The sequence below is a fragment of the Oerskovia turbata genome (assembly GCF_000718325.1).
Taxonomy (GTDB): domain Bacteria; phylum Actinomycetota; class Actinomycetes; order Actinomycetales; family Cellulomonadaceae; genus Oerskovia; species Oerskovia turbata.
The window spans coordinates 114,490-229,832 of the sequence record NZ_JOFV01000004.1 but is presented as its reverse complement, the minus strand read 5'-3'; the positions used below and the strand labels follow the sequence as shown (position 1 = coordinate 229,832).

Annotated in this window: 97 protein-coding genes (2 of these 97 only partly in view); 80 read left to right on the top strand and 17 right to left on the bottom strand. The window is 72.6% G+C overall.

From position 1 onward, the window contains the following. Positions 1 to 942 carry the 5' portion of an AraC family transcriptional regulator gene (locus tag IE95_RS0105550; RefSeq protein WP_030150643.1) on the bottom strand. The gene continues 12 nt to the left of window position 1, outside the view, so 942 of the gene's 954 nt are visible here — the first part of the coding sequence; its start codon is at positions 940 to 942; its stop codon lies beyond the left edge, outside the window. 150 nt (positions 943 to 1,092) lie between these two features. Here IE95_RS0105550 and IE95_RS0105545 point away from each other — a divergent pair, with 150 nt between their 5' ends. The 4 genes from IE95_RS0105545 (at position 1,093) to IE95_RS0105530 (ending at position 3,523) form a co-directional block, all read left to right on the top strand. After that, the gene (locus IE95_RS0105545; protein WP_051702769.1) at positions 1,093 to 1,992 is read left to right on the top strand and encodes a Rossmann-fold NAD(P)-binding domain-containing protein; all 900 of its coding nucleotides are present in this window, start codon (positions 1,093 to 1,095) and stop codon (positions 1,990 to 1,992) included. Then, complete coding sequence (locus IE95_RS0105540) at positions 1,992 to 2,573, top strand: anthrone oxygenase family protein (RefSeq protein WP_051702768.1); 582 nt, start codon at positions 1,992 to 1,994, stop codon at positions 2,571 to 2,573. The genes IE95_RS0105545 and IE95_RS0105540 overlap by 1 nt, the downstream gene beginning before the upstream one ends. An 81-nt stretch (positions 2,574 to 2,654) precedes the next feature. Continuing rightward, entirely contained in the window at positions 2,655 to 3,092 is a 438-nt protein-coding gene (locus IE95_RS0105535; RefSeq protein ID WP_030150640.1) for a CoA-binding protein, read from the top strand. 8 nt (positions 3,093 to 3,100) lie between these two features. Continuing rightward, positions 3,101 to 3,523: a TIGR03667 family PPOX class F420-dependent oxidoreductase gene (locus IE95_RS0105530; protein ID WP_030150639.1), complete on the top strand. Its 423-nt coding sequence runs from the start codon at positions 3,101 to 3,103 to the stop codon at positions 3,521 to 3,523. A 197-nt stretch (positions 3,524 to 3,720) separates the two neighbouring features. Here the strand turns inward: IE95_RS0105530 and IE95_RS0105525 are convergent, their stop codons facing one another. From IE95_RS0105525 to IE95_RS0105515, 3 genes are all read right to left on the bottom strand, one after another. After that, entirely contained in the window at positions 3,721 to 4,485 is a 765-nt protein-coding gene (locus IE95_RS0105525; RefSeq protein ID WP_030150638.1) for a putative F420-0 ABC transporter ATP-binding protein, read from the bottom strand. 107 nt (positions 4,486 to 4,592) lie between these two features. Then, positions 4,593 to 5,684 carry a putative F420-0 ABC transporter permease subunit gene (locus tag IE95_RS0105520; RefSeq protein ID WP_030150637.1) on the bottom strand — a complete coding sequence of 364 codons (1,092 nt, stop codon included), beginning with the start codon at positions 5,682 to 5,684 and terminating at the stop codon, positions 4,593 to 4,595. A gap of 10 nt (positions 5,685 to 5,694) precedes the next feature. After that, positions 5,695 to 6,759, bottom strand: a complete 1,065-nt coding sequence (locus IE95_RS0105515) for a putative F420-0 ABC transporter substrate-binding protein (RefSeq protein ID WP_030150636.1) — start codon at positions 6,757 to 6,759, stop codon at positions 5,695 to 5,697. A gap of 215 nt (positions 6,760 to 6,974) precedes the next feature. Here IE95_RS0105515 and IE95_RS0105510 point away from each other — a divergent pair, with 215 nt between their 5' ends. The 3 genes from IE95_RS0105510 (at position 6,975) to IE95_RS0105500 (ending at position 10,059) form a co-directional block, all read left to right on the top strand. Beyond that, positions 6,975 to 8,639, top strand: a complete 1,665-nt coding sequence (locus tag IE95_RS0105510) for a molybdopterin-dependent oxidoreductase (protein ID WP_084689852.1) — start codon at positions 6,975 to 6,977, stop codon at positions 8,637 to 8,639. A 73-nt stretch (positions 8,640 to 8,712) separates the two neighbouring features. Beyond that, entirely contained in the window at positions 8,713 to 9,531 is an 819-nt protein-coding gene (locus IE95_RS0105505) for an SDR family oxidoreductase (protein WP_240666226.1), read from the top strand. 291 nt (positions 9,532 to 9,822) lie between these two features. Next, entirely contained in the window at positions 9,823 to 10,059 is a 237-nt protein-coding gene (locus IE95_RS0105500; RefSeq protein WP_030150633.1) for a hypothetical protein, read from the top strand. 5 nt (positions 10,060 to 10,064) lie between these two features. Here the strand turns inward: IE95_RS0105500 and IE95_RS0105495 are convergent, their stop codons facing one another. Beyond that, entirely contained in the window at positions 10,065 to 10,889 is an 825-nt protein-coding gene (locus tag IE95_RS0105495; protein WP_084689850.1) for a DUF2306 domain-containing protein, read from the bottom strand. 525 nt (positions 10,890 to 11,414) lie between these two features. Here IE95_RS0105495 and ileS point away from each other — a divergent pair. From ileS to IE95_RS0105350, 29 genes are all read left to right on the top strand, one after another. Then, positions 11,415 to 14,798 carry an isoleucine--tRNA ligase gene (gene ileS / locus IE95_RS0105490; protein WP_030150631.1) on the top strand — a complete coding sequence of 1,128 codons (3,384 nt, stop codon included), beginning with the start codon at positions 11,415 to 11,417 and terminating at the stop codon, positions 14,796 to 14,798. Continuing rightward, on the top strand, positions 14,795 to 16,243 hold the full coding sequence (locus tag IE95_RS0105485; RefSeq protein WP_420819367.1) for a bifunctional folylpolyglutamate synthase/dihydrofolate synthase: 1,449 nt from the start codon (positions 14,795 to 14,797) through the stop codon (positions 16,241 to 16,243). The genes ileS and IE95_RS0105485 overlap by 4 nt, the downstream gene beginning before the upstream one ends. 237 nt (positions 16,244 to 16,480) lie before the next feature. Continuing rightward, complete coding sequence (gene dhaK / locus IE95_RS0105480; RefSeq protein ID WP_030150629.1) at positions 16,481 to 17,476, top strand: dihydroxyacetone kinase subunit DhaK; 996 nt, start codon at positions 16,481 to 16,483, stop codon at positions 17,474 to 17,476. An 85-nt stretch (positions 17,477 to 17,561) separates the two neighbouring features. Then, positions 17,562 to 18,206, top strand: a complete 645-nt coding sequence (gene dhaL, locus IE95_RS0105475) for a dihydroxyacetone kinase subunit DhaL (RefSeq protein WP_030150628.1) — start codon at positions 17,562 to 17,564, stop codon at positions 18,204 to 18,206. Between the two features lie 7 nt (positions 18,207 to 18,213). Next, on the top strand, positions 18,214 to 18,981 hold the full coding sequence (dhaM, locus tag IE95_RS0105470) for a dihydroxyacetone kinase phosphoryl donor subunit DhaM (RefSeq protein WP_030150627.1): 768 nt from the start codon (positions 18,214 to 18,216) through the stop codon (positions 18,979 to 18,981). A 73-nt stretch (positions 18,982 to 19,054) separates the two neighbouring features. Continuing rightward, entirely contained in the window at positions 19,055 to 19,687 is a 633-nt protein-coding gene (locus IE95_RS0105465) for a TetR/AcrR family transcriptional regulator (RefSeq protein ID WP_240666227.1), read from the top strand. 95 nt (positions 19,688 to 19,782) lie between these two features. After that, positions 19,783 to 21,522 (top strand): MDR family MFS transporter, encoded by a 1,740-nt coding sequence (locus IE95_RS0105460; RefSeq protein WP_084689849.1) that lies wholly within the window; start codon positions 19,783 to 19,785, stop codon positions 21,520 to 21,522. 58 nt (positions 21,523 to 21,580) lie between these two features. Then, on the top strand, positions 21,581 to 21,988 hold the full coding sequence (locus IE95_RS0105455) for a DUF4233 domain-containing protein (protein ID WP_030150624.1): 408 nt from the start codon (positions 21,581 to 21,583) through the stop codon (positions 21,986 to 21,988). Positions 21,989 to 22,011: 23 nt separating this feature from the next. Continuing rightward, positions 22,012 to 22,476 (top strand): nucleoside-diphosphate kinase, encoded by a 465-nt coding sequence (gene ndk / locus IE95_RS0105450; protein ID WP_051702785.1) that lies wholly within the window; start codon positions 22,012 to 22,014, stop codon positions 22,474 to 22,476. Positions 22,477 to 22,598: 122 nt separating this feature from the next. Beyond that, entirely contained in the window at positions 22,599 to 26,174 is a 3,576-nt protein-coding gene (smc, locus tag IE95_RS0105445) for a chromosome segregation protein SMC (protein ID WP_030150622.1), read from the top strand. 168 nt (positions 26,175 to 26,342) lie between these two features. Next, a complete protein-coding gene (locus IE95_RS0105440) occupies positions 26,343 to 26,762 on the top strand; it encodes a hypothetical protein (protein ID WP_030150621.1) in 420 nt (139 codons plus the stop codon). Positions 26,763 to 26,811: 49 nt separating this feature from the next. After that, positions 26,812 to 27,981, top strand: a complete 1,170-nt coding sequence (gene ftsY / locus IE95_RS0105435) for a signal recognition particle-docking protein FtsY (protein ID WP_030150620.1) — start codon at positions 26,812 to 26,814, stop codon at positions 27,979 to 27,981. 222 nt (positions 27,982 to 28,203) lie between these two features. Next, positions 28,204 to 29,511: an ammonium transporter gene (locus tag IE95_RS0105430; RefSeq protein ID WP_030150619.1), complete on the top strand. Its 1,308-nt coding sequence runs from the start codon at positions 28,204 to 28,206 to the stop codon at positions 29,509 to 29,511. Continuing rightward, positions 29,508 to 29,846, top strand: coding sequence for a P-II family nitrogen regulator (locus IE95_RS0105425; protein WP_030150618.1), 339 nt, complete (start codon positions 29,508 to 29,510; stop codon positions 29,844 to 29,846). The genes IE95_RS0105430 and IE95_RS0105425 overlap by 4 nt, the downstream gene beginning before the upstream one ends. A 79-nt stretch (positions 29,847 to 29,925) precedes the next feature. Beyond that, positions 29,926 to 31,758, top strand: a complete 1,833-nt coding sequence (locus tag IE95_RS0105420) for a [protein-PII] uridylyltransferase (RefSeq protein ID WP_051702766.1) — start codon at positions 29,926 to 29,928, stop codon at positions 31,756 to 31,758. Positions 31,759 to 31,768: 10 nt separating this feature from the next. After that, entirely contained in the window at positions 31,769 to 33,391 is a 1,623-nt protein-coding gene (ffh, locus tag IE95_RS0105415; RefSeq protein WP_030150616.1) for a signal recognition particle protein, read from the top strand. A 116-nt stretch (positions 33,392 to 33,507) separates the two neighbouring features. Continuing rightward, positions 33,508 to 34,626: an amidohydrolase family protein gene (locus tag IE95_RS0105410; protein ID WP_030150615.1), complete on the top strand. Its 1,119-nt coding sequence runs from the start codon at positions 33,508 to 33,510 to the stop codon at positions 34,624 to 34,626. Between the two features lie 348 nt (positions 34,627 to 34,974). Then, positions 34,975 to 35,409: a 30S ribosomal protein S16 gene (rpsP, locus tag IE95_RS0105405; RefSeq protein ID WP_030150614.1), complete on the top strand. Its 435-nt coding sequence runs from the start codon at positions 34,975 to 34,977 to the stop codon at positions 35,407 to 35,409. Next, entirely contained in the window at positions 35,409 to 35,648 is a 240-nt protein-coding gene (locus tag IE95_RS0105400) for an RNA-binding protein (RefSeq protein WP_030150613.1), read from the top strand. Before rpsP ends, IE95_RS0105400 begins: the two co-directional genes overlap by 1 nt. A gap of 258 nt (positions 35,649 to 35,906) precedes the next feature. After that, positions 35,907 to 36,491 carry a ribosome maturation factor RimM gene (gene rimM, locus IE95_RS0105395; protein WP_051702765.1) on the top strand — a complete coding sequence of 195 codons (585 nt, stop codon included), beginning with the start codon at positions 35,907 to 35,909 and terminating at the stop codon, positions 36,489 to 36,491. A 1-nt stretch (position 36,492) separates the two neighbouring features. Beyond that, entirely contained in the window at positions 36,493 to 37,320 is an 828-nt protein-coding gene (gene trmD / locus IE95_RS0105390; RefSeq protein WP_030150611.1) for a tRNA (guanosine(37)-N1)-methyltransferase TrmD, read from the top strand. A gap of 162 nt (positions 37,321 to 37,482) precedes the next feature. Further along, positions 37,483 to 37,842 carry a 50S ribosomal protein L19 gene (rplS, locus tag IE95_RS0105385; protein ID WP_030150610.1) on the top strand — a complete coding sequence of 120 codons (360 nt, stop codon included), beginning with the start codon at positions 37,483 to 37,485 and terminating at the stop codon, positions 37,840 to 37,842. Between the two features lie 149 nt (positions 37,843 to 37,991). Continuing rightward, positions 37,992 to 38,780 carry a signal peptidase I gene (gene lepB, locus IE95_RS0105380; protein WP_420819366.1) on the top strand — a complete coding sequence of 263 codons (789 nt, stop codon included), beginning with the start codon at positions 37,992 to 37,994 and terminating at the stop codon, positions 38,778 to 38,780. Further along, positions 38,777 to 39,565: a ribonuclease HII gene (locus IE95_RS0105375; RefSeq protein ID WP_084689847.1), complete on the top strand. Its 789-nt coding sequence runs from the start codon at positions 38,777 to 38,779 to the stop codon at positions 39,563 to 39,565. The genes lepB and IE95_RS0105375 overlap by 4 nt, the downstream gene beginning before the upstream one ends. Before the next feature lie 145 nt (positions 39,566 to 39,710). After that, the gene (locus IE95_RS0105370; protein WP_024840525.1) at positions 39,711 to 40,010 is read left to right on the top strand and encodes a DUF2469 domain-containing protein; all 300 of its coding nucleotides are present in this window, start codon (positions 39,711 to 39,713) and stop codon (positions 40,008 to 40,010) included. 176 nt (positions 40,011 to 40,186) lie between these two features. Further along, positions 40,187 to 40,543, top strand: a complete 357-nt coding sequence (locus IE95_RS0105365) for a YraN family protein (RefSeq protein WP_030150607.1) — start codon at positions 40,187 to 40,189, stop codon at positions 40,541 to 40,543. Next, positions 40,543 to 42,081, top strand: a complete 1,539-nt coding sequence (locus IE95_RS0105360; RefSeq protein WP_030150606.1) for a YifB family Mg chelatase-like AAA ATPase — start codon at positions 40,543 to 40,545, stop codon at positions 42,079 to 42,081. The genes IE95_RS0105365 and IE95_RS0105360 overlap by 1 nt, the downstream gene beginning before the upstream one ends. Continuing rightward, complete coding sequence (gene dprA / locus IE95_RS0105355; RefSeq protein WP_051702764.1) at positions 42,074 to 43,297, top strand: DNA-processing protein DprA; 1,224 nt, start codon at positions 42,074 to 42,076, stop codon at positions 43,295 to 43,297. The genes IE95_RS0105360 and dprA overlap by 8 nt, the downstream gene beginning before the upstream one ends. 17 nt (positions 43,298 to 43,314) lie before the next feature. After that, on the top strand, positions 43,315 to 44,292 hold the full coding sequence (locus tag IE95_RS0105350) for a tyrosine recombinase XerC (RefSeq protein ID WP_084689862.1): 978 nt from the start codon (positions 43,315 to 43,317) through the stop codon (positions 44,290 to 44,292). Between the two features lie 168 nt (positions 44,293 to 44,460). Here the strand turns inward: IE95_RS0105350 and IE95_RS0105345 are convergent, their stop codons facing one another. Continuing rightward, on the bottom strand, positions 44,461 to 45,006 hold the full coding sequence (locus IE95_RS0105345) for a murein hydrolase activator EnvC family protein (protein WP_240666228.1): 546 nt from the start codon (positions 45,004 to 45,006) through the stop codon (positions 44,461 to 44,463). Between the two features lie 546 nt (positions 45,007 to 45,552). Between IE95_RS0105345 and rpsB the strand changes: the two genes are divergently transcribed. From rpsB to IE95_RS0105280, 11 genes are all read left to right on the top strand, one after another. Then, on the top strand, positions 45,553 to 46,506 hold the full coding sequence (gene rpsB / locus IE95_RS0105330) for a 30S ribosomal protein S2 (RefSeq protein ID WP_030150603.1): 954 nt from the start codon (positions 45,553 to 45,555) through the stop codon (positions 46,504 to 46,506). Positions 46,507 to 46,611: 105 nt separating this feature from the next. Then, positions 46,612 to 47,451, top strand: a complete 840-nt coding sequence (gene tsf, locus IE95_RS0105325) for a translation elongation factor Ts (RefSeq protein ID WP_030150602.1) — start codon at positions 46,612 to 46,614, stop codon at positions 47,449 to 47,451. A gap of 176 nt (positions 47,452 to 47,627) precedes the next feature. Continuing rightward, positions 47,628 to 48,362: a UMP kinase gene (gene pyrH, locus IE95_RS0105320; protein ID WP_030150601.1), complete on the top strand. Its 735-nt coding sequence runs from the start codon at positions 47,628 to 47,630 to the stop codon at positions 48,360 to 48,362. A gap of 102 nt (positions 48,363 to 48,464) precedes the next feature. Beyond that, positions 48,465 to 49,022 (top strand): ribosome recycling factor, encoded by a 558-nt coding sequence (gene frr / locus IE95_RS0105315; protein ID WP_030150600.1) that lies wholly within the window; start codon positions 48,465 to 48,467, stop codon positions 49,020 to 49,022. A gap of 21 nt (positions 49,023 to 49,043) precedes the next feature. After that, the gene (locus tag IE95_RS0105310; RefSeq protein WP_030150599.1) at positions 49,044 to 49,889 is read left to right on the top strand and encodes a phosphatidate cytidylyltransferase; all 846 of its coding nucleotides are present in this window, start codon (positions 49,044 to 49,046) and stop codon (positions 49,887 to 49,889) included. Positions 49,890 to 50,038: 149 nt separating this feature from the next. Further along, entirely contained in the window at positions 50,039 to 51,175 is a 1,137-nt protein-coding gene (gene rlmN, locus IE95_RS0105305; RefSeq protein ID WP_051702763.1) for a dual-specificity RNA methyltransferase RlmN, read from the top strand. Continuing rightward, the gene (locus IE95_RS0105300; RefSeq protein ID WP_030150597.1) at positions 51,172 to 51,723 is read left to right on the top strand and encodes a DivIVA domain-containing protein; all 552 of its coding nucleotides are present in this window, start codon (positions 51,172 to 51,174) and stop codon (positions 51,721 to 51,723) included. Before rlmN ends, IE95_RS0105300 begins: the two co-directional genes overlap by 4 nt. 70 nt (positions 51,724 to 51,793) lie before the next feature. Beyond that, positions 51,794 to 52,978, top strand: a complete 1,185-nt coding sequence (dxr, locus tag IE95_RS0105295; protein WP_030150596.1) for a 1-deoxy-D-xylulose-5-phosphate reductoisomerase — start codon at positions 51,794 to 51,796, stop codon at positions 52,976 to 52,978. A 58-nt stretch (positions 52,979 to 53,036) separates the two neighbouring features. Then, positions 53,037 to 54,347: a M50 family metallopeptidase gene (locus IE95_RS0105290; RefSeq protein WP_030150595.1), complete on the top strand. Its 1,311-nt coding sequence runs from the start codon at positions 53,037 to 53,039 to the stop codon at positions 54,345 to 54,347. A gap of 129 nt (positions 54,348 to 54,476) precedes the next feature. Next, positions 54,477 to 55,616 (top strand): flavodoxin-dependent (E)-4-hydroxy-3-methylbut-2-enyl-diphosphate synthase, encoded by a 1,140-nt coding sequence (ispG, locus tag IE95_RS0105285; RefSeq protein WP_030150594.1) that lies wholly within the window; start codon positions 54,477 to 54,479, stop codon positions 55,614 to 55,616. Between the two features lie 10 nt (positions 55,617 to 55,626). Beyond that, the gene (locus tag IE95_RS0105280; protein ID WP_030150593.1) at positions 55,627 to 56,583 is read left to right on the top strand and encodes a GNAT family N-acetyltransferase; all 957 of its coding nucleotides are present in this window, start codon (positions 55,627 to 55,629) and stop codon (positions 56,581 to 56,583) included. A 3-nt stretch (positions 56,584 to 56,586) separates the two neighbouring features. Here IE95_RS0105280 and IE95_RS0105275 read toward each other — a convergent pair whose 3' ends face one another. Continuing rightward, entirely contained in the window at positions 56,587 to 57,504 is a 918-nt protein-coding gene (locus IE95_RS0105275) for an Fpg/Nei family DNA glycosylase (protein WP_030150592.1), read from the bottom strand. 110 nt (positions 57,505 to 57,614) lie between these two features. Here IE95_RS0105275 and IE95_RS0105270 point away from each other — a divergent pair, with 110 nt between their 5' ends. Next, entirely contained in the window at positions 57,615 to 59,468 is a 1,854-nt protein-coding gene (locus IE95_RS0105270) for a proline--tRNA ligase (protein WP_030150591.1), read from the top strand. 100 nt (positions 59,469 to 59,568) lie between these two features. Here the strand turns inward: IE95_RS0105270 and IE95_RS0105265 are convergent, their stop codons facing one another. Beyond that, entirely contained in the window at positions 59,569 to 60,567 is a 999-nt protein-coding gene (locus IE95_RS0105265; RefSeq protein WP_164984117.1) for a DUF4439 domain-containing protein, read from the bottom strand. Between the two features lie 222 nt (positions 60,568 to 60,789). Between IE95_RS0105265 and IE95_RS0105260 the strand changes: the two genes are divergently transcribed. From IE95_RS0105260 to IE95_RS20340, 13 genes are all read left to right on the top strand, one after another. Next, a complete protein-coding gene (locus IE95_RS0105260; RefSeq protein ID WP_030150589.1) occupies positions 60,790 to 61,338 on the top strand; it encodes a ribosome maturation factor RimP in 549 nt (182 codons plus the stop codon). Positions 61,339 to 61,341: 3 nt separating this feature from the next. Continuing rightward, a complete protein-coding gene (gene nusA, locus IE95_RS0105255; RefSeq protein WP_030150588.1) occupies positions 61,342 to 62,448 on the top strand; it encodes a transcription termination factor NusA in 1,107 nt (368 codons plus the stop codon). Positions 62,449 to 62,454: 6 nt separating this feature from the next. After that, entirely contained in the window at positions 62,455 to 62,793 is a 339-nt protein-coding gene (locus tag IE95_RS21300) for a YlxR family protein (RefSeq protein WP_084689845.1), read from the top strand. Positions 62,794 to 63,014: 221 nt separating this feature from the next. After that, on the top strand, positions 63,015 to 65,945 hold the full coding sequence (gene infB, locus IE95_RS0105245) for a translation initiation factor IF-2 (RefSeq protein WP_030150586.1): 2,931 nt from the start codon (positions 63,015 to 63,017) through the stop codon (positions 65,943 to 65,945). A 194-nt stretch (positions 65,946 to 66,139) separates the two neighbouring features. Beyond that, a complete protein-coding gene (gene rbfA / locus IE95_RS0105240) occupies positions 66,140 to 66,613 on the top strand; it encodes a 30S ribosome-binding factor RbfA (protein WP_036571077.1) in 474 nt (157 codons plus the stop codon). A gap of 168 nt (positions 66,614 to 66,781) precedes the next feature. Beyond that, positions 66,782 to 67,744: a tRNA pseudouridine(55) synthase TruB gene (gene truB, locus IE95_RS0105235; protein ID WP_030150584.1), complete on the top strand. Its 963-nt coding sequence runs from the start codon at positions 66,782 to 66,784 to the stop codon at positions 67,742 to 67,744. 149 nt (positions 67,745 to 67,893) lie between these two features. Beyond that, complete coding sequence (locus tag IE95_RS0105230; protein WP_051702762.1) at positions 67,894 to 68,934, top strand: bifunctional riboflavin kinase/FAD synthetase; 1,041 nt, start codon at positions 67,894 to 67,896, stop codon at positions 68,932 to 68,934. Between the two features lie 2 nt (positions 68,935 to 68,936). Continuing rightward, entirely contained in the window at positions 68,937 to 69,632 is a 696-nt protein-coding gene (locus IE95_RS0105225; protein ID WP_051702761.1) for an ABC transporter ATP-binding protein, read from the top strand. Then, the gene (locus tag IE95_RS0105220) at positions 69,629 to 71,200 is read left to right on the top strand and encodes a DUF6297 family protein (RefSeq protein WP_051702760.1); all 1,572 of its coding nucleotides are present in this window, start codon (positions 69,629 to 69,631) and stop codon (positions 71,198 to 71,200) included. The genes IE95_RS0105225 and IE95_RS0105220 overlap by 4 nt, the downstream gene beginning before the upstream one ends. Positions 71,201 to 71,580: 380 nt before the next feature. Beyond that, complete coding sequence (locus IE95_RS0105215; protein ID WP_129429378.1) at positions 71,581 to 74,505, top strand: DNRLRE domain-containing protein; 2,925 nt, start codon at positions 71,581 to 71,583, stop codon at positions 74,503 to 74,505. 47 nt (positions 74,506 to 74,552) lie between these two features. After that, a complete protein-coding gene (locus IE95_RS19475; protein WP_051702759.1) occupies positions 74,553 to 75,980 on the top strand; it encodes a SpvB/TcaC N-terminal domain-containing protein in 1,428 nt (475 codons plus the stop codon). Further along, the gene (locus IE95_RS18685; RefSeq protein WP_084689843.1) at positions 75,902 to 81,304 is read left to right on the top strand and encodes a polymorphic toxin-type HINT domain-containing protein; all 5,403 of its coding nucleotides are present in this window, start codon (positions 75,902 to 75,904) and stop codon (positions 81,302 to 81,304) included. The genes IE95_RS19475 and IE95_RS18685 overlap by 79 nt, the downstream gene beginning before the upstream one ends. A gap of 11 nt (positions 81,305 to 81,315) precedes the next feature. Further along, positions 81,316 to 81,543, top strand: a complete 228-nt coding sequence (locus IE95_RS20340; protein ID WP_129429376.1) for a hypothetical protein — start codon at positions 81,316 to 81,318, stop codon at positions 81,541 to 81,543. Positions 81,544 to 81,612: 69 nt separating this feature from the next. Here the strand turns inward: IE95_RS20340 and IE95_RS0105205 are convergent, their stop codons facing one another. Both IE95_RS0105205 and IE95_RS0105200 read right to left on the bottom strand, forming a co-directional pair. Then, positions 81,613 to 82,365 carry an ABC transporter ATP-binding protein gene (locus IE95_RS0105205; RefSeq protein ID WP_051702757.1) on the bottom strand — a complete coding sequence of 251 codons (753 nt, stop codon included), beginning with the start codon at positions 82,363 to 82,365 and terminating at the stop codon, positions 81,613 to 81,615. 89 nt (positions 82,366 to 82,454) lie between these two features. Then, positions 82,455 to 83,564, bottom strand: coding sequence for an ABC transporter permease (locus IE95_RS0105200; RefSeq protein WP_030150578.1), 1,110 nt, complete (start codon positions 83,562 to 83,564; stop codon positions 82,455 to 82,457). A gap of 174 nt (positions 83,565 to 83,738) precedes the next feature. Here IE95_RS0105200 and IE95_RS0105195 point away from each other — a divergent pair, with 174 nt between their 5' ends. The 7 genes from IE95_RS0105195 to IE95_RS0105165 all read left to right on the top strand — a co-directional run bounded on the left by IE95_RS0105195 (position 83,739) and on the right by IE95_RS0105165 (position 91,353). Then, positions 83,739 to 85,097: a sensor histidine kinase gene (locus IE95_RS0105195; RefSeq protein ID WP_030150577.1), complete on the top strand. Its 1,359-nt coding sequence runs from the start codon at positions 83,739 to 83,741 to the stop codon at positions 85,095 to 85,097. Then, complete coding sequence (locus tag IE95_RS0105190; protein ID WP_030150576.1) at positions 85,094 to 85,738, top strand: response regulator transcription factor; 645 nt, start codon at positions 85,094 to 85,096, stop codon at positions 85,736 to 85,738. Before IE95_RS0105195 ends, IE95_RS0105190 begins: the two co-directional genes overlap by 4 nt. Before the next feature lie 197 nt (positions 85,739 to 85,935). Continuing rightward, entirely contained in the window at positions 85,936 to 86,205 is a 270-nt protein-coding gene (gene rpsO, locus IE95_RS0105185) for a 30S ribosomal protein S15 (RefSeq protein ID WP_030150575.1), read from the top strand. A 224-nt stretch (positions 86,206 to 86,429) separates the two neighbouring features. After that, the gene (locus IE95_RS0105180) at positions 86,430 to 88,661 is read left to right on the top strand and encodes a polyribonucleotide nucleotidyltransferase (protein ID WP_030150574.1); all 2,232 of its coding nucleotides are present in this window, start codon (positions 86,430 to 86,432) and stop codon (positions 88,659 to 88,661) included. Between the two features lies 1 nt (position 88,662). Then, the gene (locus IE95_RS0105175) at positions 88,663 to 89,988 is read left to right on the top strand and encodes a M16 family metallopeptidase (RefSeq protein ID WP_030150573.1); all 1,326 of its coding nucleotides are present in this window, start codon (positions 88,663 to 88,665) and stop codon (positions 89,986 to 89,988) included. Positions 89,989 to 90,139: 151 nt separating this feature from the next. After that, entirely contained in the window at positions 90,140 to 90,892 is a 753-nt protein-coding gene (gene dapB, locus IE95_RS0105170) for a 4-hydroxy-tetrahydrodipicolinate reductase (RefSeq protein WP_030150572.1), read from the top strand. Beyond that, positions 90,889 to 91,353, top strand: a complete 465-nt coding sequence (locus IE95_RS0105165; protein ID WP_030150571.1) for a hypothetical protein — start codon at positions 90,889 to 90,891, stop codon at positions 91,351 to 91,353. Before dapB ends, IE95_RS0105165 begins: the two co-directional genes overlap by 4 nt. A gap of 17 nt (positions 91,354 to 91,370) precedes the next feature. Here IE95_RS0105165 and IE95_RS0105160 read toward each other — a convergent pair whose 3' ends face one another. The 4 genes from IE95_RS0105160 to IE95_RS0105145 are packed head-to-tail and all read right to left on the bottom strand — an operon-like array spanning position 91,371 to position 94,562. Next, on the bottom strand, positions 91,371 to 91,880 hold the full coding sequence (locus tag IE95_RS0105160) for a GNAT family N-acetyltransferase (RefSeq protein WP_030150570.1): 510 nt from the start codon (positions 91,878 to 91,880) through the stop codon (positions 91,371 to 91,373). Between the two features lie 51 nt (positions 91,881 to 91,931). Continuing rightward, positions 91,932 to 92,252 (bottom strand): AzlD domain-containing protein, encoded by a 321-nt coding sequence (locus IE95_RS0105155; RefSeq protein WP_030150569.1) that lies wholly within the window; start codon positions 92,250 to 92,252, stop codon positions 91,932 to 91,934. After that, positions 92,252 to 93,046 (bottom strand): AzlC family ABC transporter permease, encoded by a 795-nt coding sequence (locus IE95_RS0105150; RefSeq protein ID WP_084689861.1) that lies wholly within the window; start codon positions 93,044 to 93,046, stop codon positions 92,252 to 92,254. The genes IE95_RS0105155 and IE95_RS0105150 overlap by 1 nt, the downstream gene beginning before the upstream one ends. A gap of 37 nt (positions 93,047 to 93,083) precedes the next feature. Further along, entirely contained in the window at positions 93,084 to 94,562 is a 1,479-nt protein-coding gene (locus IE95_RS0105145; protein ID WP_030150567.1) for an NAD-dependent succinate-semialdehyde dehydrogenase, read from the bottom strand. A gap of 166 nt (positions 94,563 to 94,728) precedes the next feature. Between IE95_RS0105145 and dapA the strand changes: the two genes are divergently transcribed. The 3 genes from dapA (at position 94,729) to IE95_RS18680 (ending at position 97,893) form a co-directional block, all read left to right on the top strand. Beyond that, on the top strand, positions 94,729 to 95,673 hold the full coding sequence (dapA, locus tag IE95_RS0105140) for a 4-hydroxy-tetrahydrodipicolinate synthase (protein ID WP_036571157.1): 945 nt from the start codon (positions 94,729 to 94,731) through the stop codon (positions 95,671 to 95,673). Between the two features lie 20 nt (positions 95,674 to 95,693). Further along, positions 95,694 to 97,379, top strand: coding sequence for a ribonuclease J (locus tag IE95_RS0105135; RefSeq protein ID WP_030150565.1), 1,686 nt, complete (start codon positions 95,694 to 95,696; stop codon positions 97,377 to 97,379). Positions 97,380 to 97,527: 148 nt separating this feature from the next. Continuing rightward, positions 97,528 to 97,893, top strand: a complete 366-nt coding sequence (locus tag IE95_RS18680) for an Imm51 family immunity protein (protein WP_164984118.1) — start codon at positions 97,528 to 97,530, stop codon at positions 97,891 to 97,893. On the opposite strand, the gene IE95_RS0105125 is transcribed toward IE95_RS18680, so the two are convergent. Continuing rightward, positions 97,890 to 98,828 (bottom strand): MBL fold metallo-hydrolase, encoded by a 939-nt coding sequence (locus tag IE95_RS0105125; protein ID WP_051702755.1) that lies wholly within the window; start codon positions 98,826 to 98,828, stop codon positions 97,890 to 97,892. The genes IE95_RS18680 and IE95_RS0105125 overlap by 4 nt on opposite strands. A gap of 165 nt (positions 98,829 to 98,993) precedes the next feature. On the opposite strand from IE95_RS0105125, the gene IE95_RS0105120 reads away from it, so the two are divergent. The 4 genes from IE95_RS0105120 (at position 98,994) to IE95_RS0105100 (ending at position 103,751) form a co-directional block, all read left to right on the top strand. Beyond that, complete coding sequence (locus IE95_RS0105120; protein WP_084689842.1) at positions 98,994 to 101,786, top strand: DNA translocase FtsK 4TM domain-containing protein; 2,793 nt, start codon at positions 98,994 to 98,996, stop codon at positions 101,784 to 101,786. Between the two features lie 190 nt (positions 101,787 to 101,976). Further along, positions 101,977 to 102,576 (top strand): CDP-diacylglycerol--glycerol-3-phosphate 3-phosphatidyltransferase, encoded by a 600-nt coding sequence (gene pgsA, locus IE95_RS0105110; RefSeq protein WP_030150561.1) that lies wholly within the window; start codon positions 101,977 to 101,979, stop codon positions 102,574 to 102,576. A gap of 10 nt (positions 102,577 to 102,586) precedes the next feature. After that, entirely contained in the window at positions 102,587 to 103,078 is a 492-nt protein-coding gene (locus IE95_RS0105105) for a CinA family protein (RefSeq protein ID WP_030150560.1), read from the top strand. Positions 103,079 to 103,403: 325 nt separating this feature from the next. Next, positions 103,404 to 103,751: a helix-turn-helix domain-containing protein gene (locus IE95_RS0105100; protein ID WP_030150559.1), complete on the top strand. Its 348-nt coding sequence runs from the start codon at positions 103,404 to 103,406 to the stop codon at positions 103,749 to 103,751. 3 nt (positions 103,752 to 103,754) lie between these two features. On the opposite strand, the gene IE95_RS0105095 is transcribed toward IE95_RS0105100, so the two are convergent. Then, on the bottom strand, positions 103,755 to 104,606 hold the full coding sequence (locus IE95_RS0105095) for a DNA-formamidopyrimidine glycosylase family protein (protein ID WP_030150558.1): 852 nt from the start codon (positions 104,604 to 104,606) through the stop codon (positions 103,755 to 103,757). A gap of 36 nt (positions 104,607 to 104,642) precedes the next feature. Further along, positions 104,643 to 109,661 (bottom strand): Lhr family helicase, encoded by a 5,019-nt coding sequence (locus IE95_RS0105090; RefSeq protein WP_030150557.1) that lies wholly within the window; start codon positions 109,659 to 109,661, stop codon positions 104,643 to 104,645. A 119-nt stretch (positions 109,662 to 109,780) separates the two neighbouring features. Here IE95_RS0105090 and IE95_RS0105085 point away from each other — a divergent pair, with 119 nt between their 5' ends. The 5 genes from IE95_RS0105085 to IE95_RS20335 form a co-directional block, all read left to right on the top strand. Continuing rightward, entirely contained in the window at positions 109,781 to 110,014 is a 234-nt protein-coding gene (locus IE95_RS0105085; RefSeq protein ID WP_030150556.1) for a DUF3046 domain-containing protein, read from the top strand. A 26-nt stretch (positions 110,015 to 110,040) separates the two neighbouring features. Continuing rightward, positions 110,041 to 112,209 (top strand): phage holin family protein, encoded by a 2,169-nt coding sequence (locus IE95_RS0105080; RefSeq protein WP_030150555.1) that lies wholly within the window; start codon positions 110,041 to 110,043, stop codon positions 112,207 to 112,209. Continuing rightward, positions 112,206 to 113,078 (top strand): MBL fold metallo-hydrolase, encoded by an 873-nt coding sequence (locus IE95_RS0105075; RefSeq protein WP_030150554.1) that lies wholly within the window; start codon positions 112,206 to 112,208, stop codon positions 113,076 to 113,078. The genes IE95_RS0105080 and IE95_RS0105075 overlap by 4 nt, the downstream gene beginning before the upstream one ends. Before the next feature lie 229 nt (positions 113,079 to 113,307). Next, positions 113,308 to 114,396: a recombinase RecA gene (recA, locus tag IE95_RS0105070; protein ID WP_030150553.1), complete on the top strand. Its 1,089-nt coding sequence runs from the start codon at positions 113,308 to 113,310 to the stop codon at positions 114,394 to 114,396. 23 nt (positions 114,397 to 114,419) lie between these two features. Continuing rightward, positions 114,420 to 115,343, top strand: partial view of a regulatory protein RecX gene (locus IE95_RS20335; protein ID WP_129429375.1) — the 5' portion only. Its footprint extends 42 nt past the window's final position; 924 of the gene's 966 nt are visible here — the first part of the coding sequence; it begins with the start codon at positions 114,420 to 114,422; the stop codon falls past the right edge of the window.

The window sequence follows — 115,343 nt, the reverse complement described above, 5'->3', positions numbered from 1 at the left end:
TGCACGCTCCCTGTGCGCCGTCGGGCTCATGCCGCGCACCCGCGTGAACGCGGCGCTCAGCGCGAACGGCGTCCCGTACCCGACCTGTCGGGCCACGGAGCCGACCGTCGCGCCAGGTTCCAGCAGCAGGTCGGCCGCGAGGGTCAGTCGCCACCCGGTCAGGTAGCTTATGGGCGGCTCACCGACGAGCTCGGTGAAGCGGCGGGAGAACGCGGCCCGTGACAGCCCGACCGTCCGCGCGAGCGACTCGACCGTCCAGGGCCGGGCCGGGTCGTGGTGCATGAGCCGCAGCGCGTGCCCGACCACGGCGTCGGCGTCGGCGCGGTACCACCCGGGGGCGTCGCCGCGGTCGAGCCAGGCGCGTAGCGCGCCGATGAGCAGGATGTCGAGGAGCCGGTCGAGCACAGCCTTCTGGCCGGGCCGGTCCTGCGAGACCTCGCGTGCGAGCAGCGACACGAGGTCGGCGTCGAGGTCGCCTCGGCGCAGCACGAGCAGTGGTGGCAGCACGCTCAGCAGCCGCCCGCCCACCTCGCCGTCGAGCGGGTAGGTACCGGTCAGCAGCACGGTCGGCCCGTCGGGGTCGTTGCCCCAGGTCCGCACGCCGAGGTCCACGAGCGGGGACGGGCCGTCGCCGACGGGCCGGCAGACCCCGACGGCGTCGCTCACCATCTGGGGCGGCGTCCCGGGGGAGTCGGCCACGGTGTAGGGGCGCGGCCCCCGCACGAGCGCGACGTCGCCCTCGTCGAGGTGCGCCTCGAGCTGGGGCTCGTCGGGGCCTCGCCCGGCGTCCATCCCGATCCACGCCGAGCCGCGCACGACCGGTACGAGCGTGAGCGGCGCCTCGTCCTCGATGCGCATCGACCACGGCGGGGCGAGGAGCGAGCGGAGCAGGAAGGCGCCCCGCGCGCGGGGCCCGTCGAGGAGTCCGGCGACAGCGTCCATGCCTCGACGGTACTCCGCCCGCTCGCGTGAGGGAAGACGAAAGGACATGTGGACGAGCGGTTCGGCCATGGAACGTCTCGCCCGGAGCCGGTTGACTCGAACCACCGCACCGCATCGTCCACCGCACCACATCGATCACTGGAGACCGACGTGACCACGCACCAGCGCCACCCCTCGCCCGCGGTCCCCACCGCTGCGCCTCTCGTCGCCGTCGTCGGCGCGACGGGCAAGTCGGGTCGCCGGGTCGCGGCCCGCCTGACCGCGGCGGGCATCCCCGTCCGGCCCGTCTCGCGCAGCTCCGAGGTGCGTCTCGACTGGGACGACCCGACGACCTGGGTTCCCGCGGTCGCCGGCACCGGCGCCGTGTACGTCGCCGTCGCCCCCGACCTGGCAGCCCCTGGGATCCCGGAGGTCGTCGCCGACTTCGCGCGCGTCGCCGCCCTCGAGGGGGTCCAGAGGTTCGTCCTCCTCTCGGGACGCGGCGAGCCCGAGGCGCAGCGCGCCGAGCGGCTCGTCGCCGACGTCTTTCCTGCGCGGACCGTCGTGCGCTGCGCGTGGTTCGCGCAGAACTTCAGCGAGAGCTTCCTCCTGGGCCCCGTGCTCGACGGCGTGGCCTCCCTCCCGGTGTCGGACGTCGTCGAGCCGTTCGTCGACGTCGAGGACGTGGCCGAGGTCGCCGTGGCCGCGCTGACCGAGCCGGGCCACGAGGGGCGCGTCTACGAGCTCACAGGTCCGCGGCTGCTGACCTTCGGCGAAGCGCTCGCGGAGATCGGTACGGCGAGCGGCCGGGACGTCCGGCTCAAGACAGTCACGGGCGACGAGTTCGCGGCCGGCCTGACCACGGCGGGACTCCCGGACGACGCCGTCGACCTCGTGCGCTACCTCTTCGAGGAGGTCCTCGACGGACGCAACGCGCACCTGGCCCCCGGGGTCCGTGAGGCGCTCGGGCGCGAGCCGGGGGACTTCGCCGAGTTCGTCCGCCGCGAGGCCGCCGCCTGGTCGGCGCCGTCCGGCGCCGCGGCCACGCCGACGTTCTCCGAGGTGCACTGATGGACACGCTCGGTGCCCTCGGGTGGGCCGTGGTCGTCGCGGCCGTCGGCTGCGCGCTGGTCGGGGGAGTGCTCTTCGCGTTCTCGACCTTCGTCATGGCGGGGCTGCGGTCGGTCGCCCCGGAGATCGGTGCGGCCGCGATGGCCTCGATCAACCGGCACGCGACCAGGACGCCCTTCGGTGCGCTCCTGCTCGTCACGACCGGCCTCGTGACGGTCCTGGGCGTCGTCGCCGCGGCGCGGCTCGGCGGCGCGGGGATGCCGCTCGTCCTCGCCGCGTCGGTGGTCTACCTCGTGGGCGGGATCGGTGTGACCGCGGCCGTCAACGTCCCGCTCAACGACCGCCTCGAGGCCGCAGACGTGGCGGTCTCGACCTCGGGTTCACGGGCGGGCGAAGCCTCCCCCTCAGGTCGAGGGTCGGGTGGGGTGAGGGTTCGCCACACGAGCCCGACGGCGGAGCGCGACCAGGTCTGGCAGGTCTTCCTCGGGCGCTGGGTCGCCTGGAACCACGTGCGGACGTGCGCGTGCGCGGTGGCCGCGCTGCTCCTGACCCTGGGACTGGTGACGCGTCTCGTGGGGTGAGCGGCGCCGTCGGGCCCGGTCGTGGAACGGGGCCGGGGGACGGGCAGGAATACCCTCTCCCGCGCCGGGGTTTGGCCCGGTATGAGCGAACAGAGCTGGGGCGACGACGCCACGATCCGCCGCGTCCTCGCGGACACCGAGACCTGGGCCGTGGTGGGCCTGTCGAACAACTCGGCCCGCGCGGCGTACGGGGTCGCGCGGCTGCTCCAGCGACAGGGCAAGCGGATCGTGCCCGTCCACCCGGCGGCCGAGACGGTGCACGGTGAGCAGGGGTACGCCTCGCTCGCCGACATCCCCTTCCCTGTCGACGTCGTGGACGTGTTCGTGCGCTCCGACCTCGCGGGCGAGGTGGCGGACCAGGCAGTGCAGGTCGGCGCCCGGGCCGTCTGGTTCCAGCTCGGCGTGGTCGACGAGGACGCGTTCGCCCGCGTGCGGGGGGCCGGCCTGGACATGGTCATGGACCGCTGCCCCGCGATCGAGTGGCCGCGCCTGGGCCCGAGCGTCCCGGCCCAGGGCTGAAGGCCGACGTGACCGCGATCGACGCCGCCACCCCGCTGGGGGCACGAGCGACCGAGCGACTCGACGAGGACCTCGTCGTGTGGCTCACGACGGTCGACCCGACCGGCACGCCGCAGCCGACACCGGTATGGCAGCTGCGCAGCGGCGACGACGTGGTGATCGTCAGCGAGCCGCGCAAGGCCAAGCTGCGCAACGCCTCCGCGAACCCGCGTGCTGCCCTGCACTTCAACGCGACCGCCACCGGGTGGGACGTGCAGGTGCTCACTGGGCGGCTTGTCCTGGACCCGGGGGGCCTGAGCGACGACGAACGATCGCGCTACGACGCGAAGTACTCCCGGTCCATGGCCGACCTCGGGATGAGCCCTTCGCAGTTCCACGCGGCGTACTCTGCGGTCCTCCGTTTCACGCCCGAACGCTTGCGCGGGTTCTGAGGCTCGTCGACATCCTGCACGCCCCCAGGGCCGTCCGGGCTCTCGCGCGGGTCCGGGCTCGAACATGCGGTTGGCGTCACGCGAACATGCGGTTGGCGTCGACAACGGGCCGGAGACGGACGCCAACCGCATGTTCGCCACCGGGGTGGAGCCGCCGGGGTGGAGCCACCGGGGCGGACACGGGTGGCACAGCGGGGTCAGTCGCCGAACATCAGCACCGGGCGACCCGTGCGCGGGTGGGGCAGCACGTCGCAGCGGACTCCGTAGACCGGCTCGACGACCTCGGGCACCAGCACGTCCCGCACCGAGCCCGCGGCGACGACGCGCCCCTCCGCCAGCACCACGACGTGGTCGCACGCGGCCGCCGCGAGGTTGAGGTCGTGCAGCGCCGCGAGGACCGTGACGCCGTCGGCCGCGAGCTTGCGCAGCACCGTCATGGCCGCGAGCTGGGCCGCGATGTCGAGGTGGTTGGTGGGTTCGTCGAGCAGCAGCAGCGCCGGGGCCTGGGCGAGCGCGCGGGCCATGTGCACGCGCTGGCGCTCGCCGCCCGACAGCGTCGCGAGCGACCGGTCGGCGAGGTCCTCGACCCCGGCGCGGACGAGCGCCTCGCGGGCGGCCGCGCGGTCCGCGTCGGTGTCGCCCGCGAGGAGCGAGCGGTGCGGGATGCGACCGAGCAGCACGGCGTCGAGCACCGAGATCGGCAGGTCGGTCGACGCGTCCTGCTCGACGAGCGCGAGGCGGCGTGCGCGGCGTCGGCGCCCCATGCCCAGCAGGTCCTCACCGTCGAAGCGGATCTCGCCCGCGTCGGGGACCTGCGTGGCCGCGATCGCACGCAGCAGCGTCGACTTCCCGGACCCGTTCGGTCCCAGCAGGCCGCTCACGGCCCCCGGAGGGGCGGTCACGTCGACGCCGTCGAGGACGAGCCGCGACCCGGCCGACCACGAGACGCGCGCCGCGTCCAGCCCACGAGAGCCGTCCGCGCCGGGGGCCGTGGCATCGGCGGCGACCGCAGCATCCGCAGCATCCGCAGCATCCGCAGCATCCGCAGCGTTCGTCGTGCTCGCTGTGTTCACAGCGCCCGCCTCCCTCGCCACAGGATGATCGCGAAGACGGGCGCGCCGATCGCCGCCGTCAGGATGCCCACAGGCAGCTCGCGCGGGGCGAAGATCGTGCGGGCCAGCGTGTCGGCCCACACCAGGAACGAGCCGCCGAGCAGGGCCGCGAGCGGCAGCAGGACGCGGTGGCGCGCCCCGGTCAGGAGCCGGACGGCGTGCGGCAGGATCAGCCCGACGAACCCGATCGCCCCGGACACCGACACGAGGGCTCCCGTGAGCAGCGCGACCCCCACGAGCAGCAGCCAGCGCGTCCGGTTCACCGCGATGCCGAGGCCTGCGGCCGCGGTGTCGCCGAACGTGAACGCGTCGAGCACGGACCCGGTCGACGCGAGCAGCGTCCCGAGGACCAGCACGGCCCCGCCCGCGATCGCCACGGACGTCCACGTGGCGCCCGCGACCGAGCCCATGAGCCAGGACAGGATCTCGCGGTAGGAGTCGCCGGTCGCGGACCAGAAGATGATGAACGACGTCGCTGCGGCTGCGAGCTGGCTCACCGCGAGGCCGGCGAGGACGGTGCGGGTCGGGGTGATGGCCCCGAGCGACCCCGCGAGCGCGAGCGCCGCGACGAGGGCCAGGACCGCGCCGCCGAACGCCGCGACGGGCAGCAGGACGCTCACGCCGAGGACCAGGACCAGGACCGCGCCGAGCGACGCGCCCGACGAGAGTCCCAGCAGGTACGGGTCGGCGAGCGGGTTGCGCGTGAGGGACTGCATGACGCCCCCGCAGATCGCGAGACCGGCTCCCACTGCCGCTGCGGTCAGGACGCGCGGCAGGCGCAGCTGCCACACCATGCCGTCCTGCAGGAGCGGCAGCGGTTCGAGGCCGAGCAGCCCGCCGAGCCCGACGTGCGTCGCGACCGAGCGCCACACGTCGCTCCACGTGAGGTCGGCGGGGCCGATCGTCACGGCGACCACGACGCTCACGACGAGCGCGACCGACGCCCCGGCGAGCCACCACGGGGTGGCTCGCCGACGGTCCGCCCGCGGCCCGACGGGTGCGTGGGTCGCCGACGGTTCGGCGCTCCTCACGGGCACGGCGGTTCGCACAGGGGGCTCCTCAGGGGACGGTGATCGCCGCGAGCTGCGCGCCGAGGTCCTTGACGGCGTCGACGTTGCGGACGCCCGCCTCGGTCGCGGGGAACGGCACGGTCAGGAAGCGGTCGCCCTGCACGGCCGTGAGGTGGGCGGTCGCGGGGTTGGCCTGGAGCGCGTCGATCTTCGACTGCGCCGTGTTCCACGCGGAGTCGACGAGCACGATCACGTCAGGGTCGGCGGCGATGATCTCCTCGAACGAGAACGGCGTCCACGTATCCTGGACCGAGGCGGCGATGTTCTCGAGACCGACGGCGTCCATGATCATCTGCGGGGCGCCGATCCCGGCCCCGACGTACGGGACGTCCGAGCCCGAGGAGTACCACAGGGCCGTGAGCCCGCGGTCGTCGGCCTCCACCGCGTCGAGCTCGGCGCGCTGGGCCGCGACGAGGTCCTGCGCCGTCCCGGCGACGTCGAAGATCTCTCCCGCCGCGGTGATCTCGGCGAACACGTCGTCGAACGTCAGGGGGTTCGGCTTGTACGCCTCGGCCTTGCAGGCCGAGGGCGAGACGTAGGTCTGGACGCCGAGCTGTTGGAGGGTCGTACGGTCGCCCGCGCCCTCGGCCGTGAGGTTCGACTCCCAGCCCGCGTACACGAGGTCCGGTGCGAGCGTCAGCACGGCCTCGGCACCCGGGACCTTGTCGGAGAGCGGCGTCGCGACGGCCGGGAGGTCGGTCGCGGCGCCGGCCCACTGCTCCGCGACGGGACCGTCGGGGAACGCGGTCCCCACGAGCCGGTCGCCCAGCCCGAGCGCGAGCATCATCTCGGTCGTGCTCGACTTGATCGTCACGACCTGGCGCGGGGCCGCGTCGAACGTGACGTCGAAGCCGCAGTTGTCGAGCGTCAGCGGGTAGGTGGTGGACGAGGCCTCCGCCGCACCGGACGGGCCCTCGCTCGGCTCGCCGGACGCGAGCTCCTGACCGCCCGCGCACCCCGCGAGGGCGAGCGAGGAGACGAGGACGAGCGCCGCCGTCGGGCCTGCGCGCAGCGCGCGGCGGGAGGGTCGGGCGGACGGTCGGACGGGGCGCAGCGTGGGCACGGTACTCCAGGTCGGGAGGTCGCCTGCCGGTGCAGGACACGGCGGCGCGGCGAGAAGCGAGAGGGGAGGGCGCCACAATCCGCGACGAGGATCCGCGGTCCAAGCACGGGCCGCTGCGGCGAGCCAAGCGCGGCTCGCGATCCGTGTCCCAGCCTAGTAGGTCGAGCCGCCCACCCGCTTTCTCCGGGCGGTCCTACAGTGTTCACATGAGCCCGACGGCGGAGCCCGCCTCTCCCGGCACGTCCGGTCGCGCGTCCCGGGGGCGGGGCGGGCGTACCGACCCGACGCGCCTGTGGGCGCCGCTGCTGGGGATCGCCTCGGCGCTCGGGGCGTTCGCCGTGGCCGAGGTCGTCGCGCTCGTCGTGGGGTCAGGGTCGAGCCCCGTGCTCGTCGTGGGCGCCGGGGTCGTCGACCGGGTCCCGCCGTGGCTCAAGGACTTCGCGGTCGAGACGTTCGGGACCGCGGACAAGACCGTGCTCCTCCTCGGGATCGTCGTCGTGCTGGCGGTCGCGGCCGTCGCGGCGGGGATCCTCGAGACGCGGCGACCGCCGTGGGGGACCGTCCTGCTCGTCGTGGTCGGTGCCGTGGGGGTCCTGGCGGCCGTCACCCGACCCGACGCGACGCCCCTGTGGGCCCTGCCGACCGTCGTCGGGGTCGGCGTCGGGATCATGCTCCTGCGGACGGGAGCGGCGCGCCTGCGAGCGTGGCGAGGCTCGGCGCTCGCGGTCTCGAGCGCACCCGGCGGCGAGCCCGAGACCCCGCTCACCGCGGCGCATCGGCGCGCGGCGCTCGACCGCCGGTCCTTCCTGGTCTTCGCGGGCCTGACCGCGGCGACCGCGCTCGTGGTCGGCGGCGTCTCGCGCGTGCTGTCGGCGGGGTCGCGGGCACTGACCGCGGTGCGGGACGCGATCCGCCTCCCGGCGCCGGTCGGCCCGGCCGTCGTCGTGCCTGCGGGTGCGAGCCTCGACGTGCCCGGCCTCACGCCGTACGTGACGCCCAACGACGAGTTCTACCGCATCGACACGGCCCTGCGCGTGCCCGAGGTGAACCCCGACGACTGGCGGCTGCGCGTCGTCGGGCTCGTCGAGGAGGAGGTCGAGATCTCGTACGACGAGCTGCTCGCGCTGCCCCTCGTCGAGCACGCGACGACCCTGACGTGCGTGTCCAACCAGGTAGGTGGGGACCTCGTCGGCAACGCGGTGTGGCTCGGGTACCCGCTGCGCGACCTGCTCGCGAGGGCCAGGCCGCACGCCGACGCCGACATGGTCCTCTCGCGCAGCGCCGACGGCTGGACTGCGAGCACGCCGCTCGACGTGCTGACGGACCCCGGCCGGGAGTCGCTGCTCGCGGTCGGCATGAACGGCGAGCCGCTGCCGCTCGCGCACGGCTTCCCCGTGCGCATGGTCGTGCCGGGGCTGTACGGGTACGTGTCGGCGACCAAGTGGGTCGTCGAGCTCAAGGTCACGCGCTTCGCCGACGACGTCGCGTACTGGTCGACGCGCGGCTGGTCGCAGCGCGGGCCGATCAAGATGTCCTCGCGCATCGACGTGCCGGGCTCCGGTGCCTCGGTCACCCCGGGGGCCGACGGGGACGTGGTGGTCGCGGGCGTTGCCTGGTCGCAGCACACGGGGATCGCGGGCGTCGAGGTGCGGGTCGACGAGGGGGAGTGGGAGCAGGCGGAGCTCGCGGAGACGGTCTCGGCCGACACCTGGCGGCAGTGGTCCTGGAGATGGTCCTCGCCCGAGAAGGGTAGCCACGACCTCGCGGTGCGAGCGACCGCCGCGGACGGGACCGTCCAGACGTCCGTCAAGGCGCCGCCCGCGCCGGACGGGTCGAGCGGCATCTACTCGATCGGCGTGACCGTGACCTGAGCGGAGCCGACCAGGAGGCGAGCGACCACCGGGGCGGGGTCGGATGCAACGCGAGGCGTGGCAAGGTAGTCACGTGACGACCTCGCAGACCACGCCCTTGTCCACCTCGTCGGCCACCGGGACCGAACGGTTGCGCGCGGTCGTGACCGGCGCCTCGTCGGGCATCGGTGCGGCGACGGTGCGCCACCTGCGTGCCGCAGGGTGGGACGTCGTCGCGTTCGCGCGCCGCGCGGCCCTGCTCGACGCTCTCGCTGTCGAGACGGGCGCCCACCCCGTGGTCGGGGACGTCACGAGCGACGACGACGTCGCACACCTCGTGCGCGAGGCCGAGGCCCGCGGCCCGGTCCACGCGGTGCTCAACATCGCGGGCTTCGCGAGCGGCACGGACCCGATCGACGCGAGCGACCTGGACCGTTGGCGCGCGATGTTCGAGACGAACGTGCTGGGCACCGTACGCGTGACCAAGGCGTTCCTGCCCGCGATCCGTCGCGCGGGCTTCGGGACGGTCCTCGTGCTGACGTCGACCGCGGGGCACGACGCGTACGCCGGCGGGTCCGGCTACGTCGCGACCAAGCACGCCCAGGCCGCGGTCGCCGAGACCCTGCGGCTCGAGCTCAACGGTGAACCGATCCGGGTCCTGGAGATCGCGCCGGGCATGGTGCGCACCGAGGGGTTCTCCCTGACCCGGTTCGACGGCGACCAGGCCCGGGCCGACGCGGTCTACGACGGCGTCGAGGCGCCGCTGACCGCCGACGACGTGGCCGACGTCGTGACGTTCGCCGTGACACGGCCCCAGCACGTCGCGATCGACACGCTCGTGCTGCGTCCCGTCGCGCAGTCGTCGACGACGCTGCTGGCGCGCGGTCCGCTCGTGACGCGCACGGACAGGTGATCTCGCCCGGGCCGAGACCCGCTTGTCGGGCCGCAGCCCGGCTGGCATGATGACGCCCGTGATCCCCGCCGCGCACCCCCTGAGCACCCGAGTGCTCCTGGTGCGCCCGTGGGCGGTCCGCGCGTCGAGCTGTTGTTGAGGGCTCGCTGACGCTCCAGCAGCGCGCGACCTGGTGTCAGCGAGCAGTGCCACGCCCCTCCCTCTGAAGAGAGGGCGTGATGGTCACCGATCAGTTCTCCGGGACTGGTCGGTCTGCCCTCGTGAGCACCCGCCTCGACTCCAGGACCTCCCATGAACCTCGCTCTGATCGCCCACCCGTTCGCCGTGACCGGGGACGTCGACCCCCTCGGCCGCCTCGTCGCCCAGGACCCGTGGTTCGCCGCGGCCTCGCGCGTCGTCGCGCCGTCGGCGTCCCCCGGCCCGACGGCGCAGCCCGGCCCGGGCAGCCCGCTCACCATCGAGTGGCTCGTCGCGCGCGACATCGACACCTACCGGGCACGGCGCCGGGACTCCTCGCGGAGCAGGTAGGCGCCTCAGGCCGCGGCGCGTGCACCGACCGTACCTGCGCTCATGCGCAGCCCGGGCAGGTTCCGCCGCGCGATCAGCCACTCGGCGAGCACGATGTTCGGCAGCCAGCACAGGAACGCGACGGGCGCGTACGCGGTCTCGAACAGCACTCCCGGGTCGGCGTCGGGGCCCGCGAACGGCACCTGGACGACCATGAGGACCCCGATCCACAGGCGCAGCGTCACGGCGGCGTAGGTGAGGGCGAAGCAGCGGATCATCCACGCCTGGTGCTCGGCGACGCGCCCCGCACGGATCGCGCGGTAGGCCTTCCAGCCCGTCCACGCCCACAGCGCCGCGAGCGTCCCGAACCCGAAGAAGCCGAGGAAGGCCACCGAGCTCGCGGTCGAGATGACGAGGCCGGTGAGCGCACCCACGCCGACCCCGACCAGGTAGACCCTGCCCAGCACGCGGTGCAGGCGCGGGGCGCGGCGGCGCCAGCGGGAGACGAACTGCAGCGGGCCCACCAGGAGCGCGATCCCGGCGAACGCGATGTGCAGGTAGAACGCGAGCTGGATCGCGGGCGGGCGGTTCGCGAACGTCGACGCGAGGCCCTTGTCGTCCTGTGCGAGCTCGTCGAGCGTCGCGCCCGTGTAGGAGGTGAGCAGGACCGCGGCCATCGCGATCGAGCTGAGCGCGACCCAGACGAGGCCCGGCCGGAAGCGACGGGTGCGTCCGGCTGGTCGCTCGGGATCGGCCGGGTGCGGGGGACGGTCGGGACGGGGGGTGCTCGGGCGGCCCGTCGCTGTGGTGGTGGCGGTGGTGGAGGACGTCGCCTCGGAGGGAGTGGGCATCGTCGCCTCGTTCTCGGGTCGGGGTGGGGCAGGAGGACGGGCGAGCGTGCCGTCGCCCTTCGCCTCCAGCGTCCCGTCCCGCGCGACCCCGGCGACAGGGGGAAGTCCCCCGAAAGCTCGGCGGCCCGCCCCCGCCCCGCGTACGACCGGTCCGGTGCCGAAGACGCGCCTGGCACCTGGGGTGTCGGACCACGCGCGTTGCCCGGGAGCCCCTTCGCGGGCCGACCGGCCTCGGCGCGCTCGTCGGGCGGCGCGTTATCATGGGGCCACAGGCATCGACCCGGCCATCACCGGTGAGCCTCCGGAAGAACAGGTCCCGCCGCGCGGGACCCCAGTAGAACCGGACGGGTAGGCCCGTCACAGCCGTGTCGAGCGGTCGCCGCTCGGGTGCTCACGGTGCCCGACGACGGCAAGCGGGGTGGTACCGCGGCTCGCCTTCTCCCTCGGGAACCAGGGAAGGGTGGTCGTCCTCGCACGAGCACGTCCCGGACCACCGCCTGCCACTCACGATGGAGCCACTGAGCCATGGCCTACCCTCTGCACCGCACCGACGACACCGCCCCTGACGGTCAGGGCCACCAGATCCCCGCCAGCCCGAACCTGCCCGCGCTCGAGCGTGGCGTGCTGTCGTACTGGTCCCAGGACGACACGTTCCGTGCGTCGATCGAGCACCGCGAGGCGGGCCAGGACGGCGACAACGAGTTCGTCTTCTACGACGGCCCTCCGTTCGCGAACGGCCTGCCGCACTACGGCCACCTCCTGACGGGCTACGCCAAGGACGTCGTGCCGCGCTACATGACCATGCGGGGCAAGCGCGTCGAGCGCCGCTTCGGCTGGGACACGCACGGCCTTCCGGCCGAGCTCGAGGCCGAGCGCGTGCTGGGCATCACCGACAAGTCCCAGATCGAGGCCATGGGCATCGCCGCGTTCAACGAGGCCTGCCGGGAGTCCGTGCTCAAGTACACGGACGAGTGGAAGGAGTACGTGACGCGCCAGGCGCGCTGGGTCGACTTCGCGAACGACTACAAGACGCTCGACATCACCTTCATGGAGTCGGTCATCTGGGCGTTCAAGCGCCTGTACGACAAGGGGCTCGCGTACGAGGGCTACCGCGTGCTGCCGTACTGCTGGCGTGACGAGACGCCGCTGTCGAACCACGAGCTGCGCATGGACGACGACGTGTACCAGTCGCGCCAGGACCCGGCGCTCACGGTCGGGTTCCGGCTCTCCGCCGACGTCACGGACGGCGTCGCCGCAGCCGCAGCCGGTGCCCTCGTCCTCGTGTGGACCACGACCCCCTGGACGCTGCCCTCGAACCTGGCGGTCGCCGTCGGGCCGGACGTGGACTACGTCGTGGTGCGCGCCGGTGCCGACTCGGCCGTGGCGGGCGACACGGTCGTGCTCGCGGCCGCCCGGCTGGGCGCCTACGTCAAGGAGCTCGGCGAGGACGCGGAGGTCCTGGCGACGGTCAAGGGCGCCGACCTCGCGGGCCTGCGCTACACCCCGGCCTTCGACTACTTCACGGACCGCTCGGCGGCGGGCTGGCCCAACGCCCACCAGGTGCTCGTGGCCGACTTCGTGACGACCGAGGACGGCACGGGCATCGTCCACCTGGCCCCCGCCTTCGGCGAGGACGACATGGCCGTGTGCGACGCCGCGGGGATCGTGCCCGTCGTGCCCGTCGACGCCCGGGGGCGATTCACCAACGCGGTCCCCGACTACGCGGGCGAGCAGGTCTTCGACGCCAACCCCAAGGTCATCAAGGACCTCAAGGAGGGCACCGGCCCGCTCGCACGCGTCGAGGCCGCCTCGCGCGCCGTCGTGCTGCGCCACGAGACCTACCAGCACTCCTACCCGCACTGCTGGCGCTGCCGGAACCCCCTGATCTACAAGGCGGTCTCGAGCTGGTTCGTGCGCGTGACCGAGTTCCGCGACCGCATGGTCGAGCTCAACCAGGACATCACCTGGACGCCCGAGCACATCCGCGACGGCCAGTTCGGCAAGTGGCTCGCGGGCGCGCGCGACTGGTCGATCTCGCGCAACCGCTACTGGGGAACGCCCATCCCCGTGTGGGTCTCGGACGACGCGAACCACCCGCGCATCGACGTCTACGGCTCGATCGCCGAGCTCGAGGCGGACTTCGGCGTGCCCGTCACGGACCTGCACCGCCCCTTCATCGACGACCTGACGCGCCCCAACCCGGACGACCCGACCGGGAAGTCCGTCATGCGCCGCATCCCCGACGTCCTGGACGTGTGGTTCGACTCGGGCTCCATGCCGTTCGCGCAGGTGCACTACCCGTTCGAGAACGCCGACTGGTTCGAGCACCACTACCCGGGCGACTTCATCGTCGAGTACATCGGCCAGACCCGCGGCTGGTTCTACACGCTGCACGTCCTGGCCACGGCCCTGTTCGACCGCCCGGCGTTCCGCTCGGCCGTCTCGCACGGGATCGTGCTCGGCTCCGACGGCCGCAAGATGAGCAAGTCGCTGCGCAACTACCCGGACGTCTCCGAGGTCCTGGACCGCGACGGCTCCGACGCGATGCGATGGTTCCTCATGAGCTCGCCCATCCTGCGCGGCGGGAACCTCATCGTCACCGAGGAGGGCATCCGCGACTCGGTGCGCCAGGTGCTGCTGCCGCTGTGGAGCACGTACTACTTCTTCACGCTCTACTCGAACAACGCCGCCGACGGCGCGGGGTACACCGCGCAGCGCGTCGCCCCCGAGCGCGTCGCGGACCTCCCGGCCCTCGACCGCTACCTGCTGGCCCGCACGCACGACCTGGTCGAGACCGTGACGACCCAGCTCGACACGTACGACATCGCGGGGGCGTGCGAGGCGGTCCGCGAGCACCTCGACGTGCTGACCAACTGGTACGTCCGCACGCAGCGCGACCGCTTCTGGGACGAGGACGCGGACGCGTTCGACACGCTGTGGACGGCTCTCGAGGTCCTCACGCGCGTCATGGCGCCGCTCGCCCCTCTGCTCGCGGAGGAGGTCTGGCGTGGGCTCACGGGCGGGCGCAGCGTGCACCTGACGGACTGGCCGAGCGTGGCGGCGCAGGGGCCCGCCGAGACCTCCGCCGACTCGCTCGCGGGCGTCCTGGTCGCCGACGACGCGCTCGTCTCCTCGATGGACCTCGTCCGGTCGGTGGCCTCCCTCTCGCTCGGTCTGCGCAAGGCGCACTCGCTGCGCGTGCGCCAGCCCCTGAGCACGCTGACGGTCGTGACCGAGGACCCGGCCGCGCTCGCGCCCTACGCCGACCTGCTGGCCCGTGAGCTCAACGTCAAGTCCGTGCGCTTCCTCGACCTCGAGTCCGGTGCGGCCGACGAGTTCGGCGTCTCGCAGAAGCTCACGGTCAACGCGCGGGCCGCCGGTCCGCGCCTGGGCCGCGGCGTCCAGGCGGTCATCAAGGCCGCCAAGGCGGGTGCGTGGCGCGTGGGCGACGACGGGTTCGTCGTCGTCGAGACGCCCGACGGCGAGGTCCCCCTCCTCGGGTCGGAGTACGAGCTGACGACCGTGGTGCTCGCCGAGCAGGGCCACGACGAGGTCGACCCGTCGGCGCCGTCGATCGCCGCGGCCGTGCTGCCCACGGGTGGGTTCGTGGTCCTCGACCTCGAGCTGAACGACGCGCTGCTGGCCGAGGGGTACGCGCGCGACATCGTGCGCGAGGTCCAGGACGCCCGCAAGGCCGCCGGTCTCGACGTCTCCGACCGGATCGACCTGTCGCTCTCCGTGCCCGGCCCCTGGCAGGGCGCGGTCGAGGACCACCGCGAGCTCATCGCGGGCGAGACCCTCGCCATGAGCGTCACGATCGACCTGTCGCCGACCGACGAGCGCCAGGTCCTCGTGACCAAGGCAGCCTCCGACGCCGCGGTGTCCGGGACGACGGAGGTGCAGGCGTGAGCGGCATCCGCCTGGGTCGGGGCGCCGGCGAGCGTCCTGGCGACAAGGACGCGCGGCGGCCCGGCGGCGCCGCGCACCAGCGCACGGCCGAGGAGACCGCAGCGCTCGAGGACCTGGCCACGGTGTACGCGCACATCATGGACCGGGCCCCCGAGCACGACATCGACCCGACGCTCGACCGCGTGCAGCGGGTCCTCGAGCTCCTGGGCGACCCCCAGAAGGCGTACCGGAGCATCCACATCACGGGGACCAACGGGAAGACGTCGACCTCGCGCATGGTCGAGCGGCTCGTGCGCGAGCACGGCCTGCGCACCGGACGCTTCACGAGCCCGCACCTGACGTCGGTCACCGAGCGCATCGCGATCGACGGCGAGCCCCTGACCCCGGCGCGCTTCGTCGAGACCTGGGAGGACGTCGCGCCGTACGTCGGCGTCGTCGACCGTGAGTCGCAGGAGGCAGGCGGCCCGCGGCTGAGCTTCTTCGAGGTGCTCACGGTCATGGCCTTCGCCGCGTTCGCCGACGCCCCCGTGGACGTCGCGATCGTCGAGGTCGGCATGGGCGGGCGCTGGGACTCGACCAACGTCGTGGACGGTGACGTCGCGATCGTGACGCCCATCTCGATCGACCACACGCGCTGGCTCGGCCACACGATCGAGGAGATCGCGACCGAGAAGGCCGGGATCGTCAAGGACGGCGCGGTCGTCGTGCTCGCCGAGCAGAGCGACGTGGCCGAGGCCATCGTGATCGAGGCGGCCGCCGCCAAGGACGCCCGCGTGCTGCGCGAGGGCCAGGACATCGCGGTCGCGGGACGCACGCCCGCGGTCGGGGGACAGGTCGTCGACCTGCGCACCCCGGCAGGCCTGTACACGCAGATCTTCCTGCCCGTGATCGGCGAGCACCAGGCGCACAACGCCCTGCTCGCCCTCTCGGCGACCGAGGCGCTGCTCTCGGGCGGTCGCGCGCTCGACGGCGGGGTCGTCGAGGCCGCGTTCGGCGACGTGTCCTCGCCCGGTCGTCTCGAGGTCCTGCGGTCGAGCCCGACCGTGATCGTCGACGCAGCCCACAACCCCGCGGGCGCCGAGGCGCTCGTCGCGGCGCTCGACGAGGCGTTCGAGTTCGAGCGCCTCATCGGGGTCGTCGCGATCATGGGCGACAAGGACTCCGAGCAGATCCTCTCGGTGCTCGAGCCCGTGCTCGCCGAGATCGTCGTGACGCGCAACTCGGCCGAACGCTCGGCCGACCCCACGGATCTCGCGGAGATCGCGATCGACGTGTTCGGGGAGGACCGGGTCCACTCCGCCGAGCGGCTCGACGAGGCGCTCGCGATCGCGGTCGACCTGGCCGAGCGTGACGACTCGGTCGGCGTCGGCGTCGGGACCGGCGTCCTCGTGACCGGGTCCGTGATCACCGCGGCCGACGTGCGGATCCTGCTCGGCCGCGGCTGACACCTCCCGCACGACCACGACGCAGGGCGCCCTTCGGACGAGGGGCGCCCTGCGTCGTCGGGCGGGCGGCTCTCCCGGCGCCGAGGCCGCCCATCCGGTGACGGTCCGGCTCCCTGCGTGCCGGGTGCCGCGCGGGGGTGTTTGATGGGGGGACGGGCACCGGGGGCACGCGTCACCGGTGCGCGAGCAGTGCACGCGGCCGCCCGGTGCCGCAGCAGTCCGACGAAGGGATGCGCCATGAAGAAGCTGCTCAACGACCCGCAGGACGCGGTGACCGAGTCGCTCGACGGGTTCGAGCTGGCTCACGCCGACCTGGTCGAGGTCCATCGCGCGCCGCTGTACGTCTCGCGCGCGGGCGGTGCGGTGCCGGGAAAGGTCGGGCTCGTCAGCGGGGGCGGCGCAGGGCACGAACCCCTGCATGCCGGCTTCGTGGGGGCCGGGATGCTCGACGCCGCCGTGCCCGGCGCGGTGTTCACCTCGCCCACTCCGGACCAGATCGTGCCCGCGATCCTCGGCGCCGACTCGGGCGCGGGCGTGCTCGCGATCGTCAAGAACTACACGGGCGACGTGCTCAACTTCGAGACCGCGCTCGAGCTCGTCGAGGCGGAGGGCACGCAGGCCGCGAGCATCCTCGTCAACGACGACGTCGCGGTCGAGGACTCGCTCTACACGGCCGGGCGGCGCGGGGTGGCCGGGACCGTCGCGGTCGAGAAGATCGCCGGGGCCGCCGCGGACCGCGGTGACGACCTGGGCAAGGTCACCGAGATCGCCGGCCGGGTCGTCGCCAACGTCCGCTCGATGGGGGTGGCGCTGAGCGCGTGCACCGTGCCGCACGTGGGCAAGCCCAGCTTCGACCTCGGCGACGACGAGATCGAGATCGGCATCGGCATCCACGGCGAGCCGGGTCGTCACCGCATCCCCCTGGCCCCCGCGGACGAGATCACGGGCATGCTCGTCGACGCCGTGGCGGAGGACCTTGGGCTCGAGGACGGCGAGCGAGTGTTGCTGTTCGTTAACGGTATGGGCGGTACGCCCCAGTCCGAGCTCTACGTCGTCTATCGTCAGGCGAGGAGGCTGCTCGAGGCGCGCGGCGTGGCGGTCACCCGCTCGCTCGTGGGCAACTACGTCACCTCGCTGGAGATGCAAGGGGCCTCGGTCACCGTGCTCCGGCTGGACGACGAGCTGACCGCGCTCTGGGACGCGCCCGTGCACACCGCCGCTCTGCGGTGGTGACTCCGGCCGACCCCCGAGAGCCGGGGGACGGCGCAACCGGGGCGGTTCTCGCGAACCGCCCCGACCCGTAGGGAAAGGGCGATTGATGACGCTGGACGTTGCGTGGGCTGTGCGCTGGATGAGGGACACGGCGACGATGATCGTGTCGGCGCGGGACGAGCTCACCGAGCTGGACCGTCAGATCGGTGACGGTGACCACGGCGAGAACCTGAACCGGGGGTTCCAGGCGGTCGTCGCCAAGCTGGACGGGCTGGAGGCCGAGCCCGCTCAGATCGGCGACGTGCTCAAGCTCGTGGCGACCACGCTCATGTCCTCGGTCGGAGGCGCGTCGGGGCCGCTCTACGGCACCGCGTTCCTGCGAGCGGCCAAGGTCACGGGACTGGCGGAGCTCGACTCCTCGGCCGTGGTCGCGCTGCTCGAGGGGGCGCTCGAGGGCATCACCGCGCGCGGCAAGGCCGCGCCGGGGGAGAAGACCATGGTCGACGCCTGGCAGCCCGCGGTCGACGCCGCGGTCGCGGCGGCGGACTCCGGCGCCGACCCCGTGGGTGTCCTCGAGGCGGCGCTCGCCGCGGCCGAGGCCGGCGCGCTCGCGACGGTCCCCCTGCTCGCGACCAAGGGGCGCGCGAGCTACCTGGGCGAACGGAGCATCGGGCACCAGGACCCGGGGGCGACGTCGACCGTCGTGATCCTGCGGGCTGCGGTCGCGGCGGCCACCGCTCCCGGTGAATGATGGCCCGATGACTACCCCACAGGTCGGCGATCGCGCGCGGATCGCCCTGGTGCTCGTGTCCCACTCGGCCCGTCTCGCGCAGGGGGCCGCCGAGCTCGCCGCGCAGATGGCGCCCGGCGTGCTGCTGCTGCCCGCGGGCGGCACGGACGACGGCAGCCTGGGGACGAGCTACGACGTGGTGGCGGCTGCGGTCGACGAAGGCCTCGTGGGGACCGAGGGGGTCGTGGTGCTCGCCGACCTGGGGTCGGCGGTCATGACGATCGAGTCGGTCATCGAGCTCGACGACTCGCTCGAGGGCCGGGTCGTCCTCGCGGACGCCCCGTTCGTCGAGGGGGCCGTCGCGGCGGCCGTCACGGCGCACGGCGGGGGCGCCCTCGCCGAGGTGCTCGCCTCGGCCGAGGCCGCCGGTGGCACGTTCGCGCAGAGCGCGGCCGGAGCCGGAGCCGGGGGAGAGTTCGTCCCCGCCGCCGGGCCGGCCGACCAGCTCGCCGGTGCCGCGGGCATCGAGGACGACTCGCCCGGCGCCCCGCGGGCGGTCACGCTGCGCAACCCTCTCGGCCTGCACGCCCGTCCGGCGGCGATCCTCGCCCGGCTCGTCGCGGGCTACGACGCGAAGGTCACCATCAACGGGGTCAACGCCGCGAGCGTGCTCGAGATGATGAAGCTCGGCGCGACCGGCGGGCGAGAGCTCGTGATCGCGGCCGAGGGGCCGCAGGCGAACGAGGCCCGTGACGCGGCCCTCGCCGCGGTCGAGGGTGGTTTCGGCGAGGTCTGACGCGCTCCCGTGACAGGCGTCACGTGAATACTGCATTGCCTGCAAAGTTGCACGACGCGTAATGTTGCGTGCTGTGCAGAACAACGTCGAGCCCTCCGCAGCCCCCACGGGTCTGCGCGAGCGCAAGAAGCGAGAGCGCCGCGAGGCGCTCATCGACGCCGCACAGACCCTCGTGCTCGAGCGGGGCCTGGACGACGTCACGGTCGAGGACGTCTGCACCTCGATCGGCGTCTCGACACGGACGTTCTTCAACTACTTCGCGTCGAAGGACGACGCGGTGCTCGGGGTCGAGGACTTCTCCCCGTCCCCGGACGCCGTCGCCGTCTTCGTCGGTGGCGGCCCCACGGGGGACCTCCTGGACGACCTCCAGGCGCTCGTCACCGACCTGCTCGCCCACCAGGTGATGTCCCTCGACCGCGTGCACCGGGCGATCGAGCTCGTCGAGCGCGAGCCCCGGCTCCTCGCCCGCCACATGTGGTGGATCGAGAACCTGCGCACAGGGCTCATCGACGTGTTCGACCGCCGTCGCGCCGACCACCCGTTCGTCCCCGAGCCCGAGCTGCTGGCCATGGTCGTGATGAGCCTCCTGCGCACGACGACCCTCGAGTGGGAGCGTCTCGGGCGCACCGGCGAGCCGGTCGACCACCTCGGCTCGGTCGTCGCCCAGCTCCGGGCACTCGTCCGTCCGGGGTCCGCGCCGGACTGACCGCCCCACCTCGCACCACCCCTCTCGCTCCCACCCCTTCGCACCCGCGGCCCGCGTCCGCCGGGTGAGTACTCACCGACCTGAACGGATTCCCCATGCCCACCTCCCGCTCCACGACGTCGGCGCCGCCGGCCGGGGCCGACGCGTCTCCCGCGGAGAGCGGCAAGCCGCTCATCGTGCTGACGCAGCGCACCGTCTGGCTGATCTTCGGCGCGCTCATGGCCTCGATGTTCCTGTCCTCGCTCGACCAGTCGATCGTCGGCACCGCGATGCCGACCATCGTCGGTGAGCTCCACGGGGTCGAGCACCAGGGGTGGGTCATCACGGCCTACATCCTGGCGATCGCGATCGTCATGCCCCTCTACGGCAAGTTCGGCGACCTGTGGGGTCGTCGCTGGCCGTTCCTCGTCGCGATCGGCCTGTTCACCATCGCCTCCGCAGGTGCGGGCTTCGCCCAGACGTTCCCCGAGCTCGTCGCGTGGCGCGCCGTCCAGGGCCTCGGCGGTGGTGGCCTCATGATCCTGTCGCAGGCCATCATCGCGGACATCGTCCCGGCCAAGGACCGCGGCAAGTACATGGGCCCCATGGGCGCACTGTTCGGCATCGCCGCCGTGATCGGCCCGCTGCTCGGCGGCTGGTTCACCGAGGGGCCGGGCTGGCGCTGGGCCTTCTGGATCAACGTGCCGATCGGCATCGCGGCGTTCCTCGTCGCGTGGTTCACGCTCAAGCTCCCGAGCCACCGTTCGGGGCGCAAGATCGACGTCGCGGGCATCTTCTTCCTCGTCGTCGGGACGTCCGGGATCGTCCTGCTCACGAGCTGGGAGTCGTTGACCTCGAGCCGGGGCTACGACTGGTCCGACCCCCAGCTCCTGGGCATGGTCGCCGCGACCCTCGCGTCGATCGCGCTGTTCATCGTGGTCGAGCGGCGTGCGCAGGAGCCCATCCTGCCGCTGCACCTCTTCACGAACCGCACCTTCACCATCGCGACGCTCATCGGTCTCGTGCTCGGCATGGGCATGTTCTCCGCGCTGGCGTTCCTGCCGACGTTCCTGCAGATGTCGACCGGTGCGGGCGTGACCGAGTCCGGCTTCCTCATGCTGCCCATGATGGTCGGTGTCATGCTCACGGCGATCGGGTCCGGGTTCGCGATCACCAAGACGGGCCGTTACAAGATCTACCCCGTCGCGGGCCTCGCGATCACGACCGCGGGTATCGTCTGGCTCACGACGATCACGGGCGACATGTCCATGGTCCTGTTCGGCGCCATGATCTTCGTGATGGGTGCAGGCATGGGGCTCGTCATGCAGACCATCGTGCTGGCCGTCCAGAACTCCGTGGACCCCCACGAGATCGGGACCGCGACGAGCGCGAACAACTTCTTCCGCGAGATCGGTGCGGCGGTGGGCACCGCGCTCTTCAGCACGATCTTCACGACGCGGCTGTCGGCCAACCTCGCCGAGGTCATCCCCGGCGGCGCGGCCACGGGTGGGGGAGAGGCGTCGAGCCTGACCCCCGCCGCGGTCCAGGCCCTCCCGGAGCCCGTCAAGACCGGCGTGATCGACGCCTTCACGGACGCTCTCGCCCCGGCGTTCTGGTACCTCGTGCCGCTCGTCGTCGTCGGCTTCGTGCTCGCGCTGTTCCTCAAGGAGGTCAAGCTCTCGGGCGAGGCCGGCATGGTCGCTCGCGGCGAGGCGATCGCCGACCCGAAGGGTGAGCTCGGCGAGGGCACGCAGGACGCCCCGGTGCGCGACGCCGTCGGGCCGGACGGGGCGAGCGTCCCCGCTGAGGACGGCCCGACGGGCGCCCCCGCCCGGCAGGGCGCGCCGGTAAACTGAGCCGCGTGAGCTCCACCATCGAACCGGCCGACAAGCCGGCAGAGCAGGCCCGGCCCGCATCAAGGCCAAGAAGTCCGCGAAGATCCAGTTCACGTCGACGACGCTGCTGCTCGAGGCCTTCCTCGTCCTGTTCGCGACCCTCGTCGCGTACGGGCTGCGGACCGTGCCCTACGCGTGGCCCGACCGGATGCAGGTGCCCTCGGGCCCCGCGATCTGGATCGTGGGCGGGACGCTCATGGTCGTGCTGATCCTCCTCAGCCGCATGGTCGGCGGGCCCGGCGGGTACGTCGCGGGCTCGGTCGTCCAGCTGCCCGTGATCGCGTGCGGCTTCGCGGTCCCGCTGATGTTCCTGGTCGGAGGCATCTTCGTGGTCCTGTGGTTCGTGTCGCTGCGGCTCGGCGGACGCATCGACCGCGAGCGCGCCGCGTACGACGCCGAGCACCCGGAGACCGCACCGAACATGTGAGCGCGGCCGGTAGGGTCGTGCGCATGACTGATGTTGCAGCCCCCGCAGTGGCCGACGCGCTCTCCGAGACCATCGAGCGCACCCTCGTCCTCGTCAAGCCCGACGGCGTCCGCCGCGGCCTGTCGGGCGAGATCCTCCGCCGCGTCGAGGCCAAGGGGTACACCCTGGCCGCCGTCCAGCTCCTGGACGCCACCCCCGAGCTCCTCGCGGCGCACTACGCCGAGCACGAGGGCAAGCCGTTCTTCGCCCCGCTCGTCGACTTCATGCTCTCGGGCCCGATCCTCGCGGTCGTGGCCGAGGGGCAGGGCGTCATCCCGGGCTTCCGCTCGCTGGCCGGCGCGACCGACCCGACGGCAGCCGCCCCCGGCACCATCCGCGGTGACCTGGGCCGCGACTGGGGCCTGAAGGTCCAGCAGAACCTGGTCCACGGCTCGGACTCCCCGGAGTCCGCGGCCCGCGAGATCGCGCTCTGGTTCCCCGGGCTCTGAGCACCACCCGCACCACCTGCAGGCGCCCCCGTCGACGGACGGGGGCGCCCCCCACCCTCGTCCCTCCCCTCATCCCCACCGCCTCCCCGTCTCACCCGCAGATCCGCACTAGGCTCTGACCCGTGCACCTCAAGACCCTGACCCTCCGCGGGTTCAAGTCGTTCGCGTCGGCGACGACCCTGCGCTTCGAGCCCGGGGTGACGTGCGTCGTCGGGCCGAACGGTTCGGGCAAGTCGAACGTGGTCGACGCCCTGTCCTGGGTCATGGGCGAGCAGGGTGCCAAGTCGTTGCGCGGCGGCAAGATGGAGGACGTCATCTTCGCGGGCACGGCGGGGCGCCCGCCGCTCGGCAGAGCCGAGGTGTCGTTGACGATCGACAACACGGACGGCGCGCTGCCGATCGACTACTCCGAGGTGACGATCTCCCGGACGCTGTTCCGCAACGGCGGGTCGGAGTACGCGATCAACGGGTCGTCGTGCCGGCTGCTGGACATCCAGGAGCTGCTCTCGGACTCGGGCATCGGGCGCGAGATGCACGTGATCGTCGGGCAGGGGCAGCTCGACGCGGTGCTGCGGGCGACGCCCGAGGAGCGGCGCGGCTTCATCGAGGAGGCCGCGGGGGTCCTCAAGCACCGCAAGCGCAAGGAGAAGGCGCTGCGCAAGCTCGACGCGATGCAGGCGAACCTCACGCGGCTCGGGGACCTGACGGCGGAGATCCGGCGACAGCTCGGCCCGCTCGGCCGTCAGGCGCAGATCGCACGCAAGGCTCAGGTCGTGCAGCGCGACCTGCGCGACGCGCGGGCGCGCCTGCTCGCGGACGACCTCGCGCAGCTCACGGCGACGCTCGCGCAGGAGATCGCGGACGAGTCGGCGCTGCGGGCACGTCAGGCCGAGGTCGGGCGGTCGCTCGCCGCGGCCCGCGACGCACTGGGGTCGTTGGAGGCGCAGGCCGCAGAGGCTGCCCCGGCCCTGACCCAGGCGAGCGACGTCTGGTACCGCTTGTCGTCGCTCAAGGAACGCCTGGGCGGGACCCGCACGCTGGCCGCGGAGCGCCTGCGCCTGCTGGGACGCCCGGAGACGGTCCAGCGGGGCCAGGACCCGAACGACCTCGACGCGCAGGCGGCCCGGGCCCGCGCCGCCGAGCAGGAGCTCGAGTCGGAGGTCGCGGTCGCACGGGCGACGCTCGAGTCCGCCGTGGCGGAGCGGACCGCGGTCGAGGCGCAGGCGCAGACGGCGGAACGGGCGCTCGCGACGCTGCTGCGCGGGGCCGCGGACCGCCGCGAAGGGCTCGCGCGGCTCGCCGGGCAGGTCGCGGCGCGGCGCTCGCGCGTCGAGGCCACCGAGGCCGAGATCGGGCGGCTGCGCGAGAGCCTCGCGGAGACCGAGCGGCGCGGGAACCAGGCGAACGTCGAGTTCGCGTCCCTCGAGACGCAGGTCGTGGGCGTCGAGGAGGGCGAGGAGGGCCTGGACGCCGAGCACGAGGAGGCGGCCGACGCCGTCGAGCGGACAGGGGCGGTCGTCACCGGGCTGCGCGCCGAGGAGCAGACCGCCGACCGCGACCGGGCGACGTGGAGCGCGCGGGTCGAGGCGCTCGAGATGAGCCTGGTCCGCAAGGACGGCGCGGGCGCGCTGCTGGCGGCCGACGGCGTGGCCGCGCTCGGGTCGTTGGCGGCGCTGCTGAGCATCGACGCGGGGTACGAGGACGCGATCGCGGCGGCCCTCGGTCCGGCCGCGGACGCCGTCGCGGTCGAGAGCCTCGAGGCCGCGGTCGACGCGCTGCGTCACCTGCGGCAGGAGGACGCGGGGCGGGCGAGCCTCGTGGTCGGCGGCGGCACACGTCCGTCGTCGGGCGTGGAGGAGACCACATCCCTGCCCGACGGCGCCGCGTGGGCCGTGCGGGTCGTCACGCCCGCGCGCTCGGTCGCCTCGGCGGTCGAGTTCCTGCTCGGCGGCGTCGTCGTGGTCGAGGACCTCGCGCAGGCGCGTGCGCTCGTGGCCGCCTCGCCACGGGTCACCGCCGTGACCAAGGGCGGAGACCTGCTCGGCACGCACGGCGCGTGGGGCGGCTCGGCGACCGCTCCGAGCGTCCTGCACCTGCAGGCGGCCCTGGACGAGGCCCAGGCCGCCCGGGACGACGCGATCGCTCGCGGCGAGCGGACCCGGTTCGCGCTCGTCGGTGCGCTCGAGGAGGCCGAGGAGGCGCAGCAGCGCTACGACGCGACCCTGGAGCGGCTCAACGAGTCCGACGCTGCGCTGGCCGCGGTCGCCGAGCAGCTCGGGCACCTGGGGGCCACGGCCCGCGCGGCGGCGGCGGAGTCGGCCCGCGTCCGGGCCAACCTGGAGCGGGCGCAGGCCACGCTGGTCGCCGAGCAGGCCGAGCTCGCGGGGCTGGTCGTGCGGCACGACGAGGCCGAGGCGGCCCCGGAGCAGACCGAGGAGTCCGTCGCGGCGGCCACCGCCGCGCGCGACGAGGCGAACGCCCTCGCGACGGCGACCCGCGCGGCCGAGACCGAGGCCCGTCTCGCGCTGCGGACGAGCGAGGAACGGGCACGCGCCCTGACCGGACGCGCGCAGTCGCTGGCCCGGGCTGCCGCGACCGAGCGCGCGGCGCGCGAGCGGGCCGCGGCTCGTGAGGCCGCCCGTGTGCGCCAGGCGGGCCGTGCCGAGGCCGTGCGGGACGGGGCCGAGGCGGCGCTGGCGGCGATCGACCGGTCGCTCGGACGGGCAGGTGACGAGCGGGCCGCGGCCGAGGCGGCACGTGGCGAGCTGGACGCCGCGGTGACCGCTCGCCGGGCCGAGGTGGACGCGCTCGCCGGTCAGCTGCGCGAGCTGACCGACGTGGCGCACCGCGACGAGGTCGCCCGGACCCAGCAGCAGCTGCGGATCGAGCAGCTCCAGGAGCGCAGCGTCACCGAGCTCGGGCTGGACCCGGAGGTCCTGCTCGACGAGTTCGGTCCCGACCGGCCGGTCCCCGTGCTCGCCGAGGACGGCACGGTCCGCGAGGACGAGGACGGCGGGCCCGTGACCGAGCCCTACGTGCGGGCGGCGCAGGAGAAGCGGCTGCGGTCGGCCGAGCGCGCTCTGGGACAGCTCGGGAAGGTCAACCCGCTCGCGCTCGAGGAGTTCGCCGCGCTCGAGGAGCGGCACACGTTCCTCACGACCCAGCTCGCCGACCTCAAGAAGTCGCGGGCCGACCTCCTGGAGATCGTCCGCGAGATCGACGAGCGCGTCGAGCAGGTCTTCACCGAGGCGTACCACGACACCGCAGAACAGTTCGTGCACGTGTTCGGACGGATGTTCCCGGGGGGCGAGGGGCGCCTGGTGCTGACCGACCCGGAGAACATGCTCACGACCGGCATCGAGGTCGAGGCCCGCCCGGCGGGCAAGAAGGTCAAGCGGTTGTCGCTGCTGTCCGGCGGCGAGCGCTCGCTGACCGCGGTCGCGCTCCTGGTCGCGATCTTCAAGGCCCGCCCGAGCCCGTTCTACGTCATGGACGAGGTCGAGGCCGCGCTCGACGACGTGAACCTGGGACGCCTGCTCGAGATCTTCCGCGAGCTCCAGGAGGACTCGCAGCTCATCGTCATCACGCACCAGAAGCGGACGATGGAGATCGCGGACGCGCTGTACGGCGTCACGATGCGCGGGGACGGGGTGACCACCGTCATCAGCCAGCGGCTGCGTGACGAGGTCGGTGTGTGACGGACCTCTCGAGTGGTGCGGCGCACGGCCGCTCCCTCGGCCGGGGACCGGCAGGACCCGACGATCCGCACGATCCTGCGGGTCGCACGGTGTGAAGATGCTGTATCGATCCTCGGACTCGCCGGTCTCGTCCAGGGCTCGCCCGGTCGTCCCGGTGATACTTGACGGATGCTCTGGATGTTCGTGTTCCTCGGGATCGCGCTCGTGGCGGCCGTCGTGGTCTTCCTGTTCGCGAGCGTCGTCACGCGCATCGACGACCGCAACGAGCAGCAAGGACCTCCTGTCGGTCTCCGGGGGTTCTGGCGCGACTTCCGCTCCGGTCTGTCGAGCTGGCGCCGCCGGTCGGACGACGACCGGGCCGCCGCTGCGTCCGCGACCCCGGTCGACACCGGCATGGAGGAGTTCTTCGCGGCGACGGAGGTCGCCGACCCCGCGTACATCGACGCCGACGAGATCACCGACGTCCTGCACCGCGCCCGGGAGCGCGCCGCGCACACGCTGCACGGCGCCACCGTGCGGCGCCCGCACACCGGAGCCGTGCCCTCGGTCCCGGTGACCCCGCCGCCGGGGACGACCGCCCAGGACTGAGACGGTCTCGCCGCCCGCACGTCGCGCCGGGATTTGAGAGACTTCGACGGTGAACGATCTCCTCTGGCTCTGGATCACCCTCGCCGTCCTCGTCGTCGTCTCGGTCGGCCTCGTCGGCTTCCGCCGTCGCTCCGGGTCGCGCGCGACCCTCCCACCGCCCACCACGGGCGCGAGCACGGACTCCGTGGAGGAGCCTGCCCAGGTGCCGGAGCGGGGGGCCGTTGCCACGGCAGAGGCGCCGACGGACCTCGAAGCCCCGCCCGCGGTCGAGGTGCCCGAGGCGGTCGGCGGCCGCCTCGCCCGGCTGCGCGGCCGCCTGGCGCGGTCGGGATCGCCGCTGGGTTCCAAGCTGCTCGCGGTCCTCTCGCGCGACCACCTGACCGAGGACGACTGGGACGAGCTCGAGGAGACGCTGCTCCTCGCCGACGTCGGGGCCGGCCCCGCGGGCGAGCTCATCGAGTCGCTCCGCACCCGCGTGCGGGTCCTGGGCGTCCGTGACCCGGCGAGCGTGCGCGAGCTGCTCCGTGAGGAGCTCGTCGCGCTCGTCGACCCGAGCCTCGACCGCTCGCTCGCCACGGACCCGCAGACGGCCGAGGACGGGAGCCGGCTCCCCGCCGTCGTGCTCGTCGTCGGGGTCAACGGCACGGGCAAGACGACGACCGTGGGCAAGCTCGCGCGCGTCCTGGTCGCGCAGGACCGCACCGTCGTGCTCGGCGCGGCCGACACGTTCCGGGCCGCCGCGGCCGACCAGCTCGAGACCTGGGGCGCCCGCGTCGGCGTGCGCACGGTGCGCTCCGACCGTGACGGCGCCGACCCGGCGGCGGTCGCGTTCGACGCCGTCCGCACGGGCCGCGCGGAGGGCGTCGACGTGGTGCTCGTCGACACGGCCGGCCGGCTCCAGAACAAGGCGGGCCTCATGGACGAGCTGGGCAAGATCCGGCGCGTCATCACCAAGGAGGCGCCGCTCTCGGAGGTGCTCCTGGTCCTCGACGCCACGACGGGGCAGAACGGCCTCAACCAGGCGCGGGTCTTCGGCGAGATCGCGGGGGTCACGGGCATCGTGCTGACCAAGCTCGACGGCACCGCCAAGGGCGGGATCGTCGTCGCGGTCCAGCGTGAGCTGGGCGTCCCGGTCAAGCTCGTGGGCCTGGGCGAGGGGCCTGACGACCTGGCGCCGTTCGACCCGCAGGAGTTCGTCGACGGGCTCCTGGGCGACTGAGGCCCGCCGGCACTCGCGCCCCCGCGCCCTGACGTGTCAGAACGAGCGTGACCTCAAGGTCACGCTCGTTCTGACACGTGGCACCCGACCGGGAAACGCAACGTTTACACACGAGCGCCCCCCGTTACACCTCCGTCACCCCGCGAGCGCCCGGGAGAAATCCCGCTGGCCGACTCTTGACCTGTCCGGCCGCCCGGCTGGCGAGGTGAGAGGCGACAGCGCATGCCATTCGAACTTGACACTGGAAACACGGCCTGGCTCCTGACGTCGGCCGCCCTGGTGCTGCTGATGACCCCGGCCCTGGCGTTCTTCTACGGCGGCATGGTCCGCGGCAAGAGCGTCCTGAACATGATGATGATGAGCTTCGGCGCGATCGCCGTCGTCGGGATCATCTGGGTCCTGTGGGGCTACTCGATGACCTTCGGGTCCGACGTGGCCGGCATCTTCGGCAACCCGACGGAGTTCTTCGGTCTGGCCCCCCTGACCGACGACGCGAACAGCCTCCTGGCAGGCAGTGGTGTCCCGGCCCTCGTGGCGGCAGGGTTCCAGGCCACCTTCGCGATCATCACGGTCGCCCTGATCAGCGGCGCGATCGCCGACCGTGCGCGCTTCGGCGCCTGGCTCGTCTTCGCAGGCGTCTGGGTCACGCTGGTCTACTTCCCGCTCGCCCACATGGTGTGGGGCGGAGGCATCCTCGGCGCCGGTGAGAACGGCATCGCGGCGGCGATCTACGGCGTGACCGACGGGATCGCGAACGTCGCGCCCGTCGACTTCGCGGGCGGCACCGTCGTCCACATCAACGCCGGTGTGGCCGGCCTGGTGCTCGCGCTGATCATCGGCAAGCGCAAGGGCTTCGGCAAGGAGCCCATGCGCCCCCACAACCTCCCGTTCGTGATGCTCGGCGCGGCCCTGCTGTGGTTCGGCTGGTTCGGGTTCAACGCTGGCTCGGCCGGCGCCGCGAACGAGGTCGCCGGCCTGGCCTGGATCAACACCACGGTCGCGACCTGCGCCGCGATGGGAGCCTGGCTGCTGACCGAGCGTCTGCGCGACGGTCACGCCACCAGCCTGGGGGCCGCGTCGGGGGTCGTCGCGGGTCTGGTCGCCATCACGCCGGCGGCCGCCGCGGTCAACCCGATCGGCGCGATCGCCCTGGGCGCCGTCGCCGGCGTCCTGTGCGCCCTCGCGGTCGGCCTCAAGTACCGCTTCGGCTACGACGACTCGCTCGACGTCGTCGGGGTCCACCTCGTCGGTGGCCTGGTCGGCACCGTCCTGATCGGGCTGCTGGGCACGGACACGGGCCTGCTCTACGGTGGCGGGATCGACCAGCTGGTGGTCCAGGTCGTCATCGCGCTGGCCGCCGTGATCTTCTCCGGTGCGCTCACGTTCGTCATCGGGTTCGTCATCAAGGTGACGATGGGCTGGCGCATCAGCGAGGAGGCCGAGGTCGGCGGGATCGACCTGGCAGAGCACGGAGAGACCGCATACGAGACCATCGCGCAGGGTCGTGTCATCCAGGAGGTCAGGGCATGAAGCTCGTCACAGGAATCATCCAGCCGCACCGTCTCGACGACGTGAAGTCGGCGCTCGAGGCCGCAGGGGTCCGCGGCATGACGGTCAGCGAGGCCAGCGGCTACGGCCGGCAGAAGGGCCACACCGAGGTCTACCGCGGTGCCGAGTACACCGTGGACCTCGTCCCGAAGGTCCGCGTCGAGATCCTCGTGGACGACGAGGACGCGGCGACGATCACCGAGGTCGTCGTCAAGGCGGCCCAGACGGGCCGGATCGGCGACGGCAAGGTGTGGACCATCACGGTCGACGACGTCGCCCGGGTCCGGACGGGCGAGCACGGCGCGGGCGCCCTCTAGGGCGGTCCGCACGGGCCGCAAGGGCGGGCGGCACGAACGGTGGAGACGGTGCGACGCGTGTGACGGAGGCAGAGCCGAGATGACCGGTACGGCAGATGCAGGAAGCGCTCGCGACACCGACGTACCGACGGAGGCCCCGCACCCCCCAGGGGTGCGGGGCCTCCGGGCCGAGATGCTCGAGGTGGCCCGCGGGCTCAGCGGACCGGGAAGCTCGGGCGTGGCACGACGGTCGGCGGTCTGCACCCTGGTGACCGACCGACTGCGGACGCTGTGGGACGAGGCGACCGCGGGGGAGAGCGTCGAGGGGATCGCGCTCGCCGCGGTCGGGAGCCTCGGCCGTGCGGACATGGGTCCGGTGAGCGACCTGGATCTCGTGCTCGTGCACGACGGGCGCAGCCGCTCGGCCGAGCAGGTCGCGGCGGTCGCCGAACGGCTCTGGTACCCGTTGTGGGACGCCGGGGTGGACCTCGACCACGCGGTGCGCTCGTTGTCGCAGTGCCGCCAGGTCGCGTCCAAGGACGTGCCCGCGGCCGTGGGGTGGCTCGACGTGCGAGCGGTCGCAGGGGACGCGCTCGTGGTCCACCGGGCCGCGTCGGCCGTCCTGACGGACTGGCGGTCGGCCTCACGGCGCCGGTTGCCCGAGCTGCTGTCCTCGATCAAGGACCGGGCCGAGCGGTCGGGGGAGCTCGCGTACCTCATCGAGCCCGACCTCAAGGACGCGCGCGGCGGCATCCGCGACGCCGTGGTCCTGTCGGCGCTCGCGGCGACGTGGCTCACGGACCGTCCGCACGGGACGGTCGACCGCGCGTACGCGCACCTGCTCGACGTGCGCGACGCCGTCCAGGTCGTCACGGGTCGGCACACGAACCGGCTCGTGCTCGCGGACCTCGACGAGGTCGCTGCCACGAGCGGCTACGACGACCCCGACGAGCTCCTGGCGAGCCTCGCGGAGGCGGGCCGGGAGATCTCCTACGCGCTCGACACCACGGTCCGGCGGGCGCGCCAGGCGCTCCAGCGGCCGAGCGTCGCACGGCGTCCGGTCCTGGTGCGGGGACGGCGTACGGCGCCCCGGCTGCGGTCGGTCGGCGACGGGCTCGTCGAGCACGACGGCGAGCTGGTGCTCGCGGTCGACGCGCACCCCGAGACCGACCCCCTGCTCGCTCTGCGTGCGGCGGCCACCGCGGCACGCACGGGCCTGACCCTCTCGCCGGTCTCGGTCAGCAGCCTCGCGCACTGCCCGCCGCTGCCCGAGCCGTGGCCGGCCCTGGCGCGGTCTGCGTTCCTCTCGCTCCTCGGCAGCGGGCCCGCGCAGGTCGCCGTGTGGGAGGCGCTCGACCTCGTGGGGGTCGTCACGACGTGGATCCCGGAGTGGGCCGGGGTCCGCAACCGCCCGCAGCGCGCGGCGATCCACCGGCACACGGTCGACCGTCACCTGGTCGAGACGGTCGCGCGCGCCGCTCGGGACCGCAGAACCGTCGAGCGGGGCGACCTGCTCCTGCTCTCGGCGCTCTTCCACGACATCGGCAAGCGCCGCGGCGCGCAGGACCACTCGGAGGAGGGCGCGCGCCTCGTCCCGGGCATCCTGCGCCGCATGGGCTTCGGGGACGGTGTGCCCGACGACGTCGCGCGCCTCGTGCGTCATCACCTCACCCTGTCGCGGCTCGCCGTCTCGGCGGACCCGGACGACCCGGCGACGGTCGCGGAGCTCGCCGCCGCCGTCGGGCACCGCCGTGACCTGCTCGACGTGCTGCGTGCGCTGACCGAGGCCGACTCCTCCTCGCTCGGACCGGCGGGCTGGACCGCGTGGCGCGCGCGCCTCGTGGACGACCTGACGGCCGCGACCCGGGCCACCCTGCCCGAAGCGCCGTCCCCGACCGGTAGGCTGGGGACTTCCCTGATTCACGAGCGGTAAGGATGACGCGGTGTTCGCCACGCTGTCAGATCGATTGACGTCGACCTTCAAGAACCTGCGGAGCAAGGGCCGTCTCTCCGAGGCGGACATCGACGCCACGATCCGTGAGATCCGGCGCGCGCTCCTCGACGCGGACGTCGCTGTGCCGGTCGTCAAGGACTTCACCGGTGCCATCCGGGGTCGAGCCCTGTCGGCCGAGGTCTCCGGTGCGCTCAACCCTGCCCAGCAGGTCGTCAAGATCGTCAACGAGGAGCTCGTCGCGATCCTCGGCGGCGACAGCCGTGGCCTGCGCCTGGCGAAGAACCCGCCGACCGTCATCATGCTCGCGGGCCTCCAGGGCGCCGGCAAGACGACCCTCGCGGGCAAGCTCGCGCTGCACCTGCGCGAGCAGGGGCACACACCGCTGCTCGTCGCGGCCGACCTCCAGCGCCCCAACGCGGTCAACCAGCTCTCGGTCGTGGGTGAGCGTGCCGGCGTGCCGGTCTACGCGCCGCTGCCGGGCAACCAGGGGTCGGAGGGCGAGTCGGGCACGAGCGTCGGCGACCCGGTCCAGGTCGCGCGCGACGGTGTGGAGACCGCGCGCCAGCGCCAGCACGACGTCGTGATCGTCGACACCGCGGGCCGCCTCGGCGTGGACGCCGAGCTCATGCGCCAGGCCGCGGACATCCGCGACGCCGTGAACCCCGACGAGATCCTGTTCGTCATCGACGCGATGATCGGCCAGGACGCGGTCGCGACGGCCAAGGCCTTCGAGGAGGGCGTCGACTTCACGGGCGTCGTCCTGTCGAAGCTCGACGGCGACGCCCGCGGTGGTGCCGCACTGTCGGTCGCGCGCGTCACGGGTCGTCCGATCCTCTTCGCGTCGACCGGTGAGAAGCTCACCGACTTCGAGGCGTTCCACCCCGACCGCATGGCGTCGCGCATCCTCGACATGGGTGACGTGCTCACGCTCATCGAGCAGGCCGAGAAGGCGTTCGACGCCGACGAGGCCGCGAAGATGGCCGAGAAGGTCGCCAGCGGACAGGACTTCACGCTCGCGGACTTCCTCGTCCAGATGCAGCAGATGAAGAACATGGGCTCCATGAAGAAGATGCTCGGCATGCTGCCGGGCATGGGGCAGATGCGTGAGGCGCTCGACAACTTCGACGAGCGCGAGGTCGACCGCATCGAGGCGATCATCCGCTCGATGACCCCGGGCGAGCGCGACAACCCCAAGATCATCAACGGGTCGCGCCGGGCGCGCATCGCGCGAGGGTCCGGCGTCACCACGAGCGACGTCAACCAGCTCCTCGACCGGTTCGCGGGCGCGCAGAAGATGATGCGTCAGATGAGCCGCGGCGGCGGCATGCCCGGCATGCCCGGCATGGGGAACCTGCCCGGCATGGGCGGCAAGAAGGCCCGCGGTCGCGTGGCACCGCCGCCCAAGGGGCGCAAGGCCAAGTCGGGCAACCCCGCCAAGCGCGCCGCGGAGGAGGCGGCCCGTCAGGCCCGTGCCCTCGGTGGTCCCGTGGCGCCCCCGGCCGCGCCCGGTGCGGCGTTCGGCGCCCTGGGCGGTGCCAAGAGCGCACAGAAGTCGCCCGACCCGGCCGATCTCCAGCTCCCGCCCGACCTGGAGAAGTTCCTGGGGCGCTAGCGCGCTAGGTTATGTCCTGCAGGTCACGGTGGCCCTCGCCGTGACCTCCCTCCGTCCGTCCCACCCCGGTCCGTCAGGGGTCGGGCGAGCCCGACCGCCCGAGAACTGGGAGTCCGATGTCCGCGCTCGAAGGCCCCTCGCTGCACCTCCGGGGGCACATCCTCCTCGGAGACGACCGTGAGGTGTCCGACCTCTGGGTCAAGGACGGTCATGTCACGCTGACGCGGCCCTCGGCGCAGGGCACCAACATGCTGGCTCTCGAGGGGTGGGTCCTGCCCGGCCTCGTCGACGTCCACTGCCACGTGGGCCTCGGCAAGGACGGTGCGGTCGACAACGCGACCGCGCAGGCGCAGGCGATCGCGGACCGCGACAGCGGTGCGCTCCTCCTGCGCGACGCCGGCTCGCCCCTCGACACGCGGTGGGTGCGGTCGCGGCGCGACCTGCCCCGTCTCGTGCGCGCCGGACGGCACATCGCGCGGCCCAAGCGCTACCTGCGTGGTTACGGCCTCGAGCTCGACGACGTCGCGCAGCTCCCGGACGTCGTCCGGCAGGAGGCGCGGGCCGGCGACGGCTGGGTCAAGCTCGTGGGCGACTGGATCGACCGCGACCTGGGCGCCGACGGCGACCTGCGACCCCTGTGGCCCCAGGACGTGCTGACCGAGGCCGTCGCCGTCGCGCACGCCGAGGCCGCGCGCGTCACGGTGCACGCCTTCTCGAGCGAGGTCGTCCCGTCGCTGCTCGCCGCCGGGGTCGACTGCATCGAGCACGGCACGGGGATCCACCCCGACGACATGTACACGTTGTCCGAGCGCGGCATCGCGGTGACGCCCACGCTCCTGCAGATCAACGAGTTCGAGAACATCGCCCGCCAGGCCGACGCGAAGTACCCGCTCTTCGCGGCGCGCCTGCGTGACCTGCACGAGCGCCGCTACGAGCAGGTCCGCCAGCTCCACGAAGCGGGTATCCAGCTCCTCGTCGGCACCGACGCGGGCGGGACCATCGGCCACGGCCGGATCGCCGACGAGTGCGCCGAGATGGTCGCCGCCGGGGTCCCGGTCGCCGACGTGGTCGCTGCCGCGAGCTGGCAGGGACGCGAGTTCCTCGGGTACGGGGGACTCGTCGAGGGGTCGAGCGCGGACCTGGTCGTGTACCCGGCGGACCCGCGGGAGAACATCGAGGTGCTGCGGCACCCGACGGCGGTGATCTTGCGCGGGGAGATCGTGGCGCCGGTCTGAGACGTGTGTCGCCCTTGTCGACGTGCGGCGGGTCTGGTCGCGGAGGGCTCGTGGCGCCGGTCTGAGACGTGTGTCGCCCTTGTCGACGTGCGGCGGGTCTGGTCGCGGAGGGCTCGTGGCGCCGGTCTGAGACGTGCGTCGCCCTTGTCGACGTGCGGCGGGTCTGGTCGCGGAGGGCTTGTGGCGCGCGATGTTGGTCGGGGCGTGCCGGATCTGGCACAATAGCCGGGTACTCGGCGTGCCCGGCCCCTCTCTCCGCGCAACGCCGTGTCCCGACACCGTGCTCACCCGGTCCCCACCGGGAGGATGCACGGGTCACCTCACCCAGAACCAGGAGAGACCACCACAGTGGCCACCAAGATTCGTTTGAAGCGCCTCGGCAAGATCCGTGCGCCGTACTACCGTGTCGTCGTCGCGGACTCGCGCACCAAGCGTGACGGTCGCGTCATCGAGGAGATCGGCAAGTACCACCCGACCGAGGAGCCGTCGCTGATCGACATCTCCTCCGAGCGTGCGCAGTACTGGCTGAGCGTCGGCGCGCAGCCGACCGAGCAGGTTCTCGTGCTCCTCAAGATCACGGGTGACTGGCAGAAGTTCAAGGGCCTGCCGGGTGCCGAGGGCACCCTGCGCGTCAAGGGCGAGAAGGTCGACCCGGCCGCCGCCATCGAGGCCGCCGCCAAGGACGCCGAGAAGGTCAAGGCCAAGGCCGCCGAGAAGAAGGCTGCTGCGCCGGTCGAGACCGAGTCCGCTGACGCGGCTGAGGCAGCCGAAGAGCAGGCCTGATGCTCGGCGAGGCGCTCGAGCACCTGGTGCGCGGGATCGTGGACAACCCGGACGCCGTCCGGGTCAACGCGAAGCCGCTGCGTCGGGGCGAGCTGCTCGAGGTCCGGGTCCACCCCGAGGACCTCGGTCGCGTCATCGGCCGCGGCGGGCGGACGGCCCGTGCCCTGCGCACGGTGATCGGAGCCCTGTCGGTCGACGGTCCGGTGCGTGTCGACGTCGTCGACGTCGACCGCCGCTGACGACGGCTGAGCGCAAGCCGAACACAGCACGAACGTGAGGGTCGGTCCGCCGACCGCACGCCGACGAGGCCCGGTCCCCTTCAGGGTGGACCGGGCCTTGTCGTCTGCCCACCCCGGTCGATGCGGGTCAGTACCTGTCGATGCCCGTGGATAGGACGTGCGTCCTCGCCCCGCGGGTGACACCGTGGGGGCTCCCGGCCACGGGCTCCGGCACGGCCCACGCACGACGAGCACGAACACGACGAGAAGGAGCACACGATGCAGCTCACGGTGGCCCGAATCGGCCGCGCCCACGGACTGCGTGGCGAGGTCGCGCTCGACACGCGTACCGACAACCCCGAGGCGCGACTCGTCGTCGGGTCCACGATCGACACCGAGCCCGCCGAGGCGGGACCGCTGACGATCGAGCGCGCGCGACTGCACCAGGGCAAGTGGCTCGTGACGTTCGCGGGCGTGTCCGACCGCTCGGCGGCCGAGCGCATGCGCGGCATCACGCTCGTCGTCGAGGCCGACGTCTCCGACGAGGAGGACGCCTGGTACCCGCACGAGCTCGTGGGACTGCGCGCCGAGCTCGAGGACGGCACCGTCGTGGGTAAGGTCCTGGGACTCGAGCACCTCCCGGCGCACGACCTGCTCGTGATCGAGGAGACTGACGGCACGCGCACGCTCGTGCCGTTCGTGCACGCGATCGTGCCCGTCGTGGACGTGCCGGGCGGACGGGTCGTGCTCGATCCGCCGGGGGGCCTCCTGGCACGTGACGCCGACCTGCTCGAGGTCGTCGAGCCGACGCCGGGCTCCGGCGACGACGCGACCGACGACGCGACCGACGGGACGAACGACTGACGTGCGCATCGACATCGTCTCGATCTTCCCCGAGTACCTCGCGGCCCTGGACCTCTCGCTCGTCGGCAAGGCGCGCGTCGCCGGCCTGCTCGACCTGCGCGTCCACGACCTGCGCGACTGGACCACCGACCGCCACCGGACGGTCGACGACACGCCCTTCGGCGGGGGAGCGGGAATGGTCATGCGCCCCGACGTCTGGGGGCAGGCCATCGACGAGCTGACCGCGACCGGACCCGCGCACCTGGTGGTGCCGACGCCGTCGGGCACGACGTTCACCCAGCGCACCGCGGAAGCCCTGGCGACCGAGGACCAGCTCGTCTTCGCGTGCGGACGCTACGAGGGGATCGACGCGCGCGTCGCCGAGCACTACCGCGCCGCCGGGCACCGCGTGAGCGAGCTCTCGATCGGCGACTACGTGCTCAACGGGGGAGAGGTCGCCTCGCTCGTCATGGTCGAGGCCGTCGCCCGCCTGCTGCCCGGGGTGATCGGCAACCCGGAGTCGCTCGTCGAGGAGTCCCACGGCGCGGCCGGCCTCCTGGAGTACCCCGTGTACACCAAACCGCCCGTCTGGTCGGACCTCGAGGTGCCCGACGTGCTGCTCTCCGGGCACCACGCGAAGATCCGTCGCTGGCGCCGCGACCGGGCGCTCGAGAAGACTTCCGCCCGCCGGCCCGACCTGATCGCGGCGCTCGACGCGAGCACCCTCGACAAGCACGACCGGGCGTTCCTCGCCTCGCTCGGCTGGGAGGTGCGCGGGGGTGCCCTGCACCGGGCCCCGGGCAGTGCCGAACCCGCCCCCGGAGCCACCACCGGTGGTGTGGCAGAATAGACCCTTGGTGTGCGCCGGTCGGGCCTCTGCCACAGGGGAAGCCCACCGCACGTCAGCGTGCGCGACCGATCACATGCGAGCACCACCCACGTACTGAACCGGACCCGCCTCGCGGTGGGCCACGAGAACGCGTCTGACCTGTGGCAGGGCGGGGAGAGATCAATGCACACGCTGGACAGCGTCGACGCAGCATCGCTGCGTAGCGACATCCCGGTCTTCCGGGCCGGGGACACCGTCAAGGTCAACGTCAAGGTCGTCGAGGGCAACCGCTCTCGTGTCCAGGCGTTCCAGGGCGTCGTCATCGGTCGCCAGGGTGGCGGCATCCGCGAGACCTTCACGGTCCGCAAGATCAGCTTCAGCGTCGGCGTGGAGCGTACCTTCCCGGTGCACTCCCCGACCCTCGAGTCGATCGAGCTCGTCACGCGCGGTGACGTCCGCCGCGCCAAGCTGTACTACCTGCGCAAGCTGCGCGGCAAGAAGGCGAAGATCAAGGAGAAGCGCGACGCGCTCCCCTCGAAGTGATCCGATCCTGACCCCGCGTCAGGCTCGTCACGCGTCCGCGGGCGGCCACCTCCGGGTGGCCGCCCGTCGGCGTTCCCGCACCTGCCGCCCGGTCCGCGGCGGCCGCTCCCGGTTTCACCCGAGGGCCCGCGCAGTGGCACAGTGAGCGCGTGACAGACAGCGCCGCACAGGCAGCACCCCGCCCCGACCCCGCGCTCGGTGCGGTCCCCACGACGGAGACGGACACGAGGAGCCAGATGGAAGCGGGCTCTTCCCGAGCGCGGCCGGCACCCCGGCGCGGCTCGCTGCTGCGCGAGACCGTCATCATCCTGCTCAGCGCACTGGTGCTGTCCTGGCTGATCAAGACCTTCCTGGTGCAGGCGTTCTTCATCCCGAGCGCCTCGATGGAGGACACGCTCGTCGAGGGGGACCGCGTGATGGTCTCGCGCCTCGTCCCCGACGCGTTCGACGTGCACCGCGGCGACGTCGTCGTCTTCAAGGACCCGGGGAGCTGGCTCCCGCCGTACGTCGCGCCCGACCGTGGGCCCGTCGGCAACGCCGTCACGTCCGCCATGACGTTCGTCGGGCTGCTCCCGCAGGACACCGGGGAGCACCTCATCAAGCGGGTGATCGGGACACCGGGCGACCGGGTCGTGTGCTGCGACGCGCAGGGGCGCGTGAGCGTCAACGGCCAGCCGATCGACGAGACCTACATCAAGCCGGGATCTCTCCCGAGCCAGGACCCTTTCGACGTGGTCGTCCCCGAGGGCATGCTGTTCGTCATGGGCGACAACCGGCAGCACTCGGCCGACTCGCGGTACAACACCGGCAAGCCGGGCGGCGGGTTCGTGCCGATCAGCAACGTCGTCGGGACGGCCTTCGTCAAGGTGTGGCCGCTCAGCGACCTCACGCTGATGCGCAACCCGGGTGACGTGTTCGCGGAGGTGCCGGAACCATGACGACCGACCTCGGTGCGCCGCTCGTCGCGGGCGAGCCGGAGACCACCGCGGCCCGGCGCGCTCCGCGCAAGGCGCCGGTCAGGCGATCGACCGGGCCCAAACCGCCGACGCTGCGCCACGAGCGGGCGATCCTCGACTCGGGCGCGCGGTTCGTCGCGGGCATGGACGAGGTGGGGCGGGGAGCCCTGGCGGGTCCGGTGAGCGTGGGCGTCGTCGTGGTGGACCTGAGCACGGGCACGTTCCCGAAGGGGCTGACCGACTCCAAGATGCTCACCCCCACGGCGCGCGAGGCCATGCTGCCCGCGGTCCGTGACTGGGGGCTCGCGTGGGCCGTGGGCCACGCCGGGCCCGCGGAGATCGACGCGCACGGCATCGTCGTCGCGCTGCGGCTCGCGGGGCGCCGTGCGCTGGCACAGGTGCGACGCTCGCTCGGCCCGGTCGACGCGGTCCTGCTCGACGGCAAGCACGACTGGCTGACCCGTCCGAGCGTGGACCTCTTCGAGGCGTTCGACCTCGACCCCGACGACGACCCCGCCCTGCCGGACCCGGCCGTGCGCACGCTCGTCAAGGCCGACCTCCAGTGCGCGTCGGTCGCGGCCGCGAGCGTCCTGGCCAAGTGCGAGCGCGACGGCCTCATGACGGGCCTCGCCCGCCAGTACCCGGCGTACGGGTGGGACGGCAACAAGGGGTACGGCTCCGCGGTGCACGTCGAGGCGCTCAAGGCCCACGGCCCGACGCCGCAGCACCGGCGGAGCTGGCGTCTCCCCGAACGCGACGAGGCCTGAGCGGCCTGCGCGCAGCGGGAGCCGGGCACGGCGTGCGGCAGGCGTGAGCGCGGCCGGGACCTGAACGGCCCCGCGCGGCGGCACCGCGGCGCGCGACGGGACCGGCGATCCGGGGTTGTGGCACTCGATGGTCCATGATGGTGCAGTGAGCGCCGAAGACCTCGAGAACTATGAGACCGAGATGGAACTGGCCCTCTACCGCGAGTATCGCGATGTGGTGGGCCTGTTCTCCTACGTGGTCGAGACAGAGCGACGTTTCTACCTGGCGAACCAGGTGGACCTCCAGGTCAGGTCGGCCGCAGGCGAGGTGTACTTCGAGCTGCGGCTCGCCGACGCCTGGGTGTGGGACGTGTACCGCTCCGCGCGCTTCGTGAAGTCGGTGCGGGTGGTCACGTTCAAGGACGTCAACGTCGAGGAGCTGGCCAAGGCCGAGCTCCAGCTCTGACCCTCGCTCCAGCAGCAGTCCTGCGACCCCCCGCACCGGACGGGTCGCAGGACTGTCGTGCTTCCGCCCGGCCGAGCCGTGCACAGGACCCGTTCGTGGGTCTCCTCTCCACAACCGGGACCCGTGCGCGCCCACCACCGCCCCGACCAGGCCAGGGTGTGAGCCGGAGGTGGGACATGAGAGCGAAGGACGCTGTCGGGCGGTACGGGGAGAAGGTCGCGGCGACATACCTGGTCGAGGCCGGATGGGTGGTCCTCGACCGCAACTGGCGGGGCACCCGGGGCGAGCTCGACCTGGTCGCCCGAGACGGTGACGTGCTGGTCGCGGTCGAGGTCAAGACCCGGCGAGGCACCGGCTTCGGGCACCCCGCCGAGGCCGTGACCCCCGACAAGCTCGCCCGGCTGCGTCGCCTGACCGGGGAGTGGGTCGCGACGCACCCGGTCCGCCCCGCGTCGATACGGATCGACGTCGTGGCCGTGGTCCTGCCCGCGGCCGGTGCCGCGCAGGTCGAGCACCTCGTCGGGGTCAGCTGATGTCGCTCGGGACGACGTTCGCGGTCTCGCTCGTCGGTCTCTCGGGTCATGTCGTGGAGGTGCAGGCCCACCTGGCCGCATCGGTCCCGGGCTTCACGCTCGTCGGGCTTCCCGACGCGGCGCTCTCCGAGTCGAAGGACCGTGTCCGCGCCGCGATCGCCTCGTCGGGCATCGAGTGGCCCCAGCGCAAGATCACGGTCAACCTGTCCCCGGCGTCGCTGCCCAAGGCGGGATCGGGCTTCGACCTCGCCATCGCGGTTGCGATGCTCGCCGGGGCCCGCAAGATCTCCGTCGCGGACCCCGAGCACGTCGTGCACATCGGCGAGCTCGGGCTCGACGGACGGCTCCAGTCCGTGCGCGGGGTGCTCCCTGCGGTCGCCGCCGCCGTCGCGGCCGGGCTGCGCGACGTCGTCGTGCCCGTGCAGGACGCGGACGAGGCCCGGCTCGTCCCCGGGGCGCGGGTCGTCGGTGTCGCGAGCCTGGCCGAGATCGCCGCGCTGTACGGCGCCGAGGTGCCGGGCATCATGACGCCGACGTCCGCGGCGCGCCCGACCCGCACCGTCGGGCCACGGCGGGCCGCGGGGGACCTGCGCGACGTCCTGGGGCAGGAGCAGGCGCGCCGTGCGCTCGAGGTCGCGGCCGCAGGCGGTCACCACCTGCTCCTCGTCGGCCCGCCGGGAGCGGGCAAGACCATGCTCGCCTCCCGGATCACGGGCATCCTGCCTGACCTCGACGAGTCCGAGGCCGTCGAGGTCACGGCGGTGCACTCGATCGCAGGGGTCTTCGACCCCGAGCAGGGGCTGATCCGACGCCCGCCCTACGAGGACCCGCACCACACCGCGACGGCGGCGTCGATCGTCGGCGGCGGCAGCGGGCTGCCACGGCCCGGCGCCGCGTCCCGCGCGCACCGTGGCGTGCTGTTCCTCGACGAGGCGCCCGAGTTCGGGTCGCGGGTCCTGCAGACCCTGCGCCAGCCGCTCGAGCACGGCGAGCTCGTGATCCACCGTGCGGCCGGGTCCGCGCGCTACCCGGCCCGCTTCCAGCTCGTCCTGGCCGCCAACCCGTGCCCGTGCGGTCTCGGGATCGGCAAGGGGCTCGAGTGCTCGTGCAGCCCGCTGGTCCGGCGGCGGTACTTCGCCCGGCTGTCGGGCCCGCTGCTCGACCGCGTCGACGTCCAGGTCGAGGTGCGCCCGGTGTCGCGCGTCGACCGGGCAGGAGGTGCCGACGTGGAGTCGAGCGCGACCGTCGCGGCGCGCGTCGCGGCCGCTCGTGCCGCCGCGAGGACCAGGCTCGCCGGGACCCCGTGGGGCACGAACGCCGAGGTGCCCGGTACATGGCTGCGCGAACGGCTCGGGCCGGACCCCAGGCTGCTCGCAGGTATCGACACCGCACTCGACCGCGGCACCCTCTCGCTGCGCGGTGCCGACCGGGTCCTCCGGCTCGCCTGGACCGTGGCCGACCTGGCCGGTCGAGCCGCACCGAACGCAGGAGACGTGGGACAGGGCCTCGCGCTGCGGACCCGAGGGCACCATGGCTGAGGCCGGTCCGACGTTCGACGTCCATGAGCCCCTGCTCGCGCGCGCGGCCTGGAGCCGGATCGCCGAACCGGGGGACCAGGTCGCCGGCGCGCTCGTCATGCACCTCGGCGCCGGGGACGCCCTCGCGTGGCTCTACGACGCCGCGTCGGGCGCGACCTCCCTGACACCGAGCCTGCTCGGACAGCACCCGGAACGACCGGCGATCGACCGCGTGCAGCGGGCCGTGGAACGCTGGCGTGCCCGTCTCGCGACCCTCGATCCCGGTCGGGAGCTCCGCGCCCTCGACCAGCTCGGTGGTGCGCTCCTGGTGCCCGGGGACCCGCGATGGCCGACGGCGCTCGACGACCTGGGCGTCGCGGCACCCTTCGCGCTGTGGGTCCGAGGCGAGAGCGACCTCGCGGGCCTCGCCCGGCGATCGGTCGCGCTCGTGGGCGCTCGCGCGTGCACCGAGTACGGGCGTCACGTCGCGGCAGACCTTGCCTCAGGGTTGGCCGACCGTCGCTTCACGATCGTCTCCGGCGGCGCGTACGGCATCGATGCCGCGGCGCACCGCGGCGCGATCGCAGCACGCGGGCGAACGGTCGCGTTCCTCGCGGGAGGCGTCGACCGTCTGTACCCGGCCGGAAACACCGATCTCCTGCGGGCGGTCCTCGACGAGGGGAGCGTCGTCAGCGAGGTACCGCCGGGCTCCGTCCCCAGCAGGGTCCGCTTCCTGCAGCGCAACCGTCTCATCGCAGCCTTCTCCCGGGCGACGGTCGTCGTCGAGGCGGCCTGGCGCTCGGGAGCCCTGAGCACAGCGACGCACGCGACCGCGCTGCTGCGCCCTGTCGGGGCGGTCCCCGGACCCGTGACCTCGATGGCCTCCGGAGGGTGCCACCAGCTCCTGCGTGACGGGAAGGCCGTGTGCGTGACCGACACCGACGAGGCCGCAGAGCTGGCGGGGGACGTCGGGGCGGACGCGCCGACCCCGCGAGCAGGGCGCCCCGCGCCTCAGGACGACCTCGACGAGCCGGGCAAGAGGCTGTGGGACGCCCTGCCGCTGCGTGCGTACGCCGCCGTGGACTCGGTGGCCCGCGCAGCGGGGCTCGGGCTCGACGAGACGTTCGGGGGCCTCGGCCACCTCGAGCTCGCGGGCCTCGCCGAGCAGTCCGGGGGCAGATGGCGCCGGACGGCCCGGCCACCGCGGGGCGTGGGGTCCACCGTGCGGAGGGGGTGAGCGGCGACACTGGGACGATGAGCGACACCGAGCGGCACGGGCCCGGCACTGGAACGGGCACCGGCTCGACCCCGAAGGAGGCACCCCTTCCGCCCGCGCTGGCGGTGCCCGTCGCGGAGTTCGAGCTGTACCTCGACGTCCAGCGAGGGCTGTCGGCACACACGGTGCGTGCCTACACGGGCGACGTCCGGTCGCTGCTGGCGCGCGCCGTGGCGACGGGCGTGCGCAGCCTGGACGACGTCGACATCGCGGTCCTGCGTGACTGGCTCGCCGACCTCGGTGCACGTGACCTCGCCCGCACCACGATGGCCCGGAGAGGCGCGGCGGCCCGTGCCTTCTTCGCCTGGACGACGAGCACCGGGCGCACGGCGCACAACCCGGCGCTGCGCCTCGCGAGCCCCAAGGTGGCCCGTCACCTGCCGACCGTCCTCGCCGTCGACGCCGCCACCCACCTCATGGAGACCGCACGCGACGCGGCCGCGGACGGCGATCCCGCGCGCCTGCGTGAGTGGGTCGCGGTCGAGGTCCTCTACGCCTCTGGCCTGCGCGTCGCCGAGCTCGTCGGTGCCGACGTCGACGACGTGGACCTGGGGGAGCGGACGCTGCGCGTGGTCGGCAAGGGCGACAAGGAACGGGTCGTGCCGTTCGGCGTCCCCGCGGGGCGTGCGCTCCGCCGCTGGCTCGACGTGGGGCGGCCCGCGCTGGTCGTCGCGGACTCCGGCCCCGCGCTGCTCCTCGGCGATCGCGGCCGCCGCTGGGGGCAGCGACAGGCACGCGAGACGGTGCACCGTCTCGCAGCCCTGGCCGGCGTCGACGACGTCGCGCCGCACGACCTGCGGCACAGCGCGGCAACCCACCTGCTCCAGGGCGGCTCCGACCTGCGCAGCGTCCAGGAGGTGCTCGGCCACGCCACGCTCTCCACGACCCAGCGCTACACGCACGTCAGCGCCGACCGTCTGAGGGCCTCGTTCGAGCAGGCCTTCCCGCGGGCGTGACGTGCTCGGCTGCCGGACCCGGGAACGTCGGGTCGAGTCGGTGACCCGTGCGCTCCGCGGGGCTTCGGGCCGTCGAGATGTGGCCAACGGGGGTCGGGACGACGCGCGAACCCCCGATGGCCGCATCTCGCGGTGAGCAAGGCTCTGCCGTTGCCCCGGGGGCGCCGGTCAGCGCAACGGCAGCAGCACGATCGGCTCGGGCGGGCCCAGCAGCGCGAGGGGGTCGACGTACATGTCGCCGCGGCGCACGCCCCAGTGCAGGCACGACGCGGGCAGACAGTGCCCGGCCCCCGCAGGACCGGCCCCGGCGGAACCACTCTCCGCGGGCTCGTCGGCCCCGTCGCCCGCGACCTGGACCGTCCCCACGACCTGCCCCCGGCCGACCCTCGTCCCTGCCGCGACCGAGCCGTCGACCGGTTCCAGCGAGCTGCGCAGCCCGCCGTCGTGCAGGACGACCAGGACACCACGGTCCACGACGGTCCCGGCGAACGTCACGACCCCGTCCTCGGGTGCCACGACGGCGCCCCCGGGCGGCACCCCGAGGTCGACCCCACGGTGACCGGCCAGCCAGTCCTTGTCGGGCGGGAGGAACTCGCGGAGCACCACGAGATCGCCGGGGACGGGTGACGTCCATCCCGTCTCGCCCGGAGCGTCGTCCTCGGTGCCCCGGGCAGGTGGCCCGGCGAGCAGGGGGATCACCAGGCTGGTGAGCACGACCGCGGCACCCACGTGGCGGCGTCGGGCGCGGGGAGAGGGCGAGACGGACCGAGGCGAGGACGAGCGGGAGGTGAGCACCGACCGAGCCTCGCGCAGACCGGCCGCAGTGTGGGCGCTCCCTTCCCGGACCTGTGGACGAGACCCCGTCCGCCCGGCCTGTGCACGGGTCGGGCTGCGGCCTGCGATCAGGTAGACTTAACGCCGCGATCGGCACGTTCACTCGGACGGGCTCACGGCACCCCCGACGGTCACCCCAGAGGTCACCGGCAGGACGCCGCGAACCCCCCGCTGCGCGCCGTCGACTTCGCGCGTCACGTCTCCGACTCCCGACCTCTCGAGGTCGCCGTCAGGGGCCATCCCGACAACGGTCCGGACCCTCGTTCGCCAGGGCCCGGCGTCGGTCCATGGTGTGGCGCCAGGGGTGCAGGGCCAATCCCGGCCGGCACCGACAACCGGAATGCACCGACCGGACGCACTGCGACCGGTCGGACGAACGAGCGTGAGCAGCGGGAGGATCCCGCGTCACGCCTGAAAGGAAGTGCCATGGCCGTCGTGACCATGCGCCAGCTCCTCGACAGCGGAGTCCACTTCGGACACCAGACCCGCCGCTGGAACCCGAAGATGAAGCGCTTCATCTTCACGGAGCGCAACGGCATCTACATCGTCGACCTGCAGCAGTCGCTGTCCTACATCGACCGCGCCTACGAGTTCGTCAAGGAGACCGTCGCCCACGGTGGCACGATCCTCTTCGTCGGCACGAAGAAGCAGGCGCAGGAGCCCGTCGCCGAGCAGGCCGCTCGTGTCGGCATGCCCTACGTGAACCACCGCTGGCTCGGTGGCATGCTCACCAACTTCACCACGGTGCACAAGCGTCTGCAGCGTATGAAGGAGCTCGAGGAGATCGACTTCGACGACGTCGCAGGCTCCGGGCTCACCAAGAAGGAGCTGCTCGTCCTGCGCCGCGAGAAGGACAAGCTGACCCGCACCCTGGGCGGCATCCGTGACATGGCGAAGGTCCCCTCCGCCGTGTGGATCGTCGACACCAACAAGGAGCACCTGGCCGTCGACGAGGCGCGCAAGCTGCACATCCCGATCGTCGCGATCCTCGACACCAACTGCGACCCCGACGTCGTCGACTACAAGATCCCGGGCAACGACGACGCGATCCGCGCCGTCACGCTGCTGACCCGCGTGATCGCCGACGCCGCGGCCGAGGGCCTGCTCCAGCGCCACTCGGGCAAGACCGGTGCCGAGGCCGGCTCCGCCACCGAGGCAGAGCCCCTCGCCGAGTGGGAGCGCGAGCTCCTCGCCGGTGCCGAGGCCGAGGCCGCCGTGGAGACCGCAGCCGCTGCTGAGGTCGTGGCCGAGGCCGCTGCCGAGACGGCCGTCGAGGCCGAGGTCGTGGCCGAGGCTGCTGCCGAGGTCGCCGTCGAGGCCGAGGTCGAGGCTGAGGCTGCCGTCGAGGCCGCCGCCGAAGAGGCCGACGAGTCCAAGTGACGACGTGGTGCGCGCCCCTCGCACGAGGGGCGCGCACCCGCCGCACCGCCCGCTCCACGTTCTCCCCGGGGAGCCCCGGGACCCCAGACAGGTAAGGACACCACCATGGCGAACTACACCGCAGCCGACATCAAGGCGCTGCGCGAGCGCACCGGCGCCGGCATGCTCGACGTCAAGAAGGCGCTCGACGAGGCCGACGGCGACTCCGAGAAGGCGCTCGAGATCATCCGTGTCAAGGGGTTGAAGGGCGTCGCCAAGCGCGAGGGCCGTTCGACCTCCGAGGGCCTCGTGGCCGTCGACGTCTCCGAGATCGAGGGTGGCCAGGTCGCCACGCTCATCGAGCTCAACTCCGAGACCGACTTCGTCGCGAAGAACGAGAACTTCCTCAACCTCGCGGCCCGTGTCCTGACGGCCGTCGCCGCCTCGGGTGCGGCCGACGTCGACGCGGCGCTCGCCGCGGACGCCGACGGTGAGTCCGTCCAGCTCGTCATCGACAACACGGCCGCGTCGCTGGGCGAGAAGGTCGTCCTGCGCCGCACCACGCGTGTCGCCGGTGAGCGCGTCACCGCGTACCTGCACCGCACCGCCAAGGACCTGCCGCCGTCGATCGGCGTCGTCGTCGCCACGGACGCTGCCGGTGAGGCCGTCGCCAAGGAGATCGCGCAGCACGTCGCCGCGATGTCGCCGACGTACCTGACCCGTGAGGACGTCCCGGAGGAGATCGTCGCGAGCGAGCGCCGCATCGCCGAGGAGACCTCGCGCAACGAGGGCAAGCCCGAGGCCGCGCTGCCGAAGATCATCGAGGGCCGACTGAACGGCTTCTTCAAGGACGTCGTGCTGCTCGACCAGCCGCTCGCCAAGGACCCGAAGAAGACCGTCGGCCAGGTCCTCGCCGAGGTCGGCGGCACGGTCACCGAGTTCGTGCGGTACCGCGTCGGCGCCTGACGCCTTCCTCCGGTGGCCCGGTCCGCGCTCGCGCGGACCGGGCCACCGCGCACCGGGACCCGGCCAGGTCCTGGCGCACCACGCAACACCCCGGGGACCCCTCGTAGGACCGTCCCCGGAACGTCCTGGGGCAGACCTCGGGAGCTCGGAACGACGAAGAACAGGTGGCGCTGCACATGGGCGACAACATCGAGACCACGACCCCGGCACGACGAGTTCTGCTGAAGCTCTCCGGTGAGACCTTCGGAGGCGGACAGATCGGCCTGGCGCCGGACGTCGTCCAGCGCGTCGCGGGCGAGATCGCGCAGGCGGTGCGTCAGGGCGTGCAGGTCGCGATCGTCGTGGGCGGCGGCAACTTCTTCCGTGGTGCCGAGCTGTCCCAGCGGGGCCTCGACCGCGCTCGCGCCGACTACATGGGCATGCTGGGCACGGTCATGAACTGCCTCGCGCTCCAGGACTTCCTCGAGCAGTCCGGCGTCGACACGCGCGTGCAGACCGCCATCACCATGGGCCAGGTCGCCGAGCCGTACATCCCGCTGCGCGCCATCCGTCACATGGAGAAGGGCCGTGTCGTGATCTTCGGCGCCGGCGCCGGGATGCCGTACTTCTCGACCGACACCGTCTCCGTCCAGCGCGCCCTCGAGACGCACTGCCAGGAGGTCCTCATGGGCAAGAACGGCGTCGACGGGGTCTACTCCGCGGACCCGCGCACCAACCCGGACGCCGTCAAGCTCGACCACCTGACGTACACCGACGCGCTCGTGAACGACCTGGCCGTCATGGACGCCACGGCCCTGAGCCTGTGCCGCGACAACGACGTGACCATGCGGGTCTTCGGCATGGGCGAGCCGGGCAACGTGACCCGCGCGCTGCTGGGGGACAATATCGGGACACTGGTCACGACGAGCTGACCGGACGACCGACGAACGACCCGGGTCGCGCCGCGTCCCCGGGTGCGCCGCCTCGTGCGGCGCAGGACGGCTAGCCCAGCAACGCACGACGAAGGAGCACTGGTGATCGACGAGACCCTCCTCGAGGCCGAAGAGAAGATGGACAAGGCGATCGAGGTCGCCAAGGAGGACTTCGCGAACATTCGCACGGGACGTGCGAGCGGCGCGATGTTCAACAAGATCACGGTCGAGTACTACGGTGCTCCGACGCCCCTGCAGCAGCTCGCCTCGTTCAACACGCCCGAGGCCCGCACGATCGTGATCTCGCCCTTCGACAAGACCGCGCTGAGCGCGATCGAGAAGGCCATCCGTGACTCGGACCTCGGGGTGAACCCCAGCAACGACGGCAACATCATCCGTGTCGTGCTCCCCGTCCTGACCGAGGAGCGTCGCCGCGACTACGTGAAGCTCGCGAAGGGCAAGGCGGAGGACGCCCGTGTCTCGGTGCGCAACGTGCGTCGCCGCGCCAAGGAGCAGCTCGACCGCATCGTCAAGGACGGCGAGGCCGGCGAGGACGAGGGCACGCGCGCCGAGAAGGAGCTCGAGGCGCTCACCAAGAGCCACGTCGACACGATCGACGCGCTGCTCGCCGGCAAGGAGAGCGAGCTCCTCGAGGTCTGATGCAGAAGTCCGTGCGCACCGATGACAAGTGATGCGGTCGCGTCCAGGCCCCGGCGCACGCCGAAGGCCGGGCGCGACCTGCCCAAGGCGATCTCCGTCGGGGTCGGGCTCCTCGTGCTCGTGGGGGCCTCCTTGGCCTTCCGTCCGGAGCCGTTCGTGCTGCTGGCGACCGCTGCGGTCGGGGCGGCGCTGTGGGAGCTGAAGCAGGCCTTCCTCCGCCGTGACATCCACCTGCCGCTCCTGCCGCTCCTGGTCGGTGCGGCGGGGATCCTGATCTCGTCGTACTACTCGGGCCCCGAGGCCCTCATGGTCTCGTTCGTCCTGACGGTGGCCGGGGTCGTGGTCTGGCGGGTGATCGACGGCTCGGGGACGGCGGCGGTGCGTGATGCCGCCGCGGGAACCTTCGCGACGGCGTACCTGCCGTTCATGGCGGGGTTCGTCATGATGATGCTGGCGAACCCGGACAACGGGCGGATCCAGGTCCTCCTGTTCATCCTGCTGGCGGTCTCGAACGACGTCGGGGGGTACGTGGCGGGGGTCCTGTTCGGACGTCACCCGCTGGCGCCGTCGATCAGTCCCAAGAAGAGCTGGGAGGGGCTGGCCGGCTCGTTCGTCCTGGCGACGGCGATCGGCGTCGTGGGTGCCGTCTACGGGCTCGGCGTGAGCCCCGTCGTCGGTGTCCTGCTCGGCATCATGGTGCCGCTCACGGCGACCGTGGGGGACCTGGCCGAGTCGATGATCAAGCGCGACCTAGAATTGAAGGACATGGGGTCGCTCCTGCCGGGGCACGGCGGCGTCCTCGACCGCCTGGACTCCATGCTCCTGACCGCTCCGTTCGTGTACCTGCTGCTCTCCGTCTCGCTCTGAGGCGGGCCCGTGAGGGTGGGCGCAGGCACGGACGCACGCGCGCGTGCCGGTGTGTCGCTCGACGCACCGGCGTGCTCGCACGAGTGCACGCGTCGTGCGTCGACGCGGTGCGCTGACCTGCTCCACCCGCTCCAACCTCTGGATCCTCCATGTCTGTTCGCCCGTCCGTCGAATCGAAGCCGCTGCCGCTCGTCATGTCGGCGCCCCGCCGAGGGAAGCCTCCGCGCCACTTCGCCGACCTCTCCCCGGAGGAGCGCACGGCCGCGGTCGTCGAGCTGGGGGAGAAGCCGTTCCGCGCCAAGCAGCTCGCGACGCACTACTACGCGCACTTCACGAACGACGCGCAGGACATGACCGACCTCCCCCAGGCCTCGCGCGAGCTGCTCGTCGAGAACCTGATGCCGCCGCTGCTGACCCCCGCGCGCGTCATGCAGGCCGACGGCGGGACGACCGTCAAGACGCTCTGGAAGCTCTTCGACGCGGCCAAGGTCGAGTCGGTGCTCATGCGCTACCCGAACCGGTCGACGCTGTGCGTCTCGAGCCAGGCGGGCTGCGGCATGGCCTGCCCGTTCTGCGCGACGGGCCAGCTGGGTCTGACGCGGAACCTGTCGACCGCGGAGATCGTCGAGCAGGTGCGTTCGGCCGCCAAGTCGCTCGCGGACGGCGACATCCCGGGCGGGTCCGCGCGTCTGAACAACCTGGTCTTCATGGGCATGGGCGAGCCCATGGCGAACTACAAGGCCGTCATGGGGACGATCCGCCAGCTCGTCGCGCCGGCCCCTGAGGGCCTGGGCATGTCGGCCCGCAACATCACGGTCTCGACCGTGGGCCTGGTGCCGGCCATGAACAAGCTCTCGGCCGAGGGCATCCCGGTCACGCTCGCGCTCTCGCTCCACGCGCCCGACGACGACCTGCGCAGCGAGCTCGTCCCGATCAACACCCGGTGGTCGGTCGACGAGACGCTCGACGCGGCGCGCAACTACTTCGAGGTCACGGGCCGACGCGTGAGCATCGAGTACGCGCTCATCAAGGACATGAACGACCACGCCTGGCGCGCGGACCTCCTGGGCGAGAAGCTCACGGCTCGGGGTTCGGGCTGGGTGCACGTGAACCCCATCCCGCTCAACCCGACCCCGGGTTCGATCTGGACGGCGAGCGAGCGTGAGGTGGAGGACGAGTTCGTGGCTCGCTTGCGTGGGCACGGGATTCCGACCACTATTCGTGACACACGCGGCAGCGACATCGATGGTGCGTGCGGGCAGCTGGCAGCTGAGGAGGAAGCGTGAGTGCGTTGTTCAGCACCGTCTCGAAGGTGCGCAACGGGTACGACCCGGAAGAGGTGGACGAGTTCTTCGACCACGCCCGTCAGGTCTACGAGGGCAGGAAGCCTGAGCGCCTGACGAGCACGGACATCCAGGTCTCGATGTTCGACCTGGTCCGTGGTGGGTACGACACCCACGAGGTCGATGCGGCTCTCGACCGGCTGGAGGGGGCCTTCATCGCCCGCCAGCGTGCCGAGTACGTCGCGGTCAACGGGCAGCAGGCGTGGATGAACGCGCTCGCCGAGCGGGCTCGCAGCCTGTACGGCCGCCTGGGGCGTCCGGACGGTGAGCGGTTCGCGCCGGCGGGGCGTGGCGAGTGGGGCTACGACATGGACGACGTCGACGACCTGTGCGACCGTCTCGTGGCGTACTTCGACCGTCAGGAGCCCATCACGGCTGCCGAGATCCGCAGCTCGACCTTCGCGCGTCGTCGCGGCAAGGACGGCTATGCGGAGGGTCCCGTGGACGCGTTCTTCGCCCGTGCCATCGAGGTGCTGCTCGGCGTCGAGTGACGTCGCGCGCGATCCCTGCCCGACGCCGCAGCGCACGTCGGGCGGTCCTCGCACCTGGGAGGATGTCCTCATGAGTGTGCGCAGCGTGACCCTTCTCGGGTCGACCGGATCCATCGGCACCCAGGCGATCGACGTGATCTCCCGCCATCCCGACCGTTTCCGCGTGGACGCGATCTCGGCGGGTGGCGCGAACGCGGGCCTGCTGGCGCGCCAGGCGGTCGAGCTGGGTGTGGCGAGGGTCGGTGTCGCGGACCCGGGACGGGCTGCGGAGGTCGAGGCGGCTCTGGCGGCGCAGGCCCCTCGCGCGGGTGCGCGGCCGGTCGAGGTGGTCGTCGGCCCGGACGCGGCGACCGAGCTCGCGGGGGCGGGCTCCGACGTCGTGCTCAACGGCATCACGGGCTCGGTGGGGCTCGGCCCCACGCTCGCCGCGCTCGCTGCGGGGTCGACGCTCGCGCTGGCCAACAAGGAGTCGCTCGTCGTGGGCGGCGTGCTGGTCCAGGACGCGAAGCAGCGCCCCGACCAGATCGTCCCGGTCGACTCGGAGCACTCGGCGATCGCGCAGGCCCTGCGGTCGGGGCGTCGCGAGGAGGTGCGCCGTCTCGTGCTGACGGCGTCGGGCGGGCCCTTCCGAGGGTGGGCGCGTGACGACGTCAAGGCGGTCTCCCCGCAGCAGGCGCTCGCGCACCCGACGTGGGCCATGGGCCCGGTCGTGACGATCAACTCGGCGACGCTCATGAACAAGGGTCTCGAGCTCATCGAGGCGCACCTGCTGTTCGACGTGCCGACGGACGAGATCACGGTCGTGGTGCACCCGCAGTCGGTCGTGCACTCGATGGTCGAGTTCGTGGACGGTTCGACGATCGCGCAGGCCTCGCCCCCGGACATGCGCCTGCCGATCGCGCTCGGCCTGAGCTGGCCGGACCGGTTGGGTGAGGTTGCGGCCGGCTGCGACTGGTCGGGCGCGACCGCGTGGACGTTCGAGCCGCTCGACGAGGAGCTCTTCCCGGCAGTAGGGCTCGCGCGCGCGGCGGCGTCGGCGTCGGCGACGCATCCCGCGGTGTACAACGCGGCCAACGAGGAGTGTGTCGCAGCGTTCCTGGAGGGGCGCATCGGGTTCCTGGACATCGTCGAGACCGTGCAGCGGGTCCTGGGCGAGCACACGGGAACCTCACGGGCGGTGGTCACGTTGGACGACGTGACGGGCGCCGAGGGGTGGGCCCGGGCCAGGGCCCACGAGATCCTCACCCGCCGCTGAGTCCTCCTTCAGCACTGGTCGTCCTCGTCTCCTCGCAGCACCCCCGAACGGAGCTCTCATGACCGCGGTGATCGGCATCCTCGTCGTGCTGGTCGGCATCCTGGTGTCGATCGCCCTGCACGAGGTCGGGCACATGGTCCCGGCCAAGAGGTTCGGCGTGCGTGTGAGCCACTACTTCGTGGGGTTCGGCCCCACGCTGTGGTCGCGCACCAGGGGGGAGACCGAGTACGGGCTCAAGGCGATCCCGCTGGGCGGCTACGTGCGGCTCGTGGGGATGTACCCGCCGGCCCCGGCGGGCAAGAAGCAGTCGAACGGCTTCTTCGGCCGCATGGTGCAGGACGCGCGGGAGATGAGCGCCGAGGAGATCCTGCCGGGTCAGGAGCCGCGCGCGTTCTACAACCTCTCGGTGCCGAAGAAGGTCGTCGTGATGTTCGGCGGGCCGTTCATGAACCTCGTGATCGCGTTCGTGCTCATGACCGTGGTGCTGGTCGGCATCGGTTCGCCGCAGGCGACCACGACGGTCGCGACGGTGCCCGCGTGCGTGACGCCCGCCTCGGCCCCGGCGGACTACGAGTGCACGGCGAGCGACCCTGCGACCCCTGCCGCCGAGGCGGGGATCGAGCCCGGGGACACGGTCGTGTCGTTCGACGGCGAGCCGGTCACGTCCTGGGACTCGCTGGTCGGCAAGATCACGGGCGCCGCGGGCCAGACCGTCCCGGTCGTGGTCGAGCGCGCGGGCGAGCAGGTCACGCTCGAGATCACCCCGACCGAGGTCGACCGGCCCGTCGTCGGCGACGACGGGCAGTACGTGACCGACGACGACGGCGAGCTGGTGCTCAAGCCCGCAGGGTACGTCGGGATCGCCCCGACCCAGGAGCGGGTCTCCGAGCCGTTGAGCGCGGTGCCGGAGGCCATCTGGGCCCAGGTCAGCGGGACGGCCGAGGTCATCGTCGCGCTGCCCGCCAAGCTGGTGGACGTGGTGCAGTCCACGTTCGGCGGTGAGGAGCGCGACCCGGCCTCGGTCATGGGGCCGGTGGGTGTGGGGCGGATCGCGGTCGACGTCGTGGGGGCGGACCAGGTCGACGTGGTCGACCGGGTGGCGGTCATGCTGAGCCTGCTGGCCTCGCTCAACATCGCGCTGTTCGCGTTCAACCTCATCCCGCTGCCGCCGCTCGACGGCGGGCACATCGCGGGAGCGCTGTACGAGGGGGCCAAGCGGCAGGTCGCCAAGGTCCGCGGCCGCCCGCGCCCGGCGCACGCGGACGTCGCCAAGCTCGTCCCGCTCGGGCTCGCGATGTGGGTCGTCCTGCTCGGGATGGGCGTGCTGCTGATCTACGCGGACATCGTCAACCCGATCCGCCTCACCTGACCTGCACGTCCGGTCCCGTGAAGATCTCGCGAAGAGTCGTGTGCGGTGCGGGGCGGGGAACGGCGTCGGGCGCGACCGAGGTGTCGGACGGGGGATACTGGGTCCGTGAGCGTACCCATCAGCCTCGGCATGCCAGCAGCACCTCCGCCTGTCCTCGCACCACGCCGCAAGACCCGCAAGATCAAGGTCGGCAAGGTCGACGTCGGCGGTGACGCCCCCGTGAGCGTCCAGTCCATGACCACGACCCCGACCACTGACATCAACGCGACTCTCCAGCAGATCGCCGAGCTGACCGCGTCCGGCTGCGACATCGTGCGTGTCGCGGTGCCCAGCCAGGACGACGCGCTCGCGCTGCCGGCGATCGCGAGGAAGTCCCAGATCCCCGTGATCGCGGACATCCACTTCCAGCCGAAGTACGTGTTCGCGGCGATCGACGCAGGCTGTGCAGCGGTGCGCGTGAACCCGGGCAACATCCGCAAGTTCGACGACCAGGTCAAGGAGATCGCCCGCGCCGCAGCGGACGCGGGCACCTCGATCCGCATCGGCGTCAACGCTGGCTCGCTCGACCCGCGCCTGCTCGCGAAGTACGGCAAGGCCACCCCGGAGGCGCTCGTCGAGTCGGCCGTCTGGGAGGCGTCGCTGTTCGAGGAGCACGGCTTCCACGACTTCAAGATCTCGGTCAAGCACAACGACCCGGTCGTCATGGTGCGGGCGTACGAGCTGCTGTCCGAGCGGGGCGACTGGCCCCTGCACCTCGGTGTGACCGAGGCCGGTCCGGCGTTCCAGGGCACCATCAAGTCGGCCACGGCGTTCGGCGCGCTGCTGAGCAAGGGCATCGGCGACACCATCCGCGTGTCGCTGTCGGCCCCGCCGGTCGAGGAGGTCAAGGTCGGCATCCAGATCCTGCAGTCGCTCAACCTGCGCCCGCGCAAGCTCGAGATCGTCTCGTGCCCGTCGTGCGGGCGTGCGCAGGTGGACGTGTACACGCTCGCGGAGAAGGTCACGGCCGGGCTCGAGGGCATGGAGGTACCGCTGCGCGTCGCGGTCATGGGCTGCGTCGTGAACGGGCCGGGCGAGGCGCGCGAGGCGGACCTCGGTGTCGCGTCGGGCAACGGCAAGGGGCAGATCTTCGTCAAGGGCGAGGTCGTCAAGACCGTACCGGAGTCGATGATCGTCGAGACGCTCATCGAGGAGGCGATGCGGATCGCCGAGACCATGACGCCGGAGAACGACGCACAGGCCGGTCCGCCCGTCGTCACCGTCGGCTGAGTCGACGGCCATGGCGCGCTGGCACCCTCCGGGGCCGTGGTCCCGGCCGCAGGGCGCCCGGGTCCTGGGCGACGGGGACGTCGCCGAGGCGTTGGGTGTGTGCTCGCTGGACCCGGTGGGGTCGGTGCTCGCCGCCTCGCGCATCGTGGAGGCGACCCGGCTCTCGCACAGCGGCGGGCAGGTGTGGGGCTTTCCCGCGCAGGGGCCTCTCGTGGCGATCTGCTGGGCGGGGGCCAACCTGGTGCCGGTCGTCCCGTCGCAGGGCGCCGACCGCGCGGAGGCGCTCGACGCGTTCGCCGCCCTGGCGCGCAGGTTCGGCCGCAGGGCGTCGTCGATCGTGGGCGAGCGCTCGGCGGCGCTGGGGCTGTGGGACCGGCTGTCCGAGCACTGGCCTGCGGCCCGGGACGTCCGCGACGACCAGCCGTCGCTCATGATCGACCGGGCACCGGACGTCGAGCCGGACCGGTCGGTCCGCCGGTCGGTGCCGGCCGAGCTGCCGCTGGTCCTGCCCGCGTGCGTGCGCATGTTCGTCGAGGAGGTCGGCTACTCGCCGGTCGCCGCGGGCGGCAACGCCTACGCGGACCGCGTGCGTGGGCTCATCACGTCGGGGCGCTCGTTCGTGCGGGTCGCCGGTGGCGCGGCGCCGGCCCCGCTGCCGCCCGGGACGGGGGCCCCTCTCGCGGGCGACGCCCTGGACGGTCTCGCGCCCGAGCGCGTCGTGGTGTTCAAGGCCGAGCTCGGTGCGGTCACGCCCGCGGTCGCGCAGGTGCAGGGCGTGTGGGTGGACCCGCGGTTCCGGGGACGGCGCCTGTCCGAGTCCGGCATGGCCGCGGTCGTGGAGATCACGCGCCGGGAGATCGCGCCGATCGTCTCGCTGTACGTCAACGCGTACAACGAGCGGGCGCTCGCGGCGTACCGCCGTGTGGGCTTCGAGCAGGTCGGGACGTTCGCGACCGTCCTGTTCTGAGACCTACTTCAGGAGCTTGGACATGCGCCGGTCCGCGAGGACCTGGCCGCCGGTCTGGCACGTGGCGCAGTACTGCAGGCTGCGGTCGGCGAACGACACCTCGCGCACGACGTCGCCGCACACCGGGCAGGCCTCGCCCGTGCGCCCGTGGACGCGCATCCCGCGGCGTTTGGCGTCCTTGAGCTCGGCCGCGGGCCTGCCCGACGACGTCGCGACGGCCTCGGTGAGCACGTCCCGGATCGCGTCGTGCAGGTGGGCCACGTCGTCGGCGTCGAGGCTGCGGGTCAGTCGGAAGGGGCTGGTCCGGGCTGCGTGCAGGATCTCGTCGGAGTAGGCGTTGCCGATCCCGGCGATCAGGCGCTGGTCGCGCAGCAGCCCCTTGATCTGCTGGTTGCGCGCGCCGAGCAGCTCGGCGAGCCGTTCGCGCGTGAGGTCCGCACCCAGTGGCTCGACGCCCAGCGTCGCGATCGCGGGCACCTCGTCGGGGTCGTGGACCAGGTGGACCGCGAGGCGCTTGCGCGTGCCGGCCTCGGTGAGGTCGAACCCCGAGCCGTCGTCGAACCGGACCCGCAGCGCGAGCACGGCACGCACACCGCCGCGGCTCGACGTGGGCCGCACGGGCGTCGTCGGTGCGTCCTCGGACCAGCGCAACCAGCCCGCCCGGGCGAGGTGGAAGACCAGGTGGAGGTCGCCGTCGGGCACGTTGCTCGCGCCGGCGCCGGCACCCGGGCGGACCGACAGGTCGAGCCACTTGCCGTGGCGTGCGGCCCCCGTGACCGTGCCTCCCACCAGTGCGGACAGCGGGGGAGAGAACGTCTTGAGGGCCGCGATCGAGGCCAGGTCCACCGCGACGACGACGCGACCGGTCGCACGCTCGTCGAGGAACCGGACGAGCGCCTCGACCTCGGGCAGCTCGGGCACGGTTCCATGGTGCCCGCTCGCGCGCCGGTGTGCACCGTCGCGAGCGGCGAGCCGGCGTACGCCCCCGAACCCTGCGGGGGAGCGGTGCCCGCGACGGTAGGATCGGGCCCATGTCTTCAGCCTCCAGCCGGGTGGTCGGTCCCCCCGTCAAGCCCCTCAAGATGACCTCCCTGTTCCTGCGGACGCTGCGTGAGGACCCGGTCGACGCCGAGGTCGCGAGCCACAAGCTCCTCGTGCGCGCCGGCTACATCCGTCGTGCCGCTCCCGGCATCTACACCTGGCTCCCGCTGGGCCTGCGCGTGCTCGCCAAGGTCGAGGCGATCGTGCGCGAGGAGATGGAGGACGCCGGCGGCCAGGAGGTGCACTTCCCGGCGCTGCTGCCGCGCGAGCCCTACGAGGCCACGGGCCGCTGGGACGAGTACGGCGCGAACCTGTTCCGCCTCAGGGACCGCAAGGACGGCGACTACCTGCTGGCCCCCACGCACGAGGAGATGTTCACGCTCCTCGTCAAGGACATGTACTCGTCCTACAAGGAGCTGCCGCTGACGCTGTTCCAGATCCAGACGAAGTACCGCGACGAGGCGCGCCCGCGTGCGGGCCTCATCCGTGGCCGCGAGTTCATCATGAAGGACGCGTACTCGTTCGACGTGACCGAGGAGGGGCTCGAGGCCTCGTACCAGAACCAGCGCGCCGCCTACCAGCGGATCTTCACGCGCCTGGGCCTCGAGTACGTGATCGTGGCCGCGACGTCCGGGGCCATGGGTGGCTCGCGCAGCGAGGAGTTCCTCAACCCGACCGCGATCGGCGAGGACACGTTCGTGCGCTCGCCCGGTGGCTACGCGGCGAACGTCGAGGCCGTCGTCACGCCCGTGCCCGAGGCCCTGCCCTACGACGACGCACCCGCGGCGCACGTCGAGGACACCCCGGACACCCCGACGATCGAGTCGCTGGTCGCGCTCGCCAACGCGCGGTTCCCGCGCCCCGACCGCGAGTGGACCGCTGCCGACACGCTCAAGAACGTGGTCCTCGCGCTCACGCACCCCGACGGGCGCCGCGAGGTGCTCGTCGTCGGTCTGCCCGGTGACCGCGAGGTCGACCTCAAGCGCCTCGAGGCAGCGGTCGAGCCCGCCGAGGTCGAGCCCGCGGGCGAGGCGGACTTCGCCGCGCACCCGGGGCTCGTCAAGGGCTACATCGGCCCCGAGGTGCTCGGCCCGCAGGGTCCCCAGGTGACCGTGCCGGCCGAGGGCAAGACCCCCGCGTCGTCCCGCTCGGCCGTGCGCTACCTCCTGGACCCGCGCGTCGTCGAGGGCACGCGCTGGATCACGGGCGCGAACCAGCACGGCAAGCACGTGTTCGACCTGGTCGCCGGGCGCGACTTCACGTCCGACGGCACGATCGAGGCCGCCGAGGTCCGGGCGGGCGATCCTGCGCCCGACGGCTCGGGTCCGCTCGAGCTCGCGCGCGGCATCGAGATCGGCCACATCTTCGCGCTGGGGCGCAAGTACGCGCAGGCCCTGGGCCTGACGGTCCTCGACGAGAACGGCAAGCAGGTCGTCGTGACCATGGGCTCGTACGGGATCGGCGTGACGCGCGCGCTCGCTGCGCTGGCCGAGGCGAACCACGACGAGGCGGGCCTCGCGTGGCCCGCGCACGTGGCCCCGATGCACGTCCAGGTCGTGGCCACGGGCAAGGACCAGGCGGTCTTCGAGGCCGCGGCGTCGCTCACGGCCGAGCTCTCGGCGCGCGGTGTCGAGGTCCTGTACGACGACCGTCCCAAGGTCTCGCCCGGGGTCAAGTTCAAGGACGCCGAGCTCCTCGGTGCGCCGCTCGTCGTGGTCGTGGGCCGCGGCCTCGCGGACGGTGTCGTCGAGGTGCGTCCGCGCCAGGGCGGCGACGCCGTGCAGGTCCCCGTCGCCGACGTGGTCGACCTCGTGACCGACCAGGTCGCCGAGCTGCTCGCGTAGCGCGCGGCAGACAGGGACGGGCCGGGCCCGGGAGCGTTCGTCGCTCCCGGGCCCGGCCCGTCTGGTGCTGCGTGGTGCGGTGTCTCGGCGCCGCCGACCGTCACCCGGCGGCGGGAGCCTGCGCCGCCTGCTCGGGCAGGCCCGGGAACGCGCTCACCGGGGCGCCCCAGCCGATCGCGGCGAGGTTCGCCTCGATCACCAGGTCGGCGAGCGGGAGCCGCGTCCCGGTGCCGGCTTCACCCGTGAGCGCGGCGTAGGACTGCGTGAGCGAGGTCTCGAGCTGCGCGGCGAGCTCCGGCGTCGGGACGTCGGACGGGACCGTGTACGCGACCCGGCGGGGGTCCTGCGGCCCGCCCGCCGTGCCCGCGGCCTGGGCCCACGCCTCGGCTCGCGCGCGGTGCAGCACGGCGCGTCCGAGCGCGGCGTCGCGCAGCTCGCCGTCGGCGAGCGCCGCCCGGACCTCGTAGGCGTACCCCGCGGCGTCCTCGGCCTCGACGATGGTGGACAGGGCGGTCGCGCTCAGGCCCGACGGCGCGGCCTCGGGGACGAGCAGGCCCGTGGGCGTGGGGAGCGAGTCGGGCAGGGGAGTGCCGGTCGTCGCGGCCACCTGGCGTGCCGAGGCGTCCTGGGACGCCGCGATCGACGTGACGAGGCGCGCGAACGGTCCGTCCTCGGTCTCGTCGGCCGCCCCGCGCAGCGCGACCGCGGACGTCGCGAGCGCTTCGACGACCTCCGCGGGGGTCGCGCTCGCGGGGCCCGTCGGCTCGTCCGTCGCGCCCGACGTCGGTGCGTCACCGTCCTGGTCGGGCTCGGGGAGCCCCGAGTCGTACACGCCTCCCAGCTGCGTCACGTGCTCGTCGGCCTGGGTGCTCGTGCTCGTCAGGGCGTCGAGGGCTCCCTGCTCCAGGCCCGACGGCGTCGCTGCCGCCGCGTCGGCGAGGTCGCCCACGAGCAGCGCGCCCTCGACGGCGACACGGCGAAGGGTCTCCTGGGCGTCCGGGACGGGCTCGGTCGGGGGCGGGGTCTCGAGCCGTAGGCCGCATCCGGCGACCACGAGCAGCGCGAGCGACGTGACGATCGCCACCACGCCACGGCGCACGACAGGGCGCCATGGGGTGTTCCGCCGCGGAAAACGTGACGAAGCGGACGCTGGGGCGGTGTCCGGGTGGTGCGGACGGTGCGGGTGCGGAGCGGGTTCGGCAGTCATCGAGGGTGATGATGTCACGTTCGGCGTGGGTGAGTCGTTAGGCTGATCCCGTACAACAACACACCGGTCGAATCCTTGCCCGGTGGGCAGTGGGAGCCGACGGGAGACCGAGAGATGAACAAGGCGAAGCAGGCCGGGGCGGACAGGGTCCGCCGGGTCGTGGAACCGGTCGTGCAGGACGCGGACCTGTACCTGGAGGACGTGACCGTCACCCTGGCCGGAAGCCGCTCGGTCGTCCGCATCACGCTGGATCTCCCCGAGGACGCCCTGGGCAACCTCGGCCTGGACCGTGTCGCCGAGGTCTCGCGCGACATCAACGCCGTGCTCGACACGTCGAACGCCTTCCCCGGCGCCTACACGCTCGAGATCTCGACCCCTGGCACCTCTCGCCCGCTGACCGAGCTGCGCCACTTCAAGCGTGCCCGCGGGCGTATCGTGCGGCTCGCGCTGCACGACGGCGGGACCGTCGAGGGACGTCTCGCGGACGTCGAGGACGGGAAGCTGCTGCTCACCGACGCCCCCGTGGAGTCCGTCGCGCTCGACGACGTGGCCCGCGGCGCGGTCCAGGTCGAGCTCAAGCGCGCGCTCGAGGTGGACCTCGGCCCGGAGATGGCTGTTGACGCGAACCCCGGGGCCGACGCCCCGCACGACGAGGAGGTCTGATCGATGGACATCGACATGAGCGCGCTGCGCCTGCTGGAGCGCGAGAAGGACATCAGCCTCGACATCCTGGTGGCGGCGATCGAGCAGGCGCTGCTCTCCGCCTACCACCGGACCCCCGACGCCTATGCGCGGGCACGGGTCGAGCTCGAGCGCCGCACGGGCCACGTCACGGTCTGGGCTCGCGAGGAGCTCCCGGCCGAGGAGGACGAGGAGCCCGAGCTCGACGAGGACGGCCAGCCGGTCCGGCGCTACAAGGCCCCGGTGTTCGGGCCCGAGTTCGACCACACGCCCAAGGACTTCGGTCGCATCGCGACCGCGACCGCCCGCCAGGTGATCGTGCAGCGCCTGCGTGACGCCGAGGACGACCAGATCCTCGGCACGTTCCGCGGCAAGGAGGGTGAGGTCCTGGCAGGCGTCATCCAGCAGGGCAACGACCCGCGCATGGTCCTCGTGGACGTGGGGGGCACCGAGGCGCTCCTGCCTCCGCACGAGCAGGTCCCGACCGAGGACTACGTGCACGGCGAGCGCCTGCGCGCCTACGTCCTGGACGTGGCGCGCGGCATGAAGGGCCCCCAGATCACGCTCAGCCGGACCCACCCCCACCTCGTGCGCAAGCTCTTCGAGCTCGAGGTCCCGGAGGTCGCGGACGGCTCGGTCGAGATCATGGCGATCGCCCGTGAGGCCGGCCACCGGTCCAAGGTCGCGGTCCGCTCGCGCGTCGCGGGGCTCAACGCCAAGGGTGCCTGCATCGGCCCCATGGGCGCACGCGTCCGTGCCGTCATGGCCGAGCTGCACGGCGAGAAGATCGACATCGTCGACTTCAGCGACGACCCGGCCGCGTTCGTGGCCAGCGCACTGTCTCCGGCGCGTGTGACGTCAGTCACCGTCGTGGACGCCGAGGCGCGCGCCGCCCGCGTCGTCGTGCCGGACTTCCAGCTCTCCCTCGCGATCGGCAAGGAAGGGCAGAACGCCCGGCTCGCCGCGAAGCTGACCGGCTGGCGCATCGACATCCGCTCGGACGAGGTCGACCACCCCGGAGCGACGAGCGCTCGTGCCGCGCAGGCCTCGGGCGAGGGGGAGGAGTCGGGCACCGGTGACGGAAACGGGTAACACCAGGTGAGCGGGCGCGCTAGACTGTCCTTGACTGGGCCACGGGTCCGGACGCCGTCACACGACCCTTCAGGCGCTCACGCGCCCGTTCGAACGTGCGTCGGTTGCCGGGAACGTGACCTGCGGTCTGTTCTTCTCCGCCTCGTGGTGGACCAGCCCGACGTCCCGGAGCCTCGGCTCCTCGTCGACGTCGGCCGGTCGCTCCCGGGGCGCGGCGCCTGGCTCCACGATGCTCGGCGTTGCCTCGAGCTGGCCGAGCGTCGACGAGCCTTCCCCCGGGCCCTGCGTCTCGCAGGTCCTGTGGATCTCGCCGAGGCCCGGGCCCATCTCGACAGGGAAGGCTGACCCGTCGTCAGTCATCGCCAGTCATCGTCAGTCGGCGGTCCCGGTCCGCGGCGCACCACGCGTCGCGAGAGCCGAACCGCGCCAGTACCGCACGAACACCGCACGAATCGTCGACAAGGAAGCGGGTTAGAAGCCGATGGGCACCCGATGAGTACCCAGCGATGAGCACCCAGCACTAAAGACGGTCCTCCCTGTTTCGGGTGGGCCGAGACAGGAGAGTTGTGGCAAAGGTCCGCGTCTACGAGCTCGCTAAGGAGCTCGGGGTGGAGAGCAAGACCATCATGACCAAGCTGACGGAACTCGGTGAGTTCGTCCGCTCGGCATCCTCGACCATCGAACCGCCGGTCGTCCGCAAGCTGCGCGACACCTTCCCGGCCGGTGGCACGGAGAGCGCAAGCGCTCCCGCCAAGCCCGCGCCGGCACGTCCGGCAGCACCCAAGCCTGCGCCCGCAGCAGAGGCCGCCCCGGCGCCCGCTGCTCCGGCCCCGGCTGCCCCCGCAGCCCCGGCGCCCGCCGCGCCCAAGGCTCCCGCACCGGCCCCTGCCAAGGAGGCCGCGGCGAGCCCTGCGTTCGTCGAGCCCGCTGCCGAGGCCAAGAAGCCCGCAGCACCGGCCCCCGCGCCGGCGCCGGCCGCGGAGCGCAAGCCGTCGGCATCGCCCAAGCCGGCCGGTGGCGGCAACGCCCCCGCGCCCGGCCCGCGCCCCGCAGCAGCCCGCCCCGGCGGGTCCGCTGGTGGCGCGCGTCCTGGCGCCCCGCGCCCGGGCAACAACCCGTTCGCCTCGAGCCAGGGCATGCCGCGTTCGGGCTCCCCGCGCCCGGGCAACAACCCGTTCGCCTCGAGCCAGGGCATGCCCCGGCCCGGTGCGCGTCCGGAGCGCGCCGCGGACCCCGCGGCCAACGCGAACCCCGCAGCAGGCAGCACGGAGCGTTCCGGCGGACCCCGTCCCGGTGGTCCTCGTCCCGCCCCGCGTCCTGGTGCACCTCGCCCCAACCCGGGCATGATGCCGGGTCGTACCTCGATCGGTCGCCCCGGTGACCGCCCCGCTCCCGGCGGTCGTCCGGGCGGTGGCGGCGGCGCAGGCGGCGGTCGCGGCGGCTTCGCCGGTCGCCCCGGCGGCGCAGGTGGCGGCCCCGGCGGCGGCGGCGCTCCCGGTGGTGGCGGCGGCTTCGCCGGTCGCCCCGGTGGCGGTGGCCGTGGTGGTGCCGGTCGTGGCAGCACGCAGGGTGCTTTCGGTCGTGCAGGAGGGCGCCCCGTCCGTGGGCGCAAGTCCAAGCGGGCGAAGCGCCAGGAGTTCGAGCAGATGCAGGCGCCCTCGCTGGGTGGCGTGCAGGTTCCCCGCGGGAACGGCTCGACCGTCGTGCGTCTGCGCCACGGCTCCTCGCTCAACGACTTCGCCGACAAGATCGACGCGAACCCCGCGAGCCTCGTGACGGTGCTGTTCCACCTCGGTGAGATGGCGACCGCCACGCAGTCGCTCGACGAGGACACGTTCGGTTCGCTCGCGGCGGAGCTCGGCTACGTCATCGAGATGGTCTCGGCCGAGGAGGAGGACCGCGAGCTGCTCGGGGCTTTCGACATCGACCTGGACGCCGAGCTCGAGGGCGAGAGCGACGACGAGCTCCAGGCTCGCCCGCCCGTCGTCACCGTCATGGGTCACGTCGACCACGGTAAGACGCGACTGCTCGACGCGATCCGTCAGACCGACGTCATCTCGGGCGAGGCCGGCGGCATCACGCAGCACATCGGTGCCTACCAGGTCCGTCACGAGCACGAGGGCGTCGAGCGTCCCATCACGTTCATCGACACCCCGGGTCACGAGGCGTTCACCGCCATGCGTGCCCGTGGTGCACAGGTCACCGACATCGCGATCCTCGTGGTCGCGGCCGACGACGGCGTCATGCCCCAGACGGTCGAGGCGCTGAACCACGCGCAGTCGGCCGGCGTGCCGATCGTCGTCGCGGTGAACAAGGTGGACAAGGAGTCGGCGAACCCGGCCAAGATCCGCCAGCAGCTCACCGAGTACAACCTGGTGGCCGAGGAGTACGGCGGCGACACCATGTTCGTCGACGTGTCCGCGAAGCAGAACATGGGCATCGACGCGCTGCTCGAGGCCGTCCTGCTCACGGCGGACGCCTCGCTCGACCTGCGCGCCAACCCGGACAAGGACGCACGAGGCGTCGCCATCGAGGCGAACCTCGACAAGGGCCGCGGCGCGGTCGCGACCGTCCTGGTCCAGTCCGGCACGCTCCACGTCGGAGACGCGATCGTCGCGGGCACCGCCCACGGCCGCGTCCGTGCGATGTTCGACGAGCACGGCAACAACGTCACCGAGGCAGGCCCCGCCCGCCCCGTCATGGTGCTCGGACTCGCGTCCGTGCCCAGCGCCGGCGACACGTTCCTCGTGGCACCCGACGAGCGCACCGCCCGTCAGATCGCCGAGAAGCGCGAAGCCGCCGAGCGTGCAGCCCTCCTGGCCAAGCGCCGCAAGCGCGTCAGCCTCGAGGACTTCGCCCAGGCGCTCGAGCAGGGCAAGGTCGAGACCCTCAACCTGGTCCTCAAGGGCGACGTGTCCGGTGCCGTCGAGGCACTCGAGGACGCGCTGCTGCAGATCGACGTCGGCGACGAGGTCCAGCTGCGCATCATCCACCGCGGCGTCGGTGCGATCACCCAGAACGACGTCAACCTGGCGACCGTGGACAACGCGATCATCATCGGGTTCAACGTCAAGTACGGCGAGCGCGTCGAGGCCCTGGCGGAGCGCGAAGGCGTCGACGTCCGTTTCTACTCGATCATCTACCAGGCGATCGACGACGTCGAGGCTGCGCTCAAGGGCATGCTCAAGCCCGAGTACGAAGAGGCACAGCTCGGCACCGCCGAGATCCGCGAGGTCTTCCGTTCCTCCAAGTTCGGGAACATCGCCGGGTCGATCGTCCGCTCGGGCGAGATCCGACGGAACTCCAAGGCCCGTGTCCTGCGTGGGGGAGCCGTCGTCGGCGACAACCTCACGGTCGAGTCGCTCAAGCGGTTCAAGGACGACGCCACGGAGGTCCGTGAGGGCTTCGAGTGCGGTATCGGCCTCGGGTCGTTCAACGACCTGCAGATCGGTGACACGATCGAGACGTTCGAGATGCGGGAGAAGCCGCGTAGCTGACGTACCTCTCCGCTGACGCCCATCCGTGAGGTGTGGCGGGTCCACCGCGGGCCTGACGGCCCGTGCCAGACCCACCACGACCCGCCACACCCCACGGTCCGGCGTCGGCGGAGCTCTTCGTTCACGCACGGTGCCTGAAGGGGCCCACCGTGGGCTGCAACCCCGGGGGCTCACCCTGACGAAAGGACTGGACCATGGTCGACAAGCCCAGGGCTCGGAAGCTCGCTGACCGCATCAAGGTCATCGTGGCGCAGATGCTCGACACCCGGATCAAGGACCCTCGTCTCGGGTTCGTGACCATCACCGACGTGCGCGTGACCGGTGACCTGCAGAACGCCTCGGTGTTCTACACGGTCTACGGCAACGACGAGGAGCGGGCAGGGACCGCGGCGGCGCTCGAGAGCGCCAAGGGGATCATCCGCTCCGAGGTCGGCAAGCAGACCGGCATCCGGCTCACGCCCACGCTCGAGTTCCACCTCGACTCGGTGCCGGAGACCGCGGCGCACCTCGACGTCGCCCTCCACGAGGCGGCACGTCGCGACGCCGAGCTCGCCGCGCTGCGCGAGAAGGCCACGTACGCCGGCGACGCCGACCCGTACAAGAAGCCTGCCGACGACGCGGCCGAGGTCGACGGGTCCGCGGACTCCGACGAGGTCGCGCCCGCCTGACAGCGAGGGCTCGGACCCCGCCGAGCGATCGGGTGGGTCCCGCACCACGAGCACACGGAACGGCCGGTCCCCGCTGGGGGTCGGTCGTTCCGTCGTCCGGGCCTTCAGCCGTCTCCGGACGCTGAGCCTTCGCCCCCGACCATCCAGCCGCCGAGCACGAGGACCACGATGACGCACGACCCCAAGCCGGTGCGCGAGCGCCGCCCCACCGCACCCGACGGCCTCGTGGTCGTCGACAAGCCCCAGGGCCTCACGAGCCACGACGTGGTGAGCCGTCTGCGCCGGCTCGCGGGGACCCGCAAGGTGGGCCACGCGGGCACGCTCGACCCCATGGCGACGGGCGTCCTGGTCCTGGGGATCGGGCGTGCGACCAAGCTCCTGACGTACGTCGTGGGTGCGGACAAGGAGTACACCGCGACGATCCGGCTGGGCGCGGCCACGGCCACGGACGACGCCGAGGGGGAGACCACGTCGCGGACGGACGCCTCGGCCGTCACACGCGAGGCGATCGACGCGGGCGTCGCGCTCCTGACCGGCCCCATCGAGCAGGTGCCGAGCTCGGTGTCCGCGATCAAGGTCGACGGGCAGCGCGCCTACGCGCTCGTGCGCTCGGGCGAGCAGGTCGAGCTCAAGGCACGCCCTGTGACGATCTCGCGCTTCGACGTGCACGACGTGCGCCCGGTCCCCGCCGTGGAGCCCGGCGACGTCCCTGCGCTCGACGTCGACGTCACGGTCGTGTGCTCGTCCGGCACGTACATCCGTGCCCTCGCGCGCGACCTCGGTGCCGGCCTCGGTGTCGGGGGGCACCTCACGGCCCTGCGCCGCACGCGCGTGGGAGGCTACGGGATCGGCGGCGCCTCGACGCTCGACGAGCTCGAGGCGCAGGTCGAGCGTGACGGTGTCCTCGCGACGCTCCCGCTCGCCGACGCGGCCCGCGCGACGTTCCCGGCGCGCGACCTGACGCCCGAGGAGCGCACCGCGCTGTCCTACGGCAAGTGGATCGACCCGTCCGTGCAGGACGCCACGACGGCCGCGATCGGCGACGACGGCTCCCTCGTCGCGCTGCTCGAGAACGTGGTGCGCGAGGGCAAGCACAAGGCCAAGCCCGTGATCGTGTTCGCCCCGGCGTGAGCGGCGGGCCGCCCGGCGGACGACCGCGGGCCGGTTCGATGGGGAACGCGGGGCCGAGTCGTGGCAATCTTGACCAGGCGCGCCGTGGGTGCGCGCCGTCGTCGGGCCTGGTGAGCGGGCCCGCCTCACACACATCTCGAGGAGTACGCGTGCACCTGTGGACGGACCTGGACCAGGTTCCGCCGGGATTCGGACCGTCGGTCGTGACGATCGGCAACTTCGACGGCGTCCACCGCGGCCATGCCGAGGTGCTCGGCAGCATCGTGTCCCTCGCCCGCGAGTCGGGTTCGCAGGCCGTCGCGGTCACGTTCCACCCGCACCCCGCGATGGTGCACCGGCCCGAGCAGGCGCCCGAGCTCCTGACCGGGATCGCGGACCGCATGGAGCTGCTGGAGGCCACGGGCCTCGACGCCGTGCTGCTCGTCGAGTACACGCTCGACTTCGCGCGGCAGAGCCCCGAGGAGTTCGTGCGGACCTACCTCGTCGAGGGACTGGGCGCACGGACGGTCGTCGTGGGGCACGACGTGCGCTTCGGGCGTGACAACGCGGGCAACCTCGACACCATGATCGAGCTGGGCCGCACGTACGGTTTCGAGGTCCGGGCGATCGACGACGTCGGGACGGTCACGTCGGTCGCCGTGGACACCGGTACGCCCAGCGGACGCTGGTCCTCGACCGAGATCCGCGGCCTGCTCACCGACGGCAAGGTCCGCGAGGCCGCGGCGCTGCTCGGACGCCACCACCGCGTGCGCGGCGTCGTGATCCACGGCGACGCGCGCGGGCGCGAGCTCGGGTTCCCCACCGCGAACCTGGGCGCGATCAGCGGCATGGTCCCGGCCGACGGCGTGTACGCGGGCTGGCTGCGCCGCCCCCAGCTCCTCGCGGCGGACCCGGGGAACTGCGACGGCGTCCTGCCCGCAGCCATCTCGATCGGCACCAACCCGACGTTCGACGGCGTCGAACGCCGCGTCGAGGCCTACGTCCTGGACCGCACCGACCTCGACCTGTACGACGAGGAGGTCGTGCTCGAGTTCGTCGAGCACCTGCGCCCCACGTTGCGCTTCGACGGCATCGAGGCGCTCGTGGAGACCATGCACGACGACGTCGCGTGCGCCCGCGTGATTCTCGCCTCCGGTGCTGGGTCGGCCGGACCCGGCCCGGACGTGTCGCCGGCCGCGGCGGGGGAGTAGCCGTGTCGGTCACGAAGCAGCCCGTCCTGGAGACCCGAGCCCTGCGCGTCGGGTACGCCGAGGCGCCCGTGTGCGCGCCCGTCGACCTGGCGGTGCGCCCCGGTGAGCTGTGGGCGATCATCGGGCCCAACGGCAGCGGCAAGTCGACGCTCCTGCGTGCGCTGCTGGGAGTGCTCGCCCCGTTGTCGGGCAAGGTCCTGGCGTTCGGCCGGGACGTGGACGAGCGCGAGCGCGACTTCCGCGCCAAGGTCGTCGGCATCCTCGACGACGATGCCTACTTCCCGGGGCTCACGGCCCGTGAGCACCTGGTACTGACCGCGCGCGGTCACGGCGTCGCCGGGGCGGGTGAGGTCGTCGACGAGCTCCTCGACCGCTTCGGTCTCGCCGACCAGTCGGGCGCCATGCCGACCGAGCTGTCCTCGGGCCAGCGGCGACGCCTCCTGCTCGCAGCCGGGTTCGCCCGCCCGCGCGAAGTCCTGGTCCTCGACGAGCCCGAGCAGCGGCTCGACCCCGGCATGCGCGCCGACCTCGCGCGGATCCTCGTCGAGGAGGCCGGGCGCGGAGCCGCGGTCGTCTTCGCGACGCACGACCCCGACCTGGTCGAGCGCACCCGGGCGCAGGGCCTGCTCGTCGGCGACGACCAGTGCGTGCGCCTAGGGCACAAGGACACCCTCGACGCGCTCGCGCACGTCCGGTGAGCGACGGCGTGCACCCGCCGTTGCCCCGCCTCGTCGCCAACCCCGACGAGGCGTTCACCGGACGCGAGATCCGGCGCCTGACCGCCCGCGTCACCGCCTCGCGCGCCGACGCCGGGCCGGGCGAGCTCCTCACCGACATCGCCTACGCGATCGTGTCCGCCGCGATCTCGGTGCTGTTCGTCGTCGGTGCGGCGAATGTGCTGCGCGAGACGCTCCTGGTCGAGCCCGGCGGGGGAGCGGCGCCCGTCCTCACCCCCGCCACCATCCAGGCGCTCGCGTCGGTCGCGCTGCTCGCCCTCCTGATGGGCACGGCCGTCCGGCTCGGCCCGCTGGGCACCGGCAGCGCGGGCGTGCGGTGGTGGATCCCCCTGCCCGTCGACCGGCGCGGGCTGCTCACCCCGTCGTACTGGCGCATCGTGGTGCTGGCCGTGCTCGGCGGGGGTGTCGGGTGCGGCGTGGTCGCGCTCGCCGCCGGAGCCGACGGCGGTGCGGCAGCACGCAGCGCGGGCCTCGGCGCGGCCCTCGGCCTGCTGGTCGTCGCCGCCGCAGGACTCGCGCAGGCCCGGCCTCGTCGGGCGGCCCTCCTCGCCACGGTCAGCGACGTCGCCGTGGCGGCCGTCCCCGTCGCCGGGGTCGGGCTCGTCCTGGCCGGGTGGTCCGACGCCCGCGACCTCACCGTGCCGCACCTCGCCACCCTCGCGACCGCCCTCGTCGCCGTAGCCCTTACCGCGGTGTGGTGGCGACGCCTCGGAGCCCTCGGGGCGCAGGCCCTGCGGTCGCAGAGCTCGGTCGCCGACCAGGCAGGCGGAGCCCTGCTGTCCCTCGACACCCGCGAGCTCGGCCGGGCGCTGCACCGTGCCACCGCCACCCGGCGCCGCACCCGCACCCCCTCGCGCTTCGCCCTCGTGCGCGGACCGGCCACAGCGCTCGTCGCTGCCGACCTCACCCTCCTGCGCCGCAGCCCCAGCGTGCTCGCCCAGCTCGTCGGCCTGACCGCCCTGGTCGTCGTCGCCCAGCAGGTCCCCACGCTCGCGGGCGGGTTCGGGCTCTTCGTGCTGCTCGTCGCCGCAGGGTTCCGCGGCGCCCAGCTCGGCGCAGAGGGCGCCCGCACCGCGGAGATTGCGCCCGTGCTCGACGCCCTGCTGCCGCTGTCCGCCCGCCGCACCCGCCTCGCCCGGGCCGTCGCGCCCACGCTCACCGCGCTCCTTCCGCTGCTCGCCGGGATCGTGCCGCTCGCGCACAGCACCGGCGACTCCCTCTGGTTCACGCTGCTGGTCCTGGCCGCCGTCGGCATGGGGGCGGCCGCCGTGCGCGGCGCCTACCGCAAGCCGCCCAACTGGTCCGGCCCGCTGCTCGCCACCCCCAGCGGTGCCCTGCCCACCGGGGCCATGTCGATGGTCGCGCAAGGCCCTGACGTCGCCGTCCTCGGGATGATCCCGCTCGGCATCGCCCTGCTCGTCGGGGCACCAACGGTCGCGCTCGTCGTCGTCCAGGGGCTCGCCGTGTGGGCGGCGCTCGCCGTCGCCACGCACGTGCGCGACGTCGGGGCCAAGCCGCTGCTCGGCTGAGGAGGGCGGGCCGGGCGGGGCTCGTGGTGGCGGGCGGTGCGGCGCCCGGCGGCGCGGTGCCGGGCCGGGGCATGCCGGGGCGGGGCGCTGTGGACCTAGGCGTTCCGCGCGGAGCGCTCGCGCGGTGTGTCGTGACGACCAGCGTCCTGAATTGCACATCGCTGCGGGTGGGGGTTGGCGGGTGGATGGTTTTGCCTCTAGTGTCCGTCTACCATTGCTGGCTGTGTGTTGTCTGTGAGTCGGCTTGGGGCCCGCCCGCGGGGGGTGAGGGTTGGATGCGTTCGTCGTGGTCGACGGGCGTGTGGCTTACGGAGTGGTGGCCAGTGGTCTCGTCGGGGCTCGTCAGGGGTGCTTTGGTTCGTCGTGGTGTGGCGACGGGCATGGCCGTCGTTCTCGCGGTGACGTTGGCGCCGGCAGTGGGCGCGGTGGCGCAGCCTACCCCCGAGGGGTCGCCCTCCGCCGTGCCCTGTGTGGGTGCGGTGGATTCTGCGGTGCAGGCGTCCGTGGTGGCGGCGGCGTGTGATCGCGAGGTCGAGGTGGTTTCGGAGCGTTCGGCGTGGGAGACGGTGTTCGCGACGCCGGAGGGTCGGACGCGGGTCGAGACGTCTGCGGTGGCGGTGCGTACGGATGTCAATGGTGCGTGGGAGGCCATCGATACCAGCGTGGTTGATGCGGGTGGGCGTCTGGGGGTGGTGGCGCCGGCGTTGGCGATGTCGTTCTCGGATGGTTCTGTGGGTGAGCCGTTGGCGCGGATCGTGCGTGATGGGCATGAGCTGGTCTTCGATGTGCCGTTCGGGCTGACCGCACCGGTGGTCGAGGGGGCGCAGGTGACCTACCCGGGGGTGTTCGACGGAGTGGACCTGGTGGTGTCGGTGCACGAGGACGGGACGGGGTTCTCGGAGGTGTTGCGGGTGGAGTCGTCTGCGGCGGCGGCGAACCCCGCGTTGGCGCAGCTGTCGTTCCCCGTGCAGACAAGCGATGGGCTCAGCGTGGTCTCGGACGAGGGTGGGTTCGTCGCGGTCGACGGGACGGGTGAAGAGGTGTTCACCTCGCCGGTGCCGTTGATGTGGGACTCCTCGGCGGACGAGGTGGCTGCACCGGCGGGCGGAACGGGCCCGGTGGTGGGTGCGGGGGTGCTGGCGCCGGGGTCGTCGGGCACGGGTGGGGTCGGTTCGTACGGGGCGGCGAGCTTGTTCTCGCGGTCGAGCGTCCCTGCCGGGGTGAGCGCGGGGGCGGGGGCTGGGACGGCGGACCCGGTGCGGGCTCCGCGCGTGGGCGACGAGATCGCGGCGATGCCCGCGGTCGTCGAGGCTGATGCGGTCACGATCACCCCGGACCCGGTGATGATCGAGGACCCTGAGACGGTCTGGCCGATCTACATCGACCCAAGCATCGACGGGCACCTTGCGCAGTGGACGATGATCCAGTCCGGGTGGCCCACCAGTGCTGGTGGGTACCGGTTCACCGGTGACCAGGGTATCGGGCTGTGCTCGCCGTCCTCGTCGGCGGAGTGCTCGCGGGCGAGCGTGCAGCGTCTGGCGTGGTCCTTCACGTTCGGGACGGTCGCGTCGCTGCGTAGCGCTGAGGTCGTCTCGGCGACGTTCTCTGCGTACGGCACGCACTCGTGGAGCTGCACGGCGACCGGGGTCCAGGCGTACTGGGTCTCGGGTGTGGCCGCTGCCACGACGTGGAGCTCGCACACCGGTTCGTGGGGCTCGATGCAGGACCAGGTCTCGATCGCGCACAAGCCCTCGTGCTCTGGCGCGCCTCAACGGTGGGTCGAGTTCGACGTGACCGGTCAGCTCAAGGCGACCGCGGACGGGGGGTACTCGAGCGCGTCGATCGGCCTCAAGGCCACGGACGAGGGGTCCATGGCTGGCGGGTGGAAGAGGTACCGCAACGACGCCAAGCTCTCGATCGTGTACAACCGGCAACCGAACACGCCGACAGCGCTGACGACGACCAACCCGGAGACCGCTTGCGTCTCGGGCGCTGGGCGCCCCTTCATCCGCTCCGTGACGCCGACGCTTCGCGCGACACTGAGCGACCCGGAGGCGGACAACGTCCAGGGACGGTGGGACATCTTCCGCGTCTCGGACGGCGCGGTGATCTGGGGGCCGTCCTGGACCAGCGCAAAGGCCTCTGGCTCACAGCATGCCCTCACCGTGCCCGCAGGCGTCCTCGCCCACGGCGGGACCTACCGTTGGCGAGTCATCGGGGCCGACACGCGTGGACTGCAGGGGGGAGCGGGGACCTGCGAGTTCACCGTCGACACCTCCGCGCCCCCGACACCGCAGGTCCTGCCCGCGGCCGGCGGCACGGCGCAGTACCCGGAGAACCAGATCTCCGGCGGCATCGGCCAGGCCGGGAAATTCAGCCTCGGCGCGGCCGGGGCCAGCGACGTCGTGTCCTACAAGTACTCCTTCAACTCCGACGCACTGAACCAGACAGTCGCCGCCGGGGCCTCGAACGCCGCGACCATCACCTACACGCCGAACACGGTGGGCGGCGTGACTCTCTATGTCAGGTCGGTGGATCGCGCGGGCAACACCAGCCCGACCCGCACCTACTTCTTCCGCGTGGGCTTTCCGGCGTCGGCCGGTTCCTGGTTGCTGAACGACGCGCCAGGACTCGTTGCCAAGGACAGCTTGGTCGGTAGCGAGCCCGCGCGCCCCCTGAACCATCTGAGCGTGGCTGCTGCGGACATGTGGACCACTGGTCGACTGGGCGGAGTGGACAAGGGGCTGCTGTTCGACTCCGCCGGTGACTGGGCGTCTAGCGCAGTCCCCGTTGTCCGTACCGACGGTACCTTCGCGGTCAACGCGATGGTGCGCGCCGACGTGGTGGACGGGCAGCCGCGGGCCGCGGTCAGTCAGGACGGGTCTGTTGCGAGCGGTTTCGGTCTAGGGGTGCAGACGGGGGCTGGTTGCCCGGCTGGGCAGTCGCCGTGCTGGGCGTTCTGGATGAACGCCAGCGACTCCGCGGCACCGGCACCGCTGATCTCGACTTCTTCGATCCCGGTCGAGCAGGGGCAGTGGGTGTCGTTGACCGGGATCTATGACGCCAGCGCAGACACGCTGACGGTCATGGTCTGTCGGCCGTCGGAGTTCGACACCCCGGAAGCCGGAGCGTCGGTGTCGTTCGCTTCGCCACCGTTCACCTCCGGTGCCTTGCAGATCGGTCGCGGTCAACTCGCGGGCGCCGCTGCTCAGCACTGGAGAGGTGTGGTCTCGACGGTACGAGTCCACACCGTCGTGCCGAGCGCATCGATGTCCAGCAACGACTGCTACACCCAAGCCTCATGACCAGACGGTCTCTGTCCTCCGCCATGCGTTCTTCGAAGGGGTACTCGATGTCGCACGCTGCCGCCCGTACCAGGGGTCTCGACCACGCACGTTTCCGCGCGAGCGTGGGTCTGACGGTCGGGGTGACTCTCGTCGCGAGCTTGCTGGTCGTCGCGCCGACCGCGTCGGCACGGGACGACCTCAGCGAGCGAGAGGGATGGACGCAGGAGGAGCGCATCGCTCATGGCCTGGCGCTGTACCCCGAGCTCGACGTGGACAAGCCGGTCGCGGTGACCGAAGGAGAGCAACGACCTGCTGCGGGTGCGGCGGCCCGTCGCGACGAGGCGGACGCTGGTACCGCGTGGCCCCGGGCAGGGGCGGTGGACCTCCACCTCGCACCCCAAGGCAGCCCGGCGGAAGGCACTGCGGGCGGTCTGCCCGTCTCCGTGACGTCGCTGAACGACGATGGCCCGACCGGTAGCGGGACGGTGAGCGTGGAGGTCTTCGACCAGAAGGTTGCCGAGGCCTCCGGAGTCGACGGCGTGGTCCTCGAGGTCGCCGATGGCTCCGCTGAACCTGCAGGACCGGTCGAGATGACCGTGGACTACTCCGGCTTCGCTGGCAGGTACGGCGGTGACTGGGCCTCGCGGCTTCGTCTGGTCGGGCTCCCAGAGTGCGCGCTGTCCACGCCAGACGCTCCCGAGTGCCAGGAGAGCGTGCCGCTCGACTCGACGAACGACGTCGAGACCTCCACGGTGACGGCGCTCGTCGAGCCTGCGTCGTTCGGTGCCATGGCCCTCACCGCAGGCACTTCCGGAGGGTCCGGCAACTGGTCGGCGACGCCGCTGTCGACCTCGGCGACCTGGCAGGCAGGTGGGCCGAGCGGGAACTTCTCCTGGTCGTACCCCATGCGGGTCGTCCCGGCACCGGGGGGCCTGCAGCCGGAGCTCGCGCTGTCCTACTCGTCGGGAAGCCTGGACGGGCGAGTCGCCTCGACGAACAACCAGTCCGGCTGGGTGGGCGACGGGTGGGACCTGTGGTCCGGGTATGTCGAGCGAAAGTACGTCTCGTGCAGCGAGGACGCGGACGGGAACGCGAACAATCTCTCCCGCAAGACCGGCGACCTGTGCTGGAAGTCTGACAACGCGACCCTCGTGTTCAACGGGATGTCGACCGAGCTCGTCAAGGACACGGCCACGGGGACCTGGAAGCCCGAGACGGACGACGGGACCAAGGTCGAGCGCCTCACCGGTGCGTGGAACGGCGACAACGACACCGAGCACTGGAAGGTCACGCCCCCTGACGGCACGCAGTACTTCTTCGGCCGGGACAAGCGGTCTGCGACGGATCCGCTGGCGCTGGCCTCGGCCTGGACCGTTCCCGTGTACGGCAACCACCCGGGCCGTGCTACCAGGCCATGTTCGCGGCGTCGTCCTGCACTCAGGGCTGGAAGTGGAACCTCGACTATGTCGTGGACCCGTTCGGCAACTCCTTGACGTACACCTACGGCAAGGAGCCCAACAAGTACGGGCGCAACCTCAACACCGCGGTCTCGACGTACGACCGTGGCGGCTTCCTCAAGTCGGTCGAGTACGGCACGAGATCCGGCGCGGAAGCGGGGGCCAACCCGCCCATGCGGGTCGACTTCACGGTCGCTGAGCGTTGCCTGCCCTCGGGGGCCATCACCTGCGACCCGGCGCAGCTGACCGCTGCCAACGCGTCGAAGTGGCCGGACGTCCCCTTCGACCTGGTGTGCACGTCCGGAACCTCGTGCCCCACGCAGACCTCTCCGTCGTTCTTCACCCGCAAGCGGCTGACGACGGTGACGACCAAGGTGCTCAACGGGGCGACGTACCGCTCGGTGGACTCCTGGACCTTGGGGCACCAGTTCCCGTCCCCCGGCGACGGGAGCGACCCGGTGCTGTGGCTGGCATCGGTCCAGCACAAGGGCCTCGCGGGAACAGCGATCACGCTGCCGCGCGTCGAGTTCCTCGGCCAGCAGATGGCCAACCGGGTCGACAAGATCGGCGACCACGGTCCGCCCATGAACCGATGGCGCGTGATCGCGATCAACAGCGAGTCCGGCGGGACGACCTCGGTGAACTACTCGCCGGCGGACTGCACGAGCGCAGATCTTCCCGCGTCGCCGGAGACCAACACCCGCCGGTGCTTCCCCGTCTTCTGGACACCTGAGGGACGTCCGACACCGGTCATGGAGTACTTCCACAAGTACGTGGTGTCCTCGGTGGTCTCCGACGGCCGCGACACGCAGTCGGAGGCGACGGAGACCCGGTACACCTATGTGGGCGCTCCAGCGTGGCACTACGACGACAGCGAGCTCACGCCGCCCAAGCAGCGCACCTGGAGCCAGTTCCGCGGTTACGGGACGGTCGACGTGGTCACCGGCTCGACGACCACGAACCAACTCAAGACGCGCTACCGGTACTTCCGCGGGATGGACGGGGACAGGGCTGCCCCGTCCGGCGGTGTCAGGAGCGTCAACGTCGACGGCATCACCGACCACGACCGTTTCAGCGGCATGATGCGCGAGGAGACCACGTACGACGGGGCCGCGGTCGTCTCGACCACGCTCTCGACGCCGTGGCGCTCTCCGGCGACGGCGTCCGGCGCGGACGGGACCAAGTCCTATCTGACGGGTGAGGCGGTCACCGAGACACGGACGACCACCCCTCACCTGCCTGGAGGGGTGCGAACCACCCGCACAGTCACCACCTTCGACGACACCTACGGGTCCCCGGTCCAGGTCGAGGACCTGGGTGACATCTCGACCGCAGTCGACGACAAGTGCACGCGACTCGAGTACGCGCGCAACACGACGGCGAACATCCTGTCCACGGTCAAGCGCTCGGAGTCCGTGTCCGTGGCGTGCGGTGTCACGCCGTCGCGCCCCGGTGACGTGGTCAACGACGAACGAGCGCTCTACGACGGGGGCGCCTACGGCGCGGCTCCGACGAAGGGGCGCGTGACCGCGACGCAGCAGGTCAAGTCGTTCTCCGGAGCGACGCCGCAGTATGTGACCACGTCGTCGAGCACCTTCGACGCGCTGGGGCGCGCGGTGAGCGAGACCGACGCTCTGGGACGCAAGACGACGCTGGCCTACACGCCGGCCGGCGCCGGAGCGGTGACGAAGCTCGTCACGACCTCCCCAGACCCCGACGGGAGCGGCCCGGCATCTGCGTTGGTCGCGAGCATGGACATCGACCCGGCCTGGGGGGCGCCGGTGAAGTCCGTCGACCCCAACGGCAAGGTGACCACCGCGACCTACGACGCCCTCGGACGTCTGACGAACGTGTGGATGCCGGACCGTCCGCAAGCCTCCAAGTCGGCCAGCATCGCGTACGAGTACCTCGTGCGCGCCAACGGGTCGAACACCGTCACCACGAAGACGTTGACCTCGGCGCAGACGTACCTGACCTCGGTCACGCTCTACGACGGCCTGCTGCGCCCCCGCCAGACGCAGGCTCCGTCTGCCGACAAGGACACTCCGGGGCGGATCGTGAGCGACCAGATCTACGACTCGCGCGGGCTCGTGGTGCGGACCAACAGCCCGTGGTTCACGACGGGGGACCCGGCCACCACGACGGTCGTCCCGACCTCTGCTGTCCCTGGGCGCATGGTGACCGAGTACGACGGAGCGGGCCGTGCGACCGCGCAGATCGTGCAGGTTGCCGAGCAGGAGAAGTGGCGCACGACGGTGACGCACGGCGGCGATCGTGTGACGGTCGTGCCCCCGGCGGGCGGGACCCCGCAGACGTCGATCAGCGATGCGCGAGGGAACCTCGTCGAGCTGCGCCAGTACACGCAAGGTTCCGTCACAGGCCCGTTCCATGCGACGACCTACACCTACGACAGTGGCGGTCGGCTCGCGACGACGCAGGACGTCGCGGGCAACGTCTGGTCGAGCACGTACGACCGTCTGGGGCGGGTCGTCTCCAGCACCGACCCTGACAAGGGCTCGACGACCACCACGTACGACGACGCCGGTCAGGTTCTCACCACGACCGACGCTCGCGGTGTCGTCCTGGCGAGCAAGTACGACCTGCTGGGGCGCCCGACGGAGACGCGCGAGGGTTCGGCGACCGGGCCGCTGCGCTCGACCTGGACCTACGACAGCGTCGCCAAGGGCCAGCTCTCTTCGATGACCCGCTACGACAAGGGCCACGCGTACGTCATGGCCGTGACGTCCTACGACGCGCTGAACCGTCCCCTGGGCCAGTCGGTGACTCTCCCGACGTCCGAGGGTGCGCTGGCCGGGACCTACACCACGGGCGTGACCTACACGGCCGACGGGCAGGTCAAGACGGTCTCGCTGCCGGCGGTGGGGAACCTCCCGGCAGAGACGGTGGGCACCCTGTTCGACACGCGTTCCTTGGCGACAGGCCTGGTGTCGGGCAACGGTGGCGTCTACGCGGCGAGCACCAAGTACTCCGCCTACGGCGAGGTCCTGGTCCAGGACCTCGGCGACGTCTACTCCACGATCCAGCACAACACGTTCGAGCACGGTACGCGGCGACCGCTGAACTCGAAGGTCGAGCGTGAGGGCATCGTGAACCTGGACCTCGACGTGAGCTACGGGTACGACCACGCGGGGAACATCACGTCGATCTCGAACAAGCCCGTGGGGTCCGCCGCAGACACCCAGTGCTTCACCTACGACGGGTTGCGGCGACTGACCGAGGCGTGGACCCCGGCGAGCAACGACTGCGCGAAACCTCGCACGGCCGCATCGCTCGGTGGTGCCGCGCCGTACTGGACGAGCTACACGTTCGACCCGGTCGGCAACCGCACCAGCACGACGCAGCACGGGACGGCCGGAGACGCGACGAGCGTCTACGCCTACCCGGCGCCGGGTTCGCCCCGTCCGCACGCCGTGACCCAGGTCGCGACGACGGGGGCTGCGACCGGGACCAACACCTACGCGTACGACCAGGCTGGCAACACGACGACGCGTGCTGTCGCGGGGCAGCCCGTCCAGACGCTCGCGTGGGACGCGGAGGGCAAGCTCGACACGGTCACGGAGGCTGGCAAGGTCACTGACGACTACCTGTACACCCCTGAAGGCGACCGTCTGCTCCGTCGTCAGGACGGGGCGACCACGGTCTACCTTCCTGGTGGGCAGGAGCTCACCCTGACCAAGGGCGGGGACCTCAAGGGGAGCCGGTACTACTCCCTGGGTGGGCAGACGGTCGCGGTGCGCACCGGCCCGGGTGCGGCGGGCGTGGACACGCTCGTCGCGGACCATCACGGCACCGCCGAGATGACGGTCAACAACGCCACGCAGCAGGTCACTCGCCGGTACCACGATCCGTACGGGAACCCGCGTGGTGCGTCGCCGACGACGTGGGTGGACGACAAGGGCTTCCTCGGCAAGCCGTTGGACTCGACCGGGCTGACCAGCATCGGCGCACGGTACTACGACTCGCAGCTCGGCAGATTCGTCTCGGTGGACCCGATCATGGACCTCACCGATCCCCAGCAGTGGTCGGCGTACGCCTACGCGGAGAACAACCCGGTGACGTACTCCGACCCGACCGGGTTGTGGAAGGGCTTCGGGAAGTGGGTCAAGAACAAGGCGAAGTCCGCCTGGAAGTCGACGAGCGGGTTCGTCAAGAAGTACCAGGGCGAGATCGTCGGCGCAGTCGTGGGCGTCGTGGTGACGTCCGGGTGCCTGGCGGTGACGGCCGGCGCGGGGAGCCTGGGGTGTATGGCTCTCGGGGGAGCGGCCGCGGGTGCGGCGACGAACCTGTGGAAGAGCAAGGTTCAGAAGACGCAGAAGTTCTCGTGGGGGGGACTCGCGCGCGACACGCTCATCGGTGGGGCGCTGGGGTATCTCGGTGGAGCGGCAGGACCTCTGCTCCGTCCGGTGCTCGGCAAGGCCTCGACCATCCTGCGTTCGGCGGTGCAGCGTTCGTTCACGTCGGGCAAGCCTGCGCCGCGGCCGGCGGGTGCTGCGAGGCCGGCGAGCGCCTCGAAGCCTGCGGGTGGGGCGAAGCCTGCTCGGCAAGACGGCCCCGCGCCGTCGTCGTGTCCGGCGCCTCGTAGCTTCTCTGGTGGCACGAAGGTGCTCATGGGGGACGGGTCGGTCAAGGCGATCAAGAACGTCAAGCCGGGGGACAAGGTCCTCGCGGCAGACCCGAAGTCGGGGAAGCAGGGACCGAGGACTGTCACCGCGACGTGGGTGCACCAGGACACTCTGGTCACGTTCACCGTGGGCGGCAAGGCTCTGACGACGACCGAGGACCACCCGTTCTGGAACGCCACGGACAAGCAGTGGCAGGACGCCCAGGACTTCAACTTCGGCGACAACGTCCTCACCGCTGACGGGTTCCAGATCCCCACCAGCGGCATCGACGCCGGATCGAGCACCGTAGACTCGGCCTACAACCTCACCGTCGACGACCTCCACACCTACTACGTCCTCGCCGAACGTGCTCCGGTGCTCGTGCACAACTGCGGGGTCGGCCCAGATGGGCTAATTGACCTCGACCGTGCTTCCCGATCTGGAGGCGCGGCAGACAAAGGGCCGTACTCAATGGCCGGTCGAGCGCTACAGAAGCACGCGGATCGTGCCGAGACCGGTCCCAACTGGCCGCGACCGTTGGGGAAAGAGAACCCGACGGGATGGAATGTGCGTGGCCAGAGTATGCTTGATGATATCCTTACTAGCCCTGACACGATTGCACATCTTGGATACGGGCGGGTAGGCGGAGTGTGGCAGGAAACGTTGGATGTGCGCCTTCCCTCGGGACTAGGGGCGCGGTTTGACTTGGACGGAGCCTTCTCGGGATTCTTGGATTAGGTAGGGTCTCCATGAGGTATGAACTGTTTCGCGGCCGCCGTTTTCAGATCATCGATCTTGACGATGTGACAGGAGAGCATGTGATCGAGTTTGCAGATCCAGAAACAGGTGAAGCCATTCTTGCGGTGTACAGCGGGGAGGGTTGCTCAGAAGTATATGTGAGCACTAGCCCGAAGATGAGTGGCGTGCCAGCTGATTTTGTCGAATGGGCGATCGCGATCGCCAGGCGGCGACTTTGAGTCTCTGGTTCATGCAGGGTCGACAGATCTAGTTGGCCCACTATTCGCCCGCTACGGCGGATCGCTATGCTATCGGTAGACAGGGTTCGAGCCGGCTGACTCAGTGGTCCCCGAGCCCAGTGCCATCTGCTCCGCCTCCACGAGCCGCCCGTCGGCCAGGTGTACCCGCGCGTCGACCGTGTCGAGCGTGGCTTCGTCGTGGGTCACCACAAGTGTTGCGGCGCCGGTCTCACGCGTCAGTCGCGTGACGAGCTCGATGATCTGGATGCCGCGCGTGTGGTCGAGCGCCGACGTGGGCTCGTCGACGAGCAGGACCTCGGGGTGGTTCATGAGGGCGCGGGCGATCGCGACGCGCTGACGCTGACCGCCCGAGAGCTGGCCGGGCCGCTTGGCGGCCACGTCGCGGAGCCCGACGGCGTCGAGCAGCTCGAGCGCCCGGTCCCGGTGGGTCGAGGGGCGCTCGCCGCGCAGGTGGCTCATGAGCTCGAGGTTCTCGAGCGCCGTGAGCGACGCGATGAGCTGCGGCTGCTGGAAGACGATCCCGATTCGGTCGCGCCGCAGCCGCGCTGCGTCTGCGGACACGGCCGAACCGGCCGACGACGTCGGCGCGTTGACGACGTCGTCCCCGATGCGGACCTCGCCCGCGGTCGGGGTCGTGAGCGTCGCGGCGACCGCGAGGAGCGAGGACTTGCCCGAGCCGGACGGGCCGAGGATCGCGGTCGTGGTCCCGGCGGGGACGGTCAGGGAGACGTCGTCGACCGCGGTGACGGTCGACTCGCCGTCGGGGTAGACGAGGGTGACGTGGTCGAGGGTGAGGTCCATGGTGTGCCTTTCAGGAGCAGCTTTCAGGAGCAAGGGGGAGCGGTCGCGAGCGCCAACCCCGCCGCAGGAGCGGCGAGCGGGCGGGCGCCTCAGCGAGCCGCGAGCGCAGCGTGCGGGTCGATGCGCGTGATCCGCAGGATCGCCGCGACGGCACCGACCGTGCCGAGGACCACGAGGATGAGCGCGGGCAGGAGCGTCGTGGCGGGGGAGACGACGACGGGCATGACCTGGGCGGCGAGCGCCCCGGCCCCGGCGGCGAGCGCGGTCCCGACACCGACGCCGAGCACGAGCAGGACGAGCGCCTGGCCGATCGCGTCGCGCAGGAGGTAGGAGGTCGAGGCGCCGAGCGCCTTGAGCACCGCGACGTCGCCGGCCCGGTTGATGGTCCACACGGTGAAGAACGCGCCCACGACGAGGGCCGAGATCGCGAGCAGGAATCCCTGCATCATGGTGAGCGACATGTTCTCGGCCGAGAACGAGCTGACGGCGGCGCGCGCCCCCATGGGCGTGAGGGTCGCGGTGCCGGTCTCGTCCGCCGCCGCGGCGAGCGCGGAGTCGCTCGGGTCCCCGGTGATCGCGACGACGGTCGCGACCTCGTCACCGGACGCTCCGCCGCCTCGTGCGCCGACGGTCTGCCAGTCCGACAGGTCCATCCAGACGACGGGCGTGTGCGAGAAGTCGGCCTGGGTGTCGAGCACGCCCGCGACGGTCAGGGTCAGGGAGCCCAGCGCGACCTCGTCACCCTTCTGGGCGCCCAGGTCGTCTGCCGCGCCACTCGACAGCAGCACGGTCCCGGGGGCGGCCTCGGCGTCGTCGGGCACGAGGCCCGAGCCCGGCCGTGAGCCGAACGCGGTGACGGCCGCGGTGGTGCCGGCCTCGCCGTCCGCGCCCGCGGTGACCGAGGCGCGCGTCGTCGCGATCCCGAGAGGCTCGGCCGAGGAGACACCGTCCACGGCGGCGAACGCGTCCCACTGCGCGGCGTCGACCTGGGACTCGGTGAACGACGGCTTGGCGTCACCGGTCACGGTGAACGCGAGGCTGTCGACCGGGAGGTCGGTGACGCCGGACGTGCTCGCGCGGGCCAGGCCCGCGGTCAGCGACGCGAGGAACCCGACGAGGAACGTGATGAGGACGATGACGGTGGACATGAGGACGAAGCGTCCCCGGGCGAAGCGCAGGTCGCGCAGCGCGACGAACATCAAGAGCCTCCGGTGGTCGGCGTGGAATCGATCTGTGTCCAGCCTCCCGCCGGAGGGCCTCGGGCGGATCGGGCCCGTGGATGCTCTCCGGTGGCCGCAGGGTGGGGCCGAGGATCAACCTTTCGATGGATCGCGCGCGGCACGTCGCGCCTGCCGCGTGGCTAGGGTGGCGATGTGAAGCCACGCGCCGTGATCTCCGCCGCCCTCGGGCTCCAGATCGCGCTCGACGTGCTCCTGGTGGCCCTCGTCGGGCTCGCGGTCGGTTCCCGCTGGGCCGAGGCCCTGAGCGCCGGTGGCCTGGACGCCGGGGCGTGGGGCGCGCTCGCGTGCGGCCTGGGTCTCCTGCTCGTCTACGGCGTGGGGCGCTCGCGGATCAACGTGCGCGACACCGCGGTCGACGCCCCGCGCGGCGCCTGGTGGCCCGTCGGGGCGTGGGTCGCGGCGCTGATCGCGGGGTGGGCCCTCCTGCTGCTCCTGACCCCGGTCGCGCTGTGGATCGCGTTCCCGCTCATGTTCCTCGAGATGCACGTCCTCGGTCCGCGCCGCGGGATCGTGGCCGTGGCCGCGACGACGGCGTGCGCGATCGGCGGAGCGATCCTGGGCGGGCAGCAGCTCGTGGGCTCGATCCTCGGCCCGACGTTCGGCGGCCTCGTCGCGATCGCCGTCGTCCTCGGCTTCGAGACGATCGTGCGCGAGTCGCAGGGCCGCCAGGAGCTCATCGACGACCTGGTCCGCACCCGGGCCGACCTCGCGGCGTCCGAGCGCGAGGCCGCGGTCGCGACCGAGCGCGAGCGCCTCGCGCGCGAGATCCACGACACGCTCGCGCAAGGCTTCTCGTCGATCGAGCTCCTGCTGCGCGCCGCGGACACGGCCCTGGCGGAGGTCGAGGCACCGGGAGCGTTCGCCGAGGGCGCCCCCGGCCCGACGGCGGCACGCACCGCTCGCGGCTACGTCACCCGGTCGCGGCTCGCCGCGCAGCAGAACCTCGCCGAGGCCCGGCGCTTCGTGCGCGACCTCGCGCCCGCGGACCTCGAGTCGGCGACCCTCGTGGGCGCGCTCGAACGGGTCGCCGACCGCACCGCGCTCGCGGCCGGGGGAGGGCTGGCCGTGACCGTCGAGGCCTCGGGGCAGCCTCACCCCCTCCCGGCGACGGTCGAGACCGCGCTCCTGCGCATCGCGCAGTCCGCGCTCGCCAACGTCGTCCAGCACGCGGGGGCCACGCGGGCCGCGGTCACGCTCAGCTTCCTCGGGGACGCCGTGGCGCTCGACGTGGTCGACGACGGTCGCGGGTTCGACCCGCTCGCGCTCCGCGCGCCGCACCCGACCCCGGAGGGCGGCTCCGCCGTCGGGCAGGTGGAGCGTGGCGACGGCGCGACAGGAGCGGCGACGCCCCCGCCCCGCTCAGGGTTCGGCCTGACCGCGATGCGCTCGCGCGTCGCCGAGCTCGGCGGGACGTTCTCGCTCGAGAGCTCGCCCGGCGAGGGCACGGCGCTCGCGGTCCACCTCCCGCTCGACCCCCAGGAGACTCGGTGACACAAGGACCGACGACCATCCGCGTCGTCCTGACCGACGACCATCCCGTGGTCCGCGCGGGCCTGCGGGCCGTCGTCGACGCCGAGGGCGACATGGAGGTGGTCGACGAGCTGGCCACGGCCGAGGAGCTCGTCCGCCGGGTCGGGGTAGGGCTCGACGCCGACGTCGTGCTGCTCGACCTGCGCTTCGGCGAAGGGCGCATGGGCGGTGCGCAGGCTGCGCGCGAGGTCGTGCGCCTGGGCGGGCCGCCCGTCCTGATCCTCACGACCTACGACTCCGACCAGGAGATCCTCGCCGCGATCGAGGCCGGCGCCACGGGCTACCTGCTCAAGGACGCGCCGACCGACGAGCTGACCGCCGCGATCCGGGCGGCGGCCGCCGGGCAGGTCGCGCTCGGGCCGAGCGTCCAGCGGCGCCTGCTCGGGCGCATGCGGGCACCGGGCGTCTCGCTGACGCTGCGCGAGCTCGAGGTCCTGGGGCTCGTGGCGCAGGGCTGCTCGAACGACGAGGTCGCGCGCAGGCTGTTCCTGTCGAAGGCGACGGTGAAGTCCCACCTGGTCCACGTGTACGAGAAGCTCGGCGTGGACTCGCGCACGGCCGCGGTCGCCGAGGCCAGGCGGCAGGGGCTGCTGGGGGAGTGAGATCGCACGCCCAGGCAGCGTCGTCGTACGCTCGTCGAGGGGACCGGGCTCGCCGTCCCGCGAGGTCAGGCCGGGGCTCCGGGCAACCCTGCTAGACTATGGGCGCCGTCAGAACGGCCGCGGAGGCTGGTCAAGCCTGCCGAAGAGCCCAGGGATGAAGCCCTGGAGCGCCGCGCAACGAACACACAAGGAGAGCCGTGCCCCTCGACACTGCCACCAAGCAGCGCATCATGACCGAGTACGCCACGAGCGAGGGCGACACCGGTTCGCCCGAGGTCCAGATCGCGATGCTGACGCAGCGCATCAAGGACCTGACCGAGCACCTCAAGGAGCACAAGCACGACCACCACAGCCGTCGTGGCCTGCTGCTCCTCGTCGGCCAGCGTCGCCGTCTCCTCGGCTACCTGCAGAAGGTCGACATCAACCGCTACCGCAGCCTCATCGAGCGCCTCGGTCTGCGTCGCTGACACCCCCTGACTCAGCCCGGTCCCGGACGGGACCGGGCTGGTCCGGTGTGAAGTACCCGTAAGAAACCCACGCCGCCAGCCTTTTCGTTCGGTCCTCGGTAGTGGCTCCCGGAACCCGCCTCGAGCGGGAAGACCGTGGGCCTCGATCGAAGACCGCCGAGCGTCGAGTGGATGCACCCTCGACAGGCACCGAAGGCGGCACTTCGAGAGTGAGGAGGGCACCCGTGGAGGGTCCCGAGATCGAATTCACCGAAGCAACGATCGACAACGGTCGCTTCGGAACCCGTACCGTCCGGTTCGAGACCGGACGCCTCGCACGTCAGGCCGGTGGCGCAGCCGCCGCCTACCTGGACGGCGAGACCATGCTGCTGTCGACCACGACGGCCGGCAAGCACCCCAAGGACCACTTCGACTTCTTCCCCCTGACGGTGGACGTCGAGGAGCGGCAGTACGCCGCCGGCAAGATCCCCGGTTCGTTCTTCCGTCGTGAGGGCCGCCCCTCGACCGAGGCGATCCTGGCCTGCCGCCTGATCGACCGCCCGCTGCGCCCCCTGTTCGTCAAGGGCCTGCGCAACGAGGTCCAGGTCGTCATCACCGTGCTCGCGATCCACCCGGACGACGCGTACGACACCCTGGCCATCAACGCCGCGTCGATCTCGACGCAGCTGTCCGGCCTGCCGTTCTCCGGCCCGATCGGCGCCGTCCGCGTCGCCCTGATCGACGGCCAGTGGGTCGCGTTCCCCAAGTACTCCGACAAGGAGCGCGCCGTCTTCGACATGGTCGTCGCCGGTCGTGTCGTGGGTGACGACGTCGCGATCACCATGGTCGAGGCAGAGGCCACCGAGGGTTCCTGGAACCTCATCAAGAACGAGGGCGTCGGCGCCCCGACCGAAGAGGTCGTCGCCGAGGGTCTCGAGGCCGCCAAGCCCTTCATCCGCACGCTCGTCGAGGCCCAGCAGGAGCTCGCGGCAAAGGCCGCCAAGCCCGTGCAGGACTTCCCGACGTTCCCGGACTACCAGGACGACGTCTACGCCGCGGTCGAGGCCGCCGCGACGGCCCGCCTGGGCGAGGCCCTGAGCATCGCCGACAAGCAGGACCGCGAGAACCGTCTCGACGAGATCAAGGCCGAGATCCAGGCCGAGCTCGCCGGTGACTTCGCGGGCCGCGAGAAGGAGATCTCCGCCGCCTACCGCTCGGTGCAGAAGAAGCTCATCCGTGCGCGCATCCTCACGGACGGCTTCCGCATCGACGGCCGTGGGCTCGCGGACATCCGCACCCTGTCGGCCGAGGTCGAGGTCCTGCCCCGCGTCCACGGCTCGGCGATCTTCGAGCGCGGCGAGACCCAGATCCTGGGTGTCACCACGCTCAACATGCTCCGCATGGAGCAGCAGCTCGACACGCTCTCCCCGGAGACGCGCAAGCGCTACATGCACAACTACAACTTCCCGCCCTACTCGACCGGTGAGACCGGCCGGGTGGGCAGCCCGAAGCGTCGCGAGATCGGGCACGGCGCCCTCGCCGAGCGCGCGATCGTGCCGGTGCTGCCGAGCCGCGAGGAGTTCCCCTACGCGATCCGTCAGGTCTCCGAGGCCCTCGGGTCCAACGGCTCGACCTCGATGGGCTCCGTGTGCGCCTCGACGCTCTCGCTCCTCAACGCCGGTGTGCCGCTGCGCGCAGCGGTCGCCGGCATCGCGATGGGCCTCGTCTCCGACACCGTCGATGGTGAGACGCGCTACGCAGCGCTGACCGACATCCTCGGTGCCGAGGACGCGTTCGGTGACATGGACTTCAAGGTCGCCGGCACGCGTGAGTTCATCACCGCCATCCAGCTCGACACCAAGCTCGACGGCATCCCCGCGTCGGTCCTGGCCGGCGCGCTGACCCAGGCCCGCGACGCGCGCCTGACCATCCTGGACGTCCTCAACGAGGCCATCGACGTGCCGGACGAGATGAGCCCCAACGCTCCTCGCGTCATCGCGGTCAAGGTCCCCGTGGACAAGATCGGCGAGGTCATCGGCCCCAAGGGCAAGATGATCAACCAGATCCAGGAGGAGACGGGCGCGGACATCTCCATCGAGGACGACGGCACCGTGTACATCGGTGCCACCGACGGCCCCTCCGCAGAGGCCGCCCGCGCGGCGATCAACGCGATCGCCAACCCGCACGTCCCCGAGATCGGCGAGCGTTTCGTCGGCACGGTCGTCAAGACCACGTCGTTCGGCGCCTTCGTCTCGCTGTCCCCGGGCAAGGACGGTCTGCTGCACATCAGCCAGATCCGCAAGCTCGTCGGTGGCAAGCGTGTCGAGAACGTCGAGGACGTCCTGTCGATCGGCCAGAAGGTCCAGGTCGAGATCGGCGAGATCGACCCGCGCGGCAAGCTGTCGCTGCACGCGGTCGTCGAGGGTTCGGACGACGCTCCGGCCGACGCCGAGGCACCTGCCGGGGACGACGCCTGACGTGCCCTGGAACCTTCCGCTCGTCCCCTCGGGCTCGCCCGAGGGTGAGCTGACCGCCGGGCAGGACGGGGCGACGATTCGTCGCTCGGTCCTGCCCGGCGGGGTTCGGGTCCTCACCGAGTCGATGCCGGGCCTGCGCTCGGCGACCGTCGGGGCGTGGGTCGGCGTCGGCTCGCGCGACGAGACCGACGGTCACTTCGGTTCCACGCACTTCCTGGAGCACCTGCTCTTCAAGGGAACTGCCCGCCGGTCCGCGATGGACATCGCCGAGGCGTTCGACGCCGTCGGCGGTGAGGCCAACGCCGCGACCGGCAAGGAGCACACCTGCTACTACGCTCGCGTGCTCGACTCCGACCTGCCCATGGCGGTCGACGTCATCACCGACATGGTGACCTCGGCGCGCCTCGACGAGGACGAGCTCGAGACCGAGCGCGGCGTGATCCTCGAAGAGCTCGCCATGAACGACGACGACCCGTCGGACGTCGTGCACGAGGAGTTCGCGCAGGCCGTCCTGGCCGGGCACCCGCTGGGGCGCCCGATCGGCGGCACGCCCGACACCATCAACGCCGTGCCGCGCAGCGCCGTCTGGGAGCACTACCAGTGGCACTACCGCCCGGAGACGCTCGTCGTCGCCGCGGCCGGTGGGGTCGATCACGACACGCTGTGCGAGCAGGTCGCGACCGCTCTCGCGACCGGTGGCTGGGACCTCGACCCTGCGGGCACGCCTCGCGTCCGCCGCGACAACGCGGACGTGCAGGGCGTGGGGATCGAGGGCGTCGAGCTCACGATCCGCCGCACCGTCGAGCAGGCCAACGTCATCATCGGCGGCACGGGCCTGTCCGCGACGGACGACCGCCGCTTCGTGCTCTCGGTGCTCAGCGCCGTCCTCGGCGGCGGCATGAGCTCGCGGCTCTTCCAGGAGATCCGCGAGAAGCGGGGCCTGGCGTACTCGACGTACTCGTTCGCGTCGGGTCACGGCGGTATCGGGACGTTCGGCCTGTACGCGGGCTGCGCGCCCTCGAAGGTCGACCAGGTCACCGAGCTCATGACGAGCGAGCTCGAGAAGCTCGCCGAGTCGGGCATCACGCAGGCCGAGCTGGACCGGAGCATCGGTCAGCTCTCCGGCGGGCTGGTGCTGGGCCTGGAGGACTCGGGCTCGCGCATGAGCCGCCTGGGCAAGTCGGAGCTCGTGTTCGGCGAGCTGCTGAGTGTCGCCGAGTCGCTCGAACGCATCCGTTCGGTGACGTCCGACGACGTGCGCAAGCTCGCGGAGGAGCTCGCCTCCCGTCCGCGCTCGACCGTACGCGTGGGTCCTTTCGGGGACTGAGTCTCACAGCGTGTGAACGAGGAGGGCCGGTGCGCACCACGCGCACCGGCCCTCCTTGCGTTGCGGCTAGGGTTGTCGTGTGACCTCGAACGACGTGACCCCTGGCCAGAGCACCCCGCAGCACCCCGGCGAGACCGCCGCCCCGACGCCGATCAAGGTCGCCGTCCTCGGCGCGGCCGGGCGCATGGGCGCCACGGTGTGCGCGGCGGTCGAGGCCGCGCCGGACATGGAGCTCGTCGCCCGGATCGACGCGGGGGACGACCTCGCGCAGGTCGCCGCCGCGGGCGCCCAGGTCGCGGTCGACTTCACGGTCCCCGCGGTCACCGAGGACAACGTGCATGCGCTCATCGACCTCGGGGTCCACGCGGTCGTGGGCACCACGGGCTGGACCGAGGAGAGCCGTGGGCGTCTCGTCGCGCACCTGGGGCGCACGGCGGCCGAGGGCACGAGCGTCGGTGTCCTGATCGCCCCGAACTTCGGCCTGTCGGCCGTGCTCGCCATGACGTTCGCGGCCAAGGCCGCGCGCTACTTCGAGTCGGCCGAGGTCATCGAGCTGCACCACCCGAACAAGGTCGACGCACCCAGCGGCACCGCGACGCACACGGCGCACGCCATCGCCCGGTCGCGCGCCGAAGCTGGCCTGGCGGCGAGCCCCGACGCGACCGAGACCGGCTGGGAGGCGCGCGGCGCCGACGTCGACGGGGTGCGGGTGCACGCGGTGCGCCTGCGTGGCCTGGTCGCGCACGAGGAGATCCTCTTCGGCAACGAGGGCGAGCAGCTCGTCATCCGCCAGGACTCGTTCGACCGCGTGTCGTTCATGCCCGGCGTGCTCCTCGGCATCCGTGAGGTCGTCTCGCGCCCTGGTCTGACGGTCGGGCTCGAGAACGTCATGGACCTCTCGTGAGGAACCGCAAGGGCTTGATCGGGGCCGTGGTCGTCACGGCCCTGCTCGCGATCTACGTGTGGGCGATCCTGGGCCGCGCGCAGGCGCTCGTGGGGACGGGCGAGCCCGTGGGGATCGTGATCGGGATCGGGGTCCTGCTCATCCCGCTCCTCGTGATCGGGCTCGTCGCGTGGGAGTTCTGGCTCGCGGTCACGGTCCAGAAGATGGCCGACACCCTCGCGGCCGCGGGCGAGCTGCCCGTCGACGACCTGCCGCGCTCACCGGGCGGACGCATCGACCGCGCCGCGGCCGACGCGGCGTTCGAGGAGCACCGGGCCCATGCGGAGGAGCACCCCGACGACTGGCGGTCCTGGTACCACGTGGCGTTCGCGTACGACGCGTCGGGGGACCGCAAGCGGGCGCGCGCCATGCTGCGCAAGGCCGCGGGGATGTACCGGGCGCAGCGCAAGGCGTCCCGCTAGGACGGGACGTGCGCGCCTCAGATCGTGGCGCTCCACCGGTGCTCGACGACGTCGCGCACCCCGGTCGCCAGCGTCCGGGTCCGCTGGTCGGGGCCGAGGCCCGCGCCGCCCAGGAACTGCTCGCGCGCGGTGTCGCCGTCCAGGATCCACGCCACGACCTCCTCGGAGCCGTCCTGACGCAGCCGGTCGACGGCCGCGGACAGCAGCCGGGAGCCGTGCCCGCCGCGCTGGTGAGCCGGCAGCACCTCGAGCGCGACGAGCTGGCCCGGGGCCACGGCCGCGAAGCCCACGACACGGTCCGCGGCGAGGGCCACGAGCACCGCGAACCCCGGCCCGGGCGGGGACGAGACGGCGCTCGCCCACTGCTCCTGCATCCGGGGGACGTCGAGCGCGTCGATCACCGTGGCGCCCAGGACGTCGCCGTGCGCGGACCGCCAGGACTCGATCTGGATCGCGGTCATCGCGACCTCGTCGCCGGGGACTGCCGGACGGACGGACACGTCCGCCGACTCGCTGAAGAGGGCCATTCGCCAGACCCTACCCGAGGCGGTGCTCGCCGCGGTCCAGGGCGAAGGGCGTCACGGGAGCCCCAGCGCGCGCAGGCCCGCCGCGGTCGCCGCCGCGAGGATCACGACGACGAGGAACGGCGCCCGCAGGGCGAGCGCGACCGCCGCGACGCCGAGCGCCGGGAGTCGCGCGTCGAGCGTGATCCCCTGACCGTCCCCGACGGTCTGGACCGCGACGAGCGCGGCGAGCAGCGAGGCCGTGACGAGGGCAGCGGTGCGCGCGACGCGGTCGGACGCGAGCCAGTGCTCGGGGATCAGGTGCCCCGAGAGCTTGAGCGCGAGGCACACGAGCGAGGCCGCGACCACGGTGGCCCACAGGGCGGCGTCGGACATCAGGGCTCCTCGGTGCGGTGGGTCGGGCCCTCGGAGGGCCGGTCGGACGGGTGGTGCGCGGCGCCGTCGGGCACGTACTCCGTGGCGGTCACGGGCTGCCGCGGCAGCCGGGCGACCTGCCCGACCACGATGGCCACGGCGGCCGCCGCGAGCACGGGGACCCCGGGCGGCACGAACGGGAGCAGCGCGACCGCCACGACCACCGCGAGCGCCGCGGTGAGCTGCATGACGCGGCTCGCGAGACGGGGCCACAGGAGCGCGAGGAACGCCGCGCCCGCGGCGGCGTCGAGGCCCCACGCCTTGGGGTCGCCCATCGCGTCCCCGGCGAGAGCGCCGACGAGCGTGAGTAGGTTCCACACGACGAAGATCCCGATCCCGGTCCACCAGAAGCCTGCCCGGAAGGCCGCCTTGCTGCGCTGAGCGGTCGCGACGGCCGTCGACTCGTCGATCGTGACGTGGGCCGCGAGCACGCGCCGCCACCCGTGCAGGGCGAGCAGCGGCGAGAGCTGCGCGCCGTACAGGGTGTTGCGCAGGCCGAGCAGGCCCGCGGTCGTGACCGCGGCGGCCGACGTCCCGCCCGAGGCCACGACCCCGAGGAGCGCGAACTGCGACCCGCCCGAGAACATGAGCAGGCTCAGGACCAGGGTCTGCGGCAGGTTCAGCCCGGCCACCACGGACAGCGCACCGAACGAGATGCCGTACAGGCCCGTGGCGACCGAGACGGACACGGCCTGCCGGACGGCGGCGCGCACCTCGGTGCGCTCGGCGGGGCTCGCCGGGGGCTCGGCGGGCAGTGGCGAGACAGCCCCGGAACTCGTCCTCACGGTGGGGTCAGAGCGCGACGTACACGGTCTCGAGGTACTCCTCGAGGCCCGCCTCGCCGCCCTCGCGGCCGAGCCCGGACTGCTTCATGCCGCCGAACGGCGCGCTCGCGTCGGACACGAGCCCCCGGTTGATGCCGATCATCCCCGCGTCGATCTCTTCCCCGACGCGCATCGCGCGCGCCAGGTCCCGCGTGTACGCGTAGGCCGCGAGGCCGTACTCGGTGTCGTTCGCCAGGGCGATGCCCTCGTCGTCGTCGGCGAACGCGACGATCGGGGCGACCGGGCCGAAGATCTCCTCGGTCACCACGCGCGAGCCGGCATCGACCCCGGTCAGGACCGTGGGGGAGTAGAAGTGGCCGCGCGAGCGCGGACGGTCGCCGCCCGTGAGGACCTGGGCGCCCTCGTCGGACGCGACCGCCACCAACTCGTCCACGTGCTCGACGGCCTTCGCCTCGATGAGCGGGCCCACCTGCACGCCCTCCTCGCTGCCCGGCCCCACGCGCAGCTCCCCGAACGCCCGGGCGAGGCGCTGGCCGAAGTCGCGCGCGACGGCGTCGTGCACCAGGAAGCGGTTGGCCGCGACACAGCTCTGACCCGTGTTGCGGAGCTTGGCGACGAGCGCGCCCTCGACCGCGGCGTCGAGGTCGGCGTCCGCGAAGACGAGGAACGGTGCGTTGCCACCGAGCTCCATCGAGGTCCGCAGGACATGGTCAGCAGCCCCCTTGAGGAGCGTGCGCCCGACGCCCGTGGACCCCGTGAAGGAGAGCTTGCGCAGGCGGCGGTCCGCGAGCAGCGGGTTCGTCACGTCCGCGGCCGACGACGTCGGCACGACGTTGACCACGCCCGTCGGGAGGCCGCGGTCCTCCAGGTGCCCGCGGATGATCTCGGCGACCAGCGACGTCGTGAGCGGGGTCAGGTGCGCGGGCTTGATCACGACCGTGCAGCCCGCGGCGAGCGCGGGGCCGATCTTGCGTGTGGCCATCGCGATCGGGAAGTTCCACGGCGTGATGAGCAGCGCCGGACCCACGGGGCGGCGCGAGACGAGCTGCCTGTTCGCCCCGCCCGGGGCCGTGCGGATCAGGCCGTCGGTGCGCACCGCCTGCTCGGCATACCACCGCAGGAACTCGGCCCCGTACACGACCTCGGCGCGCGCCTCGGCGAGCGGCTTGCCGCACTCGGCCGTGATGAGCGCGGCGATGTCGTCCGCGCGCGCCGTGAGCGTCGCGAAGACCGCGCGCAGCAGCTCGGAACGCTCGCGTGGCGCGACGGCACGCCAGGCCGGGGCCGCGGCGTGCGCGGCCTCGAGCGCGCGCAGACCGTCCGCGGGGCTCGCGTCCGAGACGTCGAACAGGACCTCCTCGGTCGCCGGGTCGGCGACCTCGAACGTCCGACCCTCCTCGGCCGGGCCCCACTGGCCACCGATCAGCAGCCCGGTCGGCAGGTGCGAGACCAGGGCGGGGGACAGGGCGTTCGTGGCGGGCGACATGCTTCGAGTATCACGCGACCGACGCGGGTTCGCATCGACGCGTCCTCACTCACCTGCGACCCGCCGAGGTGACCTGCGCCTCGAACGCCGCCGAACCTCGCGCACGCGGCGCCCGTCCCCGTGGACCGACCCGCCGTTTCGGTCGCGCGCGCGGTAGTTTGTGCACATGGCACTTCCCCCCACGCAGGCCCGACCGTTCGGCGCCGTCCTGACCGCGATGGTCACCCCGATGACCCTCGCCGGAGAGATCGACCTCGACGCGGCGGTCAAGGTAGCGAAGCACCTCGTGGACAACGGGAACGACGGGATCGTCCTGAGCGGGACCACGGGGGAGTCGCCCACGACGCACGCACCGGAGAAGGCGGAGCTGGTCCGCGCGGTGGTCGACGCCGTCGGGGACCGCGCGCACGTGATCGCGGGTGCCGGCTCGAACGACACCCAGCACGCCGTCCGCATGGCCGAGCAGGCCGCGGAGGCCGGTGCGCACGGTCTCCTCGTCGTGAGCCCCTACTACTCGCGCCCCTCCCAGGAGGGGCTGTACCGCCACATCACGGCCGTGGCCGACGCCACGCCGCTGCCCGTCATGATCTACGACGTGCCCGGTCGCTCGGGCGTCCGCATCGCCCCGGCCACCATCGAGCGCCTCGCCGCGCACGAGCGCATCGTCGCGAACAAGGACGCGACGGGCGACGTCTACACCGCGGCCAAGCTCATCGAGTCGACCGGCCTCGCCTGGTACTGCGGGGACGACGCCATGCTGCTGCCGTTCCTCGCGCACGGCGCGGTCGGCATCGTCTCCGTGGCCGCGCACGCGGTCGGCTCGCGCTTCGCCCAGGTCGTCTCGGCGTTCGACGCCGGTGACCACGCGGGTGCGCTCGCGGCCTTCCGCACCGCGATCCCCACGATCGACGCCATCAACGGAGCGGGCTTCCAGGCCGTCATGGCCAAGGCCGCGCTCCAGATCCTCGGAGTCACCGAGAACCGATACCTCAGGCTGCCGTACGTCGCAGCCACGGACGACGAGGTCGCCGTCGTCCGCGCCGGTCTGGAGGCCTCCGGCCTGCTGGACCCGGCGACCCCTGCGGCCACGCTGAACATGCAGAACAGCTGAACAACAGGCCAGGAGGCCCCGTGAGCCACCCTCACCCCGAACTGTCCCTTCCCCCCGCGCTCCAGGCAGGTGCCCTGCGCATCGTCGCCCTCGGCGGGCTCGGCGAGGTGGGACGCAACATGGCCGTCCTCGAGTACGACGGGCGCCTGCTCGTCATCGACTGCGGCGTCCTCTTCCCCGAGGACAACCAGCCCGGCGTGGACCTGATCCTGCCGGACTTCGACTACATCAAGGACCGTCTCGACGACATCGAGGCGATCATCCTGACGCACGGCCACGAGGACCACATCGGTGCCGTCCCGTACCTGCTGCGCCTGCGCCGCGACATCCCCCTGGTGGGCTCGCAGCTCACGCTCGCGTTCATCTCGGCCAAGCTCAAGGAGCACCGCATCGCCCCCGTGACCCGCGTGGTCAAGGAGGACGAGACGGTCACGTTCGGGCCCTTCGCGTGCGAGTTCGTCGCGGTCAACCACTCCATCCCGGACGCGCTCGCGGTCGCGGTCACCACGGGGGCCGGCACGGTCCTGCACACGGGCGACTTCAAGATGGACCAGCTGCCGCTCGACGGCCGCGTCACGGACCTGCGCGCGTTCGCGCGCCTGGGCGAGAAGGGCGTCGACCTGTTCATGGTCGACTCGACGAACGCCGAGGTCCCGGGCTTCGTGACCCCCGAGGTCGAGATCGGCCCCGTGCTGGACTCCGTCTTCGGCGCGTCGGACAAGCGGATCATCGTCGCGTCGTTCTCCTCGCACGTGCACCGCGTCCAGCAGGTCCTCAACGCCGCGCACAACCACGGGCGCCGCGTCGCGCTCGTCGGGCGCTCGATGGTCCGCAACATGGGCATCGCGGCCGAGCTCGGCTACCTCAAGGTGCCGGACGGCGTCCTCATCGACCTCAAGAAGGTCGACTCGCTGCGCGACGACGAGATCGTGCTCATGTGCACGGGCTCCCAGGGCGAGCCCATGGCAGCTCTCTCGCGCATGGCCAACGGCGACCACAAGGTCTCGGTCGGCCACGGCGACACCGTGATCCTCGCCTCCTCGCTCATCCCGGGCAACGAGAACGCGGTCTTCCGCATCATCAACGGCCTCACGCGCCTCGGCGCGCGCGTCGTGCACGGCGGCAACGCCAAGGTGCACGTCTCGGGCCACGCGAGCGCGGGCGAGCTCATCTACTGCTACAACATCCTGCGGCCCAAGAACGTCATGCCGGTGCACGGCGAGGTCCGTCACCTCGTGGCCAACGGGGCGCTCGCGGTCAAGACGGGCGTGCCCGCCGACCGCGTGGTCCTCGCCGAGGACGGTGTGGTCGTCGACCTCGTCGACGGCAAGGCCTCGGTCGTGGGTGCGGTGCCGTGCGGCTACGTGTACGTGGACGGGTCGAGCGTCGGCGAGCTCACGGACGCCGAGCTCAAGGACCGTCAGATCCTCGGCGAGGAGGGCTTCATCTCGCTGTTCGCCGTGGTCGACTCCGCGACGGGCAAGGTCATCGCCGGCCCGCACATCCTCGCGCGCGGCTTCGCCGAGGACGACGCCGTGTTCGAGGACGTCCGCCCGCAGGTCGTCCAGGCGCTCGAGGACTCGATCGCGGGAGGCGCCACGGACGTGCACCAGCTCCAGCAGGTCATGCGCCGTGTGGTCGGGCGCTGGGTGTCCAACCGCCTGCGTCGCCGCCCGATGATCGTCCCGGTCGTCGTCGAGGCGTAGGCGTCCGATCGTCCGAAGGCCCGTCCTCCCGCTCTGCGCGAGGGCGGGCCTTCCTCGTCGGGGGGCGGCGGACGAGACGGCGGCTCGCATCGGCGGCGAGGACGCGACGCGCGGCCTCATGTCGGTGCGGGCCGCTAGCATCGCGGCCATGGCAACCTCAGCAGACTTCGCCGACCTCGCCCCGGTCCTGCTCGTGACCCACGACGCGAGCTCGAGCATCATCTACTCGCCCGGTGGGCCCGAGTACCTCCAGCACAAGGACGCACTCGAGCGTCACGGCGTCGAGGGCTCGGGCTACGACTTCGCGGGAGCCCTCCAGGCGGTGCTCACCGACGAGTCGCCCGCGACTCTCGACGCCGTCGGGTTCGACCCCGAGGGCGGGATGCTGAGCGTCTACGGCACGGACCTCGACGCACTCCTGGTCGCGGCCCGGCACCTGTCGCGGATCATCGTCGACGACGCCGCCCTGGACGCCGCCCTCGCGCGGTCGGTCGAGCTCGGCCTCGACGACTAGGAGCGGGTGCGCCGCAGGTGGTCGAGCTGCTTGCGGTGCTCGCCCACGACCCACTCGCCCGTGACGCGGGGGTCGTCCGAGGCGTCAGGGCCGTCCGCGTCGCCGTCGGCGGCCGCCTCCAGGGCGTCCAGGTAGGCCCGGTCGGCGCCGAAGCGCTCCCAGATCGCGTCGCTGCCCGTGGCCACGTGCCCGTGGCCGGGGACGAGGGTGTGCACGCCGTGCTCGGAGACCGCGTGCTCGAGCGCGTCGAGTCCCGCGCGGTACTCGCCCACGGGGTCGGGGGACTCGAGGTCCAGGAGCGGCACCTCGACGTCCGAGAGCATGTCTCCGACCACGATCACCCCGGCGCCCGGCAGGACGAGCGCGCCGTGGCCGGGCGCGTGCGCCTGGTGCTCGACCACGAGCACGACCGGTTCGCCCCCCGCCCCCGGCATCGCGGCGGGCATCGCCCCAGCGCCCGACGGCGTCGCGCGCCCCGGCCCGGCGGGCCACGGCAGGTGCAGCGCGTCCGGGTGGCCGGCCCCTGAGGGGTCGCCCGCCCCCGACTCGGGAACCGGCGTGAGGCGGCCGAACAGGGTGAGGTCGTGCCCGGGCGCCTCGCGCTCGACCTTCACGAGGTCCTCGGCGAGGCTCCGCTCCTGGGCGCGCACCGCCGTCGGGCAGGCCCAGCGCGGGACGTCGCCCAGCGCACGCGACCACAGGACGTGGTCCCAGTGCGGGTGGGTCGAGAACCCGGCGGTGACGCGCCAGCCGCGGTGGGCGATCGCGGCCGCGAGGGACTCGACCTCGGCGACGGTGATGCCCGGGTCGACGACCATGGCGCGTCCGTCCGGGGCCACGACGACCGTCGTGAGGCTCGTCCAGATCTCGGCCGTCGCGACGTGCACGCCGTCGGCGATCTCGTGCAGCTCGCGCAGCGGGCCAGGGGTGCTCATACCCCGATCCTGCCCCGGTTCCGCCACCCGTCGCGACCGCTCGGGCAGGACACGCCCCCACGGCGGGGCCCGGGCGCGGCCCGGAACGTTGCCGGATTCGTCACAGGACACGCACCCTCGGGGTGCAGGGCCGACCTGGCGGGCACGGGTACCGTGGTGCGTACTATGGCGACCCGGACGTCTTCGACGAAACGGCCCGCGACCTCCCGCAAGACCACCTCGCGTGGTGCGACGGGCAGATCGGGGGGACCTTCGAGCGCGTCCCGCGCCCCGCGGGGCTCGTCGGCACGCAGACCGGCCACCCGGCCTGCGCCCTGGCCCGTCCGCGCGGTGCGCGGCCTGTGGCTGGGGTGCGCGCACGCGGTCGGCGCGGTGACCCGCAGCATCGGCAAGGGAGCAAGAGAGCTGGACCCCTCACATCGGCGCGACGGCGTCGCGTTCCTCCTCCTGGCACTCGCCGTGATCGTCGCGGCCCGCGAGTGGTGGGGGATCTCTGGCGCGTTCGGCACGGCTGTCCACGCGGTCTCGGCAGGCGTCTTCGGCGTCGCCGCGGTCGCCCTGCCCGTCCTGCTCATCTGGCTGGCCGTCCGGATCATGAGGCACCCCGAGCGGACGCAGGCGAACTCGCGCGTCACGATCGGGCTCTCGTTCATCGTCGTGTCGGTCTGCTCCCTGGTGCACGTCGCCGAGGACCTGCCCGCCCCGCGTGACGGCTTCGCGGCCGTCCAGGACGCGGGTGGCGTGATCGGCTACCTCTTCGCGACCCCGGTCCACACGGGACTCACCGAGTGGTTCGCCGTTCCCCTGTTCCTGCTGCTGGGCTTCTTCGGGATCCTCGTGGTCACCGCGACGCCCGTCCACGCCATCCCGAGCCGCCTGCAGGGCATCTACGACCGGTTGACCGGCAACCACCGCGACGGCGAGGACGGCCGCGGCCCCCACGACGACGACGGCCTGCAGCTCGCCGACGGCGTCTCTCGCCACGACGGCACCGACGAGGCGCCGCGCAAGCGCCGCGTCGGGCGTGCCCGCAAGACCAAGGCAGAACGGGAGGCCGAGGCGGCCGAGCGCGAACGGCTCGACGGCGGATACGTCGGCGACGAGGCCTTCGAGCGCGCCGCGATGCTCGAGGCCGAGGAGGAAGCGGCCCGCAAGAGCGCCCGCGGGCGCCGCCCCGGACCGGTCGGCCCCCCGCCGGCACCCGACGCGCACGAGGACGCGGCCGACCTGCCCACGCAGGTCGTCCCGTCGCTCGACAGGACGAGCCCCTCGCCCAGCGCGCCCCCGCCGCCGCCCAACAACCCCGTACCGCGTGGCGTCCAGCCCATGCTCGAGGGCGACACGGTCTACGTGCTGCCCTCCGAGGACGACCTCGTCAAGGGTGCGCCCCACAAGGTGCGCTCCGCGGCGAACGACCGCGTGGTCGAGTCCCTCACGCGTGTCTTCGAGCAGTTCGAGATCGACGCGAAGGTCACGGGCTTCACGCGCGGACCCACCGTGACCCGCTACGAGGTCGAGGTCGGCCCGGCCGTCAAGGTCGAGCGCATCACGAACCTGTCCAAGAACATCGCCTACGCCGTGGCGTCGGCCGACGTGCGCATCCTCTCGCCCATCCCCGGCAAGTCCGCGATCGGCATCGAGATCCCCAACACCGACCGTGAGACCGTGGTCCTGGGCGACGTGCTGCGCTCGTCCGTGGCGCGGCGCACCGAGCACCCCATGGTCATGGGCGTCGGCAAGGACGTCGAGGGCGGGTACGTCGTCGCGAACCTCGCGAAGATGCCGCACATCCTCGTCGCGGGCGCCACCGGCGCCGGCAAGTCGAGCTTCATCAACTCCATGATCGTCTCGATCCTCATGCGGGCCACGCCCGAAGAGGTGCGCATGGTCCTCGTGGACCCCAAGCGTGTCGAGCTCACGATCTACGAGGGCATCCCGCACCTCATCACGCCCATCATCACGAGCCCCAAGAAGGCCGCGGAGGCCCTCGAGTGGGTCGTGCGCGAGATGGACGCGCGCTACGACGACCTCGCGATGTTCGGGTACAAGCACATCGACGACTTCAACACCGCGGTCCGGGCCGGGAAGGTCAAGCCGCTGCCGGGCTCGGAGCGCAAGATCGCGACGTACCCGTACCTGCTCGTGGTCGTCGACGAGCTCGCGGACCTCATGATGGTCGCCCCGCGCGACGTCGAGGCCTCGATCCAGCGCATCACCCAGCTCGCGCGTGCTGCGGGCATCCACCTGGTGCTCGCGACCCAGCGTCCGTCGGTCGACGTCGTCACGGGCCTCATCAAGGCCAACGTGCCCTCACGCCTAGCGTTCGCGACGTCGTCCCTCGCGGACTCGCGCGTCGTTCTCGACCAGCCCGGCGCCGAGAAGCTCATCGGGCAGGGCGACGCGCTCTTCCTGCCGATGGGGGCCGCCAAGCCCATGCGCGTGCAGGGGGCATGGGTTGCCGAGAGCGAGGTGCACGCCGTCGTCGAGCACGTCAAGTCGCAGCTCAAGCCGTCCTACCGGACCGACGTCGCGGCCTCGGCCGCGACCAAGAAGCAGGTCGACGAGGACATCGGAGACGACCTCGACCTGCTGCTGCAGGCCGCCGAGCTCGTCATCACCACGCAGTTCGGTTCGACGTCGATGCTGCAGCGCAAGCTGCGCGTCGGCTTCGCCAAGGCCGGGCGCCTCATGGACCTGCTCGAGTCGCGAGAGATCGTCGGTCCCTCCGAGGGGTCCAAGGCTCGCGAGGTCATGCTCACGGCCGAGGACCTGCCCGCGACGCTCGCGATGCTGCGTGGCGAGCCCGGGGCCGAGGTGTACGACGGGGAGGCCGGAGGAGGTGAGCCGGCCGGGGGCAACGGCCGCGACTACTCCGACGGCGCCGACGGGCACATGCCTCCTGTCGCCCAGGAGTACCACGACGACGCGGGCGACGAGGCGGACTGGCGCGAGCGCTGACCCGCTGAGCGACCGGGGGTGTCCGCTCATCAGGCCGTCGGCCGCCCGCGCGGCCGCCCGCCCGGGTGCGCGCCCGGGTGCGCGCCTCGCCCCGGGCGGGGACGTCGGACGTCGGTCCGACGAGCCGCCACGGCCGCCCCCGATCGGGCCGTGGTCCCGGGACTGCCCGAGCACCGCCTACGCTTGTCGTGTGGTCACAGCCGTCCCGTCCCCCTGGAACTCCGCGAACGCGGTCACTATCGCCCGGATCGCCGTGGTCCCCTTCTTCGCGTGGGCGCTGCTCGCCGACGGCGGGCACACGGTCACCTGGCGCCTGGTCGCGACGGCGCTGTTCGTCCTCGCTGCCGCGACGGACCGCGTCGACGGGTACCTGGCCCGGAAGTACGACCTGGTCACGGACCTCGGCAAGCTCCTCGACCCCATCGCCGACAAGCTGCTGATCGGGGCCGCGCTGGTCCTGCTCTCGGCGCTCGGCGACCTGCCGTGGTGGGTCACGATCGTCATCCTGGCTCGTGAGCTCGGCATCACGCTCATGCGGTTCGCGGTGCTCAAGTACACGGTCATGCCGGCCTCGCGCGGTGGCAAGCTCAAGACCGTCCTGCAGTCCGTCGCGATCTCGATCTTCCTGCTCCCGCTCGACCAGATGCCCGGCTGGATCACGGTCGTCGGCTGGGTCGTCCTCGGCGCAGCGCTGGTCGTCACGGTGGTCACAGGGGTCGAGTACGCCTACCAGGGCTGGCGGCTGCGACGGGACGCGCTGCGTGCCGCGAAGACGGCCGGTCAGGACTGAGCCGGTTCCGATGACGAGCGCGGACCTGGCACCTGCGACGGGCGCAGCGGACCTCCTGGCCTCGCTCGCGTCGCGGGGCTGGACGCTCGCGGTCGCCGAGTCGCTGACGGGTGGGCTCGTCACGGCCCGTCTCGTCGCCGTCCCGGGCGCCTCCGCGGTGCTGCGGGGCGGCGTCACGGCGTACGCGACCGACGTCAAGGCGAGCGTGCTGGGGGTCGATGCCGAGCTGCTCGCCGAACGCGGCGCGGTCGACCCCGAGGTCGCGCGGCAGATGGCGCAGGGGGTGCGGCGCCTCCTGGGTGCGGACGTCGGGCTCGCGACGACCGGGGTCGCCGGCCCGGCACCTCAGGACGGCAAGGCCCCGGGGCTCGTCCATGTGGCAGTGGCCTCGCCCGGGCGGACCGAGGTCGCCGAGCTGCACCTCGACGGTGACCGGGCCGCGGTGCGCGAGGCCACGGTCGGACACCTCCTGACGCTCGCGCGTGCCGTCGTCACCGGGTGATCTCTGCGGCGTTCCGACGAGGGCCGGACGTGCCATGGGCTGGTCTGCACGAGGGCAAGCACTGGGGAGTGCGTGGAGAGTTCGTGAACTCCCGGCAACGTCGTGGACGTCTCCCCGGTACGGGAACAACCCTGGGAGGAAGCGCGTTGAACAGCACGTGATCGCCAAGAGGCCATTCAACAGATCAGCGCATGAGACAACCCCGGGTGCGGGGTACGGTAGGACGATCCCCGCGCGAGGAGCACGGGGAACGACAGGTCAGCGAAACACCACAGGAGCCAGGCAGGCTCCGTCGATCGCACGGGACACGGAAGGGGGCCGCCAGATGATTGTTCTTCGACGAGAGATCGGGGACGTGCTGCGAGACGCTCGCCAGCGACAGGGCCGCACCCTGCGAGAGGTGTCCTCGGCCGCACGCGTCTCCCTGGGATACCTCAGCGAGGTCGAGCGTGGTCAGAAGGAAGCGTCGTCCGAGCTCCTGGGCTCGATCTGCGAGGCGCTCGACATCCCCATGTCGGTCGTGCTCCGCGAGGTCAGCGACCGGGTCGCCGTGGCCGAGGGGCTCATGATCCCGGACACGATCCCCGCGGACTTCGCCACGAGCCTCATGGGTCGCGGTGCTGCGGCCGAGAGCGCGCGGCGCATGCGGGAGGACCTCCAGCCGGTCGGCTGAGGCTCAGGCCCTCTGACAGGTCGGACACCAGAAGATCGGTCGCTCGAACGGCGCTTGGTTCGCCGGAGCGACAGCGACGGGCGTGCCACATCGGTGGCACGCCCGTCGTGCTCTGCCGTGGACGTGCCGGCGCACCGTGCCGACGCCCTCCGCGACGCTGCGGAGCATGAGCCCGCGCGTCGTGCGCAGCAGGGCCTCCAGGTCGTGGTCGGACACGTCGTCGACGGGCGTCCACGGCCACAGCCGCTGGGCGAACAGGCCTTCGGCCGTGTAGATGGTGCCGAGGCCCGAGACCCCGCGCTGGTCGAGCAGCGCGTCGGCGATCGGCAGTCGCGTGCCCCGTGGGGCCGGGGTCGCACTCCCGCCGACCGTGACCTGCGCGGGGAACCCGCCCTCGGCGGCGGCAGCGCGCAGGCGGGTTACCGCGAGCCCCACGCCGGTCTCGGGATCCGTGAGGAAGTCCGCCGCGAGGATGTCCGGTCCCAGGTGCCCGAGGAGCAGGTGCTCGTCGCGCGTGCGGACCACGTCGAGCATCCCGAGCCGCTCGCCGACGCACGTCCAGGTCTCGTTCGCGAGGACCGCGCGCACGTCGCTTCCCCGGGCCGCGGCAGCGGCCGACCCGGTCCGGGCGATGCGCCACTGCCCTTCCATCCGCAGGTGCGTGTGCAGGGTCGTGCCGTCGTCGAGACGGGTCAGGAGGTGCTTGGCGAACGCCAGCACCTCGGTCACGGTCCGCCCGGTGAGGTCGGTCCCGCCCGCCTCGGCCCAGCGCAGCTCGGCGCGTCCCAGCGCGCGCCCGCTCAGCGCGGCGTCGAGACGCTGTGCGGTGACCCGGACGACGTCGCCCTCAGGCACGGTGCGCTCCCGTCCCGCGCGCACCCCGGGCGCTGCTCATGCGCGCAGGCCTCGCGGCGTGGGCCGGAACCCGGCCTCCAGGAGCGCGGCCGTGACGCCGAACGCGCGCGACGCGGTGCTGCCCGCACCGGCCAGGGCGTCGATCCCGTCGATCCGCCCGATCACCATCTTGCCGAGCAGCCCGGCCCGGGAGGCCCGCGCGAGCTCGGTGCACGCCGTCGCGAGGCGGCGGGCAGCGGACGACGAGTCGTCCCCGAACGAGATCAGCGACCGCCCGCCGCGCTCGACGTACAGCACCAGGTCGCCGCCCACGAGCACGACGACGGAGCCCACCTTGCGCCCCGGGCGGTGCGTCGCGCGGGGCGTGGGTCGGGCGGCCACCGCGCGGGTGGTCAGCAGGGCGGTCGAGGTCGACGCGCTCGATGATCCCGTCGCAGCGTCCGTCGCCGCCCTCGCCGAGCCGGGTGCCGCGAACCCGATCGGGGCGCCGCCCCCCGGCTCGTGCGGCACCCGAGGTTCGGGCCACGTCAGGGCTGCGCCGTAGGGGTTGGCCGGGTCGGTCGCGGCGAGCAGCAGCGCGGCGAGCTCGCGGCGTCCCGGCGACTCCTCGGCATGCTCGCGGTCCTGCGCGTCCGTGCGGAGCTGGTCGACGGCTCCCGGGAGCGCGAACTGCGAACCGCCGAGGTGCTCGACGAAGTAGCCGCGCCGGACGGTGCCCGTGGTCTCGAGCTCCGACAGCACGCGGTAGACGCCGCGGAAGTAGTTCGTGACCCCCTCCGACGGGGCTGCGCCCCGTGTCAGGACGCCGTGACGGTCGAGCAGGACCCTGGTGAGGGCGTGCGTGCGGCGCGTGGGGTCGAGCTCGCGGGCCGGCAGCGCGGACCAGCGCCCCGAGCCGCCGCGCAGGTCGCTCTCGCCGCGGGCGGAGCCCGACGCGCCCGCGCCGAGCGAGGCGAAGCGTCCCCGGGCCAACGGGCGGGCGCGGACGGGGGCGCGGGGAGCGCGGTGCGCCCCGCCCCCGGGACCGAGGCGGCTGCGCAGGGCACCCAGGCCGTCGTTCGTGACCCAGCCCGCCCACACCAGGTCCCACAGGGCCTCGAGCGTCGCGGCCTGGGACGCGCCCGCGAGCTCGGCGATCCGCGGTAGGAAGAACCCGCCCGAGCCGGTCAGCAGGTCCGCGACGACCCGGTGCAGGTCGCTGTCGAGCGGCCCGTCCTCCTCGAGCGGGGTCGCGTCGGGGAGCGTGAGGGGAGCGGCGTCCGCGAGGTGCAGGCTCACGAGCCCGTCCTTCCCCCCGGGCAGCGACGAGTGGCCGCACCACAGGACCTCGCCCGTGGTGGTCAGCTCGTCGAGCAGCGCGGGCGAGTAGTCCGTGACGCGTGAGGGCAGCACGAGCGTCTCGAGGGCCGAGGCGGGGACCGCGGCGCCGGAGAGCTGCTCGACGACGCGCAGCAGCCCGTCGACCCCTCGCAGCGTGCCGATACCGTGCCAGCGGGGCAGGAAGACACCGAGTGCCTCGGGGGCGACGGGTTCGACCTCGGCACGCAGCGCAGCGAGCGACCGGCGCCGCAGGGTCCGCAGGACCTCGGCGTCGCACCATTCCTCGCCCGTGCCGCCCAGCGACTCGGGGCGGAGCCGCCCGCACACGAGCACGCGCGCGGCCTCGAGCCGGCGCAGCACCCCGGTGGCCACGGCGACCCCGATCCCGAACCGGGCCGCGACCTCGTGCGCCGAGAACGGGCCGTGGGTGCGGGCGTGGCGTCGCACGAGGTCGCCCAGCGGGTCGGGGACTGGCTCGGTGAACACCTCGGGGATGCCAGTGGGCAGGGCGACTCCCAGCGCGTCCCGGAGCCGCCCGGCGTCCTCGACCACGGCCCACTGCTGCGCGACGTCGTCGGGCACCCCGGCCAGGCGCACCCGGATCACCCGGCGCGCCCCCTCCAGGGTGGCGAGCCATGCGGTTGCCTCGTCGCGCACCTCCTCGCGCGTGCGTCGGACGACCTCCGCCACGGGCAGCGGACCCAGGCGACGCAGCAGGTCCCACACGTCCTCCGCGTGACGGGCTCGACGGTTCGGCACCAGGGCGCCGAGCTCGGCCTCGGTGCGCTCGACCGACTCCGGGTCGAGCAGGTCGGCGAGCTGCGACGCCCCGCCCTCGGTGCCGAGCAGCTCGGCGAGCAGCGTCGGGTCGAGCGACAGCGCGGCCGCCCGACGCTCGGCGAGGGGAGCGTCGCCGTCGTACAGGAACTGGGCCGTGTACCCGAACAGGAGCGACTGCGCGAAGGGGGACGGGGTCGGGGTCGTGACGTCGACCAGCCGGACCCGGCCCGCGGCCAGGTCCCGCATGAGGTCGGTCAGGGCAGCGACGTCGAAGTCGTCCTGGAGGCACTCGCGCGCGGCCTCCAGCACGATCGGGAACTCGGGGTACTCGCTCGCGACCGACAGGAGCTGGGCCGAGCGCTGGCGCTGCTGCCACAGCGGCTGCCGCTTGTCGGGGCGTCGTCGGGGGAGCAGGAGCGCACGGGCTGCTGCCTCGCGGAAGCGCGCGGCGAACATGATCGAGCCGCCGAGCTCGGCCCTGACCTCGTCGAGGACCTCCTCGGGCGCGAGCAGCAGGTCCTCGGCCGTCACGACGGGGGAGCCGGCGCCCGTGGGGGAGTCGTCGTCCCAGCCGCCGTCGCCCAGGTCCGGCAGGCGCAGCACGATCCCGTCGTCCGAGTGCATGGCTGCCGCGTCCAGGCCGTAGCGGTCGCGCAGCCGCGCTCCCAGGACGAGCGCCCACGGCGCGTGGACCTTGGCCCCGTAGGGCGAGTGGATGACGACGCGCCAGTCGCCCAGCTCGTCGCGGAAGCGTTCGACGACGACCGTCCGGTCGTCGGGCACGCGCCCCGTGGCCTCGCGCTGGTCACCCAGATAGGCCATGAGGTTGTCGGTCGCCCAGGCGTCGAGACCCGCGTCGCGCAGGCGTTCGGCGAGCGGCCCGTCCGACGCGGCGAGGGTCTCGAGCTCGCGCACCCAGGCGCCCACGGCTCGGCCGAGCTCGGCGGGCCGACCGGGCGAGTCGCCCTTCCAGAACGGGAGCCGTCCGGGTGCGCCCGGGGCCGGGGTCACGAGCACGCGGTCCGGGGTGATGTCCTCGATGCGCCACGTGCTCGACCCGAGCGTGAACGTGTCGCCCACGCGCGACTCGTAGACCATCTCCTCGTCGAGCTCGCCCACCCGCCGACCACCCCGCGCCCGCGCACCCGTCGCGGCGCCGCCCGGCGCGTCGCCGAGCACCCCGGCGGTGTCCTCGGGGCCCGCGGTCGTGGCGGGGTCCGTCGCGAGGAACACCCCGTACAGCCCCCGGTCGGGGATGGTGCCACCGCTCGTGACGGCGAGCCGCAGCGCTCCGGGCCGCCCGCTGAGGAGCCCCGTCGTCCGGTCCCAGACGATCCGCGCGCGCAGCTCGCCGAAGTCCTCGCTGGGGTAGCGGCCCGCGAGCATGTCCAGCACGGCGTGCAGCGTCGCGTCGCCCAGCGCCCCGTAGGGCGCGCTGCGCCGCACGAGGGCCGCGAGGTCCGCGACGGTCCAGTCGTCGAGCGCGACCATGGCCACGACCTGCTGCGCGAGCACGTCGAGCGGGTTGGACAGCACGTGCAGGTGCTCGATCTGCCCGGTCCGCATGCGGTCCGCGATGACTGCGGAGGGCACCAGGTCGCCCCGGAAGGTCGGGAACACGACGCCGTGCGACACCGCGCCCACCTGGTGTCCTGCGCGCCCGATGCGCTGGAGACCGCTCGCGACCGACGGCGGTGCCCCGACCTGGACCACGAGGTCCACCGCGCCCATGTCGATGCCCAGCTCGAGGGACGACGTCGCGACGACCGCGGGCAGGCGCCCGTCCTTGAGCTCGGTCTCGGTGCGCGTGCGCTCGGCCCGGCTCATCGAGCCGTGGTGCGCGCGGGCGATCACGGGGTCCGTGCCCGCGCTGGCCCCCGACTGGGCCAGCACCTGCGCGGGCTGGAGCGTCCCGACGTCCGGCACGTCCTCGCCCTGGCGCTCGGCCCAGACCTCGTTCATGCGCGCCGTGAGGCGCTCGGCCCCGCGCCGGGAGTTCGTGAAGACCAGGGTCGAGCGGTGCTCGGCCACGAGGTCGACCACGCGCTCCTCGACGTGCGGCCACACCGACGGGCGCGGCGGACGGGCCGTGGCGGGACCCGAGAGGTCGGGCTCGCCGTCGGGCAGGGGCGCAAGGTCCTCGGCCCCGGTGGCCCTGCTGGGACCCGGCGCGCTGCGCAGGTCGGCCAGGTCCGGGACGGGGACGACGATGTCGACCTCGATCTTCTTCTCCGAGGGAGGCTGCACGACGACGACCTCCCGCCCCTGGTCCTCCGGGCGGCGGTGCCCCGCGAGGAACGTCGCGACGGCCTCGACCGGCCTGACCGTCGCGGACAGGCCCACGCGCTGCGCGGGCACGGGGAGCAGCGCGTCGAGGCGTTCGAGCGAGACCGCGAGGTGCGCCCCGCGCTTGGTCCCTGCCACGGCGTGGATCTCGTCGATGATGACGGTCTGCACGCCCGCCAGCCCTGCACGCGCCTGGGACGTCAGGACGAGGAACAGCGACTCGGGCGTCGTGATGAGGATGTCCGGGGGAGCGACCCCGAAACGGCGCCGTTCGTTCGCGGGCGTGTCACCCGTGCGCGTGCCCACCACGACGTCCGGGACCGTGGTGCCGAGCCGCACCGCGGCCTGCCGGATGCCCGCGAGCGGGGACCGCAGGTTGCGCTCGACGTCGGCGGCCAGCGCCTTGAGCGGGGACACGTACAGGATCTTGCAGCGGTGCTCGGGGTCCGTGGGCGCCTCGTCCGCAGGAGGGGAGAGCAGCCTGTCGAGCGACCACAGGAAGGCCGCGAGGGTCTTTCCCGACCCCGTGGGGGCGACGACGAGCGCGTGCCGGTCGCTCCCGATCGCCTCCCACGCGCCCGCCTGCGCGGCCGTCGGACGCTCGAACGCGCCCTCGAACCAGGCGCGGGTCGGAGCGCTGAGACCGGCGAGAGGATCGGAGGACGTCACCTCGCCATTGTGGGCGCTGCCACCCACAACCGCTCCCCGCCCGGGGCGCGCGGAGTTCGAGCCAGGTGCGGAGGTGCCACGATGACGGGGGAGCCCCCGGGACGTGGCAGGCTGTCCCCGTGCGGTATCGAGAGTTCTGGCAGCTGGTGGACGAGGTCTTCGGATCGGCCTACGGTCGCGCCCTGACCCGGGACCAGGTGCTGAACGCCCTGGGCGACCGCACCGCGGTCCAGGCGATCGAGGACGGCGTCGAGCCCCGGCACGTGTGGCACGCGCTGTGCGACGCGCTGGAGGTGCCGGACTCGCAGCGGTGGGGTACCGACAGGCACCGGCAGGCGCCGCCCGCGCGGTAGGTCCCTCGGCGCGGCATCATGGCGGCATGAGGCACCTCCCGTTCTCCGTGCACGACCTGACGGGGGCCCTCTGGTCGCTCGTGTCGACGACGGCGGGCCTGGCGCTCGCGATCTGGATCGTTCCCGGGGTGCGGATCACGTCGTGGTGGTCGGTGGTCCTCGCGGCGCTCGTGGTCGGTGTCGGTGACGCGTTGCTGCGTCCTGTGTGGCGGGTCGTCGCGGGTCGTGCGGGTGTGCTCGGTGCTCTGGTCTCGGGGTTGGCGGGGCAGGTGCTCGTGGCGTGGCTTGCCCTGACGTACCTGCCGGGTTTCGAGACCGACGACTGGGGCAGCGTCGTGGCGGTGCTGGTGCTGGCGGCGTTCTTCATGGCGATCGGCCGGTGGGCGATCGGCGCGAGCGACAACGAGTACGTGATCGACCACCTGCTCCGGCGTGCGCGCCGGGCGCAGCGTGCGCAGGCGCGCCGGGCGCGGTCCGGGGCGGCGGGTCCGGGCGAGCGGCGCGCCGCCGGGCCGGACGGGCCGGACGGGCCGGACGGGCCGGACAGGCCGGAAGATGGCCCTGCGCGCGCGGGCCTCCTGGTCGTCCAGCTGGACGGCGTGGCGCGCGAGACGTTCGACCACGCGGTCCAGGCAGGGCTGGCCCCGAACCTCGCGCGCTGGCTCGGGTCCGGCTCCCACCGGCTCGAGTCGTGGTGGGCGCGCGTGCCGTCGACGACCCCGGCGAGCCAGGCGGGGCTGCTGCACGGGACGAGCGAGCACGTGCCGGCGTTCCGGTGGTGGGACCGCGCGCAGGGGCGCCTGGTCGTGACGAACCGGCCGCCTGACGCGGCGCAGGTCGAGGCCCTGACGAGCGACGGGCGCGGTCTGCTCGCGGACGGCGGGGTCGCGGTCTCGACGATGTTCTCGGGCGACGCCTCGACGAACCTGCTCGTCATGAGCCGTGCGGGTGCGGGTCTGGGGCCGGGGCAGCTCTTCGTGCACTTCTTCTCGAGCCCGTTCGTCCTGGTGCGGGCGCTCGTGGCGACCGTGGGGGAGTTCTTCAAGGAGCTCTACCAGGGATGGCAGCAGGCCGTGCGGGACGTCGTGCCGCGGGTCTCGCGCCTGGGGGCCTACCCGGTCCTGCGGGCGGTCTCGAACGTGGTGCTGCGTGACCTGAGCACGTCGCTCGTCGCCGAGCAGCTCGTGCGCGGGGCGCCCGTGGTGTTCGTGGACCTCGTGGACTACGACGAGATCGCGCACCACGCGGGGCCGTTGCGCCCCGAGGCGATGCGGGCGCTCGAGGGGCTCGACCGGGTCGTGGGGCTGTGGGAGCAGGTGGCCCAGGTCGCGCCGCGGCGCTACGAGATCGTCGTGCTGTCCGACCACGGCCAGTCGCTCGGTGCGACGTTCGAGCAGGTCGTGGGTCGGTCGTTCCTCGACGAGGTGCGCCGCCTCATGGCGGCCCGACCCGCCCCGGGCGAGCGGCGCCGTCGGGCGTCCGGGGTGCGGTCGCCCGGGTCGGCGGACTCCGAGGCCTGGGGAGCGGTCAACACCGCGCTCAACGCGCTCGGGCGTGGTGGCGCCCAGGACGCGAGGGGCGGCCGCGTGCTCGTAGGACCCGACCGCGAGCCGGGACCCGTGAGCCCGGGCGACCTGCCCGAGGTCGCGGTCGTCGGCTCGGGGAACCTGGGTCTCGTGTGGTTCCCGCGCTCCCCGGTGAGGCTCGTGGGCGACGAGATCCGGGCGCGCTGGCCCGCGCTCGTGCCGGGCCTGGTCGCGAACCCGGCCGTGGGGGTCGTCGTCGTGCAGGAGAGCAGGCCCGCGCAGGGCGAGGTGCCCGACGTCGTCGCGTACGGCCCGGCGGGCAGCCGCCACCTGGTCACGGGCGAGGTCCACGGGCAGGACCCGCTCGCCCCGTACGGGCCGCGGGCCGCGCCCGACCTGCTGCGCGCCGCCTCGCTCGAGCACGCGGGGGACCTGCTGCTGGTCTCGAGCGTCGACGACGCGGGGCTGGTGCACGCGTTCGAGGGGCTGGTCGGCTCGCACGGCGGACTGGGCGGCGCCCAGAACGAGGCCATGCTGCTGTACCCCGCGAGCCTGCGCGTCACGGACGGGGCGCGCGAGGACGTGGGCGGGACCCGCATGCTCGTGGGCGCCGAGGCCGTGCACGGCGTGCTCGTCGGGTGGCTGCGGGAGCTGGGGGTCAGGACGTGACCGGGGCGGCGCCCGGGCTGCGGGTGACGTGGCTGGGGCACTCGAGCGTCGTGCTCGACGTCGCGACGCCCGACGGGGACGTGCGCCTCGTGACCGACCCCCTGCTCAGGCGCCACGCCGGGCTGCTGCGCCGACGCGGCGTGCGGCCCGCCGAGGTGTGGCGCGGCGCCGACGCGGTGCTCCTCTCTCACCTGCACCACGACCACGCCGAGCTCGGCTCGCTGCGCCTCCTGGGTGACGCCCCGGTCCTCACGGCGCCGGCGAACGCGCGCTGGCTGCGTGCGAAGGGACTCCCGGGCGTCGGTCTCGGTGCGGGGCCCGAGCACGACGACCGGCCCCTCGTGGGTCCGGTGCCGGGTCGCCCGCGCGGCCCGCTGCCCGCCTCTGCGGGGAGCGGGCACGGTGCGTGGCACGACGTCGGTGCGCACGTCCGCGTGCACCTCACGCCCGCGGTGCACGGGCACCGGCCCATGCCGCACCGGCCCAACGCCGCGGTGGGGCACCTGGTGCGCACGGACCGCTGGACGCTGTGGGCCGTGGGCGACACCGAGGCCTACCCGGGCATGGCGCACCTGCCGGCGCTCGCGGGCGGGCCGGTCGACGTCGCGCTCGTGCCCGTCGCGGGCTGGGGGCCGCGGCTCTCGGGCGGTCACCTGGGACCGGTCGAGGCGGCGCACGTGTGCGCGACCGTCGGGGTGCGGGTCGCGATCCCGGTGCACTGGGGCACGCTGCACACGCCGGGCGGGCAGAACCTGCCGCGCGGGTGGATGGACCACGCGGGGGCGGCGTTCGCCGCGGCGGTGCGCCGGTGGGCCCCCGGGACGCGGGCGGTCGTGCTGCGGCCGGGGGAGTCGTGGGACGGGGCGTGAGAGGCGCGGGTGCGCAGGGGCGGGGCGGGGACACGCCGCACCGCGAGGGCTCTCTCGAACAGGTGTTCGGGTAGAGTTGTGCACAGCACGAGCTGACCGTCCGTCGTCCACAGGCAGGACCAGGGGGGGCGGCGGGTGTCAGTGGCGGCACGTACCGTCGGGACACGACACAGGCTTCCTGAACACACTCTCGGCACGGTTCCGTGCCCCGCACGCAAAGGTGACCGACATGCCCGCACCCGCAGACCGCGAGAAGGCGCTCGAAGCCGCCCTCGCCCAGATCGACCGCAACTTCGGCAAGGGCTCGGTGATGCGCCTCGGCGAGGAGGGGCGTGCGCCCATCGAGGTCATCCCCACCGGGTCGATCGCCCTGGACATCGCGCTCGGCATCGGCGGCCTCCCGCGTGGTCGGGTCGTGGAGATCTACGGCCCCGAGTCGAGCGGCAAGACGACCGTCGCCCTGCACGCCGTCGCGAGCGCACAGCGCGCGGGCGGCATCGCGGCGTTCATCGACGCCGAGCACGCGCTCGACCCCGAGTACGCGAAGAAGCTGGGCGTCGACACCGACGCGCTGCTCGTCTCGCAGCCGGACACCGGTGAGCAGGCCCTCGAGATCACGGACATGCTGATCCGCTCGGGTGCGATCGACATCATCGTCATCGACTCGGTCGCGGCCCTCGTGCCCAAGGCCGAGATCGAGGGCGAGATGGGCGACAGCCACGTCGGTCTCCAGGCTCGTCTCATGTCGCAGGCGCTGCGCAAGCTCACGGGTGCCCTGAGCCAGTCGGGCACCACCGCGATCTTCATCAACCAGCTCCGCGAGAAGATCGGCGTGTTCTTCGGCACGCCCGAGACCACGACCGGTGGCAAGGCCCTGAAGTTCTACGCGTCGGTCCGCCTGGACATCCGCCGCATCGAGACGCTCAAGGAGGGCACGGACGCGGTCGGCAACCGCACGCGCGTCAAGGTCGTCAAGAACAAGATGGCCCCGCCCTTCAAGCAGGCCGAGTTCGACATCCTGTACGGCGTCGGGATCTCCCGCGAGGGCGGGCTCATCGACATGGGCGTCGAGCACGGTTTCGTCCGCAAGTCCGGGTCCTGGTTCACGTACGGCGGCGACCAGCTCGGGCAGGGCAAGGAGAACGCGCGCTCGTTCCTGCGCGACAACCCGGACCTCGCCAACGAGCTCGAGAAGAAGATCAAGGAGAAGCTCGGTGTCGGGCCCCAGGTCGACGCACCGGCGGATGCCGCAGCGCTCGCCGAGCCGGTCGCCCCCGTGGCGGCCCCCGCTGGTAAGGGCAAGAAGGCCGTCCTCTGATCGTCGACGACCCGCTGGACCGCATGCCCGAGTGGGCGCGTCCCCTTCCCGGTGAGGAGGGGGACGCGCCCGCGGGTGCTTCCGGTGCCGGCGGCACGACCGGCACATCCGGCTCCGCTGGCACGCCCGGCGCCGCCGGCACTCCCGTCGCGGGGTCCGGGGCCGCCCCCAGGACCGGACGGACGGCCAGGCCGACGGCCGCCGCCGCAGGGGGGCGGGCCACCGGGGGAAGCTCGTCGCTCGCGCGCGGGTCCTCGCGGTCGCGCGACGGGAGCAACGGGTCGTCGGGGCGCGGCGGGTTCGGGCAGCGCAGCTCGTCCGGGTTCGGCAGCAGCGGGCTGAGCGGCGGGTTCGGCTCGACGCCCTCGAAGCGGCGCGCGGGCGGGTCGCGCCGCAAGGAGTACTCGGGGGAGCGCAAGGAGCGCACGCCCCGCCCCACGGTCGCCGACCGCGTCGAGTCGGACGCACTCGCCGGTGCCGAGCTCACCGAGCACGCACGCGAGGCGATCCTGCGGACCCTGACCGCAGCCCCCAAGAGCAGGCGCCAGCTCATGGACGCCATGACCCGCAAGGGCTACCCGCCCGAGGTCCTCGAACCGATCCTCGACCGATTCGAGGAGGTCGGCCTCGTCGACGACGCCGAGTACGCCGGGATGATCGTCCGCACCCGCCACGGTGAGCGTGGGCTCTCACGCCGCGCCATCGCGCAGGAGCTGCGGCGCAAGGGGATCGACGACGACACCGCGACCGGCGCCCTCGACCAGGTCGACGAGGACGACGAGGCCGAGGCCGCCCGCGACCTGGTCCGACGGCGCCTCGCCCGCACGACAGGTCTCGACCGCGAGGTCCGCACCCGACGCATCGTCGGGATGCTCGCACGCAAGGGCTACAGCCCGTCCCTCGCGCTCACCCTGGTCCGCGAGGAGATCGCCCGCGAGGGGGAGCAG

Bases quoted from the DNA above. Each gene is read 5' to 3' on its own strand.
- IE95_RS0105540 (WP_051702768.1), top strand. From the start codon at position 1,992: ATGGACACGCTCGGTGCCCTCGGGTGGGCCGTGGTCGTCGCGGCCGTC.
- IE95_RS0105535 (WP_030150640.1), top strand. From the start codon at position 2,655: ATGAGCGAACAGAGCTGGGGCGACGACGCCACGATCCGCCGCGTCCTC.
- IE95_RS0105510 (WP_084689852.1), top strand. From the start codon at position 6,975: ATGAGCCCGACGGCGGAGCCCGCCTCTCCCGGCACGTCCGGTCGCGCG.
- IE95_RS0105500 (WP_030150633.1), top strand. From the start codon at position 9,823: ATGAACCTCGCTCTGATCGCCCACCCGTTCGCCGTGACCGGGGACGTC.
- IE95_RS0105495 (WP_084689850.1), bottom strand. From the start codon at position 10,889: ATGCCCACTCCCTCCGAGGCGACGTCCTCCACCACCGCCACCACCACA.
- ileS (WP_030150631.1), top strand. From the start codon at position 11,415: ATGGCCTACCCTCTGCACCGCACCGACGACACCGCCCCTGACGGTCAG.
- dhaK (WP_030150629.1), top strand. From the start codon at position 16,481: ATGAAGAAGCTGCTCAACGACCCGCAGGACGCGGTGACCGAGTCGCTC.
- dhaL (WP_030150628.1), top strand. From the start codon at position 17,562: ATGACGCTGGACGTTGCGTGGGCTGTGCGCTGGATGAGGGACACGGCG.
- dhaM (WP_030150627.1), top strand. From the start codon at position 18,214: ATGACTACCCCACAGGTCGGCGATCGCGCGCGGATCGCCCTGGTGCTC.
- IE95_RS0105460 (WP_084689849.1), top strand. From the start codon at position 19,783: ATGCCCACCTCCCGCTCCACGACGTCGGCGCCGCCGGCCGGGGCCGAC.
- ndk (WP_051702785.1), top strand. From the start codon at position 22,012: ATGACTGATGTTGCAGCCCCCGCAGTGGCCGACGCGCTCTCCGAGACC.
- IE95_RS0105440 (WP_030150621.1), top strand. From the start codon at position 26,343: ATGCTCTGGATGTTCGTGTTCCTCGGGATCGCGCTCGTGGCGGCCGTC.
- IE95_RS0105430 (WP_030150619.1), top strand. From the start codon at position 28,204: ATGCCATTCGAACTTGACACTGGAAACACGGCCTGGCTCCTGACGTCG.
- IE95_RS0105425 (WP_030150618.1), top strand. From the start codon at position 29,508: ATGAAGCTCGTCACAGGAATCATCCAGCCGCACCGTCTCGACGACGTG.
- IE95_RS0105420 (WP_051702766.1), top strand. From the start codon at position 29,926: ATGACCGGTACGGCAGATGCAGGAAGCGCTCGCGACACCGACGTACCG.
- IE95_RS0105410 (WP_030150615.1), top strand. From the start codon at position 33,508: ATGTCCGCGCTCGAAGGCCCCTCGCTGCACCTCCGGGGGCACATCCTC.
- IE95_RS0105400 (WP_030150613.1), top strand. From the start codon at position 35,409: ATGCTCGGCGAGGCGCTCGAGCACCTGGTGCGCGGGATCGTGGACAAC.
- rimM (WP_051702765.1), top strand. From the start codon at position 35,907: ATGCAGCTCACGGTGGCCCGAATCGGCCGCGCCCACGGACTGCGTGGC.
- rplS (WP_030150610.1), top strand. From the start codon at position 37,483: ATGCACACGCTGGACAGCGTCGACGCAGCATCGCTGCGTAGCGACATC.
- IE95_RS0105375 (WP_084689847.1), top strand. From the start codon at position 38,777: ATGACGACCGACCTCGGTGCGCCGCTCGTCGCGGGCGAGCCGGAGACC.
- IE95_RS0105365 (WP_030150607.1), top strand. From the start codon at position 40,187: ATGAGAGCGAAGGACGCTGTCGGGCGGTACGGGGAGAAGGTCGCGGCG.
- IE95_RS0105360 (WP_030150606.1), top strand. From the start codon at position 40,543: ATGTCGCTCGGGACGACGTTCGCGGTCTCGCTCGTCGGTCTCTCGGGT.
- dprA (WP_051702764.1), top strand. From the start codon at position 42,074: ATGGCTGAGGCCGGTCCGACGTTCGACGTCCATGAGCCCCTGCTCGCG.
- IE95_RS0105350 (WP_084689862.1), top strand. From the start codon at position 43,315: ATGAGCGACACCGAGCGGCACGGGCCCGGCACTGGAACGGGCACCGGC.
- rpsB (WP_030150603.1), top strand. From the start codon at position 45,553: ATGGCCGTCGTGACCATGCGCCAGCTCCTCGACAGCGGAGTCCACTTC.
- tsf (WP_030150602.1), top strand. From the start codon at position 46,612: ATGGCGAACTACACCGCAGCCGACATCAAGGCGCTGCGCGAGCGCACC.
- pyrH (WP_030150601.1), top strand. From the start codon at position 47,628: ATGGGCGACAACATCGAGACCACGACCCCGGCACGACGAGTTCTGCTG.
- IE95_RS0105310 (WP_030150599.1), top strand. From the start codon at position 49,044: ATGACAAGTGATGCGGTCGCGTCCAGGCCCCGGCGCACGCCGAAGGCC.
- rlmN (WP_051702763.1), top strand. From the start codon at position 50,039: ATGTCTGTTCGCCCGTCCGTCGAATCGAAGCCGCTGCCGCTCGTCATG.
- dxr (WP_030150596.1), top strand. From the start codon at position 51,794: ATGAGTGTGCGCAGCGTGACCCTTCTCGGGTCGACCGGATCCATCGGC.
- IE95_RS0105290 (WP_030150595.1), top strand. From the start codon at position 53,037: ATGACCGCGGTGATCGGCATCCTCGTCGTGCTGGTCGGCATCCTGGTG.
- ispG (WP_030150594.1), top strand. From the start codon at position 54,477: ATGCCAGCAGCACCTCCGCCTGTCCTCGCACCACGCCGCAAGACCCGC.
- IE95_RS0105280 (WP_030150593.1), top strand. From the start codon at position 55,627: ATGGCGCGCTGGCACCCTCCGGGGCCGTGGTCCCGGCCGCAGGGCGCC.
- IE95_RS0105270 (WP_030150591.1), top strand. From the start codon at position 57,615: ATGTCTTCAGCCTCCAGCCGGGTGGTCGGTCCCCCCGTCAAGCCCCTC.
- IE95_RS0105260 (WP_030150589.1), top strand. From the start codon at position 60,790: ATGAACAAGGCGAAGCAGGCCGGGGCGGACAGGGTCCGCCGGGTCGTG.
- nusA (WP_030150588.1), top strand. From the start codon at position 61,342: ATGGACATCGACATGAGCGCGCTGCGCCTGCTGGAGCGCGAGAAGGAC.
- rbfA (WP_036571077.1), top strand. From the start codon at position 66,140: ATGGTCGACAAGCCCAGGGCTCGGAAGCTCGCTGACCGCATCAAGGTC.
- truB (WP_030150584.1), top strand. From the start codon at position 66,782: ATGACGCACGACCCCAAGCCGGTGCGCGAGCGCCGCCCCACCGCACCC.
- IE95_RS0105215 (WP_129429378.1), top strand. From the start codon at position 71,581: ATGGCCGTCGTTCTCGCGGTGACGTTGGCGCCGGCAGTGGGCGCGGTG.
- IE95_RS19475 (WP_051702759.1), top strand. From the start codon at position 74,553: ATGTCGCACGCTGCCGCCCGTACCAGGGGTCTCGACCACGCACGTTTC.
- IE95_RS18685 (WP_084689843.1), top strand. From the start codon at position 75,902: ATGTTCGCGGCGTCGTCCTGCACTCAGGGCTGGAAGTGGAACCTCGAC.
- IE95_RS20340 (WP_129429376.1), top strand. From the start codon at position 81,316: ATGAGGTATGAACTGTTTCGCGGCCGCCGTTTTCAGATCATCGATCTT.
- IE95_RS0105205 (WP_051702757.1), bottom strand. From the start codon at position 82,365: ATGGACCTCACCCTCGACCACGTCACCCTCGTCTACCCCGACGGCGAG.
- IE95_RS0105200 (WP_030150578.1), bottom strand. From the start codon at position 83,564: ATGTTCGTCGCGCTGCGCGACCTGCGCTTCGCCCGGGGACGCTTCGTC.
- IE95_RS0105160 (WP_030150570.1), bottom strand. From the start codon at position 91,880: ATGGCCCTCTTCAGCGAGTCGGCGGACGTGTCCGTCCGTCCGGCAGTC.
- IE95_RS0105155 (WP_030150569.1), bottom strand. From the start codon at position 92,252: ATGTCCGACGCCGCCCTGTGGGCCACCGTGGTCGCGGCCTCGCTCGTG.
- IE95_RS0105145 (WP_030150567.1), bottom strand. From the start codon at position 94,562: ATGTCGCCCGCCACGAACGCCCTGTCCCCCGCCCTGGTCTCGCACCTG.
- dapA (WP_036571157.1), top strand. From the start codon at position 94,729: ATGGCACTTCCCCCCACGCAGGCCCGACCGTTCGGCGCCGTCCTGACC.
- IE95_RS18680 (WP_164984118.1), top strand. From the start codon at position 97,528: ATGGCAACCTCAGCAGACTTCGCCGACCTCGCCCCGGTCCTGCTCGTG.
- IE95_RS0105125 (WP_051702755.1), bottom strand. From the start codon at position 98,828: ATGAGCACCCCTGGCCCGCTGCGCGAGCTGCACGAGATCGCCGACGGC.
- IE95_RS0105120 (WP_084689842.1), top strand. From the start codon at position 98,994: ATGGCGACCCGGACGTCTTCGACGAAACGGCCCGCGACCTCCCGCAAG.
- IE95_RS0105105 (WP_030150560.1), top strand. From the start codon at position 102,587: ATGACGAGCGCGGACCTGGCACCTGCGACGGGCGCAGCGGACCTCCTG.
- IE95_RS0105100 (WP_030150559.1), top strand. From the start codon at position 103,404: ATGATTGTTCTTCGACGAGAGATCGGGGACGTGCTGCGAGACGCTCGC.
- IE95_RS0105080 (WP_030150555.1), top strand. From the start codon at position 110,041: ATGAGGCACCTCCCGTTCTCCGTGCACGACCTGACGGGGGCCCTCTGG.
- recA (WP_030150553.1), top strand. From the start codon at position 113,308: ATGCCCGCACCCGCAGACCGCGAGAAGGCGCTCGAAGCCGCCCTCGCC.